This window comes from Delftia sp. UME58, assembly GCF_014170385.1.
Taxonomy (GTDB): domain Bacteria; phylum Pseudomonadota; class Gammaproteobacteria; order Burkholderiales; family Burkholderiaceae_C; genus Comamonas; species Comamonas acidovorans.
Map to the genome: position 1 here is coordinate 1 of NZ_LZZV01000021.1, position 112,159 is coordinate 112,159.

Annotated in this window: 102 protein-coding genes and 1 pseudogene (1 of these 103 cut by a window edge); 61 read left to right on the top strand and 42 right to left on the bottom strand. The window is 67.1% G+C overall.

Annotation, left to right across the window (positions count from 1 at the left end; translation table 11 throughout):
• A partial coding sequence (locus tag A9976_RS08920) for an FAD-dependent oxidoreductase (protein ID WP_183018709.1) occupies window positions 1-496 on the bottom strand: 496 nt, incomplete at its 3' end.
• A gap of 314 nt (window positions 497-810) precedes the next feature.
• Between A9976_RS08920 and A9976_RS08925 the strand changes: the two genes are divergently transcribed.
• Complete coding sequence (locus A9976_RS08925; protein ID WP_183018710.1) at window positions 811-1,398, top strand: NADPH-dependent FMN reductase; 588 nt, start codon at window positions 811-813, stop codon at window positions 1,396-1,398.
• Between the two features lie 95 nt (window positions 1,399-1,493).
• Window positions 1,494-2,102, top strand: a complete 609-nt coding sequence (gene gstA / locus A9976_RS08930) for a glutathione transferase GstA (RefSeq protein ID WP_013799958.1) — start codon at window positions 1,494-1,496, stop codon at window positions 2,100-2,102.
• A 60-nt stretch (window positions 2,103-2,162) separates the two neighbouring features.
• On the opposite strand, the gene A9976_RS08935 is transcribed toward gstA, so the two are convergent.
• A complete protein-coding gene (locus tag A9976_RS08935; RefSeq protein ID WP_088166419.1) occupies window positions 2,163-2,936 on the bottom strand; it encodes an IclR family transcriptional regulator in 774 nt (257 codons plus the stop codon).
• Window positions 2,937-3,074: 138 nt separating this feature from the next.
• Between A9976_RS08935 and A9976_RS08940 the strand changes: the two genes are divergently transcribed.
• The 6 genes from A9976_RS08940 (at window position 3,075) to A9976_RS08965 (ending at window position 7,619) form a co-directional block, all read left to right on the top strand.
• Window positions 3,075-3,806, top strand: coding sequence for an SDR family NAD(P)-dependent oxidoreductase (locus A9976_RS08940; protein ID WP_259649151.1), 732 nt, complete (start codon window positions 3,075-3,077; stop codon window positions 3,804-3,806).
• 13 nt (window positions 3,807-3,819) lie between these two features.
• Window positions 3,820-4,206, top strand: a complete 387-nt coding sequence (locus tag A9976_RS08945; RefSeq protein ID WP_183018712.1) for an NIPSNAP family protein — start codon at window positions 3,820-3,822, stop codon at window positions 4,204-4,206.
• A 12-nt stretch (window positions 4,207-4,218) separates the two neighbouring features.
• The gene (locus tag A9976_RS08950; protein ID WP_183018713.1) at window positions 4,219-4,770 is read left to right on the top strand and encodes a VOC family protein; all 552 of its coding nucleotides are present in this window, start codon (window positions 4,219-4,221) and stop codon (window positions 4,768-4,770) included.
• 88 nt (window positions 4,771-4,858) lie between these two features.
• Window positions 4,859-5,833: a tripartite tricarboxylate transporter substrate binding protein gene (locus A9976_RS08955; RefSeq protein ID WP_183018714.1), complete on the top strand. Its 975-nt coding sequence runs from the start codon at window positions 4,859-4,861 to the stop codon at window positions 5,831-5,833.
• 4 nt (window positions 5,834-5,837) lie between these two features.
• Window positions 5,838-6,419, top strand: coding sequence for an NADPH-dependent FMN reductase (locus tag A9976_RS08960; RefSeq protein ID WP_183018715.1), 582 nt, complete (start codon window positions 5,838-5,840; stop codon window positions 6,417-6,419).
• Window positions 6,420-6,500: 81 nt separating this feature from the next.
• Window positions 6,501-7,619, top strand: a complete 1,119-nt coding sequence (locus tag A9976_RS08965; RefSeq protein ID WP_183018716.1) for an alkene reductase — start codon at window positions 6,501-6,503, stop codon at window positions 7,617-7,619.
• A gap of 103 nt (window positions 7,620-7,722) precedes the next feature.
• On the opposite strand, the gene A9976_RS08970 is transcribed toward A9976_RS08965, so the two are convergent.
• A complete protein-coding gene (locus A9976_RS08970; protein WP_183018717.1) occupies window positions 7,723-9,417 on the bottom strand; it encodes a methyl-accepting chemotaxis protein in 1,695 nt (564 codons plus the stop codon).
• A 300-nt stretch (window positions 9,418-9,717) separates the two neighbouring features.
• Here A9976_RS08970 and A9976_RS08975 point away from each other — a divergent pair, with 300 nt between their 5' ends.
• From A9976_RS08975 to A9976_RS08985, 3 genes are read left to right on the top strand one after another with little or no spacing between them, the layout of a single operon-like run.
• Window positions 9,718-9,912: a heavy-metal-associated domain-containing protein gene (locus A9976_RS08975; RefSeq protein WP_012201975.1), complete on the top strand. Its 195-nt coding sequence runs from the start codon at window positions 9,718-9,720 to the stop codon at window positions 9,910-9,912.
• 44 nt (window positions 9,913-9,956) lie between these two features.
• Window positions 9,957-10,397, top strand: coding sequence for a Cu(I)-responsive transcriptional regulator (gene cueR / locus A9976_RS08980; protein WP_183018718.1), 441 nt, complete (start codon window positions 9,957-9,959; stop codon window positions 10,395-10,397).
• Between the two features lie 14 nt (window positions 10,398-10,411).
• Window positions 10,412-12,037: an ATP-binding protein gene (locus A9976_RS08985; protein ID WP_183018719.1), complete on the top strand. Its 1,626-nt coding sequence runs from the start codon at window positions 10,412-10,414 to the stop codon at window positions 12,035-12,037.
• Between the two features lie 199 nt (window positions 12,038-12,236).
• Here A9976_RS08985 and A9976_RS08990 read toward each other — a convergent pair whose 3' ends face one another.
• Window positions 12,237-12,986: a TetR/AcrR family transcriptional regulator gene (locus A9976_RS08990; protein ID WP_183018720.1), complete on the bottom strand. Its 750-nt coding sequence runs from the start codon at window positions 12,984-12,986 to the stop codon at window positions 12,237-12,239.
• Between the two features lie 130 nt (window positions 12,987-13,116).
• Between A9976_RS08990 and A9976_RS08995 the strand changes: the two genes are divergently transcribed.
• The 8 genes from A9976_RS08995 to A9976_RS09030 all read left to right on the top strand — a co-directional run bounded on the left by A9976_RS08995 (window position 13,117) and on the right by A9976_RS09030 (window position 22,098).
• On the top strand, window positions 13,117-14,001 hold the full coding sequence (locus A9976_RS08995; RefSeq protein ID WP_183018721.1) for an ABC transporter ATP-binding protein: 885 nt from the start codon (window positions 13,117-13,119) through the stop codon (window positions 13,999-14,001).
• On the top strand, window positions 13,998-14,879 hold the full coding sequence (locus A9976_RS09000) for a branched-chain amino acid ABC transporter permease (protein ID WP_013799949.1): 882 nt from the start codon (window positions 13,998-14,000) through the stop codon (window positions 14,877-14,879). The genes A9976_RS08995 and A9976_RS09000 overlap by 4 nt, the downstream gene beginning before the upstream one ends.
• A 22-nt stretch (window positions 14,880-14,901) precedes the next feature.
• Window positions 14,902-15,939 carry a branched-chain amino acid ABC transporter permease gene (locus A9976_RS09005; protein ID WP_183018722.1) on the top strand — a complete coding sequence of 346 codons (1,038 nt, stop codon included), beginning with the start codon at window positions 14,902-14,904 and terminating at the stop codon, window positions 15,937-15,939.
• 37 nt (window positions 15,940-15,976) lie between these two features.
• A complete protein-coding gene (locus tag A9976_RS09010; protein ID WP_183018723.1) occupies window positions 15,977-17,158 on the top strand; it encodes an ABC transporter substrate-binding protein in 1,182 nt (393 codons plus the stop codon).
• A 166-nt stretch (window positions 17,159-17,324) separates the two neighbouring features.
• On the top strand, window positions 17,325-18,155 hold the full coding sequence (locus tag A9976_RS09015) for an ABC transporter ATP-binding protein (protein ID WP_259649152.1): 831 nt from the start codon (window positions 17,325-17,327) through the stop codon (window positions 18,153-18,155).
• 13 nt (window positions 18,156-18,168) lie between these two features.
• Entirely contained in the window at window positions 18,169-20,013 is a 1,845-nt protein-coding gene (locus A9976_RS09020) for a long-chain fatty acid--CoA ligase (RefSeq protein WP_183018725.1), read from the top strand.
• Window positions 20,014-20,022: 9 nt separating this feature from the next.
• Window positions 20,023-20,811 (top strand): enoyl-CoA hydratase/isomerase family protein, encoded by a 789-nt coding sequence (locus A9976_RS09025; RefSeq protein WP_183018726.1) that lies wholly within the window; start codon window positions 20,023-20,025, stop codon window positions 20,809-20,811.
• Between the two features lie 99 nt (window positions 20,812-20,910).
• A complete protein-coding gene (locus A9976_RS09030) occupies window positions 20,911-22,098 on the top strand; it encodes an acetyl-CoA C-acyltransferase family protein (protein WP_183018727.1) in 1,188 nt (395 codons plus the stop codon).
• 60 nt (window positions 22,099-22,158) lie between these two features.
• Here A9976_RS09030 and A9976_RS09035 read toward each other — a convergent pair whose 3' ends face one another.
• Complete coding sequence (locus A9976_RS09035; RefSeq protein ID WP_183018728.1) at window positions 22,159-23,196, bottom strand: recombination-associated protein RdgC; 1,038 nt, start codon at window positions 23,194-23,196, stop codon at window positions 22,159-22,161.
• Between the two features lie 311 nt (window positions 23,197-23,507).
• On the opposite strand from A9976_RS09035, the gene A9976_RS09040 reads away from it, so the two are divergent.
• Window positions 23,508-24,065, top strand: coding sequence for a Spy/CpxP family protein refolding chaperone (locus A9976_RS09040; protein WP_183018729.1), 558 nt, complete (start codon window positions 23,508-23,510; stop codon window positions 24,063-24,065).
• A 175-nt stretch (window positions 24,066-24,240) separates the two neighbouring features.
• Entirely contained in the window at window positions 24,241-24,912 is a 672-nt protein-coding gene (locus A9976_RS09045; RefSeq protein WP_183018730.1) for an acyloxyacyl hydrolase, read from the top strand.
• Window positions 24,913-26,472: 1,560 nt separating this feature from the next.
• On the opposite strand, the gene dinG is transcribed toward A9976_RS09045, so the two are convergent.
• Entirely contained in the window at window positions 26,473-28,647 is a 2,175-nt protein-coding gene (dinG, locus tag A9976_RS09050; protein WP_183018731.1) for an ATP-dependent DNA helicase DinG, read from the bottom strand.
• Window positions 28,648-29,440: 793 nt separating this feature from the next.
• On the opposite strand from dinG, the gene A9976_RS09055 reads away from it, so the two are divergent.
• The 5 genes from A9976_RS09055 to A9976_RS09075 all read left to right on the top strand — a co-directional run bounded on the left by A9976_RS09055 (window position 29,441) and on the right by A9976_RS09075 (window position 37,467).
• A complete protein-coding gene (locus A9976_RS09055) occupies window positions 29,441-30,589 on the top strand; it encodes an efflux RND transporter periplasmic adaptor subunit (protein WP_013799937.1) in 1,149 nt (382 codons plus the stop codon).
• Window positions 30,590-30,610: 21 nt separating this feature from the next.
• A complete protein-coding gene (locus A9976_RS09060; protein ID WP_183018732.1) occupies window positions 30,611-33,715 on the top strand; it encodes an efflux RND transporter permease subunit in 3,105 nt (1,034 codons plus the stop codon).
• A gap of 205 nt (window positions 33,716-33,920) precedes the next feature.
• A complete protein-coding gene (locus A9976_RS09065; RefSeq protein ID WP_232245679.1) occupies window positions 33,921-35,126 on the top strand; it encodes a TolC family protein in 1,206 nt (401 codons plus the stop codon).
• 231 nt (window positions 35,127-35,357) lie between these two features.
• On the top strand, window positions 35,358-36,062 hold the full coding sequence (locus A9976_RS09070; RefSeq protein WP_017407046.1) for a response regulator transcription factor: 705 nt from the start codon (window positions 35,358-35,360) through the stop codon (window positions 36,060-36,062).
• Window positions 36,063-36,066: 4 nt separating this feature from the next.
• Complete coding sequence (locus A9976_RS09075; protein ID WP_183018734.1) at window positions 36,067-37,467, top strand: HAMP domain-containing sensor histidine kinase; 1,401 nt, start codon at window positions 36,067-36,069, stop codon at window positions 37,465-37,467.
• Window positions 37,468-37,474: 7 nt separating this feature from the next.
• Here A9976_RS09075 and A9976_RS09080 read toward each other — a convergent pair whose 3' ends face one another.
• From A9976_RS09080 to A9976_RS09090, 3 genes are all read right to left on the bottom strand, one after another.
• Window positions 37,475-37,873 (bottom strand): YkgJ family cysteine cluster protein, encoded by a 399-nt coding sequence (locus A9976_RS09080; protein WP_013799932.1) that lies wholly within the window; start codon window positions 37,871-37,873, stop codon window positions 37,475-37,477.
• A gap of 129 nt (window positions 37,874-38,002) precedes the next feature.
• Complete coding sequence (locus tag A9976_RS09085; RefSeq protein ID WP_016447265.1) at window positions 38,003-38,467, bottom strand: MaoC family dehydratase; 465 nt, start codon at window positions 38,465-38,467, stop codon at window positions 38,003-38,005.
• Between the two features lie 11 nt (window positions 38,468-38,478).
• Window positions 38,479-39,450, bottom strand: a complete 972-nt coding sequence (locus A9976_RS09090; protein ID WP_016454189.1) for a tripartite tricarboxylate transporter substrate binding protein — start codon at window positions 39,448-39,450, stop codon at window positions 38,479-38,481.
• Window positions 39,451-39,576: 126 nt separating this feature from the next.
• On the opposite strand from A9976_RS09090, the gene A9976_RS09095 reads away from it, so the two are divergent.
• Together A9976_RS09095 and A9976_RS09100 are read left to right on the top strand one after the other, a co-directional pair.
• A complete protein-coding gene (locus A9976_RS09095; protein WP_026062803.1) occupies window positions 39,577-40,497 on the top strand; it encodes a LysR family transcriptional regulator in 921 nt (306 codons plus the stop codon).
• A 94-nt stretch (window positions 40,498-40,591) separates the two neighbouring features.
• Window positions 40,592-41,755 (top strand): CaiB/BaiF CoA-transferase family protein, encoded by a 1,164-nt coding sequence (locus A9976_RS09100; protein ID WP_183018735.1) that lies wholly within the window; start codon window positions 40,592-40,594, stop codon window positions 41,753-41,755.
• A 119-nt stretch (window positions 41,756-41,874) separates the two neighbouring features.
• Here A9976_RS09100 and A9976_RS09105 read toward each other — a convergent pair whose 3' ends face one another.
• From A9976_RS09105 to A9976_RS09125, 5 genes are read right to left on the bottom strand one after another with little or no spacing between them, the layout of a single operon-like run.
• Window positions 41,875-42,852: a biotin-dependent carboxyltransferase family protein gene (locus A9976_RS09105; RefSeq protein ID WP_099751009.1), complete on the bottom strand. Its 978-nt coding sequence runs from the start codon at window positions 42,850-42,852 to the stop codon at window positions 41,875-41,877.
• A complete protein-coding gene (locus A9976_RS09110; RefSeq protein WP_043820657.1) occupies window positions 42,842-43,753 on the bottom strand; it encodes an allophanate hydrolase subunit 1 in 912 nt (303 codons plus the stop codon). The genes A9976_RS09105 and A9976_RS09110 overlap by 11 nt, the downstream gene beginning before the upstream one ends.
• The gene (locus tag A9976_RS09115; protein WP_183018736.1) at window positions 43,750-45,147 is read right to left on the bottom strand and encodes an acetyl-CoA carboxylase biotin carboxylase subunit; all 1,398 of its coding nucleotides are present in this window, start codon (window positions 45,145-45,147) and stop codon (window positions 43,750-43,752) included. The genes A9976_RS09110 and A9976_RS09115 overlap by 4 nt, the downstream gene beginning before the upstream one ends.
• A gap of 11 nt (window positions 45,148-45,158) precedes the next feature.
• Window positions 45,159-45,407 (bottom strand): acetyl-CoA carboxylase, encoded by a 249-nt coding sequence (locus A9976_RS09120; protein WP_012201946.1) that lies wholly within the window; start codon window positions 45,405-45,407, stop codon window positions 45,159-45,161.
• 53 nt (window positions 45,408-45,460) lie between these two features.
• Complete coding sequence (locus tag A9976_RS09125; protein WP_183018737.1) at window positions 45,461-46,249, bottom strand: 5-oxoprolinase subunit PxpA; 789 nt, start codon at window positions 46,247-46,249, stop codon at window positions 45,461-45,463.
• A gap of 238 nt (window positions 46,250-46,487) precedes the next feature.
• Between A9976_RS09125 and A9976_RS09130 the strand changes: the two genes are divergently transcribed.
• Both A9976_RS09130 and A9976_RS09135 read left to right on the top strand, forming a co-directional pair.
• Window positions 46,488-47,417, top strand: coding sequence for a LysR family transcriptional regulator (locus tag A9976_RS09130; RefSeq protein WP_183018738.1), 930 nt, complete (start codon window positions 46,488-46,490; stop codon window positions 47,415-47,417).
• Between the two features lie 142 nt (window positions 47,418-47,559).
• Window positions 47,560-47,853: pseudogene (locus A9976_RS09135) on the top strand (transposase); the annotation flags it as partial.
• Between the two features lie 43 nt (window positions 47,854-47,896).
• Here A9976_RS09135 and A9976_RS09140 read toward each other — a convergent pair.
• From A9976_RS09140 to A9976_RS09150, 3 genes are read right to left on the bottom strand one after another with little or no spacing between them, the layout of a single operon-like run.
• Window positions 47,897-49,111 carry a diaminopropionate ammonia-lyase gene (locus A9976_RS09140; RefSeq protein WP_183018739.1) on the bottom strand — a complete coding sequence of 405 codons (1,215 nt, stop codon included), beginning with the start codon at window positions 49,109-49,111 and terminating at the stop codon, window positions 47,897-47,899.
• Between the two features lie 60 nt (window positions 49,112-49,171).
• Window positions 49,172-50,170 (bottom strand): tripartite tricarboxylate transporter substrate binding protein, encoded by a 999-nt coding sequence (locus tag A9976_RS09145; protein WP_183018740.1) that lies wholly within the window; start codon window positions 50,168-50,170, stop codon window positions 49,172-49,174.
• A gap of 18 nt (window positions 50,171-50,188) precedes the next feature.
• The gene (locus A9976_RS09150) at window positions 50,189-50,962 is read right to left on the bottom strand and encodes a LamB/YcsF family protein (protein WP_183018741.1); all 774 of its coding nucleotides are present in this window, start codon (window positions 50,960-50,962) and stop codon (window positions 50,189-50,191) included.
• Between the two features lie 115 nt (window positions 50,963-51,077).
• Here A9976_RS09150 and A9976_RS09155 point away from each other — a divergent pair, with 115 nt between their 5' ends.
• Window positions 51,078-52,013, top strand: a complete 936-nt coding sequence (locus tag A9976_RS09155; protein WP_183018742.1) for a LysR family transcriptional regulator — start codon at window positions 51,078-51,080, stop codon at window positions 52,011-52,013.
• Window positions 52,014-52,224: 211 nt separating this feature from the next.
• Here the strand turns inward: A9976_RS09155 and gyrB are convergent, their stop codons facing one another.
• From gyrB to dnaA, 3 genes are all read right to left on the bottom strand, one after another.
• Entirely contained in the window at window positions 52,225-54,804 is a 2,580-nt protein-coding gene (gene gyrB / locus A9976_RS09160; protein WP_183018743.1) for a DNA topoisomerase (ATP-hydrolyzing) subunit B, read from the bottom strand.
• A 202-nt stretch (window positions 54,805-55,006) separates the two neighbouring features.
• A complete protein-coding gene (dnaN, locus tag A9976_RS09165; protein WP_012201942.1) occupies window positions 55,007-56,125 on the bottom strand; it encodes a DNA polymerase III subunit beta in 1,119 nt (372 codons plus the stop codon).
• A 121-nt stretch (window positions 56,126-56,246) separates the two neighbouring features.
• Complete coding sequence (dnaA, locus tag A9976_RS09170) at window positions 56,247-57,653, bottom strand: chromosomal replication initiator protein DnaA (protein WP_088166400.1); 1,407 nt, start codon at window positions 57,651-57,653, stop codon at window positions 56,247-56,249.
• Window positions 57,654-58,067: 414 nt separating this feature from the next.
• Between dnaA and rpmH the strand changes: the two genes are divergently transcribed.
• From rpmH to A9976_RS09205, 7 genes are all read left to right on the top strand, one after another.
• Window positions 58,068-58,202, top strand: a complete 135-nt coding sequence (gene rpmH / locus A9976_RS09175) for a 50S ribosomal protein L34 (protein ID WP_012207856.1) — start codon at window positions 58,068-58,070, stop codon at window positions 58,200-58,202.
• Between the two features lie 58 nt (window positions 58,203-58,260).
• Window positions 58,261-58,770: a ribonuclease P protein component gene (locus A9976_RS09180; RefSeq protein ID WP_183018744.1), complete on the top strand. Its 510-nt coding sequence runs from the start codon at window positions 58,261-58,263 to the stop codon at window positions 58,768-58,770.
• Window positions 58,767-59,057, top strand: coding sequence for a membrane protein insertion efficiency factor YidD (yidD, locus tag A9976_RS09185; protein WP_183018745.1), 291 nt, complete (start codon window positions 58,767-58,769; stop codon window positions 59,055-59,057). Before A9976_RS09180 ends, yidD begins: the two co-directional genes overlap by 4 nt.
• Window positions 59,054-60,766 carry a membrane protein insertase YidC gene (gene yidC / locus A9976_RS09190; protein WP_183018746.1) on the top strand — a complete coding sequence of 571 codons (1,713 nt, stop codon included), beginning with the start codon at window positions 59,054-59,056 and terminating at the stop codon, window positions 60,764-60,766. Before yidD ends, yidC begins: the two co-directional genes overlap by 4 nt.
• 98 nt (window positions 60,767-60,864) lie before the next feature.
• Window positions 60,865-62,286, top strand: coding sequence for a tRNA uridine-5-carboxymethylaminomethyl(34) synthesis GTPase MnmE (gene mnmE, locus A9976_RS09195; protein ID WP_183018747.1), 1,422 nt, complete (start codon window positions 60,865-60,867; stop codon window positions 62,284-62,286).
• Between the two features lie 218 nt (window positions 62,287-62,504).
• Window positions 62,505-62,984, top strand: a complete 480-nt coding sequence (locus A9976_RS09200; RefSeq protein WP_183018748.1) for a Crp/Fnr family transcriptional regulator — start codon at window positions 62,505-62,507, stop codon at window positions 62,982-62,984.
• Between the two features lie 176 nt (window positions 62,985-63,160).
• Window positions 63,161-63,898, top strand: a complete 738-nt coding sequence (locus A9976_RS09205; RefSeq protein ID WP_183018749.1) for a hypothetical protein — start codon at window positions 63,161-63,163, stop codon at window positions 63,896-63,898.
• Between the two features lie 17 nt (window positions 63,899-63,915).
• On the opposite strand, the gene A9976_RS09210 is transcribed toward A9976_RS09205, so the two are convergent.
• Window positions 63,916-64,473 (bottom strand): adenine phosphoribosyltransferase, encoded by a 558-nt coding sequence (locus A9976_RS09210; protein ID WP_012207849.1) that lies wholly within the window; start codon window positions 64,471-64,473, stop codon window positions 63,916-63,918.
• A gap of 97 nt (window positions 64,474-64,570) precedes the next feature.
• On the opposite strand from A9976_RS09210, the gene A9976_RS09215 reads away from it, so the two are divergent.
• The 4 genes from A9976_RS09215 to A9976_RS09230 are packed head-to-tail and all read left to right on the top strand — an operon-like array spanning window position 64,571 to window position 67,582.
• A complete protein-coding gene (locus A9976_RS09215; protein WP_183018750.1) occupies window positions 64,571-65,572 on the top strand; it encodes an SIS domain-containing protein in 1,002 nt (333 codons plus the stop codon).
• Window positions 65,572-66,132 (top strand): HAD family hydrolase, encoded by a 561-nt coding sequence (locus A9976_RS09220; RefSeq protein ID WP_183018751.1) that lies wholly within the window; start codon window positions 65,572-65,574, stop codon window positions 66,130-66,132. Before A9976_RS09215 ends, A9976_RS09220 begins: the two co-directional genes overlap by 1 nt.
• Window positions 66,129-66,746: an LPS export ABC transporter periplasmic protein LptC gene (lptC, locus tag A9976_RS09225; protein WP_183018752.1), complete on the top strand. Its 618-nt coding sequence runs from the start codon at window positions 66,129-66,131 to the stop codon at window positions 66,744-66,746. The genes A9976_RS09220 and lptC overlap by 4 nt, the downstream gene beginning before the upstream one ends.
• Window positions 66,747-66,781: 35 nt before the next feature.
• Complete coding sequence (locus A9976_RS09230; RefSeq protein ID WP_183018753.1) at window positions 66,782-67,582, top strand: SDR family oxidoreductase; 801 nt, start codon at window positions 66,782-66,784, stop codon at window positions 67,580-67,582.
• Between the two features lie 105 nt (window positions 67,583-67,687).
• Here the strand turns inward: A9976_RS09230 and A9976_RS09235 are convergent, their stop codons facing one another.
• A complete protein-coding gene (locus A9976_RS09235) occupies window positions 67,688-68,218 on the bottom strand; it encodes an RNA-binding protein (RefSeq protein WP_180318428.1) in 531 nt (176 codons plus the stop codon).
• Window positions 68,219-68,473: 255 nt separating this feature from the next.
• Complete coding sequence (locus tag A9976_RS09240) at window positions 68,474-68,848, bottom strand: RNA-binding protein (RefSeq protein WP_012207843.1); 375 nt, start codon at window positions 68,846-68,848, stop codon at window positions 68,474-68,476.
• Window positions 68,849-69,341: 493 nt separating this feature from the next.
• Here A9976_RS09240 and A9976_RS09245 point away from each other — a divergent pair, with 493 nt between their 5' ends.
• The 4 genes from A9976_RS09245 (at window position 69,342) to A9976_RS09260 (ending at window position 72,990) form a co-directional block, all read left to right on the top strand.
• Window positions 69,342-69,920, top strand: a complete 579-nt coding sequence (locus A9976_RS09245) for a TMEM165/GDT1 family protein (protein WP_034397481.1) — start codon at window positions 69,342-69,344, stop codon at window positions 69,918-69,920.
• Between the two features lie 106 nt (window positions 69,921-70,026).
• Window positions 70,027-71,175 (top strand): homoserine O-acetyltransferase, encoded by a 1,149-nt coding sequence (locus A9976_RS09250; RefSeq protein WP_183018754.1) that lies wholly within the window; start codon window positions 70,027-70,029, stop codon window positions 71,173-71,175.
• A complete protein-coding gene (metW, locus tag A9976_RS09255; RefSeq protein ID WP_012207840.1) occupies window positions 71,172-71,756 on the top strand; it encodes a methionine biosynthesis protein MetW in 585 nt (194 codons plus the stop codon). Before A9976_RS09250 ends, metW begins: the two co-directional genes overlap by 4 nt.
• A 70-nt stretch (window positions 71,757-71,826) precedes the next feature.
• The gene (locus A9976_RS09260; RefSeq protein WP_183018755.1) at window positions 71,827-72,990 is read left to right on the top strand and encodes a glycerophosphodiester phosphodiesterase; all 1,164 of its coding nucleotides are present in this window, start codon (window positions 71,827-71,829) and stop codon (window positions 72,988-72,990) included.
• Here A9976_RS09260 and A9976_RS09265 read toward each other — a convergent pair.
• Window positions 72,974-73,615, bottom strand: coding sequence for an NAD(P)H-dependent oxidoreductase (locus tag A9976_RS09265; protein ID WP_183018756.1), 642 nt, complete (start codon window positions 73,613-73,615; stop codon window positions 72,974-72,976). The genes A9976_RS09260 and A9976_RS09265 overlap by 17 nt on opposite strands.
• 38 nt (window positions 73,616-73,653) lie before the next feature.
• A complete protein-coding gene (locus tag A9976_RS09270) occupies window positions 73,654-74,043 on the bottom strand; it encodes a MerR family transcriptional regulator (RefSeq protein WP_183018757.1) in 390 nt (129 codons plus the stop codon).
• A 122-nt stretch (window positions 74,044-74,165) separates the two neighbouring features.
• Between A9976_RS09270 and A9976_RS09275 the strand changes: the two genes are divergently transcribed.
• Both A9976_RS09275 and A9976_RS09280 read left to right on the top strand, forming a co-directional pair.
• On the top strand, window positions 74,166-75,674 hold the full coding sequence (locus tag A9976_RS09275) for a M20 family metallopeptidase (protein WP_183018758.1): 1,509 nt from the start codon (window positions 74,166-74,168) through the stop codon (window positions 75,672-75,674).
• The gene (locus A9976_RS09280; RefSeq protein WP_183018759.1) at window positions 75,674-76,552 is read left to right on the top strand and encodes an alpha/beta hydrolase; all 879 of its coding nucleotides are present in this window, start codon (window positions 75,674-75,676) and stop codon (window positions 76,550-76,552) included. Before A9976_RS09275 ends, A9976_RS09280 begins: the two co-directional genes overlap by 1 nt.
• Here the strand turns inward: A9976_RS09280 and A9976_RS09285 are convergent.
• Both A9976_RS09285 and A9976_RS09290 read right to left on the bottom strand, forming a co-directional pair.
• Window positions 76,539-77,291, bottom strand: coding sequence for a 16S rRNA (uracil(1498)-N(3))-methyltransferase (locus A9976_RS09285; RefSeq protein WP_183018760.1), 753 nt, complete (start codon window positions 77,289-77,291; stop codon window positions 76,539-76,541). The two genes, A9976_RS09280 and A9976_RS09285, sit on opposite strands and share 14 nt — an antisense overlap.
• 13 nt (window positions 77,292-77,304) lie before the next feature.
• A complete protein-coding gene (locus tag A9976_RS09290; protein ID WP_183018761.1) occupies window positions 77,305-78,402 on the bottom strand; it encodes an aminoglycoside phosphotransferase family protein in 1,098 nt (365 codons plus the stop codon).
• A 92-nt stretch (window positions 78,403-78,494) separates the two neighbouring features.
• Between A9976_RS09290 and A9976_RS09295 the strand changes: the two genes are divergently transcribed.
• The 3 genes from A9976_RS09295 (at window position 78,495) to rsmA (ending at window position 83,243) form a co-directional block, all read left to right on the top strand.
• Complete coding sequence (locus A9976_RS09295) at window positions 78,495-80,930, top strand: LPS-assembly protein LptD (RefSeq protein WP_183018762.1); 2,436 nt, start codon at window positions 78,495-78,497, stop codon at window positions 80,928-80,930.
• Window positions 80,931-80,971: 41 nt separating this feature from the next.
• Window positions 80,972-82,399, top strand: a complete 1,428-nt coding sequence (locus A9976_RS09300) for a peptidylprolyl isomerase (protein WP_183018763.1) — start codon at window positions 80,972-80,974, stop codon at window positions 82,397-82,399.
• A 76-nt stretch (window positions 82,400-82,475) separates the two neighbouring features.
• Complete coding sequence (rsmA, locus tag A9976_RS09305) at window positions 82,476-83,243, top strand: 16S rRNA (adenine(1518)-N(6)/adenine(1519)-N(6))-dimethyltransferase RsmA (RefSeq protein WP_183018764.1); 768 nt, start codon at window positions 82,476-82,478, stop codon at window positions 83,241-83,243.
• A 69-nt stretch (window positions 83,244-83,312) separates the two neighbouring features.
• Here rsmA and A9976_RS09310 read toward each other — a convergent pair whose 3' ends face one another.
• The 10 genes from A9976_RS09310 to A9976_RS09355 all read right to left on the bottom strand — a co-directional run bounded on the left by A9976_RS09310 (window position 83,313) and on the right by A9976_RS09355 (window position 94,646).
• Window positions 83,313-83,738, bottom strand: a complete 426-nt coding sequence (locus A9976_RS09310) for a barstar family protein (RefSeq protein WP_013804792.1) — start codon at window positions 83,736-83,738, stop codon at window positions 83,313-83,315.
• Window positions 83,739-83,887: 149 nt separating this feature from the next.
• A complete protein-coding gene (locus A9976_RS09315) occupies window positions 83,888-84,307 on the bottom strand; it encodes a ribonuclease domain-containing protein (protein ID WP_183018765.1) in 420 nt (139 codons plus the stop codon).
• Window positions 84,308-84,617: 310 nt separating this feature from the next.
• On the bottom strand, window positions 84,618-86,927 hold the full coding sequence (locus A9976_RS09320) for an NADP-dependent malic enzyme (protein ID WP_183018766.1): 2,310 nt from the start codon (window positions 86,925-86,927) through the stop codon (window positions 84,618-84,620).
• A 208-nt stretch (window positions 86,928-87,135) separates the two neighbouring features.
• Window positions 87,136-88,602: a M81 family metallopeptidase gene (locus A9976_RS09325; RefSeq protein WP_183018767.1), complete on the bottom strand. Its 1,467-nt coding sequence runs from the start codon at window positions 88,600-88,602 to the stop codon at window positions 87,136-87,138.
• On the bottom strand, window positions 88,599-89,894 hold the full coding sequence (locus tag A9976_RS09330; protein WP_183018768.1) for a Zn-dependent hydrolase: 1,296 nt from the start codon (window positions 89,892-89,894) through the stop codon (window positions 88,599-88,601). The genes A9976_RS09325 and A9976_RS09330 overlap by 4 nt, the downstream gene beginning before the upstream one ends.
• 32 nt (window positions 89,895-89,926) lie before the next feature.
• Window positions 89,927-90,637: an ABC transporter ATP-binding protein gene (locus A9976_RS09335; RefSeq protein ID WP_183018769.1), complete on the bottom strand. Its 711-nt coding sequence runs from the start codon at window positions 90,635-90,637 to the stop codon at window positions 89,927-89,929.
• Window positions 90,634-91,413 carry an ABC transporter ATP-binding protein gene (locus A9976_RS09340; RefSeq protein WP_012207823.1) on the bottom strand — a complete coding sequence of 260 codons (780 nt, stop codon included), beginning with the start codon at window positions 91,411-91,413 and terminating at the stop codon, window positions 90,634-90,636. Before A9976_RS09340 ends, A9976_RS09335 begins: the two co-directional genes overlap by 4 nt.
• The gene (locus tag A9976_RS09345; RefSeq protein ID WP_183018770.1) at window positions 91,410-92,402 is read right to left on the bottom strand and encodes a branched-chain amino acid ABC transporter permease; all 993 of its coding nucleotides are present in this window, start codon (window positions 92,400-92,402) and stop codon (window positions 91,410-91,412) included. The genes A9976_RS09340 and A9976_RS09345 overlap by 4 nt, the downstream gene beginning before the upstream one ends.
• A gap of 5 nt (window positions 92,403-92,407) precedes the next feature.
• Window positions 92,408-93,268 carry a branched-chain amino acid ABC transporter permease gene (locus tag A9976_RS09350; RefSeq protein WP_012207821.1) on the bottom strand — a complete coding sequence of 287 codons (861 nt, stop codon included), beginning with the start codon at window positions 93,266-93,268 and terminating at the stop codon, window positions 92,408-92,410.
• Window positions 93,269-93,440: 172 nt separating this feature from the next.
• Window positions 93,441-94,646, bottom strand: coding sequence for an ABC transporter substrate-binding protein (locus tag A9976_RS09355; RefSeq protein WP_183018771.1), 1,206 nt, complete (start codon window positions 94,644-94,646; stop codon window positions 93,441-93,443).
• Between the two features lie 244 nt (window positions 94,647-94,890).
• On the opposite strand from A9976_RS09355, the gene A9976_RS09360 reads away from it, so the two are divergent.
• Window positions 94,891-95,943, top strand: a complete 1,053-nt coding sequence (locus A9976_RS09360; protein WP_183018772.1) for a FadR/GntR family transcriptional regulator — start codon at window positions 94,891-94,893, stop codon at window positions 95,941-95,943.
• A 113-nt stretch (window positions 95,944-96,056) separates the two neighbouring features.
• Window positions 96,057-97,073: a tripartite tricarboxylate transporter substrate binding protein gene (locus A9976_RS09365; RefSeq protein WP_183018773.1), complete on the top strand. Its 1,017-nt coding sequence runs from the start codon at window positions 96,057-96,059 to the stop codon at window positions 97,071-97,073.
• 79 nt (window positions 97,074-97,152) lie between these two features.
• On the opposite strand, the gene A9976_RS09370 is transcribed toward A9976_RS09365, so the two are convergent.
• Complete coding sequence (locus tag A9976_RS09370; RefSeq protein WP_183018774.1) at window positions 97,153-98,511, bottom strand: aspartate aminotransferase family protein; 1,359 nt, start codon at window positions 98,509-98,511, stop codon at window positions 97,153-97,155.
• 245 nt (window positions 98,512-98,756) lie between these two features.
• Between A9976_RS09370 and A9976_RS09375 the strand changes: the two genes are divergently transcribed.
• Window positions 98,757-99,725: a LysR family transcriptional regulator gene (locus A9976_RS09375; RefSeq protein WP_183018775.1), complete on the top strand. Its 969-nt coding sequence runs from the start codon at window positions 98,757-98,759 to the stop codon at window positions 99,723-99,725.
• A 421-nt stretch (window positions 99,726-100,146) separates the two neighbouring features.
• On the opposite strand, the gene A9976_RS09380 is transcribed toward A9976_RS09375, so the two are convergent.
• Complete coding sequence (locus tag A9976_RS09380; RefSeq protein WP_183018776.1) at window positions 100,147-100,407, bottom strand: DUF2061 domain-containing protein; 261 nt, start codon at window positions 100,405-100,407, stop codon at window positions 100,147-100,149.
• Between the two features lie 150 nt (window positions 100,408-100,557).
• On the opposite strand from A9976_RS09380, the gene A9976_RS09385 reads away from it, so the two are divergent.
• From A9976_RS09385 to sigJ, 6 genes are all read left to right on the top strand, one after another.
• Window positions 100,558-104,328, top strand: coding sequence for a PAS domain S-box protein (locus A9976_RS09385; protein WP_183018777.1), 3,771 nt, complete (start codon window positions 100,558-100,560; stop codon window positions 104,326-104,328).
• Window positions 104,325-105,326 (top strand): HD-GYP domain-containing protein, encoded by a 1,002-nt coding sequence (locus A9976_RS09390; protein ID WP_012207812.1) that lies wholly within the window; start codon window positions 104,325-104,327, stop codon window positions 105,324-105,326. The genes A9976_RS09385 and A9976_RS09390 overlap by 4 nt, the downstream gene beginning before the upstream one ends.
• A gap of 94 nt (window positions 105,327-105,420) precedes the next feature.
• Complete coding sequence (locus A9976_RS09395) at window positions 105,421-105,945, top strand: GNAT family N-acetyltransferase (RefSeq protein WP_183018778.1); 525 nt, start codon at window positions 105,421-105,423, stop codon at window positions 105,943-105,945.
• A gap of 101 nt (window positions 105,946-106,046) precedes the next feature.
• Window positions 106,047-106,979, top strand: coding sequence for a DMT family transporter (locus A9976_RS09400; protein ID WP_183018779.1), 933 nt, complete (start codon window positions 106,047-106,049; stop codon window positions 106,977-106,979).
• Window positions 106,980-107,021: 42 nt separating this feature from the next.
• Entirely contained in the window at window positions 107,022-107,522 is a 501-nt protein-coding gene (locus tag A9976_RS09405) for an NUDIX hydrolase (RefSeq protein WP_183018780.1), read from the top strand.
• 53 nt (window positions 107,523-107,575) lie between these two features.
• Window positions 107,576-108,517, top strand: coding sequence for an RNA polymerase sigma factor SigJ (gene sigJ, locus A9976_RS09410; protein WP_183018781.1), 942 nt, complete (start codon window positions 107,576-107,578; stop codon window positions 108,515-108,517).
• A gap of 8 nt (window positions 108,518-108,525) precedes the next feature.
• On the opposite strand, the gene A9976_RS09415 is transcribed toward sigJ, so the two are convergent.
• The 3 genes from A9976_RS09415 to fur form a co-directional block, all read right to left on the bottom strand.
• A complete protein-coding gene (locus A9976_RS09415) occupies window positions 108,526-109,740 on the bottom strand; it encodes a DUF1501 domain-containing protein (RefSeq protein ID WP_183018782.1) in 1,215 nt (404 codons plus the stop codon).
• A 16-nt stretch (window positions 109,741-109,756) separates the two neighbouring features.
• Window positions 109,757-111,334 carry a DUF1800 domain-containing protein gene (locus tag A9976_RS09420; protein WP_183018783.1) on the bottom strand — a complete coding sequence of 526 codons (1,578 nt, stop codon included), beginning with the start codon at window positions 111,332-111,334 and terminating at the stop codon, window positions 109,757-109,759.
• Window positions 111,335-111,477: 143 nt separating this feature from the next.
• Window positions 111,478-111,903: a ferric iron uptake transcriptional regulator gene (gene fur, locus A9976_RS09425; protein ID WP_034397437.1), complete on the bottom strand. Its 426-nt coding sequence runs from the start codon at window positions 111,901-111,903 to the stop codon at window positions 111,478-111,480.
• A gap of 156 nt (window positions 111,904-112,059) precedes the next feature.
• Between fur and A9976_RS09430 the strand changes: the two genes are divergently transcribed.
• Window positions 112,060-112,159 carry the 5' portion of an outer membrane protein assembly factor BamE gene (locus tag A9976_RS09430; RefSeq protein WP_183018784.1) on the top strand. It continues 449 nt past the right edge of the window, so the window shows 100 of its 549 coding nt (coding positions 1-100); the start codon lies at window positions 112,060-112,062; the stop codon falls past the right edge of the window.

Sequence of the window (112,159 nt, forward strand, 5' to 3'; positions counted from 1 at the left end):
CCACGTGGATCTTGCCGTCCAGGAAGGTGCCCGCCGTGAGCACCACGGTGCGGCTGCGAAAGCGCACGCCCACCTGGGTGACGGCGCCCACCACGCGGTCGCCCTCGACCATGAGGTCATCCACCGCCTGCTGGAACAGCCACAGGTTGGGCTGGTTCTCCAGCATGTCGCGTATGGCGGCCTTGTAGAGAATGCGGTCGGCCTGGGCGCGCGTGGCACGCACGGCCGGGCCCTTGGAGCTGTTGAGGATGCGGAACTGTATACCGCCGATATCGGTGGCCAGCGCCATGGCGCCGCCCAGCGCATCCACTTCCTTGACCAGATGGCCCTTGCCGATCCCGCCGATGCTGGGATTGCAGCTCATCTGGCCCAGGGTCTCGATGTTGTGGCTCAGCAGCAGCGTCCTGCAGCCCATGCGCGCAGCGGCCAGCGCGGCCTCGGTGCCGGCGTGGCCGCCACCGACCACGATCACATCAAATTCCTGTGGGTACAACATGCTTATCACTCCGGGGGCCTGCCCGGCCCAAGCCCCCGACACGGAGCACTCACGCTCCGGCGCTCATGGCAGGTGGCCCTCGTTCATGTGGCGAGGGGAACCCAGCGGGGAACCCGCGATTTTCCCACCTTTGCCGCACCAATGCCTTGCAAGGGGTCGGCCGGCCCCGCCACTGCACCGGCACTGGGCCAGCACTGCGCCGGTGTTCCACGTGAAACAGTGCGGCGGACACAGCGTGCGCACCGCAGGATGCTGCGCGGCGCCGCCCGCAGCGCGCCCCGCTTGCAAGAAACATGTGCAGGGCCTGTGATGCAATGGCGGCCATGCAGATCCTCATCTTCGCGGGCAGTACCCGCCAACAATCGCACAACCGGCGCCTGGCCGCCGCCGCCGCCGACATGGCGCGCGAACTGGGCGCCCAGCCCACGCTGCTGGAGCTGTCGGACTTCGACATCCCCATGTACAACGCCGACCTGGAGGCCAGCGGCACGCCGCCCGACGTGCTGCGCTTCAAGGCCGCGCTGCACAGCCACCCGGCCTGGCTGATCTGCTCGCCCGAGTACAACGGCAGCTACCCTGCCCTGCTCAAGAACGCCATCGACTGGGCCTCCAGCCCCGTGGCCGGCGACGCCGTCTGGTCCGATGGCACCCTGCCCTTTCGCGGCAAGGTCGTGGGCATGGCCAGCGCCTCGCCCGGCGGCCTGGGCGGCCTGCGCGCCCAGTCGCACCTGGCGCCGCTGCTGCTGAACCTGCAGTGCTGGCTGGCGCCCGTGAGCCACGCCGTGGGGCAGGCCGGCCAGGCATTCGACGACGCCGGCCGCCTGCAGCGCCCCCAGGACCAGCTGGGCATGAAGGCCGTGCTGGAACAGGTGCTCTGGGCTGCACAGCGCCTGTCGGCCTGAACCCTGCCGCCAGCGCGGTCCCGTCATGCGCAGCCCCTTCACATGGGGTTAGCATGGGCGCTTGTCTTTCTTACCCTGATCGGAAGCCATCCACCATGAAGCTCTACTACAGCCCTGGCGCCTGCTCTCTGTCTCCCCACATCGTCCTGCACGAGGCAGGCCTGGCCTACGAGCCGGTCCTGGCCAGCACCAAGACGCACAAGCTGCAGGACGGCACGGACTACTACGGCATCAACCCGCTGGGCTATGTTCCCTTCCTCGTGCTCGACGACGGCGACACGCTGCATGAAGGCCCGGCCATCGTCCAGTACCTGGCCGATCTGGTCCCCGAGAAGAAGCTGGCGCCTGCCAACGGCACCATGGCCCGCTACCACCTGCAGGAGTGGCTGAACTTCATCGGCACCGAGCTGCACAAGGGCTTCGGCCCCCTGTTCAACCCCGCCACGCCCGACGACTACAAGCCCGTGGTGCGCCAGCGCGTGCTGGATCGCCTCAAGTGGGTGGACGGCGAGCTCAATGGCCGCGACTACCTGATGGGCGAGCAGTTCACCGTGGCCGACGCCTACCTGTTCACCGTGACGGGCTGGGCCCAGTTCGTGGGCGTGGACATCTCCGAGCTGACCAACCTCCTGGCCTACCGCGAGCGCGTGCTGGCCCGCCCTGCCGTGCAGGCCGCGATGAAGGCCGAAGGCCTGCTCAAGTAAGCTGCGCCGAGCCTGCTCTCGGCGCCCTAGGGGGCCGGCTGGTGTGGACCAGCCGGCCCCTTATCTTTTGCGCGTGCGGATGCGCTGCTCTATCTGGGCCGCCGCAGCGCGCACCTGCTGGGCGATGCGCCGCACGCGCGCCGCCGTCATGCGCTGGGTCAGCGCGGCCACGCTGACCGCCCCCATGGCCTGGCCCATGCTGTCGCAAAAATGCGCGCCCACGGCCGTCACGCCCAGGCTCACCCGGTTCTGGATCACGGCCACGCCTGCGCGGGCCGTTTCCTCGCAGGCCAGGCGCAGTCCCGCATCGGTGAGCTTGCCAAAGGCCGGCAGGGCAGGCGCCACGCGCTCGATGATGGCCTCGCGCTCCTCGGGCGCAATGGCGGCCAGCACGGCCAGCCCCCCGGCGCCCACGCCCAGCGGGCGCCGGCTGCCGACCTGCAGCACCAGCGTGCGTATGGGAAAGTCACCTTCGAGCCGGTGCAGGCACACGGCCTCGAATCCGCTGCGCACCACCAGGTAGGCCGTGTCCTCGGTTTCACGTGCCAGCGCCGCCATGGCCGGCTCGCACAGGTCGCGTATGTCGTGCAGCATCGACCCGGCCAGGCCCAGCTCGAAGGCCAGCGGACCCAGCCGGTAGCGGTGGGTCTGGGCGTCGTGCACCACCAGGCGCTCGGCAATCAGCTGCTTGAGGATGCGGTGGGCAGAAGGGTGGGGCACGCCGGATTTTTCGGCCAGCTCGCTGAGCGGGCAACCGCGCACGCCCCCGGTCGCCAGCAGCTTGAGAAAGGCCACGCCCCGCTTGAGGGAGCCGGCATCGGACGATGAGGTCATGTTCGTTTATCGGACAACTGAGTGGCGCCGCCGGGCGATTTGAAAACAATCGGAATGGCCGATCAACCACGGCCCGGCCAGGGCACGGCAAGGCCGGGCGCCACGGATTTCCGAATGATGCAACTCTCCCATCCGCCATTGCAAGACAGAATCGCCGTCGTCACCGGCGCCAGCAGCGGCATAGGCGCCGCCACGGCGCGGGCCCTGGCCAGCGAAGGCGCCACCGTCGTGATCGGCTACCACCAGGGCCACGACCGCGCCCAGGCACTGCGCGAGGAACTGCCGGGCCGCCACCACACGCTGCAGCTGTCGCTGCAAGACGAGGCCAGCCACGCCACCGCCGCCCAGTGGCTGCAGCAGCACCTGGGCCGGGTGGACCTGCTGGTCAACTGCGCGGGCTTCACCGAGCGCATCGCGCACGCGCAGATCGATGCGCTGGAGCCGGCTCTGTTCAACCGCATCCTGTGCGCCAACGTGGGCGGCACCTATGCCGTGACGCGGGCCCTGCTGCCGCTGCTGCGCGCCTCGCAGGATGCCGCCGTGGTCAACGTGTCCTCGGTCTCCGCCTTCACGGGCCTGGGCAGCAACATGGCCTATTGCGCCGCCAAGGCCGCGCTGGACACGCTGACGGTGTCCATGGCGCGCGCCTTCGGCCCGGTGCGCTTTCTCTGCGTCTCGCCCGCCGCCGTGGACACCGGTTTCGTGGGTGGCCGCAGCCGCCAGGAGCTGGAGAAAAAGGCCGCGCACACGCCGCTGGGCCGCGTGGTCGAGCCCGGCGATGTGGCGCAGGCCATCCTCGCCTGCGCCACGCATCTGCGCACGGCCACGGGCACGCGCATCGTGATCGACGGCGGCCACAGCCTCGGTTGAAAGAAGGCACGTCATGCTCGTCGAACAACGCACCTACACCGCCCACCCCGGCAAGTGGCGGGACTACCTGGCGCTCTACCAGGCCGAGGGCCTGGAGCTGCAGCAGCGCATTCTGGGCCGCATGGTCGGCTACTACACCAGCGACTCGGGGCCACTCAACCAGATCGTCCACCTGTGGGCCTATACGGACCTGAACGAGCGCGCCGAGCGCCGCGCCCGCCTGCTGGCCGAGCCACGCTGGCAGGCCTATGTGGCGCGCATGCTGCCGCTGCTGCAAAGCCAGGAATCGAAGTTCCTGGTCCCGGCCCCCTTCTTCCAGCCCCGGTGGAGCGGCTGCCAGGAGCCGCTCCACGGCGCCACGGGCCCCGCCTCCGCTTCCGGCCCCCTTTCCACCGACTGACAGGAGACATCCATGCTGTGCAAAAAGCTTCACCACGCCGCCTACCGCTGCAAGGACGCGGCCGAGACCGTGCGCTTCTATACCGAGGTGCTGGGCCTGCGCTTTACCCACGCCATGGGCGAGGACCATGTGCCCTCCACGGGCCAGTACAGCCCGCACATCCACATCTTTTTCGAGATGGAGGACGGCAGCTCCATCGCCTTCTTCGAGTGCCCCAGGGACCCGGGCCAGATGAAGGACATGGAGTCGCCGGGCTGGATACAGCACTTCGCCTTCGAGGTCGCCGACGTGGACACCGTGCTGCGCGCCCGCCAGGACCTGCTGGACCGGGGCATTGAGGTGGTGGGTCCCACCAACCACGACGACTTCATCACCTCCATCTACTTCTTCGACCCTTCGGGCCACCGCCTGGAGCTGACCGCGCGCACGGCCGACGCGGCGCGCCACCAGGTCTTCGAACAGGAGGCCATGCAGGTGCTGGCCCTGTGGAACGAGACCCACGACTGGTCGCAGCGCGAAAAGCTCTACGGCGCCCAGACCGGCTACGCACGCGCGGACCGCTAGCCGCAACGCCAGCGAGGCCTGCCAGGCCAGCCGCAAGCCAAGCCACTGGACACAGCCACAGCGCGCAATACAAAAAAGGAGACATGACATGACTGCCATCACCCGACGCACGGCCCTGCTTGCAGGTGCCGCCTCACTCGCCCTGCCCACGGCCCGGGCTCAGGGCGGTTTTCCCAACCGGCCCATTCAATTGATCCACGGCTTTGGCGCGGGCGGCAACGCCGACGTGGTGGCCCGGCTCGTGGCCCAGAAGCTGCAGGAATCGCTCAGACAGCCCGTGGTGGTGGAGATCAAGAGCGGCGCGGGCGGCTCCATTGCCAGCAACTTCGTGGCCAAGGCGGTGCCGGACGGCTACAGCCTGGTCATGCTCACGGGCGCGCACACCGTGTCGGCCGCGCTGCGCAAATCGCTGCCCTACGACGCGGTCAAGGACTTCGCCTTTGTCTCCACCGTCTCGTCCTTTCCCTTCGTGGTGGCCGTGCGCGCCGAGCATCCCGCCAGGACCCTCACCGATCTGCTGGCCATGGCCCGCAAGGAACCGGGCCGCATCACCTTCACCTCGGTGGGCGTGGGCTCCACCCAGCACATGGCCGGCGAGCTGCTGGGCTCCACGGCCAAGGTACAGCTGCTGCACGTGCCCTACCGGGGCGGCGGCGCGCCCGTGCAGGCCGTGATAGCGGGCGATGTGGACGTGCTCAGCGACACGCTGACCGTGGCCATGCCGCACATCAAGTCGGGCCGGCTGCGCGCCCTGGCCGTCACCAGCGCCCAGGCCTGGCCCACCCTGCCCGAGGTGCCGCCGGCCTCGGCCGTGCTGCCCGGCTTCGAGGTGCGCTCCTGGCTGGGCCTGGCCGCGCCCGCAGGCACGCCCGCCGACGTGGTGCAAAGGCTGGCCGCCGAAACCCACAAGGCCCTGAAGGAGCCCGACCTGCTCCAGGCCCTGGCCAGCGCCGGCAGCGCGGCCACGCCGTGCAGCCCCGAGGAGATGCGTGGCATGGTGGGCGCCGAGATCGCGCGCTGGCGCGGCGTCATCCAGCAGGTCGGCATTCCGCTGCAGGCCTGACGCCATGGACATCATCGGCCTGTGCGGCAGCCTGCGCCGCCATTCCCTGAACCGCCTGCTGCTGGAGCTGGCGGGCGAATGCCTGCCACCCCAGGCCACGATGCAGGTCTGCGACTGGCGCGCGCTGCCGCCGCTGCATGCCGACCTGCTGGCCACGGGCATGCCCGAATCCGTGCACCAGTTGCGCGAGCGCATCCGCCGTGCCGACGCCGTGGTGCTGGCCACGCCCGAGTACAACTTCTCCATTCCAGGCATGTTCAAGAATGCGCTGGACTGGATCTCGCGTGGCGACGACCAACCCTTTCGGCACAAGCCCGTGGCCCTTGTCTCGGCCTCGCCCGGCCCGCTGGGCGGGGCGCGCGTGCAGTACGAACTGCGCAAGGTACTGCAGTGCATGGAAGCCGACGTGCTGGCCCGGCCCGAGGTCTTCGTGGGCCAGGCGGCACAGAAATTCGACAGCCAGGGCCTGTGCACCGATGCCGCCACGCGCAGCTTCGTGACGGCGCAGATGCAGGCGCTGGGGCGACTCGTGGCACAGCACCGTCGCCTGCACGACAGCGCGCAAATCCCTGGCCTGCACGATTGATTCCATGGGCGTAATCTGTGCCGTACGCCGCGCCGCCCGCACGGGTGGCGCTTTTGCTTCACGCACAGAAAGCCCCGTTGCATGACCTCTCTGTTCGAACCCATACAGGCCGGCGAGCTGCGCCTGCCCAACCGCATCGCCATGGCACCGCTGACGCGCAACCGCGCGCCCCAGGCCCTGCCCAACGACATCATGGTCACCTACTACGCCCAGCGTGCCAGCGCCGGCCTGCTGATCAGCGAAGGCACGGCCATCAGCCACCAGGGCCAGGGCTATGCCCATGTGCCGGGCCTGTACGGCAGCGAGCAGCTCGACGGCTGGAAGCGCGTGACCGACGCCGTGCACAAGGAGGGCGGGCGCATCGTCACCCAGCTGTGGCATGTGGGCCGGGTCTCGCACACCTCGCTGCAGCCCGAAGGCCAGGCGCCCGTGGGGCCGTCCCCGGTAGCGGCCAGATCCAAGACCTATGTGATCGACGAGGACTCGGGCAAGGGCCAGTTCGTGCCCACCTCCGCGCCGCGCGCGCTCGCCCAGCAAGAGCTTCCCGCCATCGTCCACAGCTTCGCCGTGGCCGCGCGCAATGCCGTGGAAACGGCCGGCTTCGACGGCGTGGAGCTGCACGGCGCCAACGGCTATCTGCTGGACCAGTTCCTCAAGACCGGCGCCAACCAGCGCAGCGACGACTACGGCGGCAGCATCGAGAACCGCGCCCGCCTGCTGCTCGAATGCACGCGCGCCGCCGCCGATGCCGTGGGCGGCGGCCGCGTGGGCATCCGCCTGTCGCCCGTGACGCCGGCCAACGACATCGCCGATGCCGACCCCCAGCCGCTGTTCGAATACGTGGTTCGCCAGCTGGCGCCGCTGGGCCTGGCCTACATCCACATCATCGAAGGCTCCACAGGCGGCCCGCGTGAACTGCCGGACCGGCCCTTCGACTACGCGGCCCTCAAATCCGCCTACCGCCAGGCCGGTGGCCAGGGCGCCTGGATGGTCAACAACGGCTATGACCGCGCCATGGCCCTGCGCGCCGTGGAGAACGGCCACGCCGATATCGTGGCCTTCGGCAAGGCCTTCATCTCCAACCCCGACCTGGTCCACCGTCTGCGCGACGACCTGCCGCTGAACCCCTGGAACTCCAGCCTGTTCTACGGCGGCGGCGCCGAGGGCTACACCGACTACCCGTTCGCGCGCCAGGCCTGATTTGCGGCGCTGCAAAGCAAAAGCCCGCAGGCATGGCCTGCGGGCTTTTTCGTTCGGACGATTCACGGGGTCACGTGAAACAGGGCCGCTGGCCCCTGCCTTCTCAGGCGTGTTCCAGCAACTGGGTCTCGCGGGCCGAAGCCAGCGGGGCGCGGCCGGCAGCCGGGGCCAGGCCGGGCTTGCCCTGGCCGGGACGGCCATAGGAAGCATGCGAGCCCATGGACGCCACGGCCGCACCGGCAATGCGGAACTGGCCCACCACCTGCGCCAGGCGCGCGGCCTGCTCGCGCAGCGACTCGGCGGCGGCGGCCGATTCCTCGACCAGGGCCGCATTCTGCTGCGTCATGCGGTCGATATCGCCCACGGCCTGGTTGACCTGGCCGATGCCGCCCGACTGCTCGCTGGAAGCAGCCGTGATCTCGCCGATGATGTCGCCCACGCGCTGCACGCTGTCCACGATCTCCTTCATGGTCTTGCCCGCATCCTCCACCTGGCGCACGCCCACGTCCACGGCCTGCACGCTGGTCTGGATCAGCGCCTTGATCTCGCTGGCCGCCTGGGCCGAGCGCTGGGCCAGGGATCGCACCTCGGCCGCCACCACGGCAAAGCCGCGGCCCTGCTCGCCGGCGCGCGCCGCTTCCACGGCGGCGTTCAGCGCCAGGATGTTGGTCTGGAAGGCGATGGAGTCGATCAGGCCGATGATGTCGCCGATCTTGCGGCTGGAGGTCGTGATCTCCTGCATGCTGACCACGGCCTGGGCCACCACGTCGCCACCGCGCGTGGCCGTGGTCGAGGCAGAGGCCGCCAGCTGGTTGGCCAGTTGCGAGGACGATGCCGTCTGCTGCACCGTGGCCGTGAGCTGGGACAGCGAGGCCACGGTCTCCTGCACATTGCTGGCCGTCTGCTCGGTGCGCGAGGACAGGTCCTGGTTGCCAGTGGCGATCTCCTGGCTGGCCGTGGCGATGTTGCCGCTGGCGTCGCGCACCTGGGTCACCATGGAGCCCAGGCTCTGCTGCATCTGGTCCAGCGCGCGCTGCAGGTCGGCCACCTCGTCCTTGCCCTCCACCTTCACGCTCTGCGACAGATCGCCCTGGGCGATGGTCAGCGCCGTCTGGCGCGCCTGCACCAGGGGGCGGCAGATGGACAGCATGTTCATCAGCGTCAGCGGCACCACCACCAGCACCGTGAGCACCACGGCAGCCACGAAGATCCACTGCGTCTGCTCGGCCACGCCCTGCTCCTCGGCGGCCATGGCATCGACCTGCTGGCGCAGCAGCTGGTCGAGCTGGGCGATCAGCTTCTCGACCTCGGCCACCTCGGCCATGGCCTTGCCGCTCATGCGGTTGGCCGTGGTGGCCGTGTCGTAGCCGCCGGCCTCCAGCTGTCGCGCAATGTGCTCGAACTGCTGGCGGTAGCGGTCCACGCGATCGGAGATGCCGCTGACGATGGCATCGTCGGCCGGGTCCTCATCCTTCAGAAAGCGCTGGGCCACGGATTTCACGCGGTCGATGGCGGCCAGCCACTGGGTGTGGGCCTTGCGCACCTCTTCGGTACGCTCGTACTGGATGATCATGTCCTTTTCATGGGCGCGCACGGCGCCGAGTTCGGCGCGCAACTCCACCATGTAGCCCATCTTGGCGTACGAGGTATGCATGAACTGCTGACTCATGCCATGGATGCGGAACATGCCCAGCATCCCCGCTCCGCCCAGCAGACCCAGCAGCACCAGCACCATGGCGATGGCACCCAGCATCCGCGTGCGGATCGTGAAAGCCCGCATCATTCCCAACAAGTTCATGACCGTTTTCCTCTCTGTCAGTCAGGGCGCCTGCACGGTCTCCATATGCCCGGCGCCAACGTAAATACAAATTGTTGCAGTTTGTCAGATGATCGCCAATGGTCTATGACGGTTTTTGCATATTCCGGGCTCTTTTCAATGTATCGGTCATTGGGCCGAATCATTGAGCCGGGCCGGCCCGCATGCTTTGGGCCAAATCAACCCATTCCCGGCCAGACGCTTGACCTTGCCATGGTGTTAGGGTTCAACATGCCATCCATGGCTTGCGCCACTTCGGCGCGCCCCAACCAGGAGCGAGAGATGCAACATGTTTTCACCGTGCAGGGCATGACCTGCGGCCACTGCGAACGCGCCGTCACCCAGGCCGTGCAGGGCGTCGATGACCAGGCCCAGGTAAAAATCGATCGCGCAGCCCAGCGCGTGGAAGTCGACAGCAGCGCCAGCCGCGAGGCACTGGGCGCCGCCATTGCCGAAGAAGGCTACAAGGTCGCCTGAGAGACACCTCAAAGATACCCGCAGGCATCCGAAAGGCACGCACCATGTCCGCCCACCCCGCACAGCACTGGCCCGTCTCCATCGGCGAGGCCGCGCGCCGCGCCGGTGTCTCGGCGCGCATGGTGCGCCACTACGAAGCCCAGGGCCTGCTGCCGCCCATGCACCGCACGGACGGCGGCTACCGCCAGTACGCCGAGTCCGACGTGCACGCCCTGCGCTTCATCCGCCGCGCCCGCGACCTCGGTTTCTCCATGGACGAGATCGCCACCCTGCTGGGCCTGTGGCAGGACAAGAGCCGCGCCAGCAGCCAGGTCAAGGACATCGCCCAGCGCCACATCGACACACTGACCGAACGCATCGCCGCCATGCAGGCCATGCAGCGCACGCTCAAGACCCTGGTGCACTGCTGCCACGGCGACGACCGGCCGGACTGCCCGATATTGGATGATCTGGCGGCGCCCGACACAGTCGGAAGCGGCGCGTAATTTAAGCTGTGGGCATGCTCACCACGCCCACCCAGCTTCACCAATGGTTGCTTGAGCCTGAAGGTCAGCGGCTTGAGTTCAAGGAAGCCAAGCAGCGCTATGACTTTGAAAAACTGCTCAAGTACTGCGTAGCCCTGGCCAACGAAGGCGGCGGCGCCATCGTGCTGGGCGTGACCGACAAACGACCTCGCCTCATCGTAGGTACGCAGGCGTTCGAAGACCCGGGCCGCACCGAGGCCGGATTGCACCAGAGACTGGGCCACCGTATCCCTGTTGAGGAACTGCGCCTGCCGCAAGGCCGTGTGCTGGTTGTGCGTGTGCCCTCCCGGCTGCCGGGCACGGCATGGCATATCGACGGCAGCTTTCTCAAACGGGCTGGCGATGATCTGGCGGCAATGAGCGCGCAAGAACTGCGGGCCATCTTCGATGAAACCGGCCCCGACTTCTCGGCACAGCCATGCCCAGGGGCCACGCTGGAGGATCTGGAGCCGTCATCCATTGCATTGTTCCGGGAGCGCTGGGCTCGCAAAGGCAATACCCCTCGCAGACGCGAACTGAGCGACGAACAGACCTTGCGGGATGCAGAGTTGCTCGTAGAAGGCAATCAGGTGAGCTATGCCGCGCTCATTCTGTTCGGCAAAAGAGCGGCTCTGACAAGATGGTTGGCCCAGGCGGAGCTGGTATTTGAATACCGGTCGTCCGAAGCTGCAGGACCAGCCGCCGATCGCGAAGAATTTCGAGAGGGCTTTTTTGCGTGGCAGGACGCGCTCTGGAAAAAGATCAACTTGCGCAATGACCGCCAAAGCTACCAGGACGACTTTTTCCGCATGGACCTGCCGACATTTGCCGAGGTTCCGGTCCGGGAAGCGCTCCTGAATGCGGTTGCCCACCGGGACTATCGCTTGGGTGGTTCGATTTTCGTCCGGCAATTTTCCAAGCGGCTGGAGGTGATCAGCCCGGGAGGGCTGCCGCCCGGAATCACGCCCGAGAACATCATTGATCAACAGAATCCGCGCAATCGCAGACTCGCCGAAGCCCTCGCCCGCTGCGGCTTGATCGAGCGCTCTGGTCAAGGCCTGAACCTGATGGTGGAAAGCGCCGTGCGACAAGGCAAGCCCCTGCCCAGCCTTGCGGGAACATCTGCCCACGAAGTACGGTTGACTCTGGAAGGTGGGGTGCGCAACCCGGCCTTCGTACGCTTCATGGAGCACCTCGGTGAAGAGAAGCTGAGCAGCTTCTCGACATTGGACTACCTCGCGCTGGAATGCCTGCAACAAGAAAAGCCGCTGTCTGCCCCTTTGAGGGAACGCCTTGCAGGCCTGCTGGCGGCGGGAGCGGTGGAATCCATAGGTCGAGGCAAAGGGACGCGCTACATCCTGTCCGAGGCCTTGTATGCATCTTTGGGCGCCAAAGGAACGCATACCCGGCAACGCGGCCTGGACAGAGAGACCAACAAGGCGCTGCTGCTCAAACACCTCACAAAGCACAGAGAGCATGGCGCTGCGCTGGCCGAACTGCGGCAGGTGCTGCCGTCCTTGCCAATGAGTGCCGTTCAGGATTTGCTGAAAGAGCTGCGCAATGAGGGGCGCCTCCAACTGATGGGTGCGCGCCGTTGGGCACGATGGCATTTGTCGGATTGAGATCTGCGGCGTTTGGGCCGTGGCATCAAGACCGGTCCATGAGTCCAAAAGATGCCAAGTTCTTTAGCCTCTTTTACGAACGCGAAAAACTGTTTCCCCACAACGACTTATAAAGCACCCCAAAATTGCCAGAGGCTCTTTTAGGCTCTTGGAAACACCTCTATAGAACCAAAGCTCTGCGGGTATGTGCGGCTTCGGCTCAATCCTTGGGGGGGCTTGCCGCGCGCTTTGCGGAGGCCGCGCGCCGAGCAGGCTGCGCCCTGCGCAACACCCCCCCCATCAAGGTATCAATGCACTGCTGCGCCACTTCCTCGGCCGAGTACTGGCCGCCGGGCTGGTACCAGCGGCCTATCCAGCTCAGCGCGCCGGCAATCACGAAGGCGGTCATCTTGGGGTCGCAGGGGGCCAGCGAGCCCTCCTGCACGCCGGCGGCCACCAGGCGCCGGAAGGCCTGGTCTATCGCGGCCTTCTGGCGGCGCAGTTCGCGGCGGCTGTCGGGGGGGACCTGTTCGTCGCCGACACGGATCAGGCACATGCCGAAGTCCATGGTGACGATGCGCGCATAGACCTGCATGCAGGCGCGCAGCTGGTCCACGGCCTGGCCGCCTGCGCGGCGCGAGGCCTCGATGCCTTCCAGCGTCATGGCCAGGCCCTGGTTCACGCACTGCAGCAGGATCTCGTCCTTGTTCTTGACGTAGTAGTACAGCGTGGGCTTGCTCACGCCCAGCCGTGCGGCGATGTCGTCCAGCGAGGTGGCGGAGAAGCCGCGCTCGTTGAACAGCTGCGCGGCGGCCTGCAGCACGGCCTGGCGCTTGGCCTCGCGCTGCTGCTCGCGGTCGGGCGTGCCGCTCCAGGGCGAGTCCACGGCGGGGGCCGCACGGCCTTTGCGGGTGCCGGGGCTGGGGCTGGGGCTGGGTCGGGTCTCGGTTTCAGGGCTCGATGGCTTCATGGCGGCGGGCGCACCGGGGAAATCACCGATGCTGCATGCGGTGGGCGACAACCAGAATCTACTCCAAAGTAAACAGCCTACGCATCAGTAGGCTCCTGCCCGGCTCGACGAACCAATGCACGAGAGCGCCATGGAGACACACCCCGACGGCGGCCGATCCGCCCCCTTGCTGCAGGTCGATGGCGTCACGCTCGCCTTTGGCGGCGTGAAGGCGCTGTCGGGCGTGGGCTTCGATGTGCAGCCCGGCTCGATCACGGCGGTGATCGGTCCCAACGGCGCGGGCAAGACATCGCTGTTCAACACCATCTCGGGCTTTTACCGGCCCACGGGCGGCTCCATCCGCTTCCAGGGCGAGGACATCACGCGCGTGCCGGCGCCGCGCCGTGCGCGGCTGGGCCTGGGGCGCAGCTTCCAGAACATCGCGCTGTTCCGGGGCATGACGGTGCTGGACAACATCAAGCTGGGCCGCCACGCCCACCTGCGCACCCATGTGCTCGACGCCCTGCTCTACCTGGGCCGCGCGCGCCGCGAGGAGGCCGAACTGCGCCGCGACATCGAGGAACGCATCATCGATTTCCTGGAGATAGACCATATCCGCCATGCGCCCGTGGCCGCCCTGTCCTACGGCCTGCAAAAGCGCGTGGAGATGGCGCGCGCCCTGGCCATGCAGCCGCGCATCCTGATGCTGGACGAGCCCGTGGCCGGCATGAACCGCGAGGAGACCGAGGACATGGCGCGCTTCATCCTCGACGTGCGCGCCGAATGGGGCGTGACCGTGCTCATGGTGGAGCACGACATGGGCATGGTCATGGACCTGTCCGACCATGTGGTGGTGCTCAACTTCGGCCAGGTCATCGCCCAGGGCACGCCCGCCGTTGTGCAGGCCGATCCCGAGGTGAACCGGGCCTACCTGGGCGCGGGCGACGTGGGCGAGCTGCGCCAGCGGTTGCGCGGCGCTGCCGCACGGCCAGCGTCCACCGGGCACCTGTCCGCCATGGCGCAGAGGGCCGCATGATGGACTGGGCCTACCTGTTCGAGATCGCCCTCACGGGCCTGGCCGCAGGCGGCCTGTATGCGCTGGCCGCGCTGGCCTTCGTGGTGGTCTACAAGGCCACGCGCGTGGTCAACATCGCCATCGGCGAGCTGCTGATGGTGGGCGCCTACCTGTTCTTCACCTTCGCGGCCATGTTCGCGCTGCCGCTGTGGCTGGCCATTCCCGCCGCCGTGCTGGGCACGGGGCTGCTGGGCGCGCTGATCGAGCGCACCATGATCCGGCCGCTGCTGGGCGAGCCGCCGATCTCGGTGTTCATGGTCACCGTGGGCCTGGCCTCGGTGCTGGTGGGCCTGGTGGAGCTGATCTGGACGGCCGACCAGCGCCGCCTGCCCGAGTTCATGCCCACGCAGCCCGTGATGATCGGCGAGGCCTTTCTCGCGCCCAAGGTGGCCTGGGGCGCAGCCGTGGCCGTGGTCTTCATCGCGGCCGTGCTGCTGGTGTTCCGCTACTGGCGCGGCGGCGTGGCCCTGCGCGCCACGGCCAGCGACCAGGCAGCGGCCTATTCGGTGGGCATCAATGTGCCGCGCGTGTTCTCGCTGGCCTGGGTGGTGTCGGCCATGATCGCGGCGGTCTCGGGAATCATCGTCGGCTCCATCGGCGGCATCTCGTCGAGCATGGGCGTGTTCGGCCTGTCGGTGCTGGTGGTCGTCATCGTGGGCGGGCTGGACAGCGTGCTGGGCGCCCTGGTCGGCGGGCTGTTCATCGGCCTGGTGGAGGCGCTGGCCGGCGCCTACCTGGGCGGCGAGTACAAGCTGCTGGCCACCTTCATCGTGCTGGTCGTGGTGCTGATGCTCAGGCCCTACGGCCTGTTCGGCACGCACGAGATCGAGCGGCTCTAGACAGCTTCAGAAAGACGGCAGCATGCGCATAGGCACCCTCAAGGAAAGCTACATCGCCGATGCGGCGCTGTTCGACTCCCGCACGCAACGCACCTGGCTGGCCGTGGCCGGCGCGCTGCTGCTGCTGTTTCCCTTCATGGCCAGCGACTACTGGCTGTACCTGGCCTGCCTGGTCAGCATCAACGTGGCCGGCGCCACGGGGCTGAACATCCTCACCGGCTACACGGGCCTGGTGAGCCTGGGCCAGGCCGCCTTCATGGGCCTGGGCGCCTATACGGTGGCCATACTGCAGGCGCGCTGGGGCACGCCCGTGCTGTTCAACCTGCTGGCGGGCGGCTTCGTGGCCATGCTGGGCGGCATCGTGGTGGGCCTGCCCTCGCTGCGCGTCAAGGGCCTGTACCTGGCGATTGCCACCATCGCGGCCTCGTTCATCGCCCATTTCCTGTTCGCCAACCTCAAGCTCACGGGCGGCACGGCGGGCCTGACGCTGCAGCCGGCCACGGTGTTCGGCGTGGCGCTGGACACCTCGTTCCGGCTGTACTGGGTGATCGTGCCCGTCACGCTGCTGATGCTGCTGGGCGCGGCCAACCTGTTTCGCACACGCATAGGCCGCGCCTTCATCGCCATCCGCGACCGCGACATCTCGGCCGAGGTGCTGGGCATACCGCTGCTGCGCTACAAGCTGCTGTCGTTCGGGCTGTCCTCGTTCTACGCGGGCGTGGCGGGCGGGCTGTGGGCGTACTTCTTTCGCGTGGTCACGCCCGAGAGCTTTCCCCTCTTGATGTCCATCTTCTTTCTGGCGGCCATCATCGTCGGCGGCATGGGCTCCATCCTGGGCGGCATCCTGGGCGCGGTCTTCATGACCATGGTCCCGGAGCTGCTCAAGCTCATCGTGGACCTGCTGCCCGGCGGCTCCGAGCTGGCCGTCTTCCTGTCGCCCGTGCGCACCATGGTGTTCGGGCTGCTGATCATCGTCTTTCTGGTCTTCGAGCCGCAGGGGCTCGCACAAATGTGGCGGCGCCTGCGTCGCTTCTTCCACCTGTGGCCCTTCCGCAATTGAGGCGGCGCCGCGCACGACAAGCAAAAGGAGACAAGCAATGCAGCAACACCCGACCTCCTCGCGCCGCCGCAGCCTGCTGCTGGCGGCAGGCGCCAGCCTGGCCGCACCGCTGGCCGCCCGCGCCCAGGCTGGCGGCGAAGACATCGTGATCGGCGGCTCCATCCCCATGACGGGCGTGTTCGCCTTCGCGGGCGTGGGCATCAATGCCGGCATGGGCGACTACGTGAAGATGGTCAACGAGGCAGGCGGCATCAAGGGCCGCAAGATCCGCTACGTGCCCGAGGACACGGGCTACAAGGTCGATGTCTCGGTGGCCGCGTTCAAGAAGATCACCAGCCAGAACAAGGTCAACCTCTACTACGGCGACTCCACGGGCTTTTCCAAGACCATCAACCCGGAGCTGGACCGCAACGGCGCCATCCTCATGGCGGGCGCCTCCTTCGCCACCGAGCTCAACAACCCGGCCAAGTACCCGAACCAGTTCCTCGTGGGGCCCGACTACACGGAGATGTTCGGCATCCTGCTCAAGCACATCGCCAAGGAAAAGCCGGGCGCCAAGGTGGCCTTCGTCTACTCCGACTCCGAATTCGGCCGCGACCCCATCGAGGCCAGCGAGGCGGCCGCCAAGAAGCTGGGCCTGAACGTGGTGGCCAGGCTGATGACGCCGCCCGGCAGCGTGGACGTGTCCACCGAAGTCATCAAGCTGCGCCGCGCCGCGCCCGACTACACCATCTTCCACGGCTACATCCTCGCGCCCATTCCCGAGTTCATCCAGCAGGGCAAGCAGATGGGCATGACCAGCCAATGGATGGGCACCTTCTGGACCATGGACAGCTCCACCGTCATGAAGATGGGCGAGGCCGGCGACGGCTTCATGGGCGTCATGCCCTACCGCTACTACTACGACACCTCGGCCAAGGCGCCCATGCTGGACAAGATCCGCGCGCTGCGCCCCGAGTACCAGAGCACGGCCTATATCCAGGGCTTCCTGGCGGCCATGCTGTTCGTGGAATCGGCCAGGCGCTGCCTGGACGCGGGCAAGCCGCTCACCGGCCCCAACCTCAAGGCCGCGCTCAATTCCATCAAGGACTTCGACACGGGCGGACTGATCGGCGTGCCCATCACCATCAAGGGCAATTCGATTCCCGTGGGCCGCGTCTACAAGGCGGACATGAAGGCGCAGAAGATGCTCCCAGCGTCCGACTGGATAGCGCTTTGATGAAACGCATCCCCCTGAGCTGCTTCGCCGCTTCCCCCTTCTCTCGCACCGCTTCGCGTTGCGGGAAGGGGGACGGCACCCTCGCGGCGGGGCGGCCCTTGCTTGGTGCCCCGCGCCTGATGCACGCCATAACCAACGTCGCGGGCTCCACATGCGCAGTGAAATTTTGAAGGCAACCCCAACCAACGCAGAGACTGCAAGCGTCCTCGAAATCAACAACATCGAGGTCATCTACAACAAGGTCGTGCAGGCCCTGCGGGGCCTGTCGCTGGCCGTGCCGCGCGGCCAGATCGTGGCCCTGCTGGGCAGCAACGGCGCGGGCAAGAGCACCACGCTCAAGGCCGTCTCGGGGCTGCTGGCGCTGGAGGACGGCCTGCTGGCCAGCGGCAGCGTGCGCTACAACGGCCAGTCCACCGCGCAGTACGCGCCCCAGCAACTGGTGCGCCTGGGGCTGTCGCATGTGATGGAGGGCCGGCGCGTGTTCGAGGACCTCACGGTGGAGGAAAACCTCGTGGCCGCCACCTACGCGCTCACGGGCCGCAATCAAGTCAAGCCCGACTTCGACCTGGTCTACAGCTACTTCCCGCGCCTGCATGAGCGACGCAAAGGCCTGGCCGGCTACCTGTCGGGCGGCGAGCAGCAGATGCTGGCCATTGGCCGCGCGCTGATCGCCGAGCCCCAGCTCATGCTGCTGGACGAGCCCTCGCTGGGCCTGGCGCCGAAGCTGGTGGAGGACATCTTCACCATCATCGCGCGCATCAATGCCGAGCGCGGCACCTCCATGCTGCTGGTCGAGCAGAACGCCACCGTGGCCCTGGCCGTGGCGCACAGCGGCTACATCATGGAGAACGGCAAGATCGTCATCGACGGGCCGGCCGAACACCTGGCCCAGGACGCCGACGTGCGCGAGTTCTACCTGGGCATGGGCGGTGGCGGCGAGGCAAAAAGTTTTCGCGACCTGAAGCACTACAAGCGCCGCAAGCGCTGGTTGTCCTAGCCTGGGAACGCACATGCAAGCCCTTCCCGAACTCACCCTACCCCAGATGCTGGCCGAACGCGCGCGCAGCGATGCCCAGCGCGTGGCCATACGGCAAAAGGACTTCGGCATCTGGAAGCCCACCAGCTGGGCGCGCTACCACGAGCGTGCCAGCCACTTCGGGCTGGGCCTGGCGCAGCTGGGCCTGCCGCCAGGCGGCCACATGGGCGTGATCTCCGAGAACCGCATCGAGTGGGTGCTGGCCCAGATGGGCGCAGGCCTGATCGGCGCCATCACCGTGGGCGTGTACCCCACCAGCCCCACGCCCGAGGTCGCCTATGTGGCGGGCCATGCCGATGTGGACATCATGGTCTGCGAGGACCAGGAGCAGACCGACAAGCTGCTGGCCGCCCTGCCCCAGCTGCCGCGCCTGAAGAAGATCATCGTCATGGAGACCAAGGGCCTGCGCAGCTTCGCGCCGGAGGTCCGCGCCCTGATCGCCACCTTCGACGAGGTCGAGCGCCTGGGCGCCCAGGCTGCCCAGGCCGCCGGCCGCGCCCTCATCGAACAGGCGCTGGCACGCCAGACGCTGGATGACGTGGGGCTGATGATCTACACCTCGGGCTCCACCGGCAAGCCCAAGGGCGCCATGATCACCTACCGCAACATCCGCGGCGTGGTGCCCGGCATTGCCGAGCGGCTGGGGCTGGACGGCGGCACGCGCCACCTGTCCTACCTGCCGCTGTGCCACGTGGCCGAGCAGATGCTGACCAGCTTCGTGCCGGTCTACCTGGGCTCGCAGGTGCACTTCGGCGAGTCCATCCGCACGGTGCAGGAAGACCTGCGCGAAGTCGCGCCCAACATGTTCCTGGGCGTGCCGCGCATCTGGGAAAAGCTGCACGCGGCCATCAGCATCAAGATGCAGGAGACCGGGCCGCTGCGCCGCGCGCTCTACCGGCGCGCCATGGCGGCCTGCGCGCCGCTGGCCGAAAAGCCCCGCAGGCAGTGGAGCCTGGCCGAGCGCCTGGCCTGGGCGGCCAGCTACTGGAGCGTGCTGCGCGCGCTGCAGAACTTCATCGGCCTGCGCGAGGCGCGCGTGGCGCTCACCGGCGCCGCGCCCATACCACCCGACGTGGTGCGCTTTTTCCGCACGCTGGGCGTGCCGCTGATCGAGGTCTACGGGCTGACCGAATCCACGGGCATGGTCACGGGCCACCGGCTGGACGACGTGTCCGTGGGCAGCGTGGGCGTGGCCACCGAAGGCGTGCAATGGCGCATTGCCAGCCTCGGCAGCAGCGCGGGCCACGAGGGTGACGACAGCGGCGAACTGCAGATCAAGGGCGACATGGTCTTCGCGGGCTACTACAAGAACCCCGAGGCCACGGCGCAAAGCCTGCAGGACGGCTGGCTGCACACGGGCGACGTGGTGCGCGTGCAGGACGGCCAGCTGCGCATCGTGGACCGCCTCAAGGACATCATGATCACCGCCGGCGGCAAAAACCTCACGCCCTCGGAGATCGAGAACACCATGAAGGCCAGCCCCTTCATCAAGGAGTGCATCGTCGTCGCCGAGGGCCGCAAGTTCGTGGGCGCGCTGGTGCAGATCGACTACGAGACCGTGGGCCAATGGGCCCAGGCACGGCGCATCCCCTTCACGCATTTCCGCTCCCTGGCCGAGATGGCCGAGGTGCGCGCGCTGATCGATGCCGAGATCGCGCAGGGCAATGCGCGCCTGGCCCAGGTCTCGCATGTGCGGCGCTTCCATCTGCTGACCAAGGAGCTGGACCACGACGATGGCGAAGTCACGGCCACGATGAAGGTGCGACGCTCGTCCATCTACAAGACCTACGCCGCCGAAATCGACGCCCTGTACCACTGACCCGCTCCCATGACCGACACGCAAGACACCCCGCTGCGGCTGCAGCGCGAAGGCGCCATCGCCACGCTGACCTTCCACCGCCCCGCCGCCCTCAACGCCATCGACGTGCCCATGGCACTGGCACTGCGCGATGCCGTGCGCGCCCTGGCCCAGGACCGCGCGCTGCGCTGCGTGGTGCTGGAAGGCGCAGGCCGCGCCTTCATGGCGGGCGGCGACCTGGACACGCTGGCCGCCGACCCCGTGCGCGGCGCGGCCGAGCTGCTGGCGCCGCTCAACGAGGCCGTGGCGCTGCTGGGCCAGCTCGATGCGCCCGTCATCGCCAAGGTGCATGGCGCGGCGGCAGGTGCGGGCCTGTCGCTGATGCTGCAGGCCGACTTCGTCTACGCGGCCGAGGGCACGCGCTTCAACCTGGCCTACATCAACCTGGGCGCCAGCTGCGACGTGGGAGCCTCCTGGGCGCTGCCGCGCATCGTGGGCCTGCGCAACGCGCTGGAGATCGCCATGCTGGGCGAGACCCTGGACTGCGCCCAAGCGCAGCGCCTGAGCCTCGTCAACCGCGTCCTGCCGCCCGCCGAACTCGACGCCGCCGTGCAGCAGCTGGCCCAGCGCCTGGCCGCCGGCCCCACGGTGGCGCTGGGCCATATGCGCCGCCTCATGCGCGCCGGCCTGGACCGCAGCCTGCGCGACCAGCTGGCCGCCGAGGCCTGCGCCTTCGATGCCTGTGCGCGCACGGCCGACCTGCCGCGCGGCATTGCGGCGTTCCACGCCAAGCAGGCGCCGCAATTCGAGGGACGTTGACCTCCCGCCCGGAACTGACGCCGAGGCGGCTGCGCTGCCTGCCGCCTGCCCGGCACAATGCACTCCATCCCCGTGTTCATCGCTTCGAGGAGCTTCACCATGACCCTACGCGACGTCTTCGTCGTCGGCACTGCGCGCACCGCCATCGGCACCTTCGGCGGCAGCCTCAAGGACGTACCCAACACCCAGCTGGCCACCACGGCCGTCAAGGCGGCCATCGAGCGCGCAGGCCTGGCGCCCGACGCCGTCGGCCACGTGGTCATGGGCAATGTCATCCCCACCGATACCAAGGACGCCTACCTCTCGCGCGTGGCCGCCATCGATGCGGGCTGCCCCATCGAGACACCGGCCTTCAACGTCAACCGGCTGTGCGGCTCCGGCCTGCAGGCCATCGTCTCTGCCGCCCAGGCCATTGCGCTGGGCGACTGCGACGTGGCCATCGGCGGCGGCAGCGAGTCCATGAGCCGCGGGCCCTACTTCGACCAGGCCGCCCGCTGGGGCGCGCGCATGGGCGACGCCAAGAGCATCGACTACATGCTGGGCATCCTGCACGACCCCTGGCAGAAGATGCACATGGGCATCACGGCCGAAAACGTGGCCGAGCGCTACCACATCAGCCGCGAAATGCAGGATGAACTGGCGGCAGCCAGCCACCAGCGCGCGGCCGCTGCCATTGCGGCCGGCCACTTCAAGGAGCAGATCGTTGCCGTGGAGATCGCCACGCGCAAGGGCGTCGTGGTCTTCGACACCGACGAGCATGTGCGCGCCAGCACCACCATCGAATTGCTGTCCACCATGAAGCCCGCGTTCCGCAAGGACGGCGGCAGCGTGACGGCCGGCAATGCCTCGGGCATCAACGACGGCGCCGCCGCCGTGGCCCTGGCCGCAGGCGATCGCGTGGCGGCCCTGGGACTGAAGCCGCTGGCGCGCCTGGTGGGCTACGCCCATGCCGGCGTGGACCCCGCCTACATGGGCATAGGCCCCGTGCCGGCCACGCAGAAGGTGCTGCAGCGCACGGGCCTGAAGATTGCAGACATGGACGTGATCGAGGCCAACGAGGCCTTCGCGGCCCAGGCCTGCGCCGTGATCCAGCAGCTGGGCATGGACCCGGCCAAGGTCAACCCCAACGGCTCGGGCATCTCGCTGGGCCACCCCGTCGGCGCCACGGGCGCCATCATCACCACCAAGGCCATCGCCGAGCTGCAGCGCACGGGCGGCCGCTATGCGCTGGTGACCATGTGCATCGGTGGCGGCCAAGGGATCTCGGCCATCTTTGAAAGAGTCTGAGCGCCGTCTGGGCGTGGCGATGTTTCACATGAAACATCGCCACCGCAGCCGCCTGCCGGCCTAGAACGGCGCTTCTTCAGGCGCCGTGTCCACGGGTGCCAGGGCCGGCCCCGTCAGCGCACCACGGCCCGATGCCGCTGCACGCGGTGTCGCTGCGGGAGTCTGGGCAGCGGGTGTCTGCAGCGATGCCGGCAGTTCCTGTCCCAGGCCCGTGCGCCCTTCCCCACCCAGCGCCTCGATCAGATCGGGGATGAGCCTGGACAGCTCGCCCGTGGCAATCGCCACATCGGCATCGAAGCCGCCGTCGTCCTGCGACTGGCCTTCCATCGCGGCATCGAGCAGCGCGATCTTGCGGATCTGCAGACCCTCGGTCAGCACGAAGCTCACGCGGTCATCCCAGGTCAGCGCCAGGCGCGTGGGCAGCTTGCCGTGCTCGATATGCTGGCGCACCTCGTCGATGTCCAGCGGATGGCGCGCATAGCGCACCACGGCCTTGGATTCGTCGGCGGCCTTGAGCTCGCATTCACGGTCAATCGAGAAGCCGGCCGGGCTTTCCTGCGTGGTCAGCCAGTGCGCCATGGCGGCCTGGGCGCTGGTCTGCGTATCGACCAGGGCCAGCGCAAAGCCCGTCAGGCCCTCCACCAGCGAGCTGACCACCTCGTCGGCGCGCGCCTGGCTGCCCGTGTCCAGCACCAGGGTGCGGGCCTGCGGGTCCAGCCAGACCCACATGGCGCCCTGCTTGGTGAAGGCCATGGGCAGCAGGTCCAGCTTGGCCTCGTCCTTGAGATCCTTCTTTTCCTTCTTGCCGGGCTTGCGGCCTTCGGTGGCCTCGATGTGGGCAGCCTTTTCGTTGACGCGGCGGTTGAGCACGCTGGCCGGCAGCATCTTGGCCTCGGTCATGAAGCGCATCACCCACTGGTTGGCCACGGACTCGGCCAGCGGGCCATGGGGCTCGCCGCGCGGCGGCACCCAGCCGGCGCTGCGCTCCTGCGTGGCGCCGCACTCGGCAAACGGGCTCTTGCCCAGGGCTTCTTCAAGCTGCTGCAAATCGCCCTGCCAGCTCTCGGCAATGCGATAGACGATCATGTTTTTGAACATAGCGAACCTTTGCTCGGACGGACTGCGGCTGCGCCGCAGCAAGCGGTGTGCAACACCGGGCTGCGCCGCCTCCATCCAGAGGGAGAAAACTGAAAAAAACAGCAGGGGCGCCATGCCTTGGCGCCCCGCCCGGTCATTGTGCATGCCTGGCACCGGACGGCGCTGCACAAGCTTGTCAATTCTTTACAAGCCGTGCGCAAAACCTCACTGCCCCGATACATCGAACGACCACACTTCAATCATCCGCTGCACAGGGCTCGCCAAGTGCCTTGACGGCGGCCTTCAGTCACCTCTCCAGAAAGGATTTTGGAATGACCACCACCTTCCGCCGCACCCTCGCCAGCGCCGCCGCTGCCACCGCCTTGCTGGCATCGTTCGCCCTGCCCTCGTACGCCCAGACCGCCGCGCCGGCAGCCCCCGCCGCCGCCGCCGCTACCACCACAGCGCCCAAGCCAGATCGCTCCATGCACAAGCACGGCGACCGCATGGAGCACATGCAGCAGCGCATCGCCAAGCTCAAGGCCGACCTCAAGCTCACGCCGGCCCAGGAAACCGCATGGAACACCTATGCGGCCACCTTCAAGCCCGGCGAGCGTCCCCAGCGCATGGAGCGCGAGGACTTCGCCAAGCTGACCACGCCCCAGCGCATCGACAAGATGCGTGAAATGCGCGCCCAGCGCGCAGCCGACGCCGACCGCCGCGGCGAGGCCACCAAGGCCTTCTACGCCCAGCTGGACGCCAGCCAGCAAAAGACCTTCGATGCCGCCACGCTGCACAAGGGCCACCCCGGCCACCACGGCATGGACCACGGCCCGCGCCATGACCACAAGAGCGGCCAGGCCCGCCCTGCCCCGGCACCCGCCCAGTAAGCAGCCACCTGGCCTGCCCGCCCCCAGCGGGCAGCCGGATTGCTTGCGCCAGCCCTTGCACGGACGCCTTGTCAGGCGACCGACAGCGCAAGGGCTTTTTTGCTGACTCCCCGAATTTCCCCGGACTGCCTAGAGTGGAACAGGCACAGAAATGTGTGCTGCATCGGAGAAGATCATGGCCCCCAAAAACACTCAAACGACGCCATCCAGCCGCCAGAACCACGCAACGGCGCACAAACATCCACCAGAACGATCAGGACGACCAGAACGACCAGAACGACCAGGACGACCCGGAAGTTTTGCCGCCGTGCTGCTGGCCGGTGCAGCGGCCGTCCTGCCCCTGGCGGCGCAGGCGCAGTCCACGCCGGAATCCTCCCCGTCCATGTACCTGCAATACGGCGCGGCCGAGCACAGTGCCGACAGCTGGACCGTGGGCGTCACCGTGCCCTGGCGCAACTGGCGCCATGCGCTGTGGGGCGGCCAGCTCAGCGGCTACTGGGATGTCTGGGGCGCCCGCTGGTCGGCACCGCTGGAGGGGCGCGATCGCGGCACCTGGGTCATCGGCGTGAATCCCACCGTGCGCTGGCGCGCCAGCAACGGGCAGTCGCCGTGGTTTGCAGAAACCGGCGTGGGCCTGAGCTGGGCGCTGAACCGTCGCTACGTCACGGACGAGAAGGAATTCCCCACGCGCTACAACTTCGCCACCCATATCGGCGTGGGCTACCTGTTTGGCAGCCAGGGCCAGCATGAGCTGGTGCTGCGGCTGGAGCACCATTCCAACGCAGGCATCAAGAAACCCAATCCCGGCGAAAACTTCCTGCAGCTGCGCTACGCCCACCATTTCTGATCACGGTTGCGGATCCCGGCAAGACCACCTTCGAGGTGGTCTTTTTTTGTCCGCAGCCGCCCTGTGGAAAAACCTGGGCATAAAAATCTCGTAAATCCCTGTTTATCCACAAGGAGGATGCGCCATGGAAAGTTGTGCCCAAAACGGGTGCAGCAGCGACGCAGCATCCACCACAGGGTTTGAAGTGTCTTAAGTTGTTGATTTTTATAAGACAAATTCAGTTATCAACAATTAAGCACTTCACTTACTACTACTACTAATTAAAAAATAAGAGAGATAGGAATAACAGCCAAGGACGGTTTTTCACAGCGGCAAGACCGTTCTGGATAAAAAAAGGCAGCCGGTCCGTCAGGAAAAACGGCCTGTCAACAGGTCACAGCACTGCCAGACCATGTGCTCATCCATGTCTGGCAAGCCTTCTTTTCACATGGATAAACTGAAAAATCCTTATAGATCAATAACTTGAAGTGCAATAACGGAAAAAATGCACCTCGCACAAAACTGTGGATAGATGAAGACCAAATCAACAGTTATCCACAGAAAAGATCGAGACAGGCAAACTATCCCCGTTCGGGAGACACCGGGAACAGGGCTTTGATCACATGTTTTTCAATCGGGCAAGACATTGTTTTTTTTGAGGAATAGTGAGTTATCCACAGAGATGCCATGCCTCTACTACTACGACTATTCTTTATAAGAAGATCAAAGGACAACCGAAGGCGAAGTCACGCGGGAAGCGAAGGCCGAACGGCTTTTCAAAAAAAACAGGCGAGCCAGGTTGTCTGGAGCTTGGGCATGTCCAGACGAGGGACTGCTCCAGCGAAATTGGCGCGCCTGTTTTCAAAAAAAATTCCGGATCGGTTCGCGCGCCATGGCCGTATGCACGAAGACGCACGAAGACAAGACTTCCTCGCGGCCTCGCAGAAACGCTGTGGAACGGCCTTTTTCCACAACGGGCTGTGCACTGGACGTGGAAGATTTCAGGAAAACGCGGCCTGCCAGGCGGACGCAAGCGGTTGCGCCAGAGGCAGTGGGTGGTCATTCAAAAAAATTCAACCCCTTGTTGCCGGCCTGCAAGAGGACGGCGCATCCAGATCAGGAGCAGCCGATCCAGTCCAGGCAAGAGCAATCACGAAAAGTGATGGCTGCTGGCGCACCAGGGCAAGAGGACGTGAATCAGCCCGAGCGCTTCAGCGGCTTGCAGAGGACCGTGGGGGCTTGGCAGCTGTCAGGCCCTGGGTTGCACGCGCAGGCGCGTCCTGGGCGTTCTGCAGGCCTGTTGGCGGGGTCTGTTGGCGGGTACGGCCGGCTCGGGGAGCAGGCACGGTCTGCGAGATCCAGCTGTATCCAGCGGGATCCGGGACCGTGCTACACAGGCATGCAGGGAGATGCGGCAGCCGGGAAATACGGTTGCCCACAGGCTGTGTGCAAGTAGCCTGTGGGCAATCGGCAAGCTCGCGGACTGAAAAAATCAGCCGTGATCAATGACTTGCGTATGCAAAGGAATGCAGTGGCGACAGGGCGCTGCCTGTTTTTCGCATGCTTTCCACAGGGGCCGGCTCAGCGTGCCGGGCGGCGCTGCAAGGCAAAGGGCGGCAGGCCTTTGAGCAGCTGCTGGCCATAGCTGGTGTTCACCAGGCGCCGGTCATAGCAATACACATGGGCCTGGTCTTCCTCGGTGCGTATGGCGCGGCCCACCCACTGGGCCAGGCGGATCGCCGTGGCCGGCACCACCAGCTCATTGAAGGGGTTGCGGCCGCTGCTGCGCAGCCATTCGGCCCGGGCCTCGCCCACGGGGTCATCGGGCGGGGCAAAGGGCAGCTTGGTGATGAACAGGGACTCGCACAGCGCGCCCGGCAGGTCCAGGCCCTCGCCGAAGGACTGCATGCCGAAGATGATGGACGGCTCGCCCATCTCCACGGCATCGCGGTGGCGGGCCAGCAGCAGGGCGCGGGGCATGGCCGTCTGCACCAGCACCTGCGAGCGCATGGCGGTGGACAGCGCATCGACCGCTAGGCGCATCTGCTCGCGCGAGGTGAACAGCACCAGGGCGCCGGCCTGCACGTGGGACAGGTCGCCCAGCAGCGCGTCCACCATCTCCTGGGTGAAGCGGGCGGCCTCCTTGGGGTCGGCCACGGTCTCGCGCGCCACCAGGGTGCCCTGGCGCGCGTAGTCGAAGGGGCTGGGCACTTCCAGCGTGGTCACGGCCGCATCGTCGTGCAGGCCGGCCTCGCGCAAAAAGAAGTCGAATTGTCCACAGCTGGTCAGGGTGGCCGACGTGAGCACGGCACCGCGCACCTGGGACCACAGGTGGTGGCGCAGCGTGGCACCGGGCAGGATGGGGCTGGCATGGGCCTTGACCACGATGTACTCGCCATCTGTCTCCAACGTGAACCATTTGGCATTGGGAACGCGGCTACTGTCGTCATCCTGCGCTGGCTGCTGCATCAGCAGCTGGGCCGTGTCATAGACGGATTCCAGGCGGGGAGCCAGTGCTCCAACCTGTGCATAAGCTGTAGATAGCCTGCGTGCTTCCTCTGGATTGTCCTTGATGGCGGCGCGCAGTGCCTTGGAGATGGCGCGCAGTGCATCCAGAAAGCTGTTGGCATGGTGGGCCGCCTTGCCCAGAGGCTCCAGCAGGGGCTCGGGCAGCATGCCGCGCGGTGCGCGCACCCGCGCCGGCCCCCAGCTGTCCTTTTGTGACTTGAGCGTATCGCCGTACAGCTCCATCACCAGGCGCGCCAGTTCCTGCAGCTGCTGGCGCAGCTGGCTGGCATGGCTGGGCAGGTCGGCCAGTTCCTCCACTTCGACCAGGGTATTCACGCGCAGGGCGCGGCTGGTCAGCTTGTCTATCCAGCCCAGGCGGCTCAGGTCCATCTCGCCAGCGAATTGGCCCAGCGCCGTGGCGGGCAGATGGTGGGCTTCGTCCAGCACCAGCAGGCAGTTGTCCAGCTCGGGCAGCAGCCGCGCGCCCAGGGAGGACAGCAGCAGATCGTGGTTGGCCACGATGACCTGGGCGGCCACCAGGTCCTTGCGGCGCTCGTAATAGACGCAGTTGCTGAAGGCCGGGCAGTGCTTGCCAGTGCAGGACGAGGATTCGGCCGCCACGGGGCTCCAGGCCTCGGCCTCGGGCGGGGTCTCCAGAGAGTCGCGGTCGCCGTCCCAGGCCTGGGACGCCAGCGCGTTGGCCATGCTTTTGTAGAACTGCATGCGCGCCTCCAGCTCCTGGGCCGGGCGTGCCACGCGGCTTTGGGCCTGCGCCTTTTCTTCGGCGAACAGATCGTCCAGATCCTCGTCCTGGGCCTCGCCGGTGCTGGCCAGCCGCTCCAGCTTGAGCTTGCAGACAAAGCGGCCCCGCCCCTTGGCCAGCGCGAATTTGAAGGGCTGCTCCAGCTGCTGGGCCAGCGCGGGCAGATCCTTGTTCACCAGCTGTTCCTGCAGGGCGACGGTGGCCGTGGAAATCAGCACCCGGGTGCCGCGCGACAGCGCCATCGAAATGGCGGGAATGCTGTACGCCAGCGATTTGCCCACCCCTGTTCCGGCCTGCACCACGGCAATGGACCGGGTGGGCTCCGGTGCGCCCTCATCGATTTTTCCCAGCTGGGCCTGGCTGAAGGTCTGCGCGATCTGGGCCGCCATTTTTCGCTGCCCCTCACGATTTCGGAACCCTGGGATGGCCCCGACCACGTCATCAAAGGATTTCAGGGCCTGATCAGCCCATTTTTTTTCATGCATTTCGGCGTGTTTTGACCAAATGGATCATCTTGGTCCATCTGTTTATAAAGATTCGTACAGTGATATGTATTAAATAAGATGCGAAATCTTATGAAATACAGCGCACAAAGCGCGTTTTTCGTATGCCGTACAGCCTACAAGCTGCCCGTCATATGGATCACTGAACCCGCCAATCGCATGTGTGCACAGGTGGGTATCGGTCACCGGGATGGACATCTGTCCACCGGCTGTTCCTGGATTGTTCCCATGGCCGTTGATGGCCATGCGCGTGGCCGTATCCACAGTCTTGCCCACAGCGGCCAGGGCGTTCGGCCTGTGATCAATCCTGTGTGCATGTTGTTGGCATGCTTGTGGATTGATTGGGTGATTGTCGCCATTCACCGTTGATTTGCAAAGGGTTTTTCATGGATTCAGGTTCCCCGTGATTTCCAGAAGATGGTGGAAGTTGTCACCACTGTGGAAAACAGGGCCTGTGCAGATCTTTGGCTTTGCGGATGGTGCTTTTCCCCGGGATATCCACAGGTCTGTGGCCGCCGTGGCCTGGCCTTGGTCCATCGCCAGGCGGCAGGTCAGCGGCGGCACAGCGGATCGCGCTGGATCTCGAAAAAGCGCAGGCGATCCCTGCCAGGGATCGGCCCCGGGCGCCGGCCCAGGTACGCGAATGTCTTACCAAACGGTAATGAAGGCTTCACGCACGCAGGAAGATGCGTTTTCTAGCATCTGTTTCATCTCAGGAGACAAGGGTCGGCTCGCTGCAGTCCCTGCGCTCCAGGCATGGATTGAAGGGGCAAGAATGATCAAGACATTTGCGGGCCTGCCCAAGGCAGCCCGGTTTCCGGCGGCATCGGCATGCGCTGTCATCGCCGTGGCCTGCCTTGTGGCGGGCTGCGATGCATCCAAGGCATCGGCACAGAACGAACCTGCCGTGCAGGCGCCCGCGCCGGCCGGCGTGGTGCGGGTCAAGCCCGAGTCGCTGAAGATGCTGGACATCGCCGTGGTGGCCGATCCGCAGGGCACGCAAATGGCCTGGGCGCCCGCACGCGTGGCCTTTGCCGAGGACCGCGTGGCCACCGTCTCGGTGCCGCTGGCCGCGCGCGTGGTGTCGGTGCGTGCCCACGTGGGTGACATCGTCAAGGCCGGCGACGAGCTGGCCACCCTGGTCAGCCCCGAGGCGCTGCGCGTGCGCTACGAGGTGGAAGCTGCCCGCAGCGCGCATGACGTGGCAACCGTGGAAGTGCGGCGCCAGCAGACCATGGTGGACAAGGGCGTGGGCGTGGAAGTGGATCTGCGTGCGGCCCAGGCCAAGCTGCGCGAGTCGGCCCAGGAGCTGGCACGTGCCCAGGGCACGTCGGCGCTGCTGGGGCAAGGTGGCGGCGACCGGCTGGTGCTGCGTGCGCCGCGCGCCGGCGTGGTGGCCGAGCGCAAGGCCGTGGTCGGCGCCTCGGTCGAGCCCAGCGGCGAGCTGTTCCTGATCGGCGATCCCGCCGCCATGAACGTGGTGGCCGATGTCTTTGAAAGCGATCTGCCCGGCATCCGCCTGGGCAGTGCCGTGCAGGTCGATGTGCCGCAGTTGCCCAAGCCCCTGACCGGCACGGTGCGCCACCTGGGCGCCACGCTGGACAAGGAGTCGCGCCGCGCCTCCGTCATCGTGCAGCTCGATGCGCAAAACCCCGTGCTGCGTTCCGGCATGCAGGCGCGCGTGGGCCTGCAGGTCTCCAACGAGCACGAGATGCTGATCCCCGTGACGGCCGTGCTCATCAAGGATGAAAGCCGCAGCATCGTCTTCGTGCAGACCGGCGAGCAGCAGTTCGAGGCCCGCACCGTGGTGCTGGGCCGGCCCTCGCGCGGCATGGTGCCCGTGGTGTCGGGCCTGAAGTCGGGTGAAAAGATCGTCGTGCGCGGTGGCCTGCTGCTCGACGGCGCAGCCAGCCAGCTGCTCTGATCGCGGCCAGGAGACTCATCAATGCTGCGTTCCCTGATAGCGTTTGTGGTGCACCGGCGGCTCGTCGCCTTGTGTGCCACCCTGATCATCGCCATCTATGGCGTGTACTCATACCTGCACACGGCCATCGAGGCCTATCCCGATGTGACCAATGTGCAGGTCGGCGTGATTGCCCAGGCGCCGGGCCTGGCCCCCGAGGAGGTGGAGCGCCAGATCACCCAGCCGCTGGAGCGCGAGCTCAATGGCACGCCGGGCCTGGTGTCGCTGCGCTCGGAGAGCTACTTCGGTCTGGCCATGATCAACCTCGTCTTCAATGACGATGCCGACAGCTTCCATGCGCGCGCCGAGGTGTCGCAGCGCCTGCCCCAGGCCAATCTGCCCGATGGCGTCACGCCCGAGATGGCGCCCGACTACACGCCGCTGGGCAAGATCTTCTACTACCGCCTGAAGAGCGACCGCCACACGCTGGCGCAGCTGCGCACCGAGCAGGAATGGCGCGTGGTGCGCACCCTCAAGCAGGTGCAGGGCGTGGCCGACGTGGTCAGCATCGGCGGCTTCGTCAAGGAGTACCACGTCGAGGTGGATCCCGAGAAGCTGTATGCGCTGGGCCTGTCGCTGGAAGACGTGAGCGATGCCCTGTCCAAGTCCAACCGCAACGTGGGCGGCGGCCTGATGCGCCGGGGCGAGCAGTCGCTGATCATCCGCGGCATCGGCCTGCTGCGCACGCCGCAGGAGATCCAGGGCGTGGTCGTGGCCATGCGCGGCAGCGCGCCCGTGACCATCGGCGACGTGGCGCGCGTGGTGCAGTCGCACACGCCGCGCCAGGGCTCGGTGGGCATGGACGATGCCGACGACGTGGTCCAGGGCATCGTGCTGCTCAAGCGCGGCGAGAACCCCTCGGTGGTGCTGGACCAGATCCATGCCAAGGTGGCCGCGCTCAATGACGGCGGCCTGCCCGAGGGCATGCACATGGAGACCAACTACGACCGCTCCGACCTGGTCGGCCACACGCTGGGCACGGTGCAGCACAACCTGCTGTTCGGCGCCACGCTGATCGTGGGCGTGCTGTGGCTGTTCCTGCGCAGCCTGCGCGGCTCGCTGATCGTGGCCACGGTGATCCCGCTGTCGCTGCTGGTGGCCTTCATCGGCCTGCACCTGCTGGGCATGCCGGCCAACCTGATCTCCATGGGCGCCATCGACTTCGGCATCATGGTGGACGGTGCCGTGGTGCTGGCCGAGAACATCATCCGCAACGCCCGCCTGCGCAAGCCGCAGACGCAGGCGGACATGCGCCACATCATCATCGACTCGGCCGTGGCCGTGGCCAAGCCCACGCTGTTCGCCATGGCCATCGTGATCGCGGCGCTGATCCCCGTGTTCTCGCTCGAAAGCATCGAGGGCCGCATCTTCCGTCCGCTGGCCATGACCTACAGCTTCGCGCTGCTGGGCGCCCTGGTCTTCGCCATGGGCCTGGTGCCGGCACTGTGCGCGCTGTTCCTCAAGCCCCAGCACGTGATGGTGGAAGAGCCCAAGATCTTCGACCGCGCTCACCACGGCTACCAGCACTGGATTGCCAAGGTGCTGGACGCAGGCCGCCGCCGCGCCATGATCGTCGTCGCCTCGCTGGCCATCCTGGTGGCGGCCGGCCTGTCGGCCGCCTGGCTGGGCACGGAATTCCTGCCCGAGCTCGATGAAGGCGATGCCTACGTGCTGGTGCAGATGCCGGCATCGATCTCGCTGGAAAAGGGCCAGGAAGTGCTGCGCGACGTGCGCCTGCGCCTGAAGACCTTCCCCGAGGTGATCACCGTCACCACCGAGCAGGGCCGGCCCGAGTCCGGCACCGACAACGAGACGCTGAACCTGGCCAAGGTGCTGGTTCGCCTGAAGGGCCACGGCGAGTGGCGCAAGGGCCTGACCAAGCCCCAGCTCATCGAGCAGATGCGCGCCACGCTGAGCGAGATTCCGGGCGTGTCGTTCAACTTCGCCCAGCCCATCCGCGACAGCGTCGAGGAATCGACGTCCGGCGCGCGCGGCCAGGTGGTGCTCAAGGTCTTCGGCCCCGACATTCCGCAGCTGCGCTCCATCCTGCAGCAGACCGTGGACCTGGTGAAGGACATCGATGGCGTGGTCGACCTGGGCCTGTACCGCGATGCGCCTGCACCCCAGGTCCACGTGGAGTTCGACCGCCAGTCGCTGGCGCGCCAGGGCATTGCCATGGAGACCGCGCAAAAGACGCTGGAGGCGGCGCTGGCCGGCAACATCTCCACCACGCTCTGGGAGGGCGAGTACCCCGTGCCCGTGCGCGTGCGCCTGCCCTATGTGGACCGCATGGACGAGGAGCGCATCCGCAACATCGCCATCCCCCTGCCCAACGGAGGCTCGGTGCCGCTGCATTCGGTGGGCCAGGTGGCCATCAAGATCGGCAACTCCTCCATCTTCCGCGAAGGCAATGCGCGCTACATGGCGCTCAAGTTCAACGTGGAAGGCCGCGACATCGGCTCCGTGGTCAAGGACACGCTGGCCACGTTCAAGAAGAACGTGAAGATCCCCGAGGGCTACCAGGCCGTCTGGGGCGGCGAGTGGGAGAACCAGCAGCGCGCGGCCGCACGCCTGAAGATCGTGGTGCCGCTGTCGCTGATCATCGTCTACGCCCTGCTGTTCGGCGCGCTGGGCCAGGCGCGCAGCGCCGGCATCATCTTGCTGTGCGCGCCCTTCACCATGGTGGGCGGCATCGCGGCCCTGCACTTTGCGGGCATCGAGCTGTCCATCAGCGCGGCCATCGGCTTCATCGCGCTGCTGGGACAGGTGGCGCTGGCCGGCCTGCTGGTGATCTCGGCCGTGGAGGAATTGCGACGGCAGGGCATGCCCATGATGCAGGCCCTGGTCGAGGGCGCTGCAGAACGCATGCGCTCCATCGTGCTCGTGGCGCTGCTGGCGTTGCTGGGCCTGCTGCCCATGGCGCTGTCCACGGGCGTGGGCAGCGAGACGCAAAAGCCCTTCGCCTCCGTGATCGTGGGCGGCATGGTGGTGCTGCCCCTGGTGGCCCTGGTGCTGCTGCCCGTGCTCTATGCGCTGCTGGGCCCCAAGAACATGTTGACGCAGGAAGAACTCGATGAAAAAGAGTAAGCACCCCCTGAGCGGCTGCGCCGCTTCCCCCTCTCTCGCTTCGCGGGAGGGGGACGACGCCATCGCCGCGAGGCGGCTCTTGCTTGGCGTCTCTGATTTGGGCCGTGCCGGTTTTGTGGGTCGTTCACCTTATTGGGCCCTGTTTGTGGCTGTGGCGCTGTGCTGCGGGGCGGGTTCTGCGCTTGCGCAGCAGGCTGTGCCCGCTGTGCCGGCCATCACTGCGGCGCCTGCCTCCGAGGTAGCTCCGGCGGCTGCGCCGCAGCAGCCGGTGGGGATGCAGGAGTATCTGCAGATGGTGGTGCGCAACCAGCCCCAGCTGGCGGCGCAGCGGCTGCAGATCGGGATTGCGCAGGCGGACAGCCGCACGGCGGCGGCGTTTCCCAATCCCACGGCGTCGTACAGCAGCAAGCCGGGCGAGAAGCAGTGGGGCATCGAGCAGCCGCTGCCCATCTTCGGCCAGCGGCGTTTGCGCATGGAGAACGCGCGCAAGGGCGAGACGGCGGCGCGTGCCAATGTCGAGGTGGCCGTGGCCACCACGCTCAACGATGCAGCCACGGCCTTCATCGACCTGCTGATGACGCAGCAGCGCCTGAAGGTCTGGGAAGAGGCGCAGGAGTCGCTGAACGGCGCAGGCAATATCGTGCGCGGCCAGATCGAGGCCGGTGCGCGCAGCCGCTATGACGGCGCCCGCCTGAGCCTGCAGCAGGCCCAGATGGCCATGCAGGTCAGCCAGGCCCAGTCGGACTGGCAGGACGCCGCCTCGCACGCCGCCGCCCTGGCCGCCCTGCCCCAATGGGCGCCGCGCGCCACGGGCAGCCTGCAGGCCGTGCCCGTGGGCCAGCTGCTGCACGAGCAGGAGCTTTGGGAGGCTGCGCGCCAGCGCCTGCCGGCCCTGGTGGCCGCCCAGGCCGAGCTGGACCAGTTGCGCCACAAGGTCGAGCTGGAACGCCGCGAAGCCCTGCCCACGCCCAGCGTGAGCGTGGCGCGCGTGCGCAACCGCCTTGACGGCAACTACAACCAGATCGGCGTGTCGGTGGAGCTGCCGCTGTTCGACCGCCGCGAAGGTCCCATCGCGCGTGCCCAGGTGGAGGCCGAACAGGCCCAGCTGCGCTACGACGCCGCGCTGATCGAGGCGCGTACCGAGCTGCAGCGCGCCATCAAGCAGCTCAAGCTGCGCCGCGATGCCGTGCGCGCCTACGAAAAGCAGGGCCTGGCCCAGATCGCGCCGCTCAACCAGATGGCCCAGGACGCCTACAAGCTGGGCCAGGGCTCCATCCTGGAGCTGATCGATTCGCTGGGCTCCATCAACGAGCACCGCCTGGAGCACCTGGACCTGGTCAAGGAAATGATGTTGGCCGAGTGGCAGGTGCGCGTGGCCAGCGGCGATCTGCCGATGTGGGCAGCGCCCTGAGGCGCTTGACGCCCTTCCCCTCCTGCTGTGCGGGAGGGGCGGTCGGACCCTGGGTGGCACCCCGCGGTGTGCCTGGTCCGGATCACGCCAGTTTCATGCGGTGCGATGCCGCGCAGCGCAGCCCAAGGCTGAAAAGAGGTGGTAAACATGCCGGCACCCCCACCGATCTCGGCGGAGTCTGGCGCGCCGTATAGTGTCTGCCTCAGTTTCGAGTCAGGCCCTGCCGCCCGCATGTACCGCTATCTCATCATCGAAGACGACGCGCTGAACGCGCGCTACATCGCCGAAGGCCTGCGCCAGCAGGGCGCGCAGGTGGCGGTGTGCAGCGATGGTGTGCAGGGCATCGCCATGGCCGTGGGCGAGAGCTGGGACGTGATCATCCTCGACCGCATGCTGCCCAACGGCTTCGACGGCCTGCAGATCCTGCAGACGCTGCGCTCCATGGGCAAGCAGACCCCGGTGCTGGTGCTCAGCGCCCTGTCGGCCACGGACGAGCGCGTGCGCGGCCTCAAGGCCGGCTGCGACGACTACCTGACCAAGCCCTTTGCCTTCTCCGAACTCTCGGCGCGCCTGGAGGCCCTGGTGCGCCGCGCCCAGATCCCGGCCCCTGCGCGCGAGATGCGCCTGGCCGACCTGCGGCTGAACCTGCTCACGCGCAGCGCCGAGCGCGCAGGCCAGCCGCTGGCGCTGCAGCCGCGCGAGTTCCGCCTGCTGGCCTTTCTGATGCAGCATGCGCACCAGATCGTCACGCGCACCATGCTGCTGGAGTCGGTGTGGGACTACCGGTTCGACCCGCAGACCAATGTCATCGACGTGCACATCAGCCGCCTGCGCGGCAAGGTGGACAAGGGCTTCGAGCCTGCGCTGATCCACACCGTGCGCGGCGTGGGCTACAGCCTGTCGGACCGGCCGCAGGACCTGCCGCAGGTGGCCTGACCCGATGTCGCTGGCCAAGCCCTGGAGCTCCACGGCCTTCCGGCTGGCGCTGACCTACGGCGTGCTGCTGGTGCTGACCATGTCCATCGTGCTGTCGGTGTTCTACGTGCAGACCGTGGGCGTGCTGCGCATGCGCATGGACCGGCAGGCCGAGAACCACATGCGCCGCCTGGTCGAGCACCGCGACAAGTACGGCGAGCCCGCGCTGGAAGCCGAGATCCAGCAGACCCTGCTGGACGGCGTCAACACCGATACCGAAATCCTCATCCTCATGGATGGCGAGGGCAACCCCATCATCGGCAATGCCGACGTGGTGCCGGCGCGCCGGCTCACCGAGATGGGCGTGCGCGACCTCAAGGTGCGGCGCAATGGCAAGATCATCGCCGGCCGCGTGGCCGTGGCCCAGCTGTCCGACGGCAAGCTGCTGGCCGTGGGCAGCGACATGCAGGTGCAAAGCGATGTGGAGGAGCTGTTCGGCCGCGCCAGCCTGCTGGCCGGCCTGGTGGCCCTGGGCATGGCCGTGCTGGGCGCCGGGGCCTTCCGGCGCGTGGTGGAAGAGCGTGCCGCCGACATCCGCAGCACCATGGCGCGCGTGGCCACGGGCGACCTGCGCCAGCGCATTCCGGTCACGCGCCGCGACGATGAGTTCACGCTGCTCAACCGCGACATCAACACCATGCTGGACCGGCTGGAGCTGTTGATGGACGGCATACGCCATGTCTCCAACACCATCGCCCACAACCTGCGCACGCCGCTGACGCGCATCCTGCTGCGCCTGCGCAATGCCCAGCAGGCCACGCCCGAGGAAAAGAACGAGACGCTGGCACTGGTGGCCCAGGAAGTGGCCGAACTGGGCGTGGTCTTCGACAAGCTGCTGCAGATTGCCGAAGTGGAAAGCGGTGCCAGCCGCAAGAACTTCGCGCCCGTGGACCTGCGTGCCCTGCTGGTCGACGTGGTGGAGTTCTACGAACCGCTGGTCGAGGACGCAGGCGGCGTGCTGCGCCTGGAGGTCGAGGGCACGCCCATGGCGCTGGGCGACGGCGACCTGCTGGCCAGCGCCGTGGCCAACCTCGTGGACAACGCCATCAAGTACGGATCACTGCCCGACAGCGACCATGGCGCCGACATGCTGCTGCGCGCGGGCGTGGCCCACGAGCACGGCATGGACGGCGGCGCCTGGGGCGTGGAAATCATCGTGCAGGACCGCGGCCCCGGCGTGGACGCGCAGACGCGCGAGAAGATGAGCACCCGCTTTTACCGCGCCGAATCGGACCGCGAAGGCTATGGCCTGGGCCTGGCCAGCGTGCTGGCCATCGTGCAGCTGCACGGCGGCAAGCTGGGCTTCGAGAACATGCATCCGGGCCTGCAGGCAAGGATCTGGCTGCCCGGGTTGCCCACGGCCTGAAGCCGTTTCAGCGGTCCTTGTGACCGTAGGCGCAAAAGCCGGGCTTGGGCCCCTTCTTGGGGTGCAGGCGACAGGTTTCGGGCCGCTTGTCGTAGACCGTGCAGCGCCGCGATTTGGCATCCAGGAAATTGCAGTCCCCGCTGGCGCGCCGCGCCATGGTGAAGATGTTGTGCTTGGGGTTGTAGTGGTCGATCAGCCGCATCTTCATCAGCCGCTTGGCGATGAGCTTGGGCTCCACGTTGTCCACCTCGAACGGATCCACCAGTTCCAGCCGCACCAGATCGGGCAGCTGCACCTCCAGCGGCATGGTGCAGCAGTTGGCCGCACAGCTGTCGCACATGCCGGGCTTGTATTTGCTCCAGGAGTCGAGGCGGTCGACGTCGACGATGCTGATGGGGGATCTCATGGTGGGGGATGGGCGTGTGCAGGGCCGCTATTTTTCGCCAGAAAGCCCGGCGGCGGTTGCCGCGCCGGCGTAGCCAAGCGAGGGGGCGGGTCTTTGGGGGACGCTGCCCCTGCATCCATCCCCTGGCCTTCAGGCCGGCCGCTTCCTCAACAGGTATTTCTGAAACCCGTCGGACACCCGCTCGTCGCGCTGGTTCAGCACCTCGGTGGCCAGGGTCAGCACGCCCGTGGTGTTGCCGGGCTTGAGCTCGGACACCGTCAGCGTGCAGTACAGCGTGTCGCCCACATGGACGGGGGCCAGGAAGCGGCTGCCCTGCTCCAGAAAGCCCTTGAGCGATTCCTCGACCATGTGCGGGAACAGGCCGGCGCCTGCCGCCGTCTGTATGGCCACCTGGTAGCCGTGGGCCAGCATGTGGGGCATGCCGCGCGCACGGCAGTACTCCACGTCGTAGTGCACGGGATGGTTGTCTCCGCTGGCCAGCTGGAAGGCGGCGAACAGGGCATCGGTCATGGTGCGCGAGGGCAGGGCGAAGACCTCGCCCAGCGCGAAGTCTTCAAAGTAGCGCTGGGCGCACAGGGATGGATGGCGTGGCATGGCGACTCTCCTCAGTTCGCGCTCATGTGGGCGGCGCGGGCGACCTTGCCCCATTTGTCCAGCTCCTGCTTGAGGAAGGCGGCCAGCGCCTGGGGGCGCGGCTGCTTTTCCAGCACCAGGCCCATGTCGTAGGCCTTTTTCTGCAGACCGGCATCGTCCACCGTGGCCTGCAGGCTGGACTGCAGGCGGGCGATCAGTGCTGGCGGCGTGCCTGCGGGGGCGAACACGGCGTTCCAGGTATAGGCCTCGTAGCCGGGCACCTGCTCGGCGATGGCCGGGGTGTCGGGCGTCTGCGGCAGGCGCTGGGCCATGGTGGTGGCCAGCAGGCGCACCGTGCCCGCCTTGACCTGGGCCAGGCCCGTGGGAGCGCTGTCCAGCATGAAGGCCAGGTGCCCGCCGATGAGGTCCTGTATGGCCGGCGCACTGCCCCGGTAGGGCACATGCTGGGCCCGGGTGCCCGCCATCAGGTTCAGCAGCTCCGCGCCCAGGTGCGGTGCGCTGCCCACGCCCGCCGAGGCATAGCTGACCTGGCCGGGCCGCGCCCGCAGATAGGCCAGGAAATCCGGCAGGCTCTGCACGGGCAGCCGCTTGTCCACCACCAGCACCAGCGGCGCCCTGGCGAGCAATCCCACGGGCGCGAAGTCTTCCTCCGTGCGGTAGCCCAGCTTGTCATGGATGTAGGGATTGACGGCATGCGCCACCGTGGTCAGCAGCAGGGTGTAGCCGTCAGGGGCTGCCTTGGCAACCGCCTCCGTGCCGACCAGGGTGCCGGCACCCGTGCGGTTCTCGATCACCACGGGCGTGCCCAGCTTCTGGCTCCAGACATCGGCCATGGCGCGGCCGAAGGTGTCGGTGGGGCCGCCTGCCGCATAGGGAATCACCAGCTTGATGGGGCGCGCAGGATAGTCCTGCGCTGCGGCCGCGCCGGCGGCCAGAAGCAGGGCGGTGAGAAGGGTTTGGCGTCTTGCCGTCTTGAAGTCCATAATTTTCTCCGTTGTCTCCTGGCGCCGACTATAGAAATGCACGGCCAATGCAGCCAGTCGAATCATTGATAGGGCGGTTAGAAACCGTCTAACACCAAGGAAATGCTCCCGGCGGGCATGCAACGGATGCGATATGAATTGACGGATCTCAGGGTTTTCCTTGCCATTGCCCAGGCCAAAAGCCTCAGCGCAGGCGCGGCTGAAATGCATTTGACGGCGCCATCGGCCAGCTACCGGCTCAAGAATCTGGAGCAGGCCATGGGTGCATCGTTGTTTGAAAGAACGTCCAAAGGCATGGTGCTGACCCCGGCGGGAATGACGGTCAAGAAATACGCCGATTCCATTTTCGGCAGCGTGGACCGCTTGCACGGAGAAATGCAAAGACACATCAACGGAATATCGGGACATATCCGCGTCTTTGCCAACAGCAGCACGCTGACGGGAATCGCGCCCGTGCTCAGCCGCTATCTGGCCCATTATCCGAACGTCAATGTGGACCTGGAGGAGCGCCTGAGCGAAGACACGGTGCGCGCCGTGCTCGACGGCAGTGCCGATGTGGGCCTGGTGGCCGGCCAGATCGATCTGCACGGCCTGCATGCCATCACCTATGGCCACGATGAACTGGTGTTTGTGGTGCCCGCTGGCCACCCCTTGGCCGCCAGCAGCAGGGTGCCGCTGGAAACCGCGCTGACCTACGATCTGGTCTCGATCGGCCGCAAGACCAGCAACTTCCTCTACCTCCAAGGCATGGCGTCCAGGCTGGGCATGAATCCCAGGGTACGTGTGCACGCACCTACGTTCGAGGCCGTGCTGCAGTGCGTGCAGGAAGGCGTGGGCATTGCGCTGGTGCCACGCTCCATTGCCCGGCCGGCGCTGCAGGCGCGCAGGCTGGCTGCCGTGGGCCTGGACGAGGCCTGGGCGCAGCGCGAGCAGAAGGTGGTCACGCGCGAACCCGAAACCCTGCCCGCCTATGCCCGCGATTTCGTGGCCTATGTGGCGGCCCAGCCTTTGCCCGAGGAAGGCGCCGTGCAGGAATCCCTGCCTTAGAAGATTTGAAATTCCGCTTAGAAAATGCCGACTGGCTGGGTGATGGTCGCACTTCTAGAATGCGGCGAATCGAATATTCGCCTCGTTCAAGAAAATGCAGACACGCCCATTGGATGGTTTGACGGTATTGGCCATGGAACACGCCGTGGCAGGGCCTTTTGCCAGCCGGCAACTGGCGGACCTGGGTGCCAGGGTCATCAAGCTGGAGCGATTGCCCGATGGGGATTTTGCACGGGGCTATGACGACAAGGTCCATGGTGAATCATCCTTTTTTGTCTGGGCCAATCGGGGAAAGCAGAGCCTGGCTGCGGATATCAAGACCGCCGAGGGGCAGCATATCGTCGGGAAAATACTGGAAAAGGCCGATATCCTGATCCAGAACCTGGCACCGGGTGCCATGCAGAGAATGGGCATGGATTTAGACAGCCTGCATGAGAAATATCCGCGTCTCATCGTCTGCGATATATCGGGCTATGGCGAAGGCGGCCCGCTGAGCGACAAAAAGGCCTACGACCTGCTGATCCAGGCGGCAGCCGGCCTGATCTCGGTCACGGGCACGCCCGACCAGCCCGCGCGCGTGGGCATTTCCATCGCCGACATCGCGGCCGGCATGTATGCCTACTCGGGCATTTTGTCCGCCCTGCTGCAGCGCGCCCGCACCGGCCGGGGCCTGCGCGTGGAGGTGTCCATGCTGGAGGCGCTGGCCGAATGGATGTCCTACCCGCTGAACTTCGCCCGCTACGGCGGTGCGGCGCCTGCGCGCAGCGGGCTGACCCATCCTTCCATCGCGCCCTATGGCCAGTACACGGCCGGTGATGGCCGGAGCCTGATCTTCGGCCTGCAGAACGACCGCGAATGGCACAGCTTCTGCACCCATGTGCTGCAGCAGCCCGCGCTGGCGCAGGACGCGCGCTTTGCCACCAACCTGCAGCGCGTGGCGCACCGTGCGGAACTCGATGCGGTGATCGCATCGGTGCTGGCCCACCTGAGCCGCGAACAGGCCATGCAGCGCCTGGATGCAGGCGGCATCGCCAACGCGCCGCTCAACGACATGCACGCGGTCTGGAACCATCCCCAGCTGCAGGCGCGCCAACGCTGGCGCGAAGTCGCCACGCCCGCCGGCTGCATCCAGGCCCTGCTGCCCCCGGCCACGCTATCGGATGCCGAAGCCGCCATGGGCGCCGTGCCCGCGCTGGGCGAGCATACGCAGGCGCTGTGGGAGGAGTTTGGCGGGCAGGCTCGAGGCCGGCAAGAGTAATGCCCGATGGGTCCAGGCGGGCGATGGCGGTTGAACGACGCAACCCATTCGAGCGTGGCGAACTCGACCGCTGCCTTGGTTGCCATCGGCTCTCTTGAGAGGGACGAAGAGGGTCGCGCTCAGGCCGAGAGCGCTGCGCGCAAGCGCTCGATGCTTCGCCGCCGCTCGGCGCGTGCTTCGAGCGCCTGCGCCATATCGACTTCGACAAAGCGTGCCTTGTGGTTTGGCTGCATCTGGGCGATGAGATCCATGTCGGCGCTGATGACGGTGCCCACCATCGCGTAGCCGCCGCCCGAGACCGCATCACGGTGCAGGATGATCGGTTCGCGTCCGCCCGGCACCTGGATGGAACCGTATGGGTAGCCCGCATCGACGATGTTCGACGGGTCGTCGCCCGCGCCGAATGGCGGCGTGCGCTCGTGGAACTTCAGCGGCGTGCCGTTCTTGTAGCGGTAGCCGATGCGGTCGGCCTCGGAACCGACAGTCCAGGTGTCGGCAAAGAAGCTCTGCACCGACACCTCCTGCAGTCGGTGGAAGTAGATGCCCGGCAGCACACGCAGGACCACTTCCTTGTCGAGCACCGGCAGCAATGCGGCCTGCACCGTGCGACCCGCGCGGGCGGTGGCGGACGGTACTCCCACGGGCAGTCTGTCGCCGGCCAGCAGCTTGCGGCCATTGAGGCCGCCGAATGCGCCCAGGCCATAGGTCGAGCGGCTGCCCAGCACCACCGGCACGTCGATGCCGCCGGCCACGGCGATGCACATGCGCGCGCCGAGCTTCATGAAGTCGAAGCCGAGCCTGTCGCCGGCCTGCACCGCGAATGCGGTATTGCGTGGCACCTCATTGCCGTTGAGCTTGATCTTCGCGTCGGCGCCGGTCACGGCCACCAGCGCGGGCGCGTCGAACTGCAGCTCGGGCCCGAGCAGCGTGCTTTCGATGACGGCCGCACCTTCGTCGTTGCCGACCAGCAGGTTTGCGAGCACCAGGCTTTGCTGGTCGAGCGCACCCGACAGCGGAATGCCCAGGTGGTAGTAGCCGGGACGGCCGGCGTCCTGCACGCTGGTCGCGAGGCCGGGCTTGAGCACTTCAATCGCCATGGAGCACTTTCAGGAGCTGTTGGTTGTAGCCGCCCGGGTCGGCCAGGAAATCGTTGAGCGAGAACGACACTGGCGCGATGCGCAGCGCGTAGGTGCCGGCCTCGACCTGCGCGATCTGGCGGTCGTACTCGGCGCGGTCAATGGGCTTGTACTTGACGATGTCGCCGGGCTGGAAGAACACCATCAGCTCCTTCAGGTAGGACAGCCGTTGCGCCGGGTCGAAGATGGGCGCGGGCGTGACACCGAACATCTGGTAGCCGCCCGCACCACGCACCGAGTAGATGCAGCTGAAGCAACCGCCATGGCCCAGCGTGAGCCTGGGCGTGTCGGTGCGCGGGCTCAGGTACTTGGGCACCTGGATCTGGCGCTGGCGCTCGACCATCTGGAAGAGAAAGGGCAGGCCGGCCACGAAGCCGACCATCGACACGAACCAGGGCGCCGACGAGTGCGCCTCGATGAAGGCCTCGACCGAGACGTGGCCGTTGATGCGCGCCGCGTACTCGATGTCGGTGCCCGACGGGTCCTGGTGCCGCTCGCGAAAGCGCATCAGCGTCTCGTGCGTCCACGGGTCGTTGTAGAGCACGGGAATCTCGACGATGCGCGTCTGCATCTGCAGGTCGGCATCGCCCAGGCCCGCTTCGATGTCTTTGAGCATGGCGAGCAGTGCGTCGGGCGCGATCGCATCGGGGTCGAAGCGCACGAGGTAGGCGGCGTTGGCGGGACAGATCTCGGTCACGCCCGTGATCTCGCCCGCCTGTGCGCGGCGGCGCAGCTCATTGCAGATGGCCATGCCCTTGAAGAAGGCGGGCAGCGACATCTCCTCGCTGATCTCGACGAACAGGTGCTCGTCGCCGCCGAAGCTGTAGCGGGCCTGGGTGGGGAGGGTGCTGGCAGCGGTCATGCGGTCACCTCCGCAAGTGGAGCGGGTGCGCCGGCCAGCGGATTCGCCGCCAGCCAGGTTTCGAGAAAGCCCGTGTGGAATGCGGCCTGCGCCACGCCCGCGTCCTCGCACAGTGCGCGGTGCAGCGGGATCGTGGTGTGGATGCCTTCGACCTGCAGCTCGTCGAGCGCGCGCCGCATGCGGGCCAGCGCGCCGGCGCGATCGGTGTCGTGCACGATCAGCTTGCCCAGCAGCGAGTCGTAGTACGCCGGCACGGTGCAGCCGGGGAACAGCATGGTGTCGAAGCGCACGCCGGGGCCGCCCGGCACCACGAGCTGCGACACGAGGCCCGGGCTCGGCATGAAGCTCTTCGCGGCGTTCTCGGCGTTGATGCGCACCTCGATGGCTGCGCCGGTCAGCCGGATGTCTTCCTGCTGCAGGCGCAGCGGCTGGCCCAGCGCGATGCGCAGCATCTCCTTCACGAGGTCGATGCCGGTGATCATCTCGGTGACGGGGTGCTCGACCTGGATGCGCGTGTTCATCTCGATGAAGAAGAACTCGCGCGTGTCGTCGTCGTACAGGTATTCGAGCGTGCCCGCGCCGCGGTAGGCCACGGCATGGGCCAGCCGCAGCGCCGATTCGCACAGCGCCGCGCGCGTGGCCTCGCTGATGGCGGCCGAGGGCGCTTCTTCCCACACTTTCTGGCGGCGTCGCTGCAGCGAGCATTCGCGCTCGAAGCAGTGAACCACGCGCTGGCCGTCGCCCAGGATCTGCACCTCGATGTGGCGTGCCTGGCGGATGAAGCGTTCGAGGTACACCTCGCCGTTGCCGAAAGCGGCCTGCGCCTCCGCCGTGGAGGTGGCGAACTGCTGGCGCAGCTCGGCTTCGTCGTGCGCCACGCGAATGCCGCGCCCGCCCCCGCCGGCCGAGGCCTTGACCATGATGGGGTAGCCGATGCCCTTTGCCAGCGCGACGGCGGTATCGGCGTCTGTCACCACGCCCACGCTGCCGGGCACGGTGGGCACGCCGGCCTTCATGGCCGCGGCGCGCGCGGCGGCCTTGTCGCCCATGGTGCGGATCGCGTGCGGCGTCGGGCCGACGAACACCAGGCCCGCGGCCTCGACGCGCTCGGCGAACGCGGCGTTCTCCGACAGGAAGCCGTAGCCCGGATGCACGGCGCCGGCGCCGCTGTCGGCCGCCGCTTGAAGAATTGCGTCCACACTCAGATAGCTCTTGGTGGCATGCGCCGGGCCAATGCGCACGGCTTCGTCGGCCATGCGCACCGCGAGGCTTTGCGCGTCGGCGTCGCTGTAGACGGCGACGGTCTTGAGGCCCAGTTCCTTCGCGGCGCGGATGATGCGCACCGCGATCTCGCCACGGTTGGCGATGAGCAGTTTGTCGAATGCGGCGGTCATGGTCCGGGGCCTCACGCCGTTTCGATGACGGCCAGCGCTTGGCCCGGATCGACGGGTTCGCCGTTCTCCACGGCAAAGCCCCGCAGCCGTCCGGCCACGTCGGCCGTGACTTCGCTGAACTGCTTCATCACCTCGACCAGGCCGATCACATCGCCCACGGCCACGGTGTCGCCTTCGGCCTTGAACGGCGGCGCGTCAGGCGCCGAACGGCGGTAGAAGGTGCCCGGCAGCGGGCTCAGGACTTCATGGGTAGCGGGCATCGATGCACTCCTGGAAACGGGAACAAGAACGAAAGCGGGAAGAACGGAAAAGCTCAAGGCTGCGCCGGCGCAGCTGCATCGGCAAAACCTGCAACTTCGATGCCGTGCTCGGCCAGTGCGCGGCGCGTGGCCTTCACGAGCGCCAGCGCGCCAGGCGTGTCGCTGTGGATGCAGACCGAGTCGAAGCCGATCGCCAGGTCCTGGCCTTCGACCGTGCGCACCACGCCTTCGGTGCAGGCGCGCAGCACCTTGGCGGCCACGGCCTCGGGGTCGAGCGCGCCGACGCGGCGGGTGAAGACGATGGAGCCGCTCAGGTCGTAGTCGCGGTCGGCATAGAACTCGCGCGCCACGGGCTGGCCCAATTCGCACGCCACCTGGAAGGTGACGGACGATTCCATGCAGAACAGGCGCAGCGTCGGTTCGATCTGCTGCAGGGCCGTGACGAGTGCGCGCGACAGCGCCTCGTCGCGCGCCGCATGCATGTAGAGCGCGCCGTGCGGCTTGATGTGCTGCAGCGTCATGCCGGCCAGCCGCGCGAATTCGCGCAGCGCGCCGAGCTGGTAGACCATGTCGTTCACCAGCTCGTCGGCCGGTGCATCGATATGGCGGCGCCCGAAGCCCACGAGGTCGCGAAAGCCCGGGTGCGCGCCGATGCCCACGCCGTTTTCCCGGGCCAACAACACCGTCTTGCGCATGATGTTCGGATCACCCGCATGAAAGCCTGTGGCGATATTGGCCGAGCTGATCAACGGCATCAATTCCTGGTCCACACCATCGCCGATGGCCCATGGACCGAAGCTTTCGCCCATGTCGGAGTTCAGATCAATCAGCGTCTTCTTCACGTTTCACCTTGTGTTGTTGGCACGGCCCGATGGCAGCAATGCGGGACAAGGTGAAGATTAGTCAGCTGAAAATCGGCTGAAAAGCATTATTTACAGGCGATGCGATATCTGAAAAACAGATATGCCGACTGCCTGCAATGAACGCTACCCTGCAGATCAGTGAATCCTCGGTATCGGATTTGCGCGCGCTGGCATGTAATTTTTGAGAGATAAGTAAATACCCCAGGAAGACCGCACCATGTCTCTCACCCTTCGCCAGCTCAAGTACTTCACGGCGGTGGCCGAAGTGGGGCGCATCTCACATGCGGCACTGCAACTCAACATCTCGCAATCGGCGGTGACCACGGCAGTCCGGGAGCTGGAGGAAATGCTGGGGCAGCAGCTGTTTGAGCGACAGCCTCATGGCGTGGAACTGACCCGGGCCGGACGGCGGTTTCTGAGCCATGCCTATGCCGTGCTCTCGGCTGCCGACGAGGCGATCCGCATGCCGCATGAGGGAGTGAATGTCGAGGGGACGCTGACCATTGCCGCCACCTACACGGTGCTCGGCTACTTCTTGCCCCATCACCTTCAGCGTTTCGAGCAATTGCATCCGCAGATCAAGGTCAAGGTGCACGAAGTAGTGCGTGAAGCCATTGAGGAGGGACTGATCACGCAGCAATACGACATGGGAGTACTGCTCACGTCCAATGTGGTGCTGCGCGAGCTGTCGCTCGAGACATTCTTTGGCTCGCAACGCCGACTGTGGGTGCCGGCCAAGCATGCGCTGCTCGAAAAGGCGGAAGTCACGCTGGCCGATGTGGCTGCCGAGCCCTACATCCTGCTCACCGTGGACGAGGCTGCGGGCACTGCAATGAAATATTGGAGCAAGACGCCGTACCAACCTCAGATCAGGCTGCGCACGAGCTCTGTAGAAGCAGTGCGCAGCACCGTGGCGAATGGCCTTGGCGTGACCGTTCTCTCGGATATGGTTTACCGACCTTGGTCGCTGGAGGGAAAGCGCATTGAAACCATCAGTCTGCGCGACGCCGTGCCTACGATGAACATCGGGCTTGGGTGGAAGCAAGGCATCGAATTTTCCCCAGCGATGTCGGCGTTTCGCGACTACTTTAGGCAGTTGTTTCTCGAGCCGGTCGTGCATCAAGGCAGAAGGAGGCCCGGCGGTTGATGTCGTTGGTCGGACATGCTCCGAATTTCTCGCGCATGCGAATGCATCAATTGAAGAATGCCGGCGATGCTTGGGGAAGGTCTGCATCAATCGCCTGACGACCTGCTTGGCATCGACGTGGAGCACTGAGACGATACGCAACCTGAAGCAGCACAGCCTGGGCTTGGGACAGACAGCCCAAGCGAACGCGGCGCGGGGAGTTCCTGGACGAGATGGAGAAGGTCGCGACTTGGGCCGACCTTGTGATCCTGGTGTCGCCCTTTTTGCCGCAGGGCAAGCGCGGCCGCCCCCTGTTCCCGTGCGAGACCATGTTGCGCATCCACTTCATTCAACAGTGGTTCGCGCTGGGCGACCCAGCGATGGAGGAAGCGTTGCACGACCTGCCGGTGTTCGCGAGCTCGCAGGGCTCGAAGGCTGGGACGAGCGGCTGCCCGACCCGGGTTATCAGTGATGCGGGCTGCTCGATTGCCGCTGCCGTGCTACGGCGCAAACCATGCCAGCTGGCGCCGCTGTACCGATTCGGCGGTTTCGCCCACAAGCTCTTCATAGACCTGTGGCGCGGTGGCGCCTTCGGTGTTGATGAACAGCACGCTCGCGTCGGGGTGCAGGCCTGCCCTGGCGGACAGCGCGCAGTCGCCGCGCAGCACCTCCAGTGCCGCCAGGCCGGCCGTGCCGGATTCCCCGGCAACGATGGGAATGTCGGGGCCGCCCCGGGCCAGGGTGCGCATTGCCGCCACGGCCTGGTCATCCTCGATGGTCATGAAGTGATCGACACTGGGTGCCAGGAAGCGCCAGGCCAGGGGCGAGGTGTCGCCGCAGGCCAGCCCCGCCATCACAGAATCGACCGTGCCCGTGGCCTTGGCGGCATGTCCCTTCATGGCGCTTTGCAGCAGGCAGTCGGCCTGCGCGGGCTCGACGACGATGAAGCATGGCCGTTGCGCGCCATGGAGTTCCCACAGGTAGCTGGCCAGCCCGGCCGCCATGCCGCCCACCCCCGCCTGCAGGAAGACATGGGTGAAGGCGCCGGCTTCATCGGCGCGAGCCCCGGTCTGCTCGGCGATCTCGGCCGCGATGGTGCCGTAGCCCTGCATCACGTCGCGGGGGATGTCCTCGTAGCCTTCGTAGGAGGTGTCGGAGATGACCTGCCAGCCATGTGCCTGGGCCAGTCGCTCGGCCTCCCGCACCGACGCGTCGTAGTTGCCCGGGACGCGGATGATCTTCGCCCCGAAGTCGGCGATGGCCTTTTCGCGCTCCAGGCTCACCTGTGCGTGCAGGACGATGGCACATCGGCACCCCGCGTCGCGGGCCGCAGCCGCCAGGCTGCGGCCATGGTTGCCATCCGTGGCGCTGACCACGGTGTAGTGCTGCAGCAACTGCGCGTATCGGCCGCTCAGCACCAGGCCCGGCTCCAGCCCGGGATGCAGGCGCATAACCTGGCGCACGAGGGCGACGGACGCGCCCAGCGCCTTGAAGCTGCCCAGGCGGGAGCGCAGCGATTCATCCTTGACGCACATGCGTGCCACGCCCAGCCGCCGGGCCAGCGCGGGCAGCTCGTGCAAGGGTGTGGCCCCGGGTGTGAGGCCGGGCCAGGCGGCCAGCCAGCGGCGGCTTTCCTGGGCGCGCTCGATGCTCATGATCGCGCGAAGTTCGGCGGGGTAAGGCGCGCGCACGGCGCGCGGGTTGGCGTACAGCATGCAGTGTTCCCTCGAAAGGCATGGATGGAGTGCGGGCGTTGGCGGGACAAGGAGGCGGGTTCAGTCGGCCTGGATGCCCGCTTCGCGCACGACCTTCTCCCATTTGGCGGATTCGCCGCGGATGAAGCTGCCAAACGCGTCCGGACCCATGCGCGTGTAGTTCAGCCCCTGGGCCGCCAGCATGGAATGGGCGCTGGGGGACTGCAGGGTCTTGTCAACCTGCGCGGCCAGCATCTGCCGCACCGCCAGCGGCGTGCCCGCGGGCGCCAGCAGCCCGGTCCAGTTCCTCACTTCCACGCCCTGCACGCCCGCTTCGGCAAAGGTGGGGATCTGGGGCAGGGCGGCGGTGCGCACCGTCCCCATCGTGGCCAGGGCGATCAGTTGTCCGCCGCGGATGAAGGGCAGGGCGGGCTGTGCCGTCGCGAAGGACATCGAGACCTGGCCTCCCACCACGTCGGTGATGGCCGGGACATTGCCCTTGTAGGGCACATGCGTGATCGACGTGCCGGTCACCGCCTTGAACAGCTCGCCAGCCAGATGCCCGGTGGTCCCCGTTCCGCCCGATGCGAAAGTCAGCCCGCCCGGCTTTTCCCTCGCACGCGCGATCAGCTCCTTGACCGAGCCCACGTGCAGGGACGGGTGGACCACCAGCACGGTCTCGGCATCGGCGACGAAGGCCACCGGGGTGAAGTCCCTGTCCGCGCGATAGGGCATGCGCTTGTAGATCAGGGGGTTGATGACCTGCGTGCCGATGGTGCCCATGACCAGCGCATGGCCGTCGGGCGCGCTCTTGGCCACGGCATCGGCACCGATGTTGCCTCCCGCGCCGGGGCGATTCTCGACCACCACCGGCTGGCCGAAGGCCGTGGTCATGTCCGTGGCGACGAGCCGAGCCAGTGCGTCCGAATAGCCTCCGGCCGGAAACGGCACCACGATCTTCATGGGCCGGGCGGGGAACCTGGCGGCAGGCTCTGCGGCCAGGGATGCAGCGGGCAGCGCGGCCACCGCGAGCACCGCACCTGCCAGTGTGGCGCAATGTCTGGAGAAGATGGTCTTCATGGTGTGCTCCTGCGTGTTTCAGAAGGCCATCTCGGTCAGCGGGACCACGCGCACGCCCTGGCGCTCCAGCTCGGAGCGCACCTGGGTGGCCAGCGCCAGCGCCGTGGGCTCGTCGCCATGCGTGCAGAACGAGCGCAGGGCCGACGGCAGGCGCTTGCCGGAAGGGGTGATGATGGCCTGCTCTTCTACGAAGCGCAGTACCTGGCGTGCGGCCACCTGCGCATCGACGATCACCGCATGGGGTTCGGTGCGCGGCGTCATCAGGCCGGATTCCGTATAGGTCCGGTCGACATAGGCTTCCTCGGCGACCTTCAGGCCCTGCGCATGGCCCGCCTTGACCATCTCGGAGCAGGCATTGGCCACGAAGATCAGCTCTCGGTCCGCCGCGCGTATGCCCCGGGCGATGGCCGTGGCGATCTCCGCGTCATGGTGCGCCATGTTGTTGAGCGCGCCATGCGGCTTGACGTGCGTTACCCGGGCTCCTTGGGCGCTGGCGATGGCCTGCAGGGCGCCGATCTGGTAGGTGACCATGTACTCCAGGTCGCTGGCATTCATGCGGATCTGCCGGCGGCCGAAGCCCCAGATGTCGTTGAAGCCCGGATGCGCGCCGATCGACGCGCCGTGCGCCAGCGCCAGCCTCACGGTCTGCACCATGACCGTGGCATCTCCCGCGTGGAATCCGCAGGCGATGTTGGCCGATCGGATCACCTTCATCAGCTCGGCGTCGTTGCCGATCCGGTACTTGCCGAAGCTCTCGCCCATGTCGGCATTGAGATTGATGTATGGCTGCATCGGGGGCTCCTGGGTTCCGGTAGGGGGCAGAGCCAATGTACGAACCGGCAGAAACTGTGTCCAATGCATTTGTGGACTCTCAGATGTTGCAGGCAATGCATAAGCGGAGGTGGACATGCTGGATCTGAAGGCACTGCGGTGCTTCGTCGTCGTGGCCGAGCGGCTCAGCGTTTCCCGGGCCGCACCGGTGCTGCACATCAGCCAGTCGGCACTGTCGCGCCAGATACAGGGGCTCGAAGAAGTGCTCGGCGTGTCGCTGTTCGACCGGATCGGCAAGCGGCTGGTATTGACGGCCGAGGGCGATGACCTGCTGCCGCGTGCTGCCAGCCTGGTCGATCAGGCCCTGGACCTGTCCACTCGCCTGCGGTCCATGGCGCGCGGCGAAGCGGGGCTGCTGAGGATAGGTGCGACGCCGCAGACGATCGAAGGCCTGCTTTCGCCGGTCCTGGTGTCCCTGCGGGCCAGGTACCCGGCCATAGAGACATCACTGGTCGAAGGATCGAACGACTTTCTTCTGGAGCAGTTGCAGACGGGCGCGGCCCACGTGGCCATCGCCGCGCTGCCGCAGCAGCATTCGTTCGAGAGCCAGGCGCTGTTCATGGGCTACCTGCACGCCGTCGTCCCCGAGTGCCAGACCTTCACCAGCGGCAATAGCGCCGAGGTCGGCGCCCTCGCCGACCAGCCCCTGCTGCTGCTGCGCAAAGGCTTCATGACGCGCAAGGTGTTCGACCGTGCCTGCGCTCAGGCGGGCATGCGCCCGCGCGTCATCCTGGAAAGCGACAGCACCCAGACCCTGCTGGCGCTGGCCAATGCCGGCTACGGCATTGCCATCGTCTCTTCCGCGGCTCTGCGCCACCGCCTGGCCATGGAAGGCAGCCGCCTTGTCGCGCTGACGCTGGACGGCCAGGCGCTGGGCCAGATGATCTCGGCGGTCTGGGACCCCGCGCGTGCGCGGTCCGCTGTTCTTGAGCCGTTTCTGAGGGAGCTGGCGGAGCATGCTGTGCCGGGGATCAGTTGTTGCCGTTCAGGCAGCCCGCCAGTACTGCCATAGAGCAAGCGGCGGCCTGAGTTGCGGACGTTTTGACCCATCCTCAGGCTTGAGCGCGTCGCTGGTCGGTTGCCAGGAACATGGCGCCCCAAGGATCAATGCCAACGCGGCGCGGCTCGAAGAACGCTCCACGCCCTGCACCTTCCAGCCGCAGCAGTGCTCGGCATGCAGGCCGGTAGGCCTGCCGTCGCCCTCCACGCCCAGCGCCTGGGTATCACACGTCGATATTCCCGGCCCGCAGCGCATTCGCCTCGATGAAGTCCCGGCGCGGCTCCACTTCGTCGCCCATGAGCATGGTGAACACGCGGTCGGCCTCGATGGCGTCGCCGATCTGCACCTGCAGCAGGCTGCGCACGGTGGGGTCCATGGTGGTTTCCCACAGCTGCTCGGGGTTCATTTCGCCCAGGCCCTTGTAGCGCTGGCGGGCCGTGGTGCGTTCGGCTTCGTGCAACAGCCATTGCATGGCCTGGCGGAAGTCGCCGGCCTTGTCGCTCTTGGCCTTTTCGCCCTCGCCACGCGTGACCTTGGCGCCTTCGCCCAGCAGGCCGTTGAAGTTCTGGGCTTCGTCGGCCAGCGCGGCGTAGTCGTGGCTGCGCACGAACTCCTGGGTGAGGATGGAGCTCTTGATGTTGCCGTGGTGGTGGCGGCTGATGCGCAGCACGGGCTTTTCGGAGACCGGGTCGATTTCGGCCGTGACCTCGGCGGGCACGCCCGTGGTGGTCAACTCGCGCAGCTTGGCCTCCAGGATGGGGGCGCAGGCCTGGGCCGCCTCGATGCTGTCCAGCGTGATCTGCACGCCGTCGGCGATGGCGCGCAGGGCCTCGGCATCCATGAAGTTGGACAGGCGGTCGATGACGGTCTCGGCGGCCAGGTGCATGTTGGCCAGCTTGGCCAGTTCCTCGCCGTCCAGCGTGCGCGGGTTGGCTCCGCCGGTGCTGACGCTGGCGTTCATCAGCGCGATGCGCAGCAGGTACTGGTTGAGCGCGGGGCCGTCCTTGATGTACAGCTCTTCCTTGCCGTTCTTGACCTTGTACAGCGGCGGCTGGGCGATGTAGATGTGGCCGCGCTCGACCAGGTCCGGCATCTGGCGGTAGAAGAAGGTCAGCAGCAGGGTGCGGATGTGGGCGCCGTCCACGTCCGCGTCGGTCATGATGATGATGCGGTGGTAGCGCAGCTTGTTGGGGTCGAAGTCGTCGCTGCCGCTCTTGCCCGATTCGGCCGTGGCCTTGCCGATGCCGGTGCCCAGGGCCGTGATCAGGGTGACGATTTCGTTGCTGGTCAGCAGCTTTTCGTAGCGGGCCTTTTCCACGTTCAGGATCTTGCCGCGCAGCGGCAGGATGGCCTGGAACTTGCGGTCGCGCCCTTGCTTGGCCGAGCCGCCGGCGGAGTCACCCTCGACGATGTAGATCTCGCACAGCGCCGGGTCCTTTTCCTGGCAGTCGGCCAGCTTGCCGGGCAGGCCCATGCCGTCGAGCACGCCCTTGCGGCGCGTCATCTCGCGGGCCTTGCGCGCAGCCTCGCGGGCACGCGCGGCATCGACGATCTTGCTGCACAGGATCTTGGCGTCGTTGGGCTTTTCCTCCAGGTAGTCGGTCAGCGCCTTGGCGACGATGTCCTCCACGGGCGCGCGCACTTCGCTGGAGACCAGCTTGTCCTTGGTCTGGCTGCTGAACTTGGGCTCGGGCACCTTCACGGAGAGTACGCAGCACAGGCCTTCGCGCATGTCGTCGCCGCTGACCTCGACCTTGGCCTTCTTGGCCAGTTCGTTCTGCTCGATGTACTTGCCGATGACGCGCGTCATGGCGGCGCGCAGGCCCGTCAGGTGGGTGCCGCCGTCGCGCTGCGGGATGTTGTTGGTGAAGCACAGCACCTGTTCGGCATAGCTGTCGTTCCACTGCATGGCGACTTCGACGCCGATCTCTGTGCCGGGGATGCCGCCGTAGCTTTCCGCGGGGCGGTTGCCGTTGGCGTGGAAGGCCGTGGGATGCAGCACCTTCTTGTTGGCGTTGATGAACTGCACGAAGCCCATGACGCCACCGGCGCCGGAGAAGTCGTCTTCGCGGCCGTCGCGCTCGTCCTTGAGGCGGATGCGCACGCCGTTGTTCAGGAAGGACAGTTCGCGCAGGCGCTTGGCCAGGATCTCGTAGCGGAACTCATGGTTCTGCGTGAAGATTTCCGTGTCGGGCAGGAAGTGGACCTTGGTGCCGCGCTTGTCGCTCTTGCCGACCACGCGCATGGGAGAGACCTCGACGCCGTCCACGATCTCGATCGGGCGGTTCTGCACGTGGCCGCGCGAGAAGTCGATTTCGTAGACCTCGCCGTCGCGGCGCACGTTGAGCTTGAGCCAGATGGACAGCGCGTTCACGCAGGACACGCCCACGCCGTGCAGGCCGCCCGAGACCTTGTAGCTGTTCTGGTTGAACTTGCCGCCCGCGTGCAGTTCGGTGAGGGCGATCTCGGCCGCCGAGCGCTTGGGCTCGTGCTTGTCGTCCATCTTCACGCGCGTGGGGATGCCGCGGCCGTTGTCGATGACGGACAGGGAGCCATCGGCATGGATGGTGACCAGGATGTCGTCGCAGTAGCCGGCCAGGGCTTCGTCGATGGAGTTGTCCACCACTTCGAAGACCAGGTGGTGCAGGCCCGTGCCATCGGAGGTATCGCCGATGTACATGCCGGGGCGCTTGCGCACGGCCTCCAGGCCTTCGAGGATCTGGATCGCACCTTCGCCATAGCCGCTGGAGTCTGAGCCTTCGGGGGCAATGGTCTGGTTTTCTGGCTTGTTCTCGTCGGTCATGGAAGGCCCTGGGGTAGTTCCGTCGGAAGCTGTCGCTTCGCTTGAAAATGTTCGATTCGGCCGCTGGCGCGGTGCGTAGGGACGCGCGCTGCGGGCTACGAGTCGGGTAGGGTGGTTGCGCACCTTGCACCGGCTTGTGCCACCGGGCGGCGGGTGCAGGGGCTGCGCAATGTGTCAGGCATCGGTGTCGTGTGGCGCGCGGTCAGATGCGCATGGGCATCACGACGTACTTGAAGCTGTCGTTCTCGGGGATGGTCAGCAGGGCCGAGCTGTTGCCGTCCTGCAGGTCGATCCTGATCATGTCCTGGCTCATGTTGGACAGGGCGTCGATCAGGTAGGTGACGTTGAAGCCGATCTCGATGGTGTCGCCACCGTAGTCGATGTCCAGCTCGTCCATGGCCTCTTCCTGCTCGGCGTTGTTGGAGGCCACGCGCAAGGTGCCGGGCTCCACCGTCAGGCGCACGCCCTTGAACTTGTCGCTGGTCATGATGGCCGTGCGCTGCAGGCTGGCCAGCAGCGGGGCGCGGCCCAGGGTCACGCTGTTGGTGTGGTTGCGCGGGATGACACGGTTGTAGTCGGGGAACTTGCCCTCGACCAGCTTGGTCACGAACTCCATGCCGCCAAAGGTGAACTTGGCCTGGTTGTTGGCGAACTGCATCTCGATGTGGGGCTGGTTCTCGCCACCGGCATCCGACAGCAGGCGCTGCAGCTCCAGCACGGTCTTGCGCGGCAGGATCACTTCCTGCTTGGGCACTTCCACGTCCAGCTGGCTGCTTGCGAACGCCAGGCGGTGGCCGTCGGTGGCCACCAGGGACAGCTGCTTGCCCTCGGCCACGAACAGGATGCCGTTGAGGTAGTAGCGGATGTCCTGCACGGCCATGGCGAAGGAGACCTGGCCCAGCAGGTCCTTGAGCACCTTCTGCGGCACGCTGAAGGAAGGGCCGAAGGCCGCAGCCTCCTGCACCAGCGGGAAGTCCTCGGCCGGCAGGGTCTGCAGCGTGAAGCGGCTCTTGCCGCCCTTGAGCACCATCTTGGCCTGCTGGGTCTCCAGGCTCACGGTCTGGTCGCCGGGCATGGTCTTGAGGATGTCGATCAGCTTGCGCGCGCCCACGGTGGTGGTGAAGTCGCCGGTGTCGCCGCCGAGCTCGGCGGTGGTGCGGATCTGGATTTCCAGGTCGCTGGTGGTCAGCTGCAATGCGTTGCCGGTCTTCTTGATCAGCACGTTGGCCAGGATGGGCAGCGTGTGGCGGCGTTCGACGATGCCGGACACCGATTGCAGGACCGCGAGAACTTTGTCTTGTGTGGCTTTCAGGACGATCATGTCAACCTCTGATTTAAGGATGCGGGTCTCGGTAGGAGCGGCGGCTCACAAATGAGCCCCCTCTTGCCGCTCGAATCCCCCATTTTGCCGCGTACATACGACCTGAACGGGGGAGTTTTCATCAACCTTTGAGAGTTTGCTCCAGCACGTGCAGCTGCTGGTTCAGCTCGGTCAGTTGCTGGCGTTCGCCGGCGATCTTGCGCACCGCGTGCAGCACGGTGGTGTGGTCGCGCCCGCCGAACAGCTCGCCGATCTCGGGCAGGCTCTTCTGGGTCAATTCCTTGGCCAGGTACATGGCAATCTGGCGCGGCCGTGCGATGCTGGCCGGGCGCTTCTTGCTGTACATGTCGGCCACCTTGATCTTGTAGTAATCGGCCACCGTCTTCTGGATGTTCTCCACACTGATCTGGCGGTTCTGGATGGACAGCAGATCACGCAGGGCCTCGCGGGCCAGCTGGATGGAGACTTCCTTCTGGTTGAAGCGCGAATAGGCCAGGATCTTGCGCAGCGCGCCTTCGAGCTCGCGCACGTTGGAGCGCACGTTCTTGGCCACGAAGAAGGCGACTTCCTCGGGCATCTCGGCGTTCTCGGCACGGGCCTTGTTGATCAGGATGGCCACGCGCATCTCCAGCTCGGGCGGCTCGATGGCCACCGTCAGCCCGGAGTCGAAGCGCGATACCAGCCGCTCGTGGATGTTCGCCAGACCCTTGGGATAGGTGTCCGAGGTCATCACGATGTGGCTCTTCTTGGCCAGCAGCGCCTCGAAGGCGTTGAAGAACTCCTCCTGCGTGCGGTCCTTGTTGGCGAAGAACTGCACGTCGTCGATCAGCAGCAGATCCAGCGAGTGGTAGCGCTCCTTGAATTCGTCAAAGGTGCGGCGCTGGTAGGCCTTGACCACATCCGAGACGAACTGCTCGGCATGGATGTAGAGAACTTTGGCGTCGGGCTTGTCGGCCAGCAGCTTGTTGCCCACGGCATGCACCAGGTGGGTCTTGCCCAGGCCCACGCCGCCGTAGATGAACAGCGGGTTGTACAGGTGTCCGGGCGAGCCCGCCACATGCATGGCGGCCGAGCGTGCCATGCGGTTGGCCGTACCTTCCACCAGGGTCTCGAAGGTCAGCGCGGCGTTCAGGCGCGTGCGAAAGACGGGCGCTGCCGCGTCTTCGCTGGTGACCGTGGGCACCGAGGTGACAATGGTTTCCGGTGGGGCCGAGCGCTCGCTGGTGGAGGGGCGGACGTAAGTCCGCACAACGCTTTCCCGCTGAGCGAGTGCCAACTCAAGCGTCACCGGCTGGCCATAGAGCGACTCCAGCATGGCCGAGATGCGGCCTGCATATTGGGCGCGGATCCAGTCGAGCTTGAAGCGGTTGGCCACGTAGACGGTGACTTTGGAGAAGTCTTCGGCGACGTGCGCGGTCAGGGGCTTGATCCAGGTGTTGAACTGCTGTTCGGGCATTTCCTGCCCCAGTTGCTCAACGCAGACTTGCCACAGGCCCTGGCCTGCATCGTTCGTAGGTTCCTCTGTCATTGTCGAAGTCTAGTTGTGGATAGGAGGAACTGTTGCGAGGCTGCCATTGTAGCTTTTGCGGAAGTTATCCACAAAATATCAGGAGCTTGTCCTCTGCCTTGTCGCAAAATGGGCAGGCATCCTTCGGGTTCGAAGGGCATTGCATCAAGCGGGCAACGCTGTGATAATCGCGGGTTTCCCTGAATGTGTTCAGGGTGATATGTCCCGCCCGTCTGCATCGGGTCTGCATGCTGCCGCTGGCGGCCTTGGGCGAAACCTCTCGGGGTTGCGCCTTGGGCTGCACATGGCAAGTGCATCGTGCAGATTTTTGGCAGGTGGCCTGGCGGTTTGCCTTTGTGGCGGCTGCTGGCTGCACTGCGTGTAGCGTGCCGGATACGGGACCGGTGCAAAACTGAACCTTCTCTAGGAACCAACATGAAACGTACTTACCAACCCTCCAAGACCCGTCGCGCCCGCACCCACGGCTTTCTGGTCCGCATGAAGACCAAGGGCGGCCGCGCCGTGATCAACGCTCGCCGCGCCAAGGGCCGCAAGCGTCTGGCCGTCTAAGGCCAGCCATTGCTGGGCGGTTTGCTCGCTGCACTGAACCCCTGAACGGGGTGCTGGCATGCAACGGCTGAAAACACGTCCGCAGTTTCAGGCCGCCATGGCTGCCGGTACGGTATCGCGTACCGCGCATTTCGCCCTGCACCGTCTCGTTCTGACGGAGCAGGGCGGCGCCATGGCGCCACCGGCAGGGCCCGGGTCGCAAGACCCGCAGGCCCTGTTCGGCGTTGGCGCCGTGCGCCAGGATGCCTGGCTGGGCGCCATGGTGCCCAAGCGCTGGGCGCGCCGCTCGGTGACGCGACACACCATCAAGCGGCAGATCTATGCCGTGGGCAGCGAGCATGAGAACCTGATGCTCCAAGGCGCCCATGTGGTGCGGCTGCGCTCGGGCTTTGACCGGCGCCAGTTCGTGAGCGCCACTTCTGATGTGCTCCGGCAGGCCGTGCGCGCCGAGCTGCAGCAGTTGTTCGCCTATGCCGCGAAACGCCTGTCGCAGCCTGCGCCCGGGCTGCCGCAGCCCGCACAGGAACGCGCCGCAGCCGCTGGCGAGAGCATCGGGGTCGCGCCATGATGCAGCGGCTGCTGATGGCGCTGGTGCGCGGCTATCGGCTGGTGCTCAGTCCCTGGCTGGGCTCGGCCTGCCGCTTCACTCCCACCTGCTCGGCCTATTCCCTTGAAGCGTTGGAGCAACACGGCGCTGCGGTAGGCTCCTACCTGACGCTGCGCCGCCTGGCGCGCTGTCATCCGTGGTGTGACGGGGGGCATGACCCTGTGCCAGAGCAAAAGCCCAGGCTGTTCACCAGCCTGACGGCTGCGCCCGAAAACACCCAACCTTCCTCACCTAAGAAGTCTTCATGAACGATATTCGCCGCACCATCCTGTGGGTGATATTTGGCTTTTCGCTGGTCTTGCTATGGGACAAATGGCAAGTGCACAGCGGCAAGAAGGCCACTTTCTTCCCCGCGCCTGCCGTTGCCACGGCCCCGGCACCTGAAACGGGCAAGGCGCCCGGCGATGCCAGCGTGCCCTCGGCGGCGGCTGCGGCAACGGCCGGTGCCGGCGAGGTGCCTGGCGGTGCTGCCGCCGCGCCCGAGGCAGCACCGCGCCAGAACGTCACGATCAGCACCGACGTGCTGCGCCTGACCTTCGACAGCCAGGGCGGCACGCTGCGCCATGCCGAGTTGCTGAAATACGCCGACTCCGCCCACAAGGACAAGCCGGTCGTGCTGTTCGACGAGAGCGTGCACCGCGTGTACCTGGGCCAGTCGGGCCTGATCGGCGGCGGTTTCCCCACGCACAAGACGACCATGACCGCGCTGCCCGGCGCACGCGAGCTCAAGGACGGCGAGGACCAGATGGAGCTGCGCTTCGAGTCGCCCGACATGGGTGGCGTGAAGCTGGTCAAGATCTGGACGCTCAAGCGCGGCGCCTACGACATCGGCGTGCGCCATGAAGTGGTGAACACCGGCACGGCCGCCGTGAGCCCGCAGCTGTACCTGCAGCTGGTGCGCGACGGCAACAAGCCTGAGGGCGAAGAGTCCACCATGTACTCCACCTTCACCGGTCCGGCCGTCTACACCGACGAGAAGAAGTACCAGAAGGTCGAGTTCAAGGACATCGAGAGCGGCAAGGCCAGTGTCGAGAAGTCTTCCTCGGGCGGCTACGTGGCCATGGTCCAGCATTACTTCGCCAGCGCCTGGCTGCTGGCCGAGGGCGTCCAGCGCGAGAACTTCCTGCGCAAGGTGGACAACAACCTCTACGCCGTCGGCATGATCACGCCCGTGGGCACCATCGAGCCCGGCCAGAGCAAGAGCGTGGAAGCGCGCCTGTTCGCCGGTCCCCAGATCGAAAAGCGCCTGGAATCGCTGGCGCCCGGGCTGGAGCTGGTCAAGGACTATGGCTGGCTGACCATCCTGGCCAAGCCGCTGTACTGGCTGCTGGACAAGCTGCACGGCTTCCTGGGCAACTGGGGCTGGTCCATCGTGGCCCTGGTGCTGCTGCTGAAGATCGCCTTCTACTGGCTCAATGCCAAGGCCTACTCCTCGATGGCCAAGATGAAGGCCATCAACCCGCGCATCATGGAAATGCGTGAGCGCCTCAAGGACAAGCCCCAGCAGATGCAGCAGGAGATGATGCGCATCTACCGCGAGGAAAAGGTCAACCCCATGGGCGGCTGCCTGCCCATCATCATCCAGATCCCGGTGTTCATCGCGCTGTACTGGGTGCTGCTGTCCAGCGTGGAAATCCGCAACGCGCCGTGGATCGGCTGGATCACCGACCTGTCGGCCAAGGACCCGCTGTTCATCCTGCCCGTGCTGATGACCCTGTCCTCGCTGCTGCAGACCGCGCTGAACCCCGCTCCGCCGGACCCGATGCAGGCCAAGATGATGTGGATCATGCCCCTGGTCTTCAGCGTGATGTTCTTCTTCTTCCCGGCCGGCCTGGTGCTGTACTGGCTGACGAACAACATCCTGTCCATCGCCCAGCAGTGGATCATCAACACCCGCATGGGCGTGCCGCCGCAGTTCAACCTGCCCAAATTCGGCAAGTCCACGCCGGCCAAGTAAGCCTGCACAGGCCCTGGCTCCAAAGCCCGCTTCGGCGGGCTTTTTCATGGGCGGCCTATCATCGGCGGCCTGAAATCCCTCCCAAGAAAGCTCCATCCATGCTGCCCCGCCACAACGACCCCATCGCCGCCATCGCCACCGCCCCGGGGCGAGGTGCCGTGGGCATCGTGCGTGTGTCCGGCAAGGGCGTGGCGCCGCTGGTGCGGGCGCTGTGCGGGCGCGACCTCAAGCCGCGCGAGGCCACCTATCTGCCGTTTCGCGATGCCCAGGGCGACCCCATCGACCACGGCCTGGCCCTGTTCTTCCCGGCGCCACACAGCTATACCGGCGAGGATGTGCTGGAGTTGCAGGCCCACGGCGGCCCCGTCGTTCTGCAACTGCTGCTGGCGCGCTGCCTGGAGGCTGCGCAAGCCTCGGCAGAAGGCCATCGCAGCGTGCTGCCGGGCCTGCGCCTGGCCCAGCCAGGTGAATTCACCGAGCGTGCCTTTCTCAACGACAAGATCGACCTGGCCCAGGCCGAGGCCATTGCCGACCTGATCGACGCCAGCACCGAGGCGGCCGCGCGCAGTGCGAGCCGTTCGCTGTCGGGCGCTTTTTCCGAGGAAATCCATGGCCTGCGCGACGCGCTGGTGCACCTGCGCATGCTGGTCGAGGCCACGCTGGACTTTCCCGAGGAAGAGATCGACTTCCTGCAAAAGGCCGATGCCAGCGGCCAGCTCACGCGGCTGCGCGGCAAGCTGGACCAGGTGCTGTCGCGCGCCCACCAGGGCGCGCTGTTGCGCGAAGGCATCAAGGTCGTGATCGCGGGCCAGCCCAATGCGGGCAAGAGCTCGCTGCTCAACGCGCTGGCCGGAGCGGAGCTGGCCATCGTCACCCCGATTGCCGGCACCACGCGCGACAAGGTGCAGCAGACCATCCAGATCGAGGGTGTGCCGCTGCATGTGATCGACACGGCGGGCCTTCGCGAGAGCAGCGACGAGGTCGAGCGCATCGGCATCGCGCGCGCCTGGGACGAGATCGCCGCGGCCGATGCCGTGCTCTTCCTGCACGACCTCACACGCATGGGCGAGGGCGACTACCTGGCGGCCGATGCCGCCATTGCCGAAACCCTGGCCCAGAAGCTGCCGCGCCAGGTGCCCGTCATCGATGTCTGGAACAAGACCGATCGCGCGGAACCTGCCCGGATGCAGGCGCATGGCGGCCGTGAAGGCAGCGTGGCACTGTCGGCACGCACGGGCGAGGGCCTGGATGCCTTGCGCCGGCGCCTGCTCGACGTGGCCGGCTGGCAGTCCGCCCCTGAAGGTCTGTATCTGGCGCGTGCGCGCCATGTGGAGGCACTGCAGGCCGTGGCCGCCCACCTGCAGGAGGCCGAGCTGCAACTGGCGGCCCAGGCCGCCCACCTGGACTTGCTGGCCGAGGAACTGCGCCTGGCCCAGGTCTCGCTGAACTCCATCACCGGGGAATTCAGCTCCGACGATCTGCTGGGCGTGATCTTTTCCAGCTTCTGCATCGGCAAGTGAATGCAGTGCCGGTGCAGCCCGGCACGCTTGCACGGATGGTGATGCAGCGGCAGTATTTATCTTTTGCTACAAAATTTGCCGACGAAAACCCGGGCACCGGCATTGGCGTGTCCGCTGCTGTCGCTTAGCATGCGGCGTGCCGCAGCGACCCTCGTCGCTGCCTGCCGCCGGGCGTAGCCCTGGCGCGGGTGCGCGGCCCCCTTCGAACCGGATCCGCCATGTCTTCTTCCTCCCACAATGATTTGCGGCCACTGGCCCAGGCCATGTCGTCGGCCGTGGCTGTCGATGGTGTGCAGAACGCGCTGACCTTGGAGCAGTGGGATCTGTTGGCGCCTTACCTGATGCCCGTCATGCTGGCTGCAGGCGAGCTGTTGTTCGCCGAAGGTTCGCTGGACCGCAATCTGTACTTCGTGGAGTCCGGCAGCCTCAGCGTGCACTACCAGGATACGAAGGAACGCATCCGCCTGGCCATCGTCGGCCCGGGCTCCATCCTGGGCGAGGGCGCCTTCTTCGCGCACCGCGCGCGCCATGCCACCGTGCAGGCGGCCGCGCCGGGACGGCTGTGGTGCCTGACGGCCATGCGCTTCGCCGAACTCAGCAATCGCCAGCCCGGTGTGGCGCTGGCCCTGGTCATGGCGGCCGGCCAGGTGCTTGCCCGCCGTGCGGTGGACAGCCGCCGCCGGGTGGCCAGCACCTGAACTGCATCCGGACAGCACTTCAGAGGGCTCCCAGCGGGGCCGGGGCAGATTACAGACCGGGCTTTGCTTTGCGACAAATTGATACAGCGGTTTTTGCAACACCTGTGCTCAAAATGTCGCCAAGTTGCAGGCACAATGCCGCGAGTTTGTGACTATTCGTGACAATGAGAGCCCCCATGTCTGTGTTCAACTGGTTTTCCCGCAAGCCTCAGCCAGATCAAGGCCGTGGTTCGCCTGGAGACGATGGCCAGGCCAGTTCCGTGGCACGTCGTGATGCGGGGTCCGGCGGGCGCCGCAGCGAGCGTTCCGAGCGCCGTGAGCAGCTCTACGGTGTGGTGCGCGATGTCATGGTGCGTGCCGGTGTGTTGTCGGCCAGCTACAAGTTCAAGGTGCTCTCGCTGGACAACGTGGGCCAGCGCTTCGTGGTGATGATGGACTTGGCGCGGGCCTATGCCAGCGAAACCGCGCGGCTCAGCGAGATCGAGGCCATGCTGGCCCAGGCCGCCAAGGCCCGCATGGGCGCGGTCGTGACGGCCGTGTACTGGCGGGTCAGCGACCAGAACGCTGCAGCCCAGGCCCAAGCCCAGGTGCATTCCGCGGCGACGCGCGCCCCGCGCCCCGCCTCGCCCATGGCCGTCCCGGTGGCGGCCGCGATGGAAGCAGCAGCGCCACAGCGCCGCAGGCAGGACATGGCGCCGTTCGAGCCCATAGACGATCAGGAAATGGCGGCATTCAAGCTGGCCGTGGCAGCCATGCCCTCGGCGCGCCGTGGCACGGGATCTGCAGCTGCCGTTGGCGTGCGCCGCTCCGGCCCCTTGCTCGGGCCAGGTGCAGGCGATCGCGGTGCGGACTTTCCCAACAGCACGCTGGACCACCTGGACCTGGGTGTCACCCAGTACGGCGAACTGCGCTGATCGGGCCGCTGCCTGGCTCAGTGGCCGGCGAAATCCACCAGCGTGAACAGCGGCAGTCCACTATCGCGCAGCAAGGTGGAGCCGCCCAGCTCGGGCAGGTCCACAATGGCCGCGCCCTCGATCACGGTGGCGCCGAGTTTCTCCAGCAATCTCTTGCCGGCCATCATGGTTCCGCCGGTGGCGATCAGGTCGTCGATCAGCAGCACGCGGTCGCCCGCCTTGACGGCGTCGGTGTGCAGCTCCACGGTGGCACTGCCGTACTCGAGTTCATAGGTTTCCTCCACCGTGGTGAAGGGCAGCTTGCCCTTTTTGCGGATGGGCACAAATCCCACACCCAATTCGTGGGCCACCACGGCGCCCAGGATGAAGCCGCGTGCATCGAGCCCGGCCACCACATCGGGTCGCATGCCGCGCTGCATGTAGCGGTGCACGAAGGCGTCGGTCATCACGCGAAACACCTGCGGGTCCTGCAGCAACGGCGTGATGTCGCGGAACTGCACGCCGGGCGCCGGCCAGTCGGGAACGGTGCGTATGTGGGTGCGCAGGTAGTCGTTGACGCTGGGGGTGGTATGCATGGCGCTGGATCGGGGGCTGGAGAAGACGGGCCAGTGTACCCAGGCGCCTGATGGCGACCGCCGCCGCCGGATGGCCAGACCGCCTAAAATCATCCAGATGAATTCTGATGCTGCCACCCTGGATGCGCTGGACACGCCCCGTGCCCTGCGCCTGGCCCGCGACACCCTGGGCATCGAGGCCGATGCCCTTCAAGCCATGTCGCAGCGCCTCGATGGCGTGTTCGGCGAAGTGGTGCAGCGCATCCTGCGGCTGTCCGGCCGCGTCGTCGTGATGGGCATGGGCAAGAGCGGCCATGTCGGGCGCAAGGTGGCTGCCACCCTGGCTTCCACGGGCACGCCTGCGTTCTTCGTGCATCCGGCCGAGGCCAGCCATGGCGATCTGGGCATGGTGACCGGCATCGACCTGGTGCTGGCGCTGTCCAACAGCGGCGAGGCCGACGAGCTCGCCGCGCTGCTGCCCGCCATCAAGCGCCAGGGCATCGCGCTGGTGGCCATGACCGGCGGCGCGCAATCCACGCTGGCCCGCCATGCCGACTGGGTGCTGGACACCCGTGTCGAGCGCGAGGCCTGCCCCCTGAACCTGGCGCCAACGGCCAGCACCACGGCGCAAATGGCCATGGGCGATGCCCTGGCCGTGGCCTTGCTCGATGCGCGCGGCTTTGGCGCCGAGGACTTTGCGCGCTCCCATCCGGGCGGCGCGCTGGGCCGCAAGCTGCTGACCCATGTGCGCGATGTCATGCGCAGCGGCAACGAGCTGCCGAAGGTCGGGACCGATGCCAGCTTTGTCGAACTGATGCGCGAGATGAGCGCCAAGGGCCTGGGCTGCTCGGCCATCGTCGATGCGGCAGGCGTGCTGCAAGGCATCTTCACCGACGGAGACCTGCGCCGCCGCGTGGAGGCCGGCACCGACCTGCGCGCACTGCAGGCTGGCGATGTCATGCACAAGGGGCCCCGCACCATCGCCGAAGACGCGCTGGCCGTGGACGCCGCCAGCATGATGGAGGAGCACGGCATCACCGCGGTGCTGGTGGCCGATGCGCAGCGCCAGCTGCGCGGCGTGGTCCATATCCGCGACCTGATGCGCGCCAAGGTGATCTGATGGCACGCGCTCCCTTGACGCCCGTGCAGAACTGGGACGCACAACTGCTGCTGCTGGCACAGGATGTGCGGGTGGCCTTCTTCGATGTCGATGGCGTGCTCACCGATGGCGGCCTGCTGTTCTCTGGCGAGGGCGAGGTGCTCAAGCGCTTCAACACGCTGGACGGCCATGGCCTGAAACTGCTGCAAAAGGCCGGCATCACGCCCGCCGTGGTGACGGGCCGCGACTCGCCGGCCCTGCGCCTGCGGTTGAGCAATCTGGGCGTCACGCATGCGCGCTTTGGCACGGAAGACAAGGTGCCTGCCGCCGAGGCCATTCTGGGCGAGCTGGGCCTGCAGTGGCACCAGGCGGCAGCCATGGGCGACGACTGGCCCGACCTGCCCGTGATGCGGCGCTGCGCCTTTGCCTGCGCGCCGGCCAACGCCCATGACGAGGTGCTGGCCGTGGCCGACTGGATCACGCCGCGCAGCGGTGGTGAAGGGGCGGTGCGCCAGCTGTGCGACCTGCTGCTGGCCGCGCGTGGCGCCTATGCCGGGCTGCTGGCGGAATACGCATCATGATCCAGGCCTGGCGCCGCGTCGGTGACCGGCTTTCCCTGTACCTGCCCGTGCTGCTGATGGGCCTGCTGGCGCTGGGCACCTGGTGGCTGGTGCGCAATGCTCCGCAGCCCGTGGCCAGCGGCACCGAAAAGGCCGTGGCGCACGAGCCCGACTACTTCATGAAGGATTTCTCGATCAAGAGCTTCGACGCCACGGGGCGCCTCAAGAGCCAGATCGAGGGCAGCGTGGGCCGCCACTATCCGGATACCGACACCCTCGAAATCGACAACGTGCGCATGTTCGCAGTCTCGCCTGAAGGCCGCATCACGCGCGGCAGCGCCAAGCGGGCGCTGAGCAATGCCGATGGTTCCGAGGTGCAGATGTTCGGCAATGCCGTCGTCACGCGCGAGCTATTTGTGACGGCAGGTAAACAGCCGCAACCGCAGTTGCAATTCCAGGGCGAATTCCTGCACGCCTGGCCCAACGAGGAAAGAGTGAGCTCCAACCAGCCCGTGGTGCTGACCCGTGGCAAGGACCGTTTCACGGCCGACAGCATGCAGTACAGCAACCTGGATCTGGTGATGAAGCTGCAGGGCCGCGTGCGCGGCACCCTGCAGCCGTCCAGGACCCGGTAAGGCGCCAGCGCAGGCCTGCCGATGGAGAACAAGCCATGACGACATCCTCGCGCAGCCCGGCGCCCCTGGCCTTCATCACCGGTGCATCCAGCGGCATAGGCCAGGCCCTGGCCTGGCATGCCTACCAGCAAGGCTGGTCGCTGGCACTGGTTGCGCGGCGTGGCGACGTGATGGCGCAATGGGCTGAGCAGCAGGGCCTGGCAGCGTCGCGCTTTGCCATCTACGAGGCCGATGTGGCCGTGCCCGACAGCATCATCGCTGCCGCCCGGCGCTGCGAGCAGCAGCAGGGCCTGCCCGATGTCGTGATTGCCAATGCCGGCGTCAGCTGGGGCGTGGACACCTCGATGCGCGAGGATATCGACACCATGCAGCAGGTGCTGGCCGTCAACACCATGGGCGTGGCGGCCAGCTTCCATCCCTTTATCGCGCCCATGGTGCGGCGTGGCAGCGGGCAGTTGGTCGGTATCGCCAGTGTGGCCGGGCTGCGCGGCCTGCCGGGACACGGTGCTTATTGCGCCAGCAAGGCTGCAGTCATTGCCTATTGCGAAAGCCTTCGCGGTGAATTGCGCAGTAGTGGCGTAAAAGTCACTACATTGCTTCCTGGTTATGTGGATACACCCCTCACACGCGGTAACCGGTATGGCATGCCATTCCTATTGCAGCCCCATGAGTTTGCGGCGAGGGCCTGGCGCTCCATTGATGCCGGGCGCAGCCTGGCCATCATCCCCTGGCAAATGGCATGGGTCGGACGTTTGATGAAAATTCTGCCCAACCCCTTGTTTGACCGGCTGCTTGTAGGACGAAAGCGCAAACATCGTCATTCTAAAAATCCCTGAAGTTCATCGTGCCCGGGGAATATGTTTATGCATAAACTTGCACTCGCAAAAAAGGCTCCCTGAAGGAGCCTTTTCTAGTTTGGGGGAGCATGGAGACCGGGGGCCTCATTCTCCGTTGTTATTGTTGTTTCCCCAGCCGCCGCCACGGCCGCCATTGCGGGGGCCGGAGCCATAGGGACTGCGGAAACCACCATCGCCACGGCCGCCGTAGCCGCCGCCTCCACCGCCGTCACCACGGCCATAGCCACCACCGCCGCCGCCATCGCTGCGTCCGTAGCCTCCGCCATCACCGCGGCCACCGCCACCGTAGCCACCGCCGCCGCCATCACCACGGCCATAGCCGCCGCCACCGCCGCCACCAAAGCCGCCCGAGCGCGGTGGACGAGGCTCCATGGGGCGCGCTTCGTTCACCACGAGGCTGCGCCCGCCCAATGGTTGGCCATTCATGCCCTGAACGGCTGCCTGTGCCTCGGCATCGCTGCCCATTTCGACAAACCCGAATCCCTTGGAGCGGCCTGTGTCGCGTTCCATCATGACCCGGGCGCTGGTGACAGCGCCGAACTGGCTGAATGCCTGCTCCAAGTCGTTGTCACGCACACCATAGGGAAGGTTGCCGACGTAAAGCTTATTGCCCATCAAAAACTCCTCAACTCCTCAATGCTCACTGGTTTGCGCTCGGCTTCAGGACGCACAGACATCAGGTTCTTTGTATACAAGAGCCTGTCCAACCTTCCTAAACACATAGCGTTCGAACGGGTCTGCCCGAAACCAAATTATGAAGCACAAAAATCAAAAAGATAAATGCTCGAAAACACAAGCTGATAACGTTTGGCAACAAAAAAGGGGCCCGAAGGCCCCATTTTTTTGCTAACGCAAGCTCTAAGCGAGTGCTTAGTAGCTGTTGCGACGGCCGCCGCCACCGCCGTAGCCGCCGTCACGGTTGCCGCCGCCGAAGCCGCCGCCACCGCCGCCACCACCAAAGCCGCCGCCGAAGCCGCCGCTACGGGGAGCGCGGGGCTCCATCGGACGGGCTTCGTTGACCACCAGGTCACGGCCGCCGCGGTTTTGGCCGTGCAGGCCTTGGATAGCAGCTTGTGCTTCGGCATCGCTGCCCATTTCGACGAAGCCGAAACCCTTGGAACGGCCGGTGTCGCGCTCCATCATCACTTTGGCGCTGTTGACGGCGCCGAATTCGCTGAAGGCTTGCTCCAGATCGCTGTCACGGAAGGTGTACGGCAGGTTGCCGACGTAAAGCTTGTTGCCCATGGAGGACTCCTGAAAAAACTGGAAAACGCGATGGAGCCCTAGGGAGTCAACACGGGATGACAACGTTAGAGACGCAAACGCACTCGCCCTCATTGAGCCGAAGCCCGAACGAAAGCCTGCCCATTATGTGGCAGAAGTTTTCGCACGTTATTACTGTTTCGCAAAAATTCGTCGTGCCCGCCACAGAATGCCCCTGGGAGTAACCCTGAAATTGCGGCAACGCATAAGCAAGTGCCGTGGCGGCAGTGGTGGCCGGCATGCGGATCGGGGTGCTGCTATGATCGCCGGCTCAGTCTTTGGGGAGTAGATCGTTCGGCTCAGCAGCCGGATGCATGCGTCAACAAACTTGGGCCTTCGCTGGCCTATGGCGCATGCGGCGCGCAGTGCAATGCTGCGTGTGACCGGTCGAGACCATTGACCGCGCACCGATCCAAAGGCCGGAGTCGGAGCGTGGTCAATGCGTGCTCTATCCGGCCGGATAAATCCCCACACCATGGAAGCCTTCCTGATTTCAACCTCCGTCGTCGCCCTTGCCGAGATGGGGGACAAGACCCAGCTGCTGTCGCTGGTGCTCGCCGCGCGTTTTCGCAAACCCTGGCCCATCGTTGCGGGCATTTTCGTGGCCACGCTGGTCAACCATGCGCTGGCCGGTGCCGTGGGTGCCTGGATCACCAGCTACCTGGGCGAGAACGCCATGCGCTGGATCCTGGGCCTGTCCTTCATCGCCATGGCGATCTGGATGCTGATCCCCGACAAGCTCGACGAGGACGAGGTCTCCGGGCATTCGCGCTGGGGCGTCTTCGGCACCACGCTGGTGGCCTTCTTCCTGGCCGAGATGGGCGACAAGACGCAGATCGCCACCGTGATGCTGGCGGCCAAGTACAACGCCTACCTGTGGGTGGTGGCCGGCACGACGCTGGGGATGATGCTGGCCAACGCGCCTGTGGTGTGGCTGGGCGACAAGCTGGTCAAGCGCGTGCCCATACGCCTGGTGCATGTGGTCTCGGCCGTGATCTTCCTGGTGTTGGGCGTGCTGGCCCTGTTCCTTCCGGGGACGGGCGTTTTGGCATAATGAGCCTTCATGCGCCGATTTGCTTCTGCTTGCGGGCGCTTTATAAATCCTGCTAAAGACGACACCAGAGAACCCGGCCTCGTTTTTAGCGATGCCGGGTTTTTTCATGTCCTTCATCGCCACACCACAAACCATGCACTTCGACGAGCCCCTGCCGCTGCAGGGCGGCGGCTCGATCCGGGACTACGACCTCGCCTACGAGACCTACGGGCAGCTCAATGCCGACCGCAGCAACGCGGTGCTGGTCTGCCATGCGCTCAATGCCTCCCACCATGTGGCAGGCGTCTACGAGGGCCAGGCCAAGAGCGAGGGCTGGTGGGACAACATGATCGGCCCGGGCAAGCCCGTGGATACGAACCGGTTCTTCGTGATCGGCGTGAACAACCTGGGCTCGTGCTTCGGCTCGACCGGCCCCATGCACGCGCATCCCGACACCGGCAAGATCTATGGCGCCGACTTCCCCGTGGTCACGGTGGAGGACTGGGTGGACGCCCAGGCCCGGCTGCTGGACCGGCTGGGCATTGACCAGCTGGCCGCCGTGCTGGGCGGCAGCCTGGGCGGCATGCAGGCGCTGTCGTGGTCGCTGCGCCACCCTGACCGCATGCGCCACGCCGTGGTCGTGGCCAGCGCGCCCAACCTCAATGCCGAGAACATCGCCTTCAACGAGGTGGCGCGCCGCGCCATCGTCACCGACCCGGATTTCCACGGCGGGCATTTCTACGAGCACGGCGTGGTGCCGGCGCGGGGCCTGCGCATCGCCCGCATGATCGGCCACATCACCTACCTCAGCGACGACGTGATGAACCAGAAGTTCGGCCGCCAGCTGAGGGAGGGGCTGGACCTGAAGTACAGCACGCAGGACGTGGAGTTCCAGATCGAGAGCTACCTGCGCTACCAGGGCGAGAAGTTCAGCAGCTACTTCGACGCCAACACCTACCTGCTGATCACGCGTGCGCTCGATTATTTCGACCCGGCGCGCGCGCATGGCGGCGACCTGACCCGGGCGCTGTCCGTGGCCAAGGCCGGCTTCCTGCTGGTGAGCTTCACCACCGACTGGCGCTTTGCCCCCGCGCGCAGCCGCGAGCTGGTCAAGTCGCTGCTGGAGAACAACCGCGACGTCAGCTACGCCGAGATCGACGCGCCCCACGGCCATGACGCCTTCCTGCTCGACGATCCCCGTTACATGAAGGTGATGCGCTCCTACTTTGACAACATCGCCCAGGAAACCACGACAGTCGCCAAGGAGGCCGCATGACCGAGCTGAACACCATGCAGGCGATTGCGCGCCTGATCCCCAAGGGCTCGCGCGTGCTCGACCTGGGCTGCGGCGATGGCGCCCTGCTGTCGCACCTGCAGCGCGAGCGCGGCTGCACCGGCTACGGCGTGGAGCTGGACGACGCCAACGTGCTGGCCTGCGTGCGCCGGGGCGTGAACGTGCTGCAGCTGAACCTGGAGGACGGCCTGGCCATCTTCCAGGACAACAGCTTCGACGTGGTGCTGCAGATCGATACGCTGCAGCATCTGCGCAATGCCGAGACCATGCTGCAGGAGACGGCGCGCATAGGCCGCGCGGGCATCGTCGCCTTCCCCAACTTCGCGCACTGGCCCAACCGCCTGTCCGTGCTGCGCGGGCGCATGCCGGTGACGCGGCGCCTGCCCTACCAGTGGTATGACACGCCCAATATCCGCGTGGGCACCTACAAGGACTTCGAGGTGCTTGCCACCCGCAACCGGCTGCGCATCCTGGACTCCTTCGGCCTGCAGGATGGCCGCAGCGTGCGCACCCTGCCCAATCTCATGGCGGGCACGGCCGTCTTCCATTTCGAGCACGCCTGAGCGGCGCGAGGCCATGTCCGTGTCATCGCCGGGGCGCACAATCGGCCGACCCCGGATTCAGGAGACCGACATGAACCGCTTCCCACGCCGCCGCGCGCTGGGCCTGGCCGGCGCGGCCGCCGGCCTGCTGCTGGCAGGCTGCGCCACGCCGCAGGCCGCCAATTCCCCATCGCAGGCCGCTGACTGGCCGCCGCGGCCCGCGCTGATCGCGCACCGCGGCGCGTCGGCGCTGCGCCCCGAGCACACGCTGGAGGCCTACCGCGAGGCCATACGCGCGGGCGCCGACTTCATCGAGCCCGACCTGGTCATCACGCGCGATGGCGTGCTGGTGGCGCGGCATGAGAACGCCATCGCCATCCTGGCGGCCGACGGCAGCCTCAAGGAGGCCACGACCAATGTGGCCGACCGCCCCGAATTCGCGACGCGCAAGACCACCAAAACCATCGACGGGCAGGCGATCACGGGCTGGTTCGTGGAGGATTTCACGCTGGCCGAGCTGAAGACGCTGCGCGCGCGTGAGCGCATTCCTGCGATCCGCCCGGCGAATGTGCAGTTCAATGACCGTTTCGAGGTGCCCACGCTGCAGGAGGTCATCGACCTGGCCCGATCCGAAAGCGCACGCACGAGCCGCACCATCGGCATCTATCCCGAGACCAAGCACCCGAGCTATTTCCAGTCCATCGGCCTGCCGCTGGAGCCCGTGCTGCTGAAGCTGCTTGCGGACAACGGCTGGAACCATGCGCAGGCGCCAGTCTTCGTGCAGTCCTTCGAGGTGGAAAACCTGCGCTGGATCCGTGCGCGCAGCAGCCTGCGCCTGGTGCAGTTGCTGGCGCCCAAGGGCAAGCCCTATGACAGCGTGGCACGCGGCACGGGGCCTGGCTATGCCGACATGATCACGCCCGCAGGCCTGGCCGAGATTGCGCGCTACGCCAACGGCATAGGGCCGAGCAAGAGCATGGTGATCCCCGTGGTGCAGGGCGCGAATGCCGCGCCCACTGCGCTGGTGGCCGATGCCCATCGCGCAGGGCTGCTGGTCCATCCCTGGACGCTGCGGCCCGAGAACGACTTCCTGCCCCTGAGCCTGAAATCGCCGCCCGCACAGGACGGCACCCGGCGCGGCAATGCACGGGCCGACATGGACGATTTCCTGCGCACCGGCATCGACGGCATCTTCACCGACGATCCGTCGGTGGGGCGCGCGGCCATCGATGACCTGCTCAAACCGAAGCCTTGAGACGGCGCGCCGCCGCGCGCCGGCCTGCTGCCTGCGCCTGCTCCAGCCACTGCTGGCGGCGTGCGGCATCGGCGCCGAGCACGGGCCCGAAACTGTGTATGCGTACCGGCCGGATGCCGCTGAACTCCAGGATGGCCCGGCGCATCTGGTGATGGCCCGGCATGTGCGCCACCCAGCGGTAGTACCAGGGCGGGGAGTCCATGCTCACCAGCAGATCGGCCGTGCGGCCGGCCAACAGCCGGTCCCACAGCATCGAGCCCTTGCGGTACTTGAAGGCGAAGCCCGGCAGAAAGATGCGGTCGATGAAGCCTTTGAGCAAGGCCGGCAGGCCGCCCCACCAGGTCGGATAGGCCCATGCCAGGTGGCTGGCCCAGAGGATGTCGGCCTGGGCCCGCTGCAGGTCAGGCTCCAGGGGCTGGTCCTGGCGGTAGCCGGCATGCAGCAGCGGGTCGAAGTCCAGCTCGCCCAGGCGCAGCAGGCGTACCTCGGCGCCGCTGTCGCGTGCGCCCTGGGCGTAGGCATCGGCAAGGCCGGCGCACAGGCTGCTGGCCGACGGGTGGCCGAGGATGATCAGGATGCGCTGGGGATGATGGGGGGGCGTGGTGCTTGGAGACATGGCACCCATGTTCGCCTTGCCCCAAGGGGCAGGGTCAAGTCCCTGGATCAAGCCAAGGCGGTTTCGCAGGCGCGTTCTCTGGCATCTGCCGGCTCCAGGCGGCATTCGAGCAGTTCACGCTCCAGTGCCGCCAACTGGGACTGCTGCGCCTGGAGGCGCCGGATGTCCGCCTGAACCTGGATGCTGCGCTCGCGCAGCAGCCGGGCCAGGGCTTCCCAGCTTGTGGCCTCATGGATGCGGTGCAGGCCGTGCAGCTCGTCCAGCCGAAAGCCCAGTCCCAGCGCCTGGCGTATGCGCTGCACAAGCACCAGGTCCTGCTCGCCATAGACACGGTAGCTGCCTGCCCGTGCCACGGCGCCGAGCAGGCCCCGTGATTCATAGAGCCGGACGGCCTTGGGCGAGCAGCCGGCGCGTCGGGCGAGTTCTCCGATATACATGGCGCGATCGTAGTCGTTGGCGACGGGGTGTCCGGGGTCCGTGCCGCCTTGGCGCACAATGACCGGATCGCGGCGCTGGCTTCGCTCGAACGGTGCGCCGACCCATGACACGAGGACCCGCCATGAACGCACGCACTCCTTCACAACTGCTGCAGCCCGCAGCCGCGCTGGACCAGATCGGCCGCTCCTGGGACGAGCGCATCGTCCCGGCGCTGACCGAGTACATCGCCATTCCCGCCAAATCGCCCATGTTCGCGCCCGACTGGGAGCAGCAAGGCCACCTGGAGACCGTGCTGCGCAATGCGGCCGACTGGGTGCTGGCGCAGAAGGTGGCTGGCCTGACGCTGGAGATCGTGCGCCAGCCGGGCCGCACGCCGGTGCTGTTCTTCGAAGTGGAAGGCACGCAGGACAAGGCGGCCTCCAGCCCCACGGTGCTGATGTACGGCCACCTGGACAAGCAGCCCGAGTTCGACGGCTGGCGCAGCGACCTGGGCCCGTGGACGCCCAAGTACGAGAACGGCAAGCTCTATGGCCGTGGCGGCGCCGACGACGGCTATGCGGTCTACGCCAGCATCGCGGCCGTGCAGGAGCTCAAGCGCCAGGGCGTGCCGCACCCGCGCATCCTGGGCCTGATCGAGACCTGCGAGGAAAGCGGCTCGCGCGACCTGCTGCCCTATGTCGATGCCCTGCGTCCGCGCCTGGGCGATGTGGGCCTGGTGATCTGCCTGGACAGCGGCGCCGGCAACTACGACCAGCTGTGGCTGACCACCAGCCTGCGCGGCATGGCCAGCGGCACGCTGAAGGTGGAAATCCTCACCGAGGGCGTGCATTCGGGCGATGCCTCGGGCGTCGTGCCGTCGTCCTTCCGCATCCTGCGCCAGGTGCTGGACCGGCTGGAGGACAGCAAGACCGGGCGCCTGCTGCCCGCCAGCTTCCATTGCGAGGTTCCGGCCGACCGCATGGCCCAGATGCGCGCCACGGCAGCCATCCTGGGCGAGGAAACCTATGCCCGCTTCCCCTGGGCGCACTACGACTGCGGCGGCTCCACGCTGTTCGCCCTGCCCACTACCACCGACCCGGTCCAGGCCCTGGTCAAGCGCACCTGGGAGCCCACGTTGAGCGTGACCGGCGCCGAGGGCCTGCCCGCCCTGCAGGACGCCGGCAACGTGCTGCGCCCGTATACCGCCTTCAAGCTCAGCCTGCGCCTGCCGCCCCTGGTCGATGCCGCCGCCTGCGTGCAGGAGATGAAGGTGCTGCTGGAGGACAACGCGCCCTACCAGGCCCGTGTGACCTGGCAGGGCCTGTCGGGCGCCAGCGGCTGGAATGCGCCGGCCATGGACGGCTGGTTCGAGGACGCGCTCAACGCGGCAAGCCAGGCGCATTTCGGCGCCTCCTGCGGCTACATCGGCCAGGGCGGCACGATTCCGCTGATGAACATGCTCAGCCAGGGCTTTCCCAAGGCCCAGATGATGGTCTGCGGCGTGCTCGGTCCCAAGAGCAATGCCCACGGTCCCAATGAGTTCCTGCACGTGCCCTATGCCAAGAAGCTCACGGCCGCCGTGGCCCAGGTGATCGCCGCCATGGCCTGCGCGCAGGCAGCTGCCGAGGCGGGCGCTGCGGGCGTGGCGTGATGGCAGTGCCGGCCCCCGTCCCGGGACCCGCCTCGCAAGGCCAGCTCACGCGCCTTGCGTCCGGCGACGGTGCCGAGCTGTCACTGCGCGACTGGCCCGTGGACGAGGGCCAGGCGCGCGCCACCGTGCTGCTGGTGCACGGCCTGGGCGAGCACATAGGCCGCTATGAGGCGCTGGCCCGGCGCCTCAATGCCTGGGGCTATGCGGTGCGCGGCTACGACCAATACGGCCATGGGCGCTCGGCAGGGCCGCGCGGCGGCTTGACGGCCGATGGCCGGCTGCTGGATGACCTTGCGGCCGTGGTCGATGCCACGCGTGCCCAGCAGCCCGCTGGCCAGCCGCTGGTGCTGCTGGGCCACAGCCTGGGCGGCCTGGTGGCTGCGCTGTTCGTGGCCCGGGCCATCCGGCCTGTCGATGCGCTGGTGCTGTCCTCGCCGGCCTTCGACGTGGGTCTGTCGCCCATCCAGAAGCTGCTCGTGGGCACGCTGCCGCGCCTGGTGCCCGACCTGCGCGTGTCCAACGGCCTGCAGATTCCCTATCTCTCGCATGACGCGGCGGTCTGTGATGCCTACCGTGCCGATCCGCTGTGCCATGACCGCATCAGCGCACGGCTGGCGCGCTTTCTGGCGCAGGGCGGGCCGCAGGTGCTGGCCCGTGCGGGCGGCTGGAGTGTACCCAGCCTGCTGCTGTGGGCGGGGGACGACAGGCTGGTGGCGCCGGCCGGCAGCCAGGCCTTTTCCGACCGCGCGCCGCCGGCCGTGGTGCAGGCGCAGTGCTTTGACGGCGCCTACCACGAGCTGTTCAACGAGCGCGATGACTTCGCCGCGCCCGTGTTCGCGCGGCTGCGCGACTGGCTGGGCCGCTTCAGCCCAGCGTGAGCGCCGCCAGCGCAGCCAGGGGCGCGGTTTCCGCGCGCAGCACGCGTGGCCCCAGCGTGACGGGCACAAAGCCCTGGGCGCGGGCCAGGGCCTCTTCGGCAGGCGACAGGCCGCCCTCGGGGCCGGAGAGAAAGACCACGGGTGCATCCTCGGCCGTGGCATCCAGGATCTCACCCAGCGGCCGCGTGCCCTCGCCCAGCGACAGCAGCAGGCGCAGCGTGCCGGGCGGCAGCTGTTTCGCACCGCCATCCAGCCAGTCCTCCAGGTCTGCAGGGGTGTGCAGCGGGGGAACGCGGTTGCGCGTGCACTGCTCGCAGGCCGATACGGCCACGGCCTGCCAGTGGGCGAGTTTTTTCTCGGCGCGCTCGCCCTTGAGCTTGAGCACGCTGCGCTCGGCCACCAGCGGGGTGATGCTGGCGGCGCCCAGCTCGGCCGCCTTCTCCACCAGCCAGTCCATGCGTTCGTTGGCCGTGATGCCTGCCAGCAGGTGCACGGGGCGCAGGGGCTCGCGTTCCACGGCGTGGTGCGCGCCTATGCGCACGGCCACGTCGCTGCGGCCCATGCGCAGGACCGTGGCCTCGAACTCGCCGCCGCTGAAGCCTTCGCCGGCGCGGCCTTCGAAGAGGGTGATGCCGTCGCCGGGCTGCAGGCGCAGCACCTGCACATGTCGTGCCGCGCCGGGCGGCAGGTCGATGTCGGCGCCGCTGCGCAGCGCAATGGGGCAGTGAAAGCGTGGCATGGCGTATCCGTTCTCAGACGCGCCCGTAGGCCCAGCCGACCTGGGGCTGGATGTTTTCGATCTGGTCCACCAGGCGCAGCAGCGGCGTCAGCTCGCGGTAGCGGCTGCAGGTGGAGCGGATGTAGTGGATGAAGCGCGGCGCGTCGGCCAGGTAGCGGGGCTTGCCGTCGCGCAGCGTCAGCCGCGCGAAGATGCCGGCCACCTTGAGGTGGCGCTGCAGGCCCATCCACTCCACGCCCCGGTAGAACTCGCCGAAATCGTCGCCCCAGCCGCTTTGGCTGCGCGCGCCGACCAATCCCGACTTGCGCGCCTTTTCCCAGTAACGCACGGTAATGTCGATGACAAAGTCCTCTTCCCAGCTGATGAAGGCATCGCGCAGCAGGCTGGCGATGTCATAGGTCACCGGACCATAGACCGCATCCTGGAAGTCCAGCACGCCCAGCGGACCGCTGGCGGCCACGGGCTGCATGAGATTGCGCGTCATGAAGTCGCGGTGCACGAAGACGCTGGGCGCGGCCAGGTTGTGGGCCACGATCTGGTCGAAGGCCTTAGCCAGCGTGGCCTGCTGCTTGTCGTCGAGCACGGTCTCGCGGTGGCGCGCGATGTACCAGTCGGGGAACAGCTGCAGTTCGCGGCGCAGCAGGGCGTCGTCATACGCGGGCAGCACGTCGGGGCGAGAGGCGGTTTGCCAGGCCAGCAGCACCTCCAGCGCCGAGCGGTACCAGGCTTCCGCGTCCTGGGGCTTTTCCGGGTCCAGCGCCTCGATGACGGTGTGGCCGCCCAGGTCGGACAGCAGCATGAAACCGTGCACCGCATCCCAGTCCAGGATCTGCGGCACGGCCAGCCCGGCCGAGGCCATCAGCGCCTGCACCTTGGCGAAGGGCGCGCAATCTTCCTTGTCCGGCGGGGCATCCATGACGATGAGGCTGGCGCCCGCGCTGGTGTCCAGGCGCAGATAGCGGCGAAAGCTGGCATCGGCCGAGGCAGGACGCAGGGTTTCGGGGCGCAGCGCGTGGCGGGCGGACAGCGGGGCCAGCCAGGCGTCGAAGGCGGCGTGGCGGGCGGGGTCGGCCCAGACAACGCCGGCCGTGGGGGTGTTTGGATGGCTCATGGATAATCGCGATTCTACAAACCGCCACCCCGGCGAATGCCCGGCGGTGATGCTAGGCTTGCGCCTTTGTCCACCCGCCGCTGTTGACCACCGTGTACCTCCGACCGCCGCTCCCCGATCCGCTGGCTGCCCGCGCGCCCGCGCGCCCCGCTGTACGCCCGCTGGCCTGGCTTGTGGCTCTCGCATGGGCCGGTGGCTCGACGATGGCCCAGGCCCAGCCCGCTGCAGCCGACGAAGGCATGCTGCAGCAAGTCCGCCCGCTGCGCCCCAGCACGCTGATGCAGGAAACCTATCCCGAGGCGGTGCGCTCCCAGCAGCCCGTCTATGTGCGCGGCGACGCGCTCAGCGGCCAGCCGGACATCAACTCGGTGGTCGAGGGCAATGCCGAACTGCGCCGTGGCGACACCATGATCCGCGCCGACCGGCTTGAATACCAGGTGCCCGACGACCGCGTCAATGCCTCGGGCGCGGTGCACATCAACCAGGCCGGCAACGTCTACGAGGGCACGCAGCTGGACCTGGAGGTCGATGCCTTCAAGGGCTTTTTCGACAACGCCGGCTATCGCTTCCTGGCCAATGGCGCCTACGGCAAATCCTCGCGCGTGGACTTCATCGACCGCGACCATGCCGTGGTCCACGATGCCACCTATACCACCTGCCAGCGCGACGACGAGGCCAGCTGGGAGCCGGCCTGGATGCTGCGCGCCCGGACCCTGCACATCGATATGGCCGAGGAAGTGGGCGTGGCCGAGGGTGCGGCCCTGCAGTTCAAGGGCGTGACCGTGCTGCCCGTGCCGCGCATGAGCTTTCCGCTGTCGGACAAGCGCAAGTCGGGCCTGCTGCCTCCCACCATGGGCCTGGACAAGCTCAGCGGCATCGAATACACGCAGCCCTACTACTGGAACCTTGCGCCCAACCGCGACATGACCCTGTATCCCTCGGTCATGAGCAAGCGTGGCGTCAACCTGGGCGCCCAGTTCCGCTATCTGGAGCCCACCTATTCGGGCGAGGCCTATGCGGCCTACATGCCCGGCGACCGCCAGCGTGACCGGGACCGCTGGGCCTACTCGCTGCAGCACCGGGGCGTCATTGATTCGCCCATCGGTGGCCTGGGCCTGAACATGAACCTCAACCGCGTCAGCGACGACAACTACTGGCGCGACTTCCCGCTGGCGGCCAAAACGCTGCGCGAGCGCCTGCTGCCCAACGATGTGAACCTGTCCTGGGCGCGTGGCGACAACGTGCTGACCCTGCGCACCCTGTACTGGCAGACCATGCAGGATGTGACGGCGCCCATTGCCCCGCCCTACGGCATGAAGCCGCAACTGCAATGGCGCTACACGCCGCTGGACCTGCCGCACGGCCTGGACTTCAGCTTCGTGGCCGACACCACGCGCTTCGAGATCGACAAGCCGCTGGCCGGCATGACCTACAACAATGGCCAGCGCAGCTACATGCTGGCCCAGGTGAGCCGCCCCTTCCTGTCGCCAGGCGCCTTCATCACGCCCAAGATCCAGTTGCACACCAGCAACTACCAGGTGGACAGCCTGATGAGCAACGGCAGCCGCAATGCCTCGCGCACGCTGCCCACGGTCAGCGTGGACAGCGGCCTGGTGTTCGAGCGCGACACCACGCTGTTCGGTCGCCAGCTGCTGCAGACCTTCGAGCCGCGCGCCTTCTACACCTACACGCCCTACCGCGACCAGAGCTTTCTGCCGCTGTACGACACGGCGCGCAACGACTTCAACTTCGCAAGCATCTACTCCGAGAACGACTACAACGGCCAGGACCGCATTGCCGACAACCACCTGCTGACCCTGGGCGCGACCACGCGCCTGATCGACGGGGCCACGGGTGCGGAAAAGGCGCGCTTCGGCATTGCGCAGCGCGTGCGCTTCTCCGACCAGAAGGTCATCCTGCCCGGCGAGGTGCCTGCAACCAGCCGACTGTCCGACGTGCTGCTGGGCGCGGCCATCAACTGGACCGATGCCTGGTCCACCGAAGGCACGACCCAGTACAACCGCGACCTCAACCGCTCGGTGCGCACGACGTTCGGCGCGCGCTACAGCCCCAGCTCGTATCGCACGGTGAACGTGGCCTACCGTACCCAGTACGACACCGTGGCGCGTACCGACGCCAGCAAGCTGGTCGATGTGGGTTGGCAATGGCCCATCAACGACCTGTGGGGCGACAAGGGGCGCGACCTGGGCGCCGGCCGTGGCCAGGGCGGCGGGCGCTGGTACACGGTGGGCCGGCTGAACTACAGTCTGAAGGACCGCAAGCTCGTCGATACCGTGGTCGGGCTGGAGTACGACGGCTGCTGCTGGATTGGCCGCGTGGTGCTGGAGCGCCTGCAAAGCTCCATCACCCAGTCCAACACCCGGCTGCTGTTCCAGATCGAGTTCGTCGGCTTCTCGCGGCTGAGCCTGGGTGCAGACCCGCAGCGCAGCCTCAAGCAGAATGTGCCGCGCTACCAGTACCTGCGCGAGTCCGTGACGCCTCCCAGCCGCTTCACCAATTACGATTAGAGCCAAGGCTCCAAACACGCTTTTTGCAAGGCATCTCTCCCATGCGTTTTCTTTCCCAGACCCATTGCTGCGCAGCTGCCGCTGTGGCGCTGGCCTTGCTGGCCACCACAGCCCAGGCGCAAGGCCTGCGTGTTCCGGGCCAGTCCAGGGCGCCCCAGGCCGGCGATGCCTCCGTCTCGCGTGCGCTGGACGCCACCAACCTGCCCTCGTCGCGCGATCGCGGCGCCAAGGCCGGCGTGCGCTCGGCCGACTACATCGTTGCCGTGGTCAACTCCGAGCCGGTGACCAACAACGAGGTGCGTGCCCGCATGGCGCGCGTGGCGCAGAACATCGCCGAGCAGGGCGGCCAGATGCCGCCCGAGGCGCTGCTGGCCCGCGAGGTGCTGGAGCGCCTGATCGTCGAAAAGGCCCAGCTGCAGGAAGCCAAGGACACGGGCCTGCGCGTGGATGACTACGCCGTGGACCAGGCGCTGACCAATGTGGCACGGCAAAACGGCCTGGACAAGGCCGGCCTGCAGTCCCGCCTGCGGGCCGAAGGCGTGAACGAAAAGCAGTTCCGCGAAGAGCTGCGCCGCCAGATCACGCTGCAACGCCTGCGCGAGCGCGACGTGGACGGCCGCGTGCGCGTCACCGAAGCCGACATCGACCGCTACCTGGCTGAGCAGCGCAACGGCGGTGCCGACAAGGCACCGGCCGCCGTGAACCTGGGCCACATCCTGATTTCCGTGCCCGAGAACGCCAGCCCTGCCGAAGTGGCCGAGCGCGAGGCCCGCGCCAAGCAGGCCGCCGAGGCCGCCCGCACGCAAGGCGACTTCCTGGCCGTGGTCAAGGAGTTCTCCGATGTGCCCGACGGCCAGGGTGGCGGCGCCATGGGCATGCGCCCGCTGGACCGCTATCCCGAGCTGTTCACCAAGGCCGTGGGCCAGACGCCGCAGGGCGGCATCATCGGTCCCTTCCGCTCGGGCGCGGGCTTTCACGTGCTCAAGGTGCTGGAGAAGTCGCAGGCCGGCATGCCGTCCGTGGTCACGCAAAACCATGCGCGCCACATCCTGCTGCGCATTGGCGACCAGATGACCGAGGCCGATGCCGCCAAGCGCCTGGCCGACTACAAGCGCCGCGTGGACAGCGGCCAGGCCAGCTTCGAATCGCTGGCCCGCGAGTTCTCGCAGGACGGCAGCGCGCGCAACGGCGGCGACCTGGGCTGGGCCTCGCCCGGCCAGTTCGTGCCCGAGTTCGAGCAGGTGCTCGATGCGCTGCAGCCCGGCCAGGTCAGCGACCCGCTGGTCTCGCGCTTCGGTGTGCACCTGATCCAGCTCATCGAGCGCCGCCAGGCTGCGCTGACGCCGCGCGAGCAGCGCGACATGGTGCGCAACGTGGTGCGCGAGCGCAAGCTCGAAACCGACTACCAGACCTGGCTTCAGGAGCTGCGTGGCCGCGCCTACGTCGAGTACCGCGAGCCTCCGCAATAAGACACCCCTCGAGCAGCTGCGGCTGCGGCAGTCCACAATGGAAGGCGGTGCCATGGCGCACCGCCTTGCTTTTTCTATGAAACACATTCCTCGCAAACGCTTCGGCCAGAACTTCCTGACCGATGACGGCATCATCGACGGCATCGTGCGCGCCATCGACCCCCGGCCGGGCCAGCCCATGGTCGAGATCGGGCCGGGCCTGATGGCCCTGACCCAGCCCCTGGTCGAACGCCTGGGCCGGCTCACCGTGATCGAGCTGGACCGCGACCTGGCCGTTCGCCTGCGCCTGCACGAGCAACTCGACGTGGTCGAGTCCGACGTGCTCAAGGTGGACTTCCGTGCCATTGCCGCGCGCCTGGGCGTGCCCAAGCTGCGCATTGCGGGCAACCTGCCCTACAACATCTCCAGCCCCATCCTCTTTCACCTGCTCGAACAGGTGGACGTGGTCGAGGACCAGCATTTCATGCTGCAAAAGGAAGTCATAGATCGCATGGTGGCCTCTCCGGCCACGGCCGCCTATGGGCGGCTGACGGTCATGCTGCAGTGGCGCTATGCGATGGAGAGCGTGCTGTACGTGCCGCCCGAGAGTTTCAATCCGCCGCCCAAGGTGGACAGCGCCGTCGTGCGCATGGTCCCGCGCGAGGCGCCGGCGACCCTGGATGCCAGGCTGCTGGAGGAGATGGTGCAGGTGGCCTTCAGCCAGCGGCGCAAGATCCTGCGCAACACGCTGGGGCGCTGGCTGGAAGCCAAGGGCTTTGACGGGGAATTCGACCTGCAGCGCCGCGCCGAGGAGGTGCCGGTGTCCGAATACGAGGCACTCGCCGCCCGGTTCACGCGCGCCTAGGCACAGGGGCCCAGCGGCCTGCAGCGCCTGCAAGCGCCCATGGGGCGCTGTGCAATCAATGTCCTGCCCTTACAGGAACGAGTAGAAGCAGCGGAACGGAATCTTGCGCTCGGCCCAGTATTCGGCCGCGTCGCGGAAGCTGTCCAGCAGCTGCTCGCGCACTTCCTTGTCGAACTTGGGCGTGGTCGGGATCTGGTCGAGCACGAGCACAAAGCCCGGCTGCGGGCCGGCCTTGTGGATGGGGTCGGTCAGGCAGTCGTAGAGCGCGTCGAAGTTCTTGCCGAAATGCGCGGGAAAGAAGAACTGCGTGGCCAGCAGCTCCAGGATGTCGGCCTTGGTCTGCGCATGGGCCAGGTTGGCATACAGAAAATGGCACCCCAGCGTCTCGGCCGCCTGTTGCAGATCCTCCACCCTGTAGGCGCGGATCGACTGCACGATGTTGGCGCGCACGTTCCGCAAAGGGGTGTCCGGGATCTTACGAAGTGGTGCATCCATCTCCGTGGCTCTTTCTCTAACGTGGATGTGGCCTGCGGGGACGGGCTCATGGCCTTCGGCATCCCTTGGCTGTGGATGAAATGCAGACCCCTGCCAGCGCACTGCGTCGGACACGGAGGGTCGAACTGGCTGTAGAGACTGGGTCGAGGTCATTCGATGATCTTGCGAAAGCTGCTGTAGTGGTCGCTGGTGTAGTAGCAGGCATCGGGCCGCTGGGGCTCTCCGCCGCAGACGATGCGGCGGGCTCCACGATCACGCGAACCGGGCGTGCGCACCGTGTACTCACGGTAATAGCCGCGCGACTGGCGCGGCAGGATGCGCTCGCGGTTGCCGAACACCGTGCCGTCCTTGTCGTGGGCAAAAGGCCCGCCGCGCAGGATCAGCGTATACGTGGAACGGCCTTCGCGCGGCAACTCGGACAGGGCGACGGTGGCCACGGCCGCCGTCGCTTCCACGCTCTCGGGCGCCGAGCGGCGCGCATCAGCGAGCGAGGGCGACAGCACAAAGGCGGCCCCGACGATGAGCGCTAGACCGGACTGGTACGCCTTGGCGGCGGCTGCCTTCAGCATCAACTACACCTTTCAGAAATCCAGGGAAGCCCTGAAATCTCGACCCGCTAGTGTGACGGAACACCCCTCAAAATGCAAGTTCTGCCCAAAAAACAGGCAGCTTGACCAAGGAAATGTCTGGGGATTGAACAGTGAGCAGGCAACTCTGCGCCTGAGTTGCCTTCTATTCAATGCAAATGCCGCCCGTTGCCAAAAAAAGCGCGCGCGGCCAAAACGAGGGACACCCAGCAAGGGCCGCCCCGCAGCGAGGGTGTCGTCCCCCTCCCGCGAAGCGAGAGAGGGGGAAGCGGCGAAGCCGCTCAGGGGGTGCTTACCGATTAGCGTTAGCGTCCGCCACCGTCAGCGCCGTCATGTTGACGATGCGGCGCACCGTCGTGCTCGGCGTGAGGATGTGCACGGGACGGGCGGCGCCCAGCAGCACGGGGCCGATGGCGATGCCGCCGCCAGCGGCCTGCTTGAGCAGGTTGTAGCTGATGTTGGCCGCGTCGATGTTGGGCATGACCAGCAGGTTGGCGTTGCCCAGCAGCGTGCTGTTGGGCATGAGCTGGGCGCGGGCCTTGCCGTCCAGGGCCACGTCGCCGTGCATCTCGCCGTCCACCTCCAGCCACGGGGCCTGCTCACGCAGCAGCTCCAGGGTCTGGCGCATCTTGACGGCGCTGGGCTGGTTGCTGGAGCCGTAGTTGGAGTGCGACAGCAGGGCGGCCTTGGGCTTGACGCCGAAGCGCATCATTTCCTCGGCGGCCATGATGGTGATCTCGGCCAGCTGCTCGGCCGTGGGGTCGTAGTTGACGTGGGTGTCCACCAGGAAGACCTGACGATCGGGCAGCAGCAGGCCGTTCATGCAGGCATAGGTCTGCACGCCGGCGCGGCGGCCGATCACCTGGTCCACGTACTGCAGGTGGTGCGATGTCTGGCCCCAGGTGCCGGTGATCAGGCCATCGACTTCGCCCTTGTGCAGCAGCATGGAGCCGATCAGGGTCAGGCGGCGGCGCATCTCGATCCTGGCGATGGGCACGGTGATGCCCTTGCGCTCGGTCATGCGGTGGTAGGTCTGCCAGAAGTCGCGGTAGCGCTCGTCGTGCTCGACGTTGACCACGTCGTAGTCCACGCCTTCCTTCAGGCGCAGGCCGAACTTCTCGATGCGCTGGGCAATGATGGCCGGGCGGCCGATCAGCGTGGGGCGCGCAATGCGCTCGTCCACCACGATCTGCGTGGCGCGCAGGATGCGCTCTTCCTCGCCCTCGGCGTAGGCCACGCGCTTCTTGGCGGCCTTCTTGGCCGCGGCGAACAGCGGCTTCATCATGGTGCCCGAGGCGTAGACGAAGGTCTGCAGGTGGGCGCGGTAGGCATCCATGTCCTGGATCGGGCGCTGGGCCACGCCGCACTCGGCGGCGGCCTGGGCCACGGCCGATGCGATCTTCATCATCAGGCGCGGATCGAAGGGCTTGGGGATCAGGTACTCAGGGCCGAAAGTCAGTTGCTCGCCCACGTAGGCGGCCGCCACTTCCTCGCTCTGCTCGGCCTGGGCCAGCTCGGCGATGGCGTGGACGGTGGCGATTTCCATCTCGGTGGTGATGGTGGTCGCGCCGCAGTCCAGCGCACCACGGAAGATGTACGGGAAGCACAGGACGTTGTTGACCTGGTTGGGGTAGTCCGAGCGGCCCGTGGCGATGATGGCGTCGCTGCGCACGGCCTTGACGTCTTCGGGAACGATTTCGGGGTTGGGGTTGGCCAGCGCGAAGATCACCGGGCGCGCGGCCATCTTGACCACCATTTCCTGCTTGAGCACGCCGCCAGCGGACAGGCCCAGGAAGACGTCGGCGCCTTCGATGACCTGGCCCAGCGTGCGCAGCTCGGTGGCGCGCGCGAACTGGGCCTTGTCCTCGTCCATCAGCTCGGTACGGCCCTCGTAGACCACGCCGGCCAGGTCGGTGACGAACACGTTCTCGCGGCGCAGGCCGACCTTGAGCAGCAGGTTCAGGCAGGCCAGGGCGGCAGCGCCCGCGCCCGAGGCCACGAGACGGACCTCCTCGATCTTCTTGCCCGCGACCTTGAGCGCGTTGACCATGGCCGCTGCCACGGTGATGGCCGTGCCGTGCTGGTCATCGTGGAAGACGGGGATCTTCAGGCGGCGGCGCAGTTCGCGCTCCACGAAGAAGCACTCGGGTGCCTTGATGTCTTCCAGGTTGATGGCGCCGAAGGTGGGCTCCAGCGCGGCGATCACATCGACCAGCTTTTGCGGGTCCTTCTCGTTGATCTCGATGTCGAAGACGTCCACGCCCGCGAACTTCTTGAACAGGACGGCCTTGCCTTCCATCACCGGCTTGGAGGCCAGCGCGCCGATGTCGCCCAGGCCCAGCACGGCCGTGCCGTTGGAGATCACGGCCACCAGGTTGCCGCGCGCCGTGTACTTGAAGGCGGCGGCCGGGTCCTTGACGATCTCTTCGCAGGGCGCTGCCACGCCGGGCGAGTAGGCCAGGGCCAGGTCATGCTGGTTGGCCATGGGCTTGGTCGGCACGATGGTCAGCTTGCCGGGCTTGGGAAACTCGTGGTATTCGAGTGCGGCACGGCGCAGCTGGGCACGTTTATCGGAAGGGGTCGGGGCCGTGTTGTCGGACATCAAGCGTCTCCAGCGAAGGCATGGCCAACGCACGCGCGGTACAGCCCGCGTGCCGTCGGCCGAGGTAGGGGGGAACCGATTGTAGGCCGACAGGCAATAGTCGGGCCCTGCTGTGAAACTGTTGTGATGCCTGGTTGCCCAATGCCCCGCAGCGGCGGCGGTCTTTGCTTGCGCGCCGCTGCAAAGCCGGGCAATCACATGGCGTCCGTCAGATGGCGTCCAGCGGAAACACCGGGCGGCTGACCCGGGCGAACGGAAAGCGCGAATAGTCCGAGGTGGTCACGCCGGGGCTGTCGCACTCGACCAGGCCGGCAGACAGCGGCACGAAGACGGGTCGGCAGTACATGCGCGACTTGAGCAGCACGAAGCGAAAGCGCGTCGGGTCCATGCCCACGCAGTGGAACACGCCCAGGTCCCAGGGCTCGTGCGTCTGCTCGGTGATCACGATCTGCGCTGCGCCCGTGTCCAGGCAGACCGTGCGGCCCATCTGGCAGCGCTGGCCCGTGTAGATGGGGCCGCTGACCGTGTAGGCGCCGTCGCTGACGGCGCGCACCGTGCCGCGCAGCCGCAGCGGCTGCTTGTGCAGGCCGATGCGCTCCAGCGATACCTTGTTGCCCAGCGCGATCTCCACCTCGGCGCCTTCGCCCGCCGCCGTGAGCGAGGCAACCGCTTCGGGGTCGCACAGCGGGCCCACGGCAATGCCTGACAGGCCCAGCTCCAGCGCGGTCTGCAGCACATCCATGGTGTCGCAGGTGCCGCCCGACATGCAGTTGTCCCCATGGTCGAGCAGCAGCACGGGGCGGTCGGCGCCTTCGGCCAGGGCCTGGGCGCGGCGCAGCGAATCGGCCAGCGGCTCGCTGCGGTAGACGTAGTCGGCGCGCCGCTGCCAGATCCGGGCGGCCAGCGCGTCCACGCTCGCCTGGGTGGCCGCGCGCTCGTCGGTCCTGCAGGTGGCGACCACGCTCACGCAGGGCGCGGCGATGTCGGCCAGCGAGAAGCCGCCGAACACCGAGACCGCCGGCAGGCCCTCCGCTTCCAGGGCGCGCGCGGCGTTCACGGCGTCCAGCATGGGGCCGTCCAGCGTGGTGCTGCGCAGCGTGTGGCTCATCAGCGGCAGGCGGTGCCAGCACACGGCGTAGCGCGCGCGGCCGGCCAGCATGTCCAGCAGCAGGCGGCCCGCGTGTTCGCCGGTCTCGTACATGTCGATGTGCGGATAGGTCTTGAAGCCGACCATCACGTCGGCATTGCCCACCATTTTTTCGGTGATGTTGCCGTGCAGGTCCAGCGCCACGCCGATGGGCACGCCGGGTGCGGCGGCGCGCACGCGTTCGAGTAGGTCGCCTTCGCCGTCGGCGCTGTTCTCGGCCACCATGGCGCCGTGCAGGTCCAGCAAGATGGCATCGCAGCCCGGTGCGGCCGCCACGATGCGGCGCGTGAGTTCGTCATAGGCGGCCGCATGCACGGGGCCGCTGGGGTTGGCCGTGGCCGACACGGGCGTGACCAGGGTGGCGCCCGTCGCCTCGGCCAGGTCGATGAAGGCGGCCATGGCCGTGCGCATCCCCTTGTTGGCGGCATGGGCCGCCTCGCCATAGGTGGGCGCAAACGCCGCCATGGGCGTGGGCACGGGCGAGAAGGTATTGGTCTCGTGGTTGAGCCGGGCGATCAGGATCTTCATGCCGGCACCCCGCTGTCCGCTGGCTGCACCACGCCCGCCGCCGCCAGCATGGCGCGCAGCAGCACGTTGCAGCCGGCCTCCAGGTGGGCGGGCTCGGCATCCTCGATCTCGTTGTGGCTGATGCCGTCGGCGCAGGGCACGAAGATCATGGCCGCAGGCGCCACGCGCGCCAGGTAGACGGCATCGTGGCCCGCGCCGCTGACCACGTCCATGGCGCTGTAGCCCAGGTCGGCCGCATTGGCGCGTACGGCCTCCACCAGATGCGGCGTGAACGGCTGGGGCGGGAAGTAGACCACCTGCTCCACGTCGATGGACACGCCGCGCGTGGCCGCAATGCGCTCGCAGGCCGCGCGCATTGCGGCGTCCATGTCCAGCAACTGGCCGTCGTCCGGCGCGCGCAGGTCCACGCTGAGCGTGACGCTGCCCGGGATCACGTTGCGCGAGTTGGGAAACACCTGCAGCGACCCCACGGTGCCGCGTGCGTGCGGCAGGCGTTCCATGGCAATGCGGTTGACCTCGGCCACGAGGTCGCTGGCGGCCAGCAGGGCGTCGCGGCGCAGCTCCATGGGCGTGGGGCCGGCATGGGCCTCCATGCCCTGCACGCTGACGTCGTACCAGCGCTGGCCCAGCGCGGCGCTGACCACGCCGATCACGCGCTCATGGTTTTCCAGCACCGGGCCTTGCTCGATGTGGGCTTCGAAATACGCGCCCACCGCAGGCGCCGGGCCGGCCGGCCCGGCATAGCCGATGGCGCGCAGCGCCTCGTCCACGCTCACGCCCTGGGCATCGCGCTGGGCCAGCGCATGCTCCAGCGTGAAGGCATTGACGAACACGCCCGAGCCCATCATCACGGGCACGAAGCGCGAGCCTTCCTCGTTGGTCCACACGGCCACCTCCACCGGGGCGCGCGTGCGCACGCCGCCATCGTTGAGCGTGCGCAGCACCTCCAGCCCGGCCAGCACGCCGTAGTTGCCGTCGAACTTGCCGCCCGTGGGCTGGGTGTCGATGTGGCTGCCCGTCATCACGGGCGGCAGCGCATCGTCCAGGCCCGCGCGCCGCGCGAAGATGTTGCCGATGGCATCGACGCGGATGCTGCAGCCGGTCTCGCGCGCCCACTGCACGAAGAGATCGCGCCCCTGGCGGTCCAGGTCCGTCAGCGCCAGGCGGCACACGCCGCCCTTGGGTGTGGCGCCTATGCGCGCCAGGTCCATCAGCGATTGCCACAGGCGGGCGCCGTCGGTGCGCAGCCCGGCCGCAACGGCGGTGGCTGCAAGAGGGGTACTGAGATCCATGAATGACTCCTGGGAATGCGAAAAGCGGTGGATCAGACGATCCCTACACCGAGATACCGGTCCTTGATGGCGTCATCGGCCAGGAAAGCGGCATTGCCTGCCTCGTGCGCAATCGCACCCTGTTCGATGATGTAGTGGCGGTCGGCCAGCTGGGTGCAGACCTCCAGGTTCTGCTCCACCAGCAAGATCGCCACGCCCGCGGCCTTGATGGTCTTGAGCTGGGCCACGATCTCCTCCACGATCACGGGCGCCAGGCCCTCGACGGGCTCGTCCAGCATGAGCAGCCGCGGCGCGTTCATCAGGGCGCGGCCTATGGCCAGCATCTGCTGCTCGCCACCCGACAGCTGGCCGCCGCCGTTGCCGCGCCGCTCCTTGAGGCGCGGGAAGATGCGATAGATGTCGGCCAGTTGCCAGGGCGAGCGTTTGCGCTGGCCCAGCAGCAGGTTCTCCTCCACCGTGAGCAGCTTGAAGATGCCGCGGTGCTCTGGCACCAGGCAGATGCCGCGCTGGGCCACCTGGTGCGTGGCCAGCCGGTGCACGGGTTCACCGCCGAAGCGGATCTGCCCCTGCGAGGGCTGCATCACCCCCGCGATGGACTTGAGCGTGGTGGTCTTGCCCGCGCCGTTGCGGCCCAGCAGCGTGACCAGTTCGCCGTCCTGCACCTGCAGCGACACGCCCTGCAGCACATGGCTCTTGCCGTAGTGGGCGTGTATGCCCTCGACCGAAAGCAGGGGACCGCTCATGCCTTTCCTCCCGTGATCATGTTGCCCAGGTAGGCGCTGCGCACGCGCTCGTCGGCGCGGATTTCGTGGGGCAGTCCTTCGGCCAGCACGCGGCCTTGCTGCATGACGGTGATGGTGTCGGAGATGTCCATGACGATGTTCATGTTGTGCTCGATGAGGACCACGGTGTGCTCGTCCCTGAGGCCCTGGATCAGGCGCTTCATCTCGTCCAGATCGTCGATGCCCATGCCCGAGGTCGGCTCGTCCAGGAAGATGGCCTTGGGCCGCGCGGCCAGGGCCATGCCCACCTCCAGCCGCCGCTGCTGGCCATGCGAGAGGTTGCCGGCCGGCGTGTCCGCGTGGCGCTCCAGGCCCAGGCGCGAGAGCACGCTGGCCACGGTATCGGCCAGGGCGCGAGCACCCACGGGCGCGTTCCAGCAGTCCAGCGCCCTGGCGGGCGCCACGCCCTGGGCGGCCAGGCGCAGGTTCTCGCGCACGGGCAGGGTCAGGAACAGGCTGGTGACCTGGAAGGACCGTGCCATGCCACGGCGCACGCGTCGGTGGTCGGGCTCGCGCGTCACGTCGTGGCCGTCGAACACGATGCGCCCGCCGCTCACGCTCTTGGTGCCCGTGAGCATGTGGAACAGCGTGGTCTTGCCCGCGCCGTTGGGGCCGATCACCGAGTGCACGGTGTGGGCGCGGACCTTGAGGTCCACGCCGCCCAGGGCGACGAACTTGTCGTAGCGTTTCTCGACGCCCACGGCTTCGAGCAGGATGGGAGATGCTGCGGCGCTCATGCCTGGCCTCCTTTGGTTCCTGCAGCGGCCGCCTCGGCATCTGCCGGCCCTTTGCGGCGCACCAGGGCCCACAGGCTCTCGCCCAGGCCCCACAGGCCGCGCTGCAGGCCCAGGCTCACGATCATCAGCACCACGCCCAGCAGCAGCAGCCAGCGCGGCCACAGGGTGGACAGCCAGTCGCCCAGCAGCACATAGAAGGCCGCGCCCAACACCGAGGCCAGCAGGTTGCCCGTGCCGCCGATCACGGTCATCACCAGGATCATTTCGCTGGTGTGGTACTCGGCGTTGGACAGCGGGGCGATGCCCGTCATCATGGCGTGCAGCGCGCCGGCCAGGCCCGTCACGGCGCCCGAGATCACGAAGGCCTGCAGCTTGAGCAGCCTCAGGTCGTAGCCCACGGCGGCGGCGCGTTCCTCGTTGTCACGCACGGCCAGCAGGGTGCGGCCGAACATGGAGTCGCAGACGCGGCGCAGCAGCCAGAACACCACCAGAAAGAGCACGGCCACAAAGCCGTAGTACTGCCAGGGCGTGGCCAGCGGCCACAGCGTCTGGCCGGCCACCGCGAGGGCGGGGCGGGGCACATCGAGCAGGCCGTTGTCGCCGCCGGTGATGCCCGTGGCCGAGTAGGCCAGAAAATAGAACATCTGCGCAAACGCCAGGGTGAGCATCACGAAGTAGGTGCCGCGCTGGCGTATGGCCACCCAGCCGACGATGGCCGCGCCCACGGCCCCCATGGCCGTGGCGGCCAGCAGGGCCAGCGGCATGGGCAGGGGCCAGCGCGTCAGCAGCAGGGCGATGGTGTAGCTGCCCAGGCCGAAGAAGATGCCCTGCCCGAAGGACAGCAGCCCCGTGTAGCCCAGCAGCAGATTGCAGCCCATGGCCGCGAGGCCGAAGATCAGCACCTCGCTGGCCAGCGAGCCCGACTGCATGCACAGCGGCATGGCGACCACGATGGCCAGCGCGAGAAGGATATGGGAATGCCTGGTCATGGTCTTCATCCTTTGCGGCCCAGCAGGCCATGGGGTCGCAACAGCAGCACCGCGGCCATGGCCACGTAGATCATCAGGCGCGCGCCCTCGGGCCACAGCGTGCTCATCACGCTTTGCACGATGCCGATCAGCAGGCCGCCGACCAGGGCGCCGCCGAAGCTGCCCAGACCGCCCACGACCACGATCACGAAGGCCACGCCCAGCGCCTCCACGCCCATGAAGGGCTCGGCGCCGCGTATGGGCGCGGCCAGCACGCCGGCCAGCGCCGCCGTGGCCGCGCCCAGCGCGAACACCAGGCTGAAGATGCGCAGCACGTTCACGCCCAGCAGGGACACCATCTCGGTCGATTCGCTGCCTGCGCGCACCGCGCTGCCCAGCCGCGTGCCCTCCAGCAGCCACCACAGCAGCACGGCCAGCACGGCCGTGAAGCCGATCACGAACAGCCGGTACTTGGGATAGACGAAGCTGCCCCACATCACCACGCCCTGCAGCAGATCGGGCACGGCCACGCTGTCGCCCAGCGGGCCCCATTGCACGATCACCAGCTCCTGCACCACCAGGGCCAGGCCCACGGTGACGATGATGTGGAACTCATGCGCCTTGGCATACACATGGCGCAGCATGAGCTTTTCCACCAGCCAGCCCAGCGCGCCCACGGCCAGCGGCACCACGACCAGGGACAGCCAGAAGCTCATGCCCCAGCGCGTCATCTGGTAGCAGAAATAGGCGCCCAGCAGGTAGAAGGCGCCATGCGCGAAATTCACGAAACGCAGCAGGCCGAAAACGATGGACAGGCCCACGGCCAACAGGAAATACAGCATGCCTATGCCGATCCCGTTGATGGTCTGAAGCAGATAGATGCTCATACAGGGTCCGAAACGATGGACGAAGGAGGCGCAGTGGCGGCCTTGATGCGCGGTTCGCCATGAAACTGGCGAGGCCCAGGCGAGGGGCACCGAGCAAGGGCCGCCCCGCTGCGAGGGTGCCGTCCCCCCCGCGACGCGAGAGGGGGAAGCGGCGTAGCCGCTCAGGGGGCTTTCAAGCCAATTTGCAGCCGGTCTGGTCTACGGGCAGGAAGGACTTGCCCGAACTCACCACATCCACGTAGTCGTCCTTGTTCTTCATCTTGGACTTGGCCTTGCCCTTGAGCAGGTAGTAGCTCTTGAGCACCTGGTGGTCGGCCTTGCGCACTTCTTCCTCGCCCGTCAGGCCCTGGTACTTCATGCCTTCCAGCGCGGCGACCACGGCCTTGGGGTCGGCCGTGCCGGCCTTGATGATGGCGTCGATCATCAGCTTGGTGCAGATGTAGTGGCCGGCCAGGCTGTAGTTGGGATTGGCCTTGAACTTGTCGTTGCAGAGCTGCACCAGATCGCGGTTGAGCGGCGTGTCCACCGTGTGCCAGTACTGGGCGCCGAAGTACACGCCGTCGCACAGGTCGGCGCCCAGCGACTCGAACTGCTCCAGCCCCGAGGCCCAGGCGATCAGGATGGTCATGTTCTTGTTCATGCCGAAGCTGATGGCCTGGCGCAGCGTGTCCGAGGACTGGGCGCCGAAGTTCAGCAGCAGCAGCACGTCGGGCTTGGCGGCCACGGCGTTGGTCAGGTAGCCGCTGAACTCCTTTTCGGTCAGCGAGTGGTAGCTGTTGCCCACATGCTCGATGCCCTTTTCCTTGAAGATGTTCTTGGCCGCCGTCAGCAGGCCGTCGCCGAACACGTACTGCGGCGTGATGGTGTACCAGCGCTTGGCCTTGGGCAGGGATTCGACCAGCGGGCGCACGGTCTGCTCGATGGCGCCGAAGGTGGGCGCCGACCAGCGGAAGGTGGCGCTGTTGCAGTCCTTGCCCGTGATCTCGTCGGCGCCTGCGGTGGTGATGAAGATGCCGCCGGTCTTCTCGGCCTCCTTGCCCATGGCCAGCGCCTCCGACGACAGGATGCCGCCTGCGAAGAAGCGCGTGCCCTGCTGCTGCGAAGACTCCTGCAGCTTGCGCACGGCCGTGGCGGGCTTGCCCTCGGTGTCCAGCACGGTATAGGCCAGCGGCCGGCCCAGCGCCTTGCCGTACTGCTCGATGGCCAGCTTCATGCCCAGGTCCGCATACTTTCCGTTGGCCGCGAAGGCGCCCGACATGGGCACGGGGCAGGCGAACTGGATGCTGTCCTTGGACTGCGCCCAGACGCTGCGGCCCAGGCCCAGCGATGCGGGCAATGCGCCCAGTGCCGAGAGTTGCAGGAGGTGACGACGTTGCATGGGATCTCCGTGGTGGGGACTGAAGGCGCGGCGGCCCGGGTACGCTTTTCAGAGCAAGTTGCATGCCAGTCGGAATGGGTGCGTGCAGGCTCCTTGATTCATATTTATAGTGATAAATAGAAGAAATAGGGCGCGTGCTAACCCTAGGCGGGCACGGCCACGCGCCATGGCGGTGCATACTGCACCAAACCCGCATGCAGACTGGGCGCGGACACGATCCGGTGCCCTTCCGGAGAACACAGCAATGGATACACCCAAGTCGCCCTCCCTGGCAATCCGGCAGCTCAAGCGCCCGGATCTCGTGGCCCAGGAGATCAAGCGCCTGATCACCGAAAAGAACCTCAGCCCCGGCGACCGCCTGCCGCGCGAAAGCGAGCTGCAGGCACAGTTCCAGGTCAGCAAGGGCACGATCCGCGAGGCCCTCAAATCGCTGGAAGTGCAGGGGCTGATCACCATCTCCACCGGCCCTTCGGGCGGTGGCACGGTCGTCGAGGTGCCGCTGGACCGCACGCTGCAGTTCATGCAGAACTACCTGTTCTTCCAGGAGGTGACCATCGACGACATCTACACGGTGCGCCAGATGCTGGAGCCCGAGCTGGCGGCAGGCGCCGTGCCCCATCTGACCGAGGCGGATTTCGATGCGCTGGAGCACAGCATCGCCTGCTGCGACCCCACGCAAAGCAGCGAGGACCTGGTGAGCCAGCGGCGCGAGGACGTGAACTTCCACGACATCCTTGCAGCAGCCAATCCCAACCCCTTCCTGCGCTTCACCTGCGAGCTCATCAACGAGATGATTCGCCAGCTCATCGTCTTCGCCAACCGCACGCCCCAGTCCGAGCACCGGCGCTTCGGCGAGGCCAATGCCCGGATCCACCGCGACATCGTGCAGGCCGCACGCGAACGGGATGCCGTGAAGGTGCATGCGCTGATGCAGCAGCACATGCGGGATGCGGCCAGCAGCGTCAAGCGCATGAAGGGCCGCATCCAGGGGCGGCTCATCCTCGATGCCGACAGCCTGCGCAGCCCGCGTCCGCAACGCGCCGTGCAGCCGGTGGAAAAGCCTGCGATGGCAGTGCCGAGGACTGCACCAAAAAAGGCAGCAGGGACGACACCCAGAACGGCAGCAAAGACGGCGCCAAAAACAACGGCAAGGCCGGCCGCAAAGACCACCGCAAAAGCCGTCGCAAAGACCAATGCAAAGCCCACTGCAAAGGCGGCTCCGAAGGCACCTCCGAAGGCGCTGCCCAAGCCACCCTCCGTGCGTGCCGCCGCCGCACGCAAGCGCGCGGCCTCCTGAACTGTCCCGCGCCGGTCATTGCCGCCCCGCGCCACGCGTTTCGCGCCGCCCGCTGCTGGTATGCTGCCGCGCGCTCGGCCTTCACGCATTCCACCCCCTCACGAGACAACAGCATGAGACAAACCCCTTTCGCATCCTCCCGCACCCCTGCCCTGTGGCGCGCCCTGGCCGGCGGCCTGGCGCTGGCGGCCACGCTGGCGGCGCCCCTCGCCCAGGCCCAGGGCGCAGGCAGCTATCCGTCCAAGACCATCCGCCTGGTCGTGCCCTTTGCGCCTGGCGGCTCCACCGACATCCTGGGCCGCCTGCTGGCGCAAAAGATGGGCGAGAGCATGCACACCACGGTGGTGGTGGACAACAAGCCCGGCGCCAACGGCACCATCGGCTGCGACCTGGTGGCCAAGGCGCCGGCCGACGGCTACACCGTGGTGCTGGGCGATGTGGGCTGCATGGCCATGGCCAAGGGCCTGTACACCAAGCTGCCCTATGACCCGCTGCGCGACTTCGCGCCCATCAGCCTGGTGGCACGCAGCCCGCTGGTGCTCACCGTGGGCGCGCAAAGCCCGTTCCACTCGCTCAAGGAGTTGACGGCGGCGGCCCAGGCCCAGCCCGGCAAGCTCAACTACCCCTCGTCGGGCACGGGCGGCCCCAACCACCTGGGCGCCGAGCTGTATGCCATGCAGGCCAAGGTCAAGATCGGCCACGTGCCCTACAAGGGCAGTGCGCCTTCCGTGGTGTCGCTGGCAGCCGGTGAGACCGACTTCGGCTTTCTCACGGCCGTGACGATTGCCGCGCAGCTCAAGGCCGGCAAGGTGCGTGCCCTGGCCGTGGCCCACAACGAGCGTCTGCAGTCCATGCCCGACGTGCCCACCATGTCCGAGGCCGGCCTCAAGGACTTCACGGCCGATGCCTGGTTCCTCGCGGCCGTGCCCGCAGGCACGCCCAAGCCCATCGTGGACAGGCTCTACGCCGAGATCGCCAAGGCCCTGCCCGCGCCCGAGGTCAAGGAAAAGCTGGACGCCATGGGCGTGCTGCCCTCGGGCCTCAAGCCCGATGCCTCGGCCCAGTTCCTGCGCGTGGAAGTGGACAAGTGGCGCGATGTGATCAAGAACGCGGGCATCACGCTGGACTGATTTCGCAGCCTTGCCGTTGCCATGTAAAAAGCCCCTGCGGCCTCACGGCCCAGGGGCTTTTCTCATATGCCGGAGATGCTCAGTGCGTTTCCGTCAGGGCATCGCCCAGGGCGCTGACCAGCCGCTCGATCTCGGCCTTCTCGCTGATGAAGGGCGGCGCGATCTGGATGGTGTCGCCGCCGTAGCGCACGTAAAAGCCCTTGTCCCAGCACTTCATGGCGATCTCGTAGGGACGGCGGGCCGGCTCGCCGGGCAGCGACTCGATGGTGAAGCCCGCAGCCAGGCCGAAGTTGCGGATGTCGGCCACATGCTTTGCTCCCTTGAGGCTGTGCACGGCCTGCTCGAAGAACGGGGCCAGTGCGCGCACGCGGCCCGGGCCGTCCTCGCGCTGCAGCAGGTCCAGCGCGGCCACGCCCGCCGCGCAGGCGATGGGGTGGGCCGAGTAGGTATAGCCGTGCGGGAACTCCAGCATGTACTCGGGGCCGCCCGCTGCCATGAAGGTGTCGTAGATCTCCTTGCTGGCCACCACGGCGCCCAGGGGCTGGGCGCCATTGGTCACCTGCTTGGCGATGTTCATGATGTCGGGCGTGACGCCGAAGGCCTCGGCCCCGGTCATGGCGCCGCAGCGGCCGAAGCCCGTGATGACCTCGTCGAAGATCAGCAGGATGTTGTTCTGCGTGCAGATCTCGCGCAGGCGCTGCAAATAGCCGGCCGGCGGAATCACCACACCGGCCGAGCCCGAGAAGGGCTCGACGATGACGGCTGCGATGTTGCTGGCGTCATGCAGGGCGATCAGGTCCAGCAGCCTGTCGGCCAGCGCGCGGCCATCGGTGGCAGGCATGCCTTTGTGGAAGGACCCCAGCGCCGGCTGCGTGTGCGGCAGGTGGTCGGCCTCCACGCCCTGGCCGAAGGTCTTGCGATTGCCCACCATGCCGCCGACCGAGATGCCGCCGAAGTTCACGCCGTGGTAGCCCTTCTCGCGCCCGATCAGCCGGGTCTTGCCGCCCTGGCCCTTGGCGCGCCAGTAGGCGCGTGCCATCTTCAGCGCCGTGTCGGCCGCCTCCGAGCCCGAGCCCGTGAAGAACACATGGTCCAGGCCTGCAGGCGTCAGCTCCTTGATCTTGTTGGCCAGCGCGAACGAGGCCGGGTGGCCGAACTGGAAGGCCGGCGCATAGTCCAGCTGCTGGGCCGCGCGGCCGATGGCTTCGGCGATCTCGCGGCGGCCATGGCCCAGGCCCGAGCACCACAGGCCCGACAGGCCGTCGAAGATCTTGCGGCCGTCGGCATCGGTGTAGTAGGCGCCCTGGGCGCCGGTGATCATGCGCGGGCGCGCCTTGAACTCGCGGTTGCCGGTGAAGGGCATCCAGTGGGCGTCAAGCCAGGCGGCATCGGTGCGCGTGGCGGCTGCAGCGCCTTGTTCGGTGGGAACCAGGGTCATGGTGATCTCCTCGGGCCGGGAAAGAAAAAAAGGAACCGGCCCATTGTGATCGTGCCTTTTGATTTCTCGAAGTGCGTGATATCGAGGTTCACTTGCGGATTCCTGCAAGTGAGCAAGGGCTTGCCGATCCGGGCCCCGAGAGAGCGCATTGTGGGAATCCATGGCCGGCGCCGCCATGGTGCTCGCCTATAGTGGCTCCCCAGTAGTGGTGGCCAGTTCCGGCGGGCACCGGGAGGCGAAGGGCGATGGCGGATTTTTCGATGGACAGCACCCCGGGCCGCCCGGCTCGGGACGGGCGCGCACGGGCCGCGCTGGGCCAGCTGGGCGACATGGACCTGCGCCTGCTGCGCGTGTTCAAGGCCGTGGTCGAGTGCGGCGGCATGTCGGCTGCCGAGCTGGAGCTGAACATCGGCAGCTCCACGCTGAGTCGCCATATGAAGGACCTGGAGGAGCGCCTGGGCCTGACGCTGTGCCGGCGCGGGCGCGCGGGTTTCGCTCTCACGCCCGAAGGCCACCGCATCTACGAGGCCACCTTGCAACTGCTCGGTGGCGTGGAAGGCTTCCTGGGCCAGGTGGATGACATCCATGGCCGGCTGGCCGGCACGCTGGACGTGGCGCTGTTCGACAAGACCGTGGGCAACCCGCAGTCGCGCATTCCCGAGGCGATCGGCGTTTTGCACGACCAGGCGCCGCAGCTGCATCTGCGCCTGCATGTGGCCTCCATCCAGGCCATCGAGCGCGGGCTGATGGAGGGGCGCTGGCAGGTAGGCGTGCTGCCATCGGCACCCAGTTCGCGTGCGCTGGACAGCGCCCGGCTGTTTGGCGAGCGCATGCAGCTGTACTGCGCCCCCGGCCATCCGCTGCATGGCGCCGACCATGGCGCGCTGGACTGGGGCAGCCTGGGTGCGCATGCCTTCGCAGGCCTGGGCTACCAGTCACCCAACATGGCGCTCAGCCACCAGGCCGGCCTGCAGCGCCAGGCCACGGGGTTCGATCAGGAGGCCATTGCCATGCTGGTGCGATCGGGCCGCTACCTGGGCTTTCTGCCCGATCACTATGCACAGGCCATGCAGGACCAGGGCCTGCTGCAGGCCGTGGCACCGCAACGCTTTTTCTATCTGTGCGATTTCTTCGCCGTCTGGCGCAATGCCGTGGCGCCTGGGCGTGCGGCCCGGGTATTCATTGACGCCCTGCTGGCCGTGCACCATGGATGAACGGGTTCATCACAGACTTGAAAAGAGGAAATCCACAGGTTTGAACTCAGGATGTGCACAGGATTTCGCACAGTTTGCACACAGGTTTTTGCAGCGTACGCGCTTGACAATGTTTGGCATTGTGGCCGGGGCCAGGGCTTCAGTCCGCCCCCATTGCGCCGAAATGCATGCATGGATTCCGTGTCGGCCCTGGGCCGCACGAGCAGCGCCTTGATACCAACGATTTCGCATTTCCCGGGTTCTTGCCACCATGCGCCGCCATATCCACTTCTCTTGCCGCCACGGCGGGGCCGGGTTTCAGCCCATGCCGCCATCGACCATCCTGGCCAGGGTCTCGGCCAGCCACTTCCCGAATGAGTCTGCGCCAAGCGGCTGCATGGGTGTCGGTATGGGCATGGTCATCTCCGTACTCCCGGCAGGTTCAGGCTGCAGCCGTGGGCGGCGCCATCACGGCGGCGGCATCGGTACGGCGACGCAGGCCCCGTTCCCAGAGCTTTTCATGGAAGAAGAAGGCCACGGCCTGGACGGTGGGCTCCAGCAGGCTGAGCGTCAGCGCGGCCCAGAGGTTGCGGGTCACGGCATAGGCCACGGCCGCCGCCACGGTGACGTGGATGACGTAGTAGCTGGCGGTTTTCATCAGCGTGTGGCGATGGTGGTGCAAGGTCTGGCGGATGCGGGTCATGGGGCTTTCCTCGGGGCTTTTCTCGTGATGAGACTCCATGCTAGGCGTGATTAATAGCCAAGGCCAATCGAAAATGATTATCAAATACATGAAGACTATCGATGGCGGACAGGCAGGTGCCGTGGCCCTGTGCCATTCAGGGGGGGCGCCATGAATTGGGACGAGATCTTCGTGCTCGGGTGGGCACCCCATCCGCAGTGGTTCCAGTGGCTGCATCCGGGCCTGGTGGCGCTGTCGGTGGTGGTGGCCGTGGCCACGTCGATGATGGCCATGCAGATCGCGGGGCTGGCGCGCAATGCCGCCTCGCCCCGGATACGCCGCACCGGCGTGCTGACCGGCGCCTTCTGCCTGGGCGCGGGCATCTGGGCCATGCACTTCATCGGCATGCTCGCCTTTGTGCCCTGCACCTTCGGCGACTACGACCCCTGGATCACCGCGCTGTCCATGCTGCCCAGCATGCTGGCGTCCTGGCTGGCGCTGGCGCTGATGGTGCGGCCCCGGCTGTCCGTCCAGGCGCTGGTCGGCGGCGGCGTGCTCATGGGGCTGGGCATTGGCTCCATGCACTACATCGGCATGGCGGCGGCCCAGACCTGGAGCCTGATGCTCTACGACCCCTGGGGCGTGTTGCTGTCGGTGATCGTGGCCGCCACCATGGCCATGCTGTCGCTGTGGGTGCGCTTTCGGCTGGGCAACACGGGCCGCCTGTGGCCCACCCTGGTGGCCGGCACGGTCATGGGCCTGGCCATCTCCTGCATGCACTATGCAGGCCTGTACGCACTGCGCCTCAAGCCCGGGATCGATGCGCTGGCGCAGCAGGAGGCGCCCACGCATGCGCTGCTGGTGTTCTCCATCGTGGGCGTGGTGGTGCTGATCTTCGGCCTGGTGCTGGCGGTCAACATGACGCTGCGCTACCGCCAGATCTACCGGCAGGTCCAGCGCAGCGAGTCGCGCCTGCGCGCCGTGGTGGATACGGCCGTGGACGGCATCGTGATGATCGACGGGAGCGGCAGCATCGTCTCGTTCAACGGCGCGGCCGAGCGGCTGCTGGGCTGGACGGCGCAGGAGGTGCTGGGCCGCAGCGCCAGCCTGCTCATGCCTGCGTCGGGCTGCGATGGCGGGGGCGGTTCGCTGGAAAAGCAGCTGGCCGCGGGCTTTGCAGGCCTGCTCGGCTCCAGCCGCGATGTCCACGCCCTGCACAAGGACGGCACGCAGATCGCCGTGCGCCTGGCCGTGGGCCGGGTGGCGATTGCGGGCGATCCGCTGTTCGTGGGCTTTGTGACCGACATCCGCGAGCGCCGCCAGATGCTGCAGTCGCTGCGCCGCAGCGAGGAGCAGTACCGCACCCTGATCAACAACGTGCCGGGCACCACCTTCCGCTGCCTGTACGACGGCAAGTGGACGCCGCTGCTGCTCAGCCGCTCCATCAAGGAGCTGACCGGCTGGACGGAGCAGGACTTCACGGACGGACTCACGGGCTGGGACCGGCTCATCCATGCCGAGGACCGCGACCGGCTGGAGACTGCGGTCTCGCATTCGCTGTCACGGCGCCAGACCTACAACGCCGACTACCGCCTGCTGCACCGCGACGGCAGCACCCGCTGGGTGTCCGAGACCGGGCGCGGCGTCTTCAACGAGCACGACGAGCTGACCTGGATCGACGGCGTGATCATGGACCAGACGGCGGCGCGCGCGCGCAATGCCGAGTTCGAGGGCACGGTGCGCGCCATCGACCTGTCGCTGGCCACCATCGAGTACGACCTGCTGGGCCATGTGCTGCGTGCCAACCGCAATTTCCTGGACCTGTTCGGCTACCGGCTCGACGAGGTCGCGGGCCGCCACCACGGCATGTTCTGCGAGCCCGGCTATGCCCACACGCCCGAGCATGTGCAGTTCTGGCGCCGCCTGGCCGAGGGCGAGTTCCAGGCCGGCGAGTTCCTGCGCTGCGGGCGCGAGGGGCGGCGCATCTGGGTGCAGGCCACCTACAACCCCATACGCGACGCCGACGGCCGGCCCTACAAGATCGTCAAGCTGCTCACCGACATCAGCGCCCAGCGCAAGCTGGCCCAGGAGCTGGTGCTGGCCAAGGAGCATGCCGAGGCGGCCGCCGCCGCGCGCAGCACCTTCCTGGCCAACATGAGCCACGAAATCCGCACGCCCATGAACGCCATCATCGGCTTCACCGAGGCGCTGCGCGAGACCGCCCTGCAGCCCACGCAGGCGCGCTACCTGGACACGGTGCACTACGCGGCGCGCTCCATGCTGCGACTGCTCAACGACATCCTGGACACGGCCAAGCTCGACAAGGGCGCGGTGGAGCTGGAGATCGAGGATTTTTCGGTGCGCGAGCTGTGCCAGCAAATCCTGGCGTCGCTGCGCATCACGGCCGACCGCAAGGGCCTGGACCTGCGCCTGGACTACGACCCGCACACGCCGGCGGCCCTGCGCGGCGACGGCATGCGCGTGCAGCAGATCCTGGTGAACCTGCTGGGCAATGCCGTGAAGTTCACCGAGCGCGGCCATGTGCTGCTGCGCGTGCGCTACGAGCAGGGCGTGCTGCAGCTCGATGTGCATGACACGGGCATCGGCATCGCGCCCGAGAAGATCCACCGCATCTTCGACCCCTTCGCCCAGGCCGATGCCTCTACCACGCGGCGCTTTGGCGGCACGGGCCTGGGCACGACCATATCGCGCCAGCTGGCCGAGCTCATGGGCGGCAGCATCCAGCTGCACAGCACGGTGGGCGTGGGCACGGTGTTCGAGGTGCGCCTGCCCTTGCCGGTGGGCGAGAGCCCGCTGTCCGAGCGCGGCGCCGTCAGCCGCGGCCTGCCGCCGCTGCACATCCTGGCCGTGGACGATGTGCCCGAGAACCTGGAGCTGCTGCAGATCAACTTCTCCAGCCAGAACCACCAGATGGTGCTGGCCCACGACGGCGCCGAGGCGCTGCGCTGCGTGCAGGCGCAGGAGCCGCCCTTCGACGTGGTACTGATGGACCTGCAGATGCCGGGCATGGACGGCCTGGCGGCGGCGCGTGCCATCCGTGTCTGGGAGCGGCAGCTGCAGCGCCGGCCCGTGCCCATCGTCGCGCTGTCGGCCAGCGTGCTGGAGAAGGACCGCAGCGACGCCAGCGCCGCCGGCATGGACGGCTTTGCCTCCAAGCCGCTGGACATGGCGCGGCTGCAGGCCGAGATCGCGCGGCTGCTGTCGCTGCAGGTGGCGCTCAAGGAGGCCAGGCCGCCTGCGCCCGCCAGTGCCCAGGCGGGGCTGCCCGATGTCACGGTGGACTGGGCCTCGGGCATTGCGCTGTGGGGCCGGGTCGATCCGCTGGTGGCCGCCATACGGCGCTTTCTGAACGAGCAGCTTGACCTGGCCGATCGCCTGCGCCGCGCCCTGCAGCGCCCGGGGACCGAGGCCCTGGTGGGCCTGGCGCACCGCGTGCGCGGCGCGGCAGGCAACCTGGGGCTGCAGGCCGTATACCGCCTGGCATCGCGCCTGGAAGGCCATGCGCAGGATGGCGCCGCGCAGCCGCAGCTGCTTGCCCTCATCGACCAGTTGCAGCAGGCTTTGGATGCGGTGGCGCAGGAGCTGCGCCAGCGCCATCCGGCCGCCATGCCGGTGGCCGAGGTCGCGGGCCAGACGCTGCCCGGCGGCATGGCACCGGTGCCGCCCGTGGCCGATGCCGGGCCACAGGGCGGCGCGTCCTGCCTGCCGGCCGATGCCCGGCCCTGGCTGGAGCGCATCGTTGCCGCATTGCAAAGCGGGGAGCTGGACGGGCAGGCCATGCAGGCCCTGGTGCGCATGCTGACGGCCGATCAGCTGCAACCACTGCAGCAGGCACTGGATAATTTCGACTTCGAGCGTGCGCAGGAATGCGCCCAGCAGCTGCAGCAGCAACTGCCCTCGATCGATGGAGACAGAGCATGAATGCGCCCAATCTACTGGCAACGGACAAGCGCCCGCGCCTGCTGCTGGTCGATGACGACCCGACCAACCTGCATGTGCTGCGCCAGATCCTGGGCGAGGACTACCGGCTCTCGTTCGCCACGGACGGACGCAAGGCACTGCAGCTGGCACAGCACCAGCCGGACCTGATCCTGCTGGACATCATGATGCCCGAGCTGGACGGCTACGCCGTGTGCCGCCAGCTCAAGGCACAGGCCGACACCGCCCGCATCCCGGTGATCTTCATCACGGCCCTGTCGGACGGGCAGGACGAGGCGCTGGGCTTTGCCTCGGGCGCGGTGGACTACATCGTCAAGCCCGTGCGTGCTCCCGTGGTGCGCGCGCGGGTGCGCAACCACCTGTCGCTGGTCAAGCTCGACGAGCTGCGCAGCACGCGGCTGCAGATCGTGCAGCGCCTGGGCCGCGCGGCCGAGTACCGCGACAACGAAACCGGCATGCACGTGATCCGCATGAGCCACTACGCAAAGACGTTGGCGCTGGCGGCCGGCTGCACCGACGAATGGGCGGACGACCTGCTCAACGCCGCGCCCATGCACGACGTGGGCAAGATCGGCATCCCCGACGCCATCCTGCTCAAGAACGGCCCGCTGACGGCCGAGGAGTGGACGGTCATGCGCCGCCATCCGCAGATCGGCGCCGAGATCATCGGCGAGCACGACTCCCAGGTGCTGCAGATGGCCTACAGCATCGCGCTGACCCACCATGAAAAGTGGGACGGCACGGGCTACCCGCAGGGCCTGGCGGGCGAGGACATCCCGCTGGCCTCGCGCATCGTGGCCGTGGCCGACGTGTTCGACGCGCTCACCACGGAGCGCCCCTACAAGCACGCCTGGACCGTGGACGACGCCATGGAGCACATAGAGCAGCAGGCCGGCGCCCACTTCGACCCGCGCCTGGTGCCGCTGTTCATCGGCCTGCGCCCGCAGCTGGAAGACATACGCGAGCGCTGGAAGGATTGACTGCACCGGCAGCACCGATTCCGGCAGGGCGTGCTGGGGCATGGGCCATCGCTTACCCTGGCGGGCCTGCCATCGGCGCTCAAATGACCTCTCCATGTCTTCTCCCCCGCCCCTCGCTGACCGCTTCCATGTCCGCGCACTGACTGCTGCCGACCTGTCCGATCTGCTGGGCATCCAGCTGGCCTGCTATGGCGCCGACTATGCCGAGAGCGGCGAGGTCTTTGCGCGGCGCCTGGCCAGCACGGCGAACTGCTCGCTGGCGCTGGAACAGGGCGGCCGGGTGCGCGCCTACCTCGCGGCCTACCGCAGCCGGATGGCCAAGATCACCCCGCTGCACGGTGACTTCGAAGCCGTGGAGCAGGCCGACACCCTCTACCTGCACGACATGGCCGTGCACCCCGAGGCCGCAGGCCAGGGCCTGGCGCGCGCGCTGCTGGCACCGCTGTGGGAGCGGGCGCGCGCCGAGGGCCTGCGCCACACGGCCCTGGTCTCGGTGCAGGGCTCGCGCGGCTACTGGGAGCGCCATGGCTATGCCGTGCAGGCGCTGGCAAGCCCGCAGCAGCAGCAGCGGCTGGACAGCTACGGCGAAGGGGCCCTGTACATGATCAGGGTGCTCTAGGTTTGCCGGCGCGGCAGGCGCGGCCTGCTCGGAAAAAACGTTTGTCCGGCCGGCGCGCCGCCTGGACAATCCTTGCCACCCCCACACCCGAGCGCGCCGCCATGCCCCTTTCCAGCCTGTTGCGTCTTCTCGCCCTTGCCGCCCTGTGGGGCGGCAGCTTCGTGCTGCTGCGCGTGGTCGTGCCCGCGCTGGGTGCCCTGCCCACGGCCTTCGTGCGGGTGCTGCTGGGCGCGGCAGGGCTGGCACTGCTGCTGGCCGTGCTGCGGCTGCGCCCGCGCTTCCAGGGCCTTCTGATGCCATCCATGGCGCTGGGCGTGGTGAATTCGGGCGTTCCCTTTCTCATGTATGCGCTGGCCGCGCGCAGCCTGCCGGCCGGCTACAGCGCCATCCTCAACGCCACCACGCCTCTGATGGGCGTGCTCCTGGGCGCCCTGGCCTTTGGCGAGCGCATCACGGCGGCGCGGGTGGCGGGTGTCTGCGTAGGCCTGGCCGGCGTGGCCGTCCTGGCCCAGGCCGGCCCGGTGGCGCTGACGGCCGAGGTGCTGCTGGGCATCGCGGCCTGCCTGGTGGCCACGGCCTGCTATGCAGCCGCGGGTTTTCTGACGCGGCGCTGGATCACCGCTGGCGGCGGGCTGGACAGCCGCATCGTTGCGCTGGGCAGCCAGTGCGGCGCGGTGCTGGTGCTGCTGCCCTTCCTGCTCTGGCAGTTGTGGCAGGAGCCACAGGCGCCCATGGCCTGGGTAGCCGTACCCCTGAAGGTCTGGGTTGCCATGCTGGTGCTGGGCCTGTTGTGCACGGCCCTGGCCTATGTGTTGTATTTCCGCCTGATCGCCGATGTGGGGCCGCTGAAGGCGCTGACAGTCACCTTCCTGATTCCGCTGTTCGGCGTGGCCTGGGGCTGGCTGCTGCTGGGTGAGCCCGCCACGCTGGCGCATGCGGGTGGCGGCGGGCTGATCGCGCTGGCGCTGTGGCTGGTGCTCAGGCCCGCGCCGCCGCCGGCCATGCCCAGGGAGCAGGGCAGCGGGGTCCGCTGATGGGGGTTTTGGCCGGGGACGGGCCGGCCGCCTCTGGTCATAATGCGCGCCATGCCCGATCGCTGGAAACCCAATGTCACTGTGGCGGCCATCATTGAGCGCGATGGCCGTTTTCTGCTGGTGGAAGAAGACACGGCCGATGGCGTGCGCTACAACACCCCTGCCGGCCATCTCGACCCCGCCGAGTCGCCCATCACCGCCTGTGTGCGCGAGGTCGATGAGGAGACCGCGCACGACTTCGTGCCCACGGCCCTGGTCGGTGTCTACCTGAACCGCTTCGTGCGCACGCGCACCGGCTCCGACATCACCTATCTGCGCTTTGCCTTCACGGGCGAGCTGGGCGACTTCCGGGCCGGCCAGCCTCTGGATGACGGCATCATCCGCACGGTCTGGATGACGCTGGGCGAGCTCAAGGCCTGCACCGCCCTGCACCGCAGCCCGCTGGTGATGCAAAGCATCGAGGACTACCTGGCCGGCCGCCGCTACCCGCTGGAGCTGATCCACACCGATCCCAGCGTGCTGCAGGCTCCGCTGTCCCACTGAGTCCATGCCGACCCTGTCTGTCACAAAACGCCGCGCTCGTGCGTCTTGATGGCATGCAAACCCCCTCCGCCACCGATGCTCCCCTGGCGCTGTTCGAGCGCCACCGCCCGCGCCTGTTCGGCCTGGCCTACCGCATGCTCGGCCAGCGCGCCGATGCCGAAGACCTGGTCCAGGAAGCCTGGCTGCGCTGGCATGGCGCCGAGCGTGCCGGCATAGCGCAGCCCGAGGCCTGGCTGGTTTCCGTGACCACGCGCCTGGCCATAGACCGGCTGCGCCGCCTGCGCGCCGAGCGCGAGCACTACCAGGGCTTCTGGCTGCCCGAGCCCCTGGTCCAGCCTTGGGCCGAGGAGTCCGCGCCCTCGGCCGAAGACCTGCTGGAGCGTGCCCACGACGTGTCCACGGCCCTGATGTTCGTGCTCGAGCAGCTCACGCCCGACGAGCGCGCCGCCTTTTTGCTGCGCGAGATCTTCGATGCCGACTATGCCGAGGTGGCCCAGGCCCTGGGCCGCAGCGAGGCCGCCTGCCGCCAGCTGGTGCACCGCGCGCGCAGCCATGTACAGGCCGGCCGCCCGCGCTTTGCGGCGCCGCCCGAGGCCCATGCTGCATTGCTGCAGCGCTTTGCGCAGGCCGTGCAGGGCGGAAACTTCGCACAGATCCAGGCGCTGTTCGCGCCCGATGCCGAACTCATCAGCGACGGCGGCGGCAAGGTGCCCTCCTTCGGCCGCGTGCTGGAGACGGGCCGGCGCCTGGCCCTGCTGTACTTCGCCACCACGCGCCGCATGCGGCGCAACGGCCAGCGCCAGAGCCTGCATCTGGCGCGCGTCAACGGCCTGCCGGGCCTGCTGCGCTGCATTGACGGCGAACTGGAGTCCGTGCAGACGCTGCTGGTCGAGGACGGCCTGATCCGTCGCATCTACACGCTGCGCAACCCCGACAAGCTGGCCGGCGTGGCCGTGCCGGCGCCATTGCCGTTCCCTGCAGGCCCTGCAGCTTAGTCAGATGGTCAGATGAACTGAAGATCGCGGGGCGTGACGCCCTCGAACACGCGCTGCAGCTGTGCCGGGCTCAATCCATACATGCGCTGGAACAGGCCGCCCAGCACGGCGCGGTACTCGTTGAGCACGGGATGGTCGCGGTTCTGGAACAGGTTTTTCTGGTTGACCTCGACCTGCTCGCCCACGATGCGCCCGCCCGCATGCGAGGACAGCCCGCCGCCCAGCAGCCAGTAGGTCGTGCCGTGGCCGTGGTCCGTGCCCTTGTTGCCGTTCTCGCGGAAGGTGCGGCCGAACTCGCTGATCACCACCACCACCGTATGCCGCCAGGCCTCGGGGCCTATCTCCTGGGCAAAGCCGGCCAGGCCCCGGCCCAGCTCGTCCAGCCGCCCGGCCAGCGCGCCCGTGGCGCCGCCCTGGGCCACGTGCGTGTCCCAGCCTCCCACATCGACGAAGCCCAGGTCGAAGCGCTCGCGCATCAGGGCCGCCATGCGCTGCGCCACCAGGGCAAAGCCGCGTGCGCTGATGGCATTGCGCCCGGCCTGGTCCATCTCTTCCTGCACGCTGCGCTGCACGGCATCACGCACGGCAAAGCCCTCCTGCACGGCCGGGCCCAGGGCGGTGCCCGCGTACATGGCGGCAATGGCCTGGCTGCGGCGATCGTCCAGGCCGCCCTTGCCCACGGATGCCAGCGCCATGTTGGCGGCCGGCAGGCTGCCGCGCAGCAGCAGCGGCAACTGCGGCGTGAAGGCCATGGGCGACACCGGGCCCCGCCCGTCCTGCCCCAGCACCTGGGCCAGCCGGTTCAGAAAGCCCGACTGGTAGCTGCGGCGCCCGTCCAGGTCCTGGCCCATTTCGATGGAGTCCTGCGTCTCGAAATGGCTGCGCGACAGGTCGTGCGTGCCCGCAAACGGCACGAAGCAGGCCTGGCCGGCCTGGAACAGCGGATGGATGCTGTCCTCCAGCATCGGGTGCAGGCCCCAGCGGCCATCCAGCGCCAGCGCGCCACCGGCCTCGCCGGGACGGGGGATGGCGATGCTGGGGCGGGCCTCGTAGTAGAAGTCGCTGTGCGTGGGCACCAGCAGACTGTTGCAGTCATATGCGCCGCGCAGAAACACCAGCAGCAGGCGCGGCGTGGCCTGCTGGGGTGTGGCCGCCTGCAGCCGGCCCAGGTGGGCGGCAAAGGGCAGGGCCGATGCCATGGTCAGGAAGTGGCGTCGCTGCATGGAAAGTCTCCGGGGTTCAGCGGAACATCATCTCGGGCGCGGACAGGAAGTAGGTATTCCAGTCCGCCGGATTGCGGGCCTGGGCCAGTGCCGCCTGCGTGGCCTGGCTCCACAGCGGCAGGCGCTGGCGCACGCTGGCCCGTTCCGACAGCGTGGGGTAGGGCGGCTTCTCCAGCGCCTCCTTGGGGTCGGCGCGGAACAGCACGGCGCTGCGCGTGGCGATCTGGCGCGCCACCTCGAAGCGCGCCGCCATCTGGCCCGAGCTGGCCCAGTCGGACTGCATCTGCGGATAGCCGTCCGGCGTCTCGTGTGCGTAGAGGTTCTGGCCCAGCCGGTTGATCCAGCCCAGCACGGGCGCCACGTCGGCCGCCACCCGCTGCTCCACTGACAGCCGCGTGGCGGCCAGCACGTAGTGCAGCGGGTCGCGGAACTTGCGGCCAAAGCGCGCGGCCTCGGGATCGGTCAGCAATGCGGCCACGGTGGCCGCGATGTTGCCCCGGCTGCGCGTGAAGGCCTGTGCCGTGCGCTGCACCAGGGCCGGCGGCGGATCGTCGGCAATGAAGAACACCGCCAGCTTGCGCGCGATGAACTGCGCCGTGGCCGGCGAGGCGACGATGCGGTCCAGCGCCTCCTGGACCTCGGCCATGCCGCGTGCGTGCATGGGCTGGCCCAGGAAGGACTTGGGGCCGTAGTCGTGCCGGTTGGGGTTGAACTCGAAGAAGCCCGAGCGCAGGTAGTCGCCCTGGCGCTCGGGGCGCATGCGTGGCGGCGGCGTGCCTGCCGGCTGCAGGCTGATGCCCACGCCAGTCAGGATGCGCGCCATCTCCTGCACATCGGCCTGGGTGTAGCCGCTGCCCACGCCCATGGTGTGCAGCTCCAGCAGTTCGCGCGCGTAGTTCTCGTTGATGCGGCCCGCCGCATTGCTGGCGTTGTCCAGGTAGCGCAGCATGGCCGGGTGGCGCAGCGAGGCTTCCAGCAGGCTGCGAAAGCTGCCCAGCGCATGCGGGCGTATGGCCTGCTCCTCGTAGTCGCCCACCCAGGCGCGGATATCGGACTTGCGCAGGCTGACGCTGAAATGGTTCATCCAGAACCAGGTCATCTGCTCCTGCAACTGCGCCGGCGAGTACAGGGCGCGAATCACGAAGCGCTTCTGGGCATCGTTGCCCAACTGGTTCAGCGTGCGCTGGTAGGCCTGCTGCAGCGTGGCCTTCTCATCGGCCGATGCCGCCTCCTGCACGGCCTTGCGCTGGTCGCTCAGTTCCTGCAGCACCTGCTCCATGGGGCGCTGGCTGATGTCCAGCCCGTCAATGCGCTGCTGCGCCTGCGCGGGCAGCGGCTGAGGCCCCGGCTGCAGTTGCCGGGCCAGCCAGGCCTTGAGGCCCAGGCGCTGCAGCTGCGCATCCTCGCTGTCGTTGGCGCCCCAGGTCACGCGGTCCAGCCATTGCTGGCGCTGCGCGGCGGTGAGGGGCGCATCGGGCAGGGCCTGGAGTGCGGGCGTTGCGGAGGAGGGCGGCGCCTGCAGGGGCGCGCAGCCCGTGGCCAGGATGATGGCGCAGAACGTGAGAGCGATGGCAAACGGCGATGTGCGGCGCATGGTGTCTCGGTGGGTAGGGGGCATCCATTGGACGCCAGCATCCTCCGCACATGTGCTTCGCCCTGTAAAGCGCCGGTAGCAAAAAGTAAAAGGCAAAAAAAAGCGGAGTGTGAAGCACTCCGCTTTTTCTGAGGAACCCGGCCTTACTTGCTTGCCCGGCTTGCGCACTCCGCGCAGTGTCCGTACAGCGCCATCGAATGGTCCTGGATCACCCAGCCCTTGGCCTTGGCGATCAGGTTCTGGCGCTTTTCGATATCGGGATCGTAGAACTCCTCGACCTTGCCGCAGCTGGTGCACACGAAGTGGTCGTGGTGCTGGCCTTCATTGAGTTCGTAGACGGCCTTGCCGCTCTCGAAATTGCTGCGGATGAGGATGCCGGCCTGCTCGAACTGCGTGAGCACGCGGTAGACCGTGGCCAGGCCGATGTCCGAGCGTTCGTCCAGCAGCACGCGGAACACGTCCTCGGCCGTCATGTGGCGTTGCGCGCCCGTCTGGAAGATCTCCAGGATCTTCAGGCGGGGAAGCGTGGCCTTCAGGCCGGTACTCTTGAGTTCGTCGATGTTCTTCATGTCTGGGTCTTTGGCAGAGACTGCCCGCTGGACTGCCACCATGGCAGGCGCGGGGCGGCGAACAAAATGGCCCTGGTGCCAGGGGCGTCGCATGATCGCAAGCCCTAGGGACCAGCCGCTACAATGATCCACGATCATATCCCTATGCTGATACCAATGCATGTTCAAGCCCGTTGCCGCACGAGTGCGGCCCTGATGCTGTCGATCGGGGTGGCGCTGGCAGGCTGCAGCAGCCTCGATGGCGCCGCGCACCGAG

Coding starts and splice junctions, on each gene's coding strand:
- A9976_RS09025 (WP_183018726.1), top strand. CDS start 20,023: ATGACCGACACGCAAGACACCCCGCTGCGGCTGCAGCGCGAAGGCGCC.
- A9976_RS09040 (WP_183018729.1), top strand. CDS start 23,508: ATGACCACCACCTTCCGCCGCACCCTCGCCAGCGCCGCCGCTGCCACC.
- A9976_RS08995 (WP_183018721.1), top strand. CDS start 13,117: ATGGAGACACACCCCGACGGCGGCCGATCCGCCCCCTTGCTGCAGGTC.
- A9976_RS09360 (WP_183018772.1), top strand. CDS start 94,891: ATGGATACACCCAAGTCGCCCTCCCTGGCAATCCGGCAGCTCAAGCGC.
- A9976_RS09420 (WP_183018783.1), bottom strand. CDS start 111,334: ATGCGCCGCACATCGCCGTTTGCCATCGCTCTCACGTTCTGCGCCATC.
- A9976_RS09300 (WP_183018763.1), top strand. CDS start 80,972: ATGCGTTTTCTTTCCCAGACCCATTGCTGCGCAGCTGCCGCTGTGGCG.
- A9976_RS09105 (WP_099751009.1), bottom strand. CDS start 42,852: ATGGCGATTGAAGTGCTCAAGCCCGGCCTCGCGACCAGCGTGCAGGAC.
- A9976_RS09150 (WP_183018741.1), bottom strand. CDS start 50,962: ATGCAGCCATACATCAATCTCAATGCCGACATGGGCGAGAGCTTCGGC.
- A9976_RS08985 (WP_183018719.1), top strand. CDS start 10,412: ATGCTCACCACGCCCACCCAGCTTCACCAATGGTTGCTTGAGCCTGAA.
- A9976_RS08955 (WP_183018714.1), top strand. CDS start 4,859: ATGACTGCCATCACCCGACGCACGGCCCTGCTTGCAGGTGCCGCCTCA.
- A9976_RS09220 (WP_183018751.1), top strand. CDS start 65,572: ATGGCACGCGCTCCCTTGACGCCCGTGCAGAACTGGGACGCACAACTG.
- A9976_RS09145 (WP_183018740.1), bottom strand. CDS start 50,170: ATGAAGACCATCTTCTCCAGACATTGCGCCACACTGGCAGGTGCGGTG.
- A9976_RS09070 (WP_017407046.1), top strand. CDS start 35,358: ATGTACCGCTATCTCATCATCGAAGACGACGCGCTGAACGCGCGCTAC.
- A9976_RS09375 (WP_183018775.1), top strand. CDS start 98,757: ATGGCGGATTTTTCGATGGACAGCACCCCGGGCCGCCCGGCTCGGGAC.
- A9976_RS08945 (WP_183018712.1), top strand. CDS start 3,820: ATGCTCGTCGAACAACGCACCTACACCGCCCACCCCGGCAAGTGGCGG.
- A9976_RS09405 (WP_183018780.1), top strand. CDS start 107,022: ATGCGCGCCATGCCCGATCGCTGGAAACCCAATGTCACTGTGGCGGCC.
- A9976_RS09180 (WP_183018744.1), top strand. CDS start 58,261: ATGCAACGGCTGAAAACACGTCCGCAGTTTCAGGCCGCCATGGCTGCC.
- A9976_RS08925 (WP_183018710.1), top strand. CDS start 811: ATGGCGGCCATGCAGATCCTCATCTTCGCGGGCAGTACCCGCCAACAA.
- A9976_RS09090 (WP_016454189.1), bottom strand. CDS start 39,450: ATGGACTTCAAGACGGCAAGACGCCAAACCCTTCTCACCGCCCTGCTT.
- A9976_RS09380 (WP_183018776.1), bottom strand. CDS start 100,407: ATGACCCGCATCCGCCAGACCTTGCACCACCATCGCCACACGCTGATG.
- A9976_RS08950 (WP_183018713.1), top strand. CDS start 4,219: ATGCTGTGCAAAAAGCTTCACCACGCCGCCTACCGCTGCAAGGACGCG.
- A9976_RS09280 (WP_183018759.1), top strand. CDS start 75,674: ATGGCAGTGCCGGCCCCCGTCCCGGGACCCGCCTCGCAAGGCCAGCTC.
- mnmE (WP_183018747.1), top strand. CDS start 60,865: ATGCTGCCCCGCCACAACGACCCCATCGCCGCCATCGCCACCGCCCCG.
- A9976_RS08965 (WP_183018716.1), top strand. CDS start 6,501: ATGACCTCTCTGTTCGAACCCATACAGGCCGGCGAGCTGCGCCTGCCC.
- A9976_RS09335 (WP_183018769.1), bottom strand. CDS start 90,637: ATGAGCGGTCCCCTGCTTTCGGTCGAGGGCATACACGCCCACTACGGC.
- A9976_RS09245 (WP_034397481.1), top strand. CDS start 69,342: ATGGAAGCCTTCCTGATTTCAACCTCCGTCGTCGCCCTTGCCGAGATG.
- sigJ (WP_183018781.1), top strand. CDS start 107,576: ATGCAAACCCCCTCCGCCACCGATGCTCCCCTGGCGCTGTTCGAGCGC.
- A9976_RS09045 (WP_183018730.1), top strand. CDS start 24,241: ATGGCCCCCAAAAACACTCAAACGACGCCATCCAGCCGCCAGAACCAC.
- A9976_RS09385 (WP_183018777.1), top strand. CDS start 100,558: ATGAATTGGGACGAGATCTTCGTGCTCGGGTGGGCACCCCATCCGCAG.
- A9976_RS08935 (WP_088166419.1), bottom strand. CDS start 2,936: ATGACCTCATCGTCCGATGCCGGCTCCCTCAAGCGGGGCGTGGCCTTT.
- A9976_RS09390 (WP_012207812.1), top strand. CDS start 104,325: ATGAATGCGCCCAATCTACTGGCAACGGACAAGCGCCCGCGCCTGCTG.
- A9976_RS09285 (WP_183018760.1), bottom strand. CDS start 77,291: ATGCCACGCTTTCACTGCCCCATTGCGCTGCGCAGCGGCGCCGACATC.
- dnaN (WP_012201942.1), bottom strand. CDS start 56,125: ATGATCGTCCTGAAAGCCACACAAGACAAAGTTCTCGCGGTCCTGCAA.
- A9976_RS08960 (WP_183018715.1), top strand. CDS start 5,838: ATGGACATCATCGGCCTGTGCGGCAGCCTGCGCCGCCATTCCCTGAAC.
- A9976_RS09060 (WP_183018732.1), top strand. CDS start 30,611: ATGCTGCGTTCCCTGATAGCGTTTGTGGTGCACCGGCGGCTCGTCGCC.
- A9976_RS09275 (WP_183018758.1), top strand. CDS start 74,166: ATGAACGCACGCACTCCTTCACAACTGCTGCAGCCCGCAGCCGCGCTG.
- A9976_RS09265 (WP_183018756.1), bottom strand. CDS start 73,615: ATGGGTGCCATGTCTCCAAGCACCACGCCCCCCCATCATCCCCAGCGC.
- A9976_RS09315 (WP_183018765.1), bottom strand. CDS start 84,307: ATGCTGAAGGCAGCCGCCGCCAAGGCGTACCAGTCCGGTCTAGCGCTC.
- A9976_RS09095 (WP_026062803.1), top strand. CDS start 39,577: ATGCGATATGAATTGACGGATCTCAGGGTTTTCCTTGCCATTGCCCAG.
- yidC (WP_183018746.1), top strand. CDS start 59,054: ATGAACGATATTCGCCGCACCATCCTGTGGGTGATATTTGGCTTTTCG.
- A9976_RS09130 (WP_183018738.1), top strand. CDS start 46,488: ATGTCTCTCACCCTTCGCCAGCTCAAGTACTTCACGGCGGTGGCCGAA.
- A9976_RS09370 (WP_183018774.1), bottom strand. CDS start 98,511: ATGACCCTGGTTCCCACCGAACAAGGCGCTGCAGCCGCCACGCGCACC.
- A9976_RS09395 (WP_183018778.1), top strand. CDS start 105,421: ATGTCTTCTCCCCCGCCCCTCGCTGACCGCTTCCATGTCCGCGCACTG.
- A9976_RS09320 (WP_183018766.1), bottom strand. CDS start 86,927: ATGTCCGACAACACGGCCCCGACCCCTTCCGATAAACGTGCCCAGCTG.
- dinG (WP_183018731.1), bottom strand. CDS start 28,647: ATGCATGAAAAAAAATGGGCTGATCAGGCCCTGAAATCCTTTGATGAC.
- metW (WP_012207840.1), top strand. CDS start 71,172: ATGACCGAGCTGAACACCATGCAGGCGATTGCGCGCCTGATCCCCAAG.
- A9976_RS09310 (WP_013804792.1), bottom strand. CDS start 83,738: ATGGATGCACCACTTCGTAAGATCCCGGACACCCCTTTGCGGAACGTG.
- A9976_RS09020 (WP_183018725.1), top strand. CDS start 18,169: ATGCAAGCCCTTCCCGAACTCACCCTACCCCAGATGCTGGCCGAACGC.
- A9976_RS09365 (WP_183018773.1), top strand. CDS start 96,057: ATGAGACAAACCCCTTTCGCATCCTCCCGCACCCCTGCCCTGTGGCGC.
- dnaA (WP_088166400.1), bottom strand. CDS start 57,653: ATGACAGAGGAACCTACGAACGATGCAGGCCAGGGCCTGTGGCAAGTC.
- A9976_RS09110 (WP_043820657.1), bottom strand. CDS start 43,753: ATGACCGCTGCCAGCACCCTCCCCACCCAGGCCCGCTACAGCTTCGGC.
- lptC (WP_183018752.1), top strand. CDS start 66,129: ATGATCCAGGCCTGGCGCCGCGTCGGTGACCGGCTTTCCCTGTACCTG.
- yidD (WP_183018745.1), top strand. CDS start 58,767: ATGATGCAGCGGCTGCTGATGGCGCTGGTGCGCGGCTATCGGCTGGTG.
- cueR (WP_183018718.1), top strand. CDS start 9,957: ATGTCCGCCCACCCCGCACAGCACTGGCCCGTCTCCATCGGCGAGGCC.
- rsmA (WP_183018764.1), top strand. CDS start 82,476: ATGAAACACATTCCTCGCAAACGCTTCGGCCAGAACTTCCTGACCGAT.
- A9976_RS09215 (WP_183018750.1), top strand. CDS start 64,571: ATGAATTCTGATGCTGCCACCCTGGATGCGCTGGACACGCCCCGTGCC.
- A9976_RS09120 (WP_012201946.1), bottom strand. CDS start 45,407: ATGCCCGCTACCCATGAAGTCCTGAGCCCGCTGCCGGGCACCTTCTAC.
- A9976_RS09415 (WP_183018782.1), bottom strand. CDS start 109,740: ATGCAGCGACGCCACTTCCTGACCATGGCATCGGCCCTGCCCTTTGCC.
- A9976_RS09035 (WP_183018728.1), bottom strand. CDS start 23,196: ATGTTCAAAAACATGATCGTCTATCGCATTGCCGAGAGCTGGCAGGGC.
- A9976_RS09000 (WP_013799949.1), top strand. CDS start 13,998: ATGATGGACTGGGCCTACCTGTTCGAGATCGCCCTCACGGGCCTGGCC.
- A9976_RS09115 (WP_183018736.1), bottom strand. CDS start 45,147: ATGACCGCCGCATTCGACAAACTGCTCATCGCCAACCGTGGCGAGATC.
- A9976_RS09235 (WP_180318428.1), bottom strand. CDS start 68,218: ATGGGCAATAAGCTTTACGTCGGCAACCTTCCCTATGGTGTGCGTGAC.
- A9976_RS09290 (WP_183018761.1), bottom strand. CDS start 78,402: ATGAGCCATCCAAACACCCCCACGGCCGGCGTTGTCTGGGCCGACCCC.
- gstA (WP_013799958.1), top strand. CDS start 1,494: ATGAAGCTCTACTACAGCCCTGGCGCCTGCTCTCTGTCTCCCCACATC.
- A9976_RS09350 (WP_012207821.1), bottom strand. CDS start 93,268: ATGAGCATCTATCTGCTTCAGACCATCAACGGGATCGGCATAGGCATG.
- A9976_RS09155 (WP_183018742.1), top strand. CDS start 51,078: ATGCTGGATCTGAAGGCACTGCGGTGCTTCGTCGTCGTGGCCGAGCGG.
- A9976_RS09355 (WP_183018771.1), bottom strand. CDS start 94,646: ATGCAACGTCGTCACCTCCTGCAACTCTCGGCACTGGGCGCATTGCCC.
- A9976_RS09260 (WP_183018755.1), top strand. CDS start 71,827: ATGAACCGCTTCCCACGCCGCCGCGCGCTGGGCCTGGCCGGCGCGGCC.
- A9976_RS09230 (WP_183018753.1), top strand. CDS start 66,782: ATGACGACATCCTCGCGCAGCCCGGCGCCCCTGGCCTTCATCACCGGT.
- A9976_RS09325 (WP_183018767.1), bottom strand. CDS start 88,602: ATGAAGATCCTGATCGCCCGGCTCAACCACGAGACCAATACCTTCTCG.
- A9976_RS09080 (WP_013799932.1), bottom strand. CDS start 37,873: ATGAGATCCCCCATCAGCATCGTCGACGTCGACCGCCTCGACTCCTGG.
- A9976_RS09205 (WP_183018749.1), top strand. CDS start 63,161: ATGTCTGTGTTCAACTGGTTTTCCCGCAAGCCTCAGCCAGATCAAGGC.
- A9976_RS09200 (WP_183018748.1), top strand. CDS start 62,505: ATGTCTTCTTCCTCCCACAATGATTTGCGGCCACTGGCCCAGGCCATG.
- A9976_RS08990 (WP_183018720.1), bottom strand. CDS start 12,986: ATGAAGCCATCGAGCCCTGAAACCGAGACCCGACCCAGCCCCAGCCCC.
- A9976_RS08970 (WP_183018717.1), bottom strand. CDS start 9,417: ATGAACTTGTTGGGAATGATGCGGGCTTTCACGATCCGCACGCGGATG.
- A9976_RS09140 (WP_183018739.1), bottom strand. CDS start 49,111: ATGCTGTACGCCAACCCGCGCGCCGTGCGCGCGCCTTACCCCGCCGAA.
- A9976_RS09030 (WP_183018727.1), top strand. CDS start 20,911: ATGACCCTACGCGACGTCTTCGTCGTCGGCACTGCGCGCACCGCCATC.
- A9976_RS08975 (WP_012201975.1), top strand. CDS start 9,718: ATGCAACATGTTTTCACCGTGCAGGGCATGACCTGCGGCCACTGCGAA.
- A9976_RS09270 (WP_183018757.1), bottom strand. CDS start 74,043: ATGTATATCGGAGAACTCGCCCGACGCGCCGGCTGCTCGCCCAAGGCC.
- A9976_RS09055 (WP_013799937.1), top strand. CDS start 29,441: ATGATCAAGACATTTGCGGGCCTGCCCAAGGCAGCCCGGTTTCCGGCG.
- A9976_RS09075 (WP_183018734.1), top strand. CDS start 36,067: ATGTCGCTGGCCAAGCCCTGGAGCTCCACGGCCTTCCGGCTGGCGCTG.
- A9976_RS09240 (WP_012207843.1), bottom strand. CDS start 68,848: ATGGGCAACAAGCTTTACGTCGGCAACCTGCCGTACACCTTCCGTGAC.
- A9976_RS09340 (WP_012207823.1), bottom strand. CDS start 91,413: ATGAGCGCCGCAGCATCTCCCATCCTGCTCGAAGCCGTGGGCGTCGAG.
- A9976_RS09345 (WP_183018770.1), bottom strand. CDS start 92,402: ATGACCAGGCATTCCCATATCCTTCTCGCGCTGGCCATCGTGGTCGCC.
- fur (WP_034397437.1), bottom strand. CDS start 111,903: ATGAAGAACATCGACGAACTCAAGAGTACCGGCCTGAAGGCCACGCTT.
- A9976_RS09400 (WP_183018779.1), top strand. CDS start 106,047: ATGCCCCTTTCCAGCCTGTTGCGTCTTCTCGCCCTTGCCGCCCTGTGG.
- A9976_RS09010 (WP_183018723.1), top strand. CDS start 15,977: ATGCAGCAACACCCGACCTCCTCGCGCCGCCGCAGCCTGCTGCTGGCG.
- A9976_RS09250 (WP_183018754.1), top strand. CDS start 70,027: ATGTCCTTCATCGCCACACCACAAACCATGCACTTCGACGAGCCCCTG.
- A9976_RS09330 (WP_183018768.1), bottom strand. CDS start 89,894: ATGGATCTCAGTACCCCTCTTGCAGCCACCGCCGTTGCGGCCGGGCTG.
- A9976_RS09085 (WP_016447265.1), bottom strand. CDS start 38,467: ATGCCACGCCATCCATCCCTGTGCGCCCAGCGCTACTTTGAAGACTTC.
- rpmH (WP_012207856.1), top strand. CDS start 58,068: ATGAAACGTACTTACCAACCCTCCAAGACCCGTCGCGCCCGCACCCAC.
- A9976_RS09005 (WP_183018722.1), top strand. CDS start 14,902: ATGCGCATAGGCACCCTCAAGGAAAGCTACATCGCCGATGCGGCGCTG.
- A9976_RS09100 (WP_183018735.1), top strand. CDS start 40,592: ATGCAGACACGCCCATTGGATGGTTTGACGGTATTGGCCATGGAACAC.
- A9976_RS09210 (WP_012207849.1), bottom strand. CDS start 64,473: ATGCATACCACCCCCAGCGTCAACGACTACCTGCGCACCCACATACGC.
- gyrB (WP_183018743.1), bottom strand. CDS start 54,804: ATGACCGACGAGAACAAGCCAGAAAACCAGACCATTGCCCCCGAAGGC.